Source organism: Helicobacter typhlonius, assembly GCF_001460635.1.
Classification (GTDB): domain Bacteria; phylum Campylobacterota; class Campylobacteria; order Campylobacterales; family Helicobacteraceae; genus Helicobacter_C; species Helicobacter_C typhlonius.
Map to the genome: position 1 here is coordinate 344,959 of NZ_LN907858.1, position 115,343 is coordinate 460,301.

At 39.5% G+C, this 115,343-nt stretch carries 115 protein-coding genes, 1 tRNA gene and 4 pseudogenes (2 of these 120 only partly in view); 40 read left to right on the forward strand and 80 right to left on the reverse strand.

What is annotated here, in order from left to right; all coding sequences use genetic code 11:
- From BN2458_RS10260 to purB, 5 genes are all read right to left on the reverse strand, one after another.
- Positions 1-164, reverse strand: the 5' portion of a protein-coding gene (locus tag BN2458_RS10260) for a R.Pab1 family restriction endonuclease (RefSeq protein ID WP_231944814.1). It extends 199 nt beyond the left edge of the window; only the first 164 of its 363 coding nucleotides appear in the window; its start codon is at positions 162-164; its stop codon lies off the left edge, out of view.
- Complete coding sequence (locus BN2458_RS10265; protein WP_231944815.1) at positions 118-552, reverse strand: hypothetical protein; 435 nt, start codon at positions 550-552, stop codon at positions 118-120. The genes BN2458_RS10260 and BN2458_RS10265 overlap by 47 nt, the downstream gene beginning before the upstream one ends.
- Positions 533-982: a hypothetical protein gene (locus tag BN2458_RS10270; protein ID WP_231944816.1), complete on the reverse strand. Its 450-nt coding sequence runs from the start codon at positions 980-982 to the stop codon at positions 533-535. The genes BN2458_RS10265 and BN2458_RS10270 overlap by 20 nt, the downstream gene beginning before the upstream one ends.
- 344 nt (positions 983-1,326) lie before the next feature.
- Positions 1,327-1,515: a hypothetical protein gene (locus BN2458_RS10275; protein ID WP_231944817.1), complete on the reverse strand. Its 189-nt coding sequence runs from the start codon at positions 1,513-1,515 to the stop codon at positions 1,327-1,329.
- Between the two features lie 93 nt (positions 1,516-1,608).
- A complete protein-coding gene (gene purB / locus BN2458_RS01745) occupies positions 1,609-2,940 on the reverse strand; it encodes an adenylosuccinate lyase (protein ID WP_034328358.1) in 1,332 nt (443 codons plus the stop codon).
- Positions 2,941-3,107: 167 nt separating this feature from the next.
- Between purB and BN2458_RS01750 the strand changes: the two genes are divergently transcribed.
- Both BN2458_RS01750 and BN2458_RS01755 read left to right on the forward strand, forming a co-directional pair.
- Positions 3,108-4,046: a UDP-glucuronic acid decarboxylase family protein gene (locus BN2458_RS01750; protein WP_034328359.1), complete on the forward strand. Its 939-nt coding sequence runs from the start codon at positions 3,108-3,110 to the stop codon at positions 4,044-4,046.
- Positions 4,043-5,056, forward strand: coding sequence for a glycosyl transferase family 90 (locus tag BN2458_RS01755; RefSeq protein WP_011115490.1), 1,014 nt, complete (start codon positions 4,043-4,045; stop codon positions 5,054-5,056). Before BN2458_RS01750 ends, BN2458_RS01755 begins: the two co-directional genes overlap by 4 nt.
- 50 nt (positions 5,057-5,106) lie before the next feature.
- On the opposite strand, the pseudogene BN2458_RS01760 reads toward BN2458_RS01755, so the two are convergent.
- Positions 5,107-5,340 (reverse strand): annotated as a pseudogene (locus BN2458_RS01760) (L-lactate permease); the annotation flags it as partial.
- 88 nt (positions 5,341-5,428) lie between these two features.
- On the opposite strand from BN2458_RS01760, the gene BN2458_RS01765 reads away from it, so the two are divergent.
- Positions 5,429-5,752 (forward strand): TRL-like family protein, encoded by a 324-nt coding sequence (locus BN2458_RS01765; protein WP_034328461.1) that lies wholly within the window; start codon positions 5,429-5,431, stop codon positions 5,750-5,752.
- A gap of 45 nt (positions 5,753-5,797) precedes the next feature.
- On the opposite strand, the gene BN2458_RS01770 is transcribed toward BN2458_RS01765, so the two are convergent.
- From BN2458_RS01770 to BN2458_RS01815, 11 genes and pseudogenes are all read right to left on the reverse strand, one after another.
- Positions 5,798-6,595 (reverse strand): polysaccharide deacetylase family protein, encoded by a 798-nt coding sequence (locus BN2458_RS01770; protein WP_064504550.1) that lies wholly within the window; start codon positions 6,593-6,595, stop codon positions 5,798-5,800.
- Between the two features lie 15 nt (positions 6,596-6,610).
- Positions 6,611-8,383, reverse strand: coding sequence for a Na/Pi cotransporter family protein (locus BN2458_RS01775; RefSeq protein ID WP_034342931.1), 1,773 nt, complete (start codon positions 8,381-8,383; stop codon positions 6,611-6,613).
- A gap of 242 nt (positions 8,384-8,625) precedes the next feature.
- Entirely contained in the window at positions 8,626-10,287 is a 1,662-nt protein-coding gene (locus BN2458_RS01780) for a cation acetate symporter (protein WP_034342933.1), read from the reverse strand.
- Positions 10,284-10,664: a DUF485 domain-containing protein gene (locus BN2458_RS01785; RefSeq protein ID WP_034328148.1), complete on the reverse strand. Its 381-nt coding sequence runs from the start codon at positions 10,662-10,664 to the stop codon at positions 10,284-10,286. The genes BN2458_RS01780 and BN2458_RS01785 overlap by 4 nt, the downstream gene beginning before the upstream one ends.
- Positions 10,665-10,937: 273 nt before the next feature.
- Positions 10,938-11,165, reverse strand: a pseudogene (gene acpS / locus BN2458_RS10695) (holo-ACP synthase); the annotation flags it as partial.
- Between the two features lie 268 nt (positions 11,166-11,433).
- Positions 11,434-12,006, reverse strand: a complete 573-nt coding sequence (gene fliL, locus BN2458_RS01795) for a flagellar basal body-associated protein FliL (RefSeq protein ID WP_034342937.1) — start codon at positions 12,004-12,006, stop codon at positions 11,434-11,436.
- Between the two features lie 2 nt (positions 12,007-12,008).
- A complete protein-coding gene (gene rsmD, locus BN2458_RS01800) occupies positions 12,009-12,632 on the reverse strand; it encodes a 16S rRNA (guanine(966)-N(2))-methyltransferase RsmD (RefSeq protein WP_081951438.1) in 624 nt (207 codons plus the stop codon).
- Between the two features lie 18 nt (positions 12,633-12,650).
- On the reverse strand, positions 12,651-13,046 hold the full coding sequence (locus tag BN2458_RS09655) for a hypothetical protein (protein WP_081951440.1): 396 nt from the start codon (positions 13,044-13,046) through the stop codon (positions 12,651-12,653).
- A gap of 43 nt (positions 13,047-13,089) precedes the next feature.
- Complete coding sequence (locus tag BN2458_RS01805) at positions 13,090-15,021, reverse strand: primosomal protein N' (protein WP_034328155.1); 1,932 nt, start codon at positions 15,019-15,021, stop codon at positions 13,090-13,092.
- 16 nt (positions 15,022-15,037) lie between these two features.
- The gene (locus tag BN2458_RS01810; protein ID WP_034328157.1) at positions 15,038-15,295 is read right to left on the reverse strand and encodes a hypothetical protein; all 258 of its coding nucleotides are present in this window, start codon (positions 15,293-15,295) and stop codon (positions 15,038-15,040) included.
- Positions 15,292-15,513 (reverse strand): hypothetical protein, encoded by a 222-nt coding sequence (locus tag BN2458_RS01815; protein WP_034328160.1) that lies wholly within the window; start codon positions 15,511-15,513, stop codon positions 15,292-15,294. The genes BN2458_RS01810 and BN2458_RS01815 overlap by 4 nt, the downstream gene beginning before the upstream one ends.
- A 72-nt stretch (positions 15,514-15,585) precedes the next feature.
- Between BN2458_RS01815 and uvrB the strand changes: the two genes are divergently transcribed.
- Positions 15,586-17,562 carry an excinuclease ABC subunit UvrB gene (gene uvrB / locus BN2458_RS01820; protein WP_034328162.1) on the forward strand — a complete coding sequence of 659 codons (1,977 nt, stop codon included), beginning with the start codon at positions 15,586-15,588 and terminating at the stop codon, positions 17,560-17,562.
- 65 nt (positions 17,563-17,627) lie between these two features.
- Here the strand turns inward: uvrB and dnaJ are convergent, their stop codons facing one another.
- Positions 17,628-18,779 carry a molecular chaperone DnaJ gene (dnaJ, locus tag BN2458_RS01825; protein ID WP_034328163.1) on the reverse strand — a complete coding sequence of 384 codons (1,152 nt, stop codon included), beginning with the start codon at positions 18,777-18,779 and terminating at the stop codon, positions 17,628-17,630.
- Between the two features lie 114 nt (positions 18,780-18,893).
- Between dnaJ and recR the strand changes: the two genes are divergently transcribed.
- From recR to truD, 4 genes are all read left to right on the forward strand, one after another.
- The gene (gene recR, locus BN2458_RS01830; RefSeq protein WP_034328165.1) at positions 18,894-19,475 is read left to right on the forward strand and encodes a recombination mediator RecR; all 582 of its coding nucleotides are present in this window, start codon (positions 18,894-18,896) and stop codon (positions 19,473-19,475) included.
- A gap of 79 nt (positions 19,476-19,554) precedes the next feature.
- Positions 19,555-19,860: a c-type cytochrome gene (locus BN2458_RS01835; RefSeq protein WP_034328167.1), complete on the forward strand. Its 306-nt coding sequence runs from the start codon at positions 19,555-19,557 to the stop codon at positions 19,858-19,860.
- A 54-nt stretch (positions 19,861-19,914) separates the two neighbouring features.
- On the forward strand, positions 19,915-20,949 hold the full coding sequence (locus BN2458_RS01840; protein WP_034325597.1) for an alanine racemase: 1,035 nt from the start codon (positions 19,915-19,917) through the stop codon (positions 20,947-20,949).
- Positions 20,949-22,118, forward strand: a complete 1,170-nt coding sequence (gene truD / locus BN2458_RS01845; protein ID WP_081951442.1) for a tRNA pseudouridine(13) synthase TruD — start codon at positions 20,949-20,951, stop codon at positions 22,116-22,118. The genes BN2458_RS01840 and truD overlap by 1 nt, the downstream gene beginning before the upstream one ends.
- A gap of 11 nt (positions 22,119-22,129) precedes the next feature.
- Here the strand turns inward: truD and BN2458_RS01850 are convergent, their stop codons facing one another.
- Positions 22,130-23,035 (reverse strand): AEC family transporter, encoded by a 906-nt coding sequence (locus BN2458_RS01850; RefSeq protein ID WP_034325457.1) that lies wholly within the window; start codon positions 23,033-23,035, stop codon positions 22,130-22,132.
- 194 nt (positions 23,036-23,229) lie between these two features.
- Between BN2458_RS01850 and BN2458_RS01855 the strand changes: the two genes are divergently transcribed.
- Positions 23,230-24,330, forward strand: coding sequence for an Mrp/NBP35 family ATP-binding protein (locus BN2458_RS01855; RefSeq protein WP_034325459.1), 1,101 nt, complete (start codon positions 23,230-23,232; stop codon positions 24,328-24,330).
- Positions 24,331-24,466: 136 nt separating this feature from the next.
- Here the strand turns inward: BN2458_RS01855 and BN2458_RS01860 are convergent, their stop codons facing one another.
- The 10 genes and pseudogenes from BN2458_RS01860 to lysA all read right to left on the reverse strand — a co-directional run bounded on the left by BN2458_RS01860 (position 24,467) and on the right by lysA (position 36,522).
- Positions 24,467-25,210 (reverse strand): SIR2 family NAD-dependent protein deacylase, encoded by a 744-nt coding sequence (locus tag BN2458_RS01860; protein WP_034342220.1) that lies wholly within the window; start codon positions 25,208-25,210, stop codon positions 24,467-24,469.
- 272 nt (positions 25,211-25,482) lie between these two features.
- Entirely contained in the window at positions 25,483-27,687 is a 2,205-nt protein-coding gene (locus tag BN2458_RS01865) for a TonB-dependent receptor (protein ID WP_058122027.1), read from the reverse strand.
- A 163-nt stretch (positions 27,688-27,850) separates the two neighbouring features.
- Positions 27,851-28,722, reverse strand: a pseudogene (locus BN2458_RS10700) (phosphate/phosphite/phosphonate ABC transporter substrate-binding protein).
- Between the two features lie 2 nt (positions 28,723-28,724).
- Positions 28,725-29,858: an acyl-CoA dehydrogenase family protein gene (locus tag BN2458_RS01875; protein ID WP_034342121.1), complete on the reverse strand. Its 1,134-nt coding sequence runs from the start codon at positions 29,856-29,858 to the stop codon at positions 28,725-28,727.
- A 9-nt stretch (positions 29,859-29,867) separates the two neighbouring features.
- Complete coding sequence (locus tag BN2458_RS01880; RefSeq protein WP_034342124.1) at positions 29,868-31,070, reverse strand: ferritin-like domain-containing protein; 1,203 nt, start codon at positions 31,068-31,070, stop codon at positions 29,868-29,870.
- A 231-nt stretch (positions 31,071-31,301) separates the two neighbouring features.
- The gene (locus BN2458_RS01885) at positions 31,302-32,408 is read right to left on the reverse strand and encodes an alpha/beta fold hydrolase (RefSeq protein WP_034325470.1); all 1,107 of its coding nucleotides are present in this window, start codon (positions 32,406-32,408) and stop codon (positions 31,302-31,304) included.
- A 13-nt stretch (positions 32,409-32,421) separates the two neighbouring features.
- Entirely contained in the window at positions 32,422-33,216 is a 795-nt protein-coding gene (locus tag BN2458_RS01890) for a glycoside hydrolase family 25 protein (protein ID WP_034325471.1), read from the reverse strand.
- The gene (locus BN2458_RS01895) at positions 33,213-34,106 is read right to left on the reverse strand and encodes a DUF2156 domain-containing protein (RefSeq protein ID WP_034325473.1); all 894 of its coding nucleotides are present in this window, start codon (positions 34,104-34,106) and stop codon (positions 33,213-33,215) included. Before BN2458_RS01895 ends, BN2458_RS01890 begins: the two co-directional genes overlap by 4 nt.
- 2 nt (positions 34,107-34,108) lie before the next feature.
- Positions 34,109-35,194 carry a prephenate dehydratase gene (pheA, locus tag BN2458_RS01900; RefSeq protein ID WP_034342125.1) on the reverse strand — a complete coding sequence of 362 codons (1,086 nt, stop codon included), beginning with the start codon at positions 35,192-35,194 and terminating at the stop codon, positions 34,109-34,111.
- 14 nt (positions 35,195-35,208) lie between these two features.
- The gene (gene lysA / locus BN2458_RS01905; RefSeq protein WP_034325477.1) at positions 35,209-36,522 is read right to left on the reverse strand and encodes a diaminopimelate decarboxylase; all 1,314 of its coding nucleotides are present in this window, start codon (positions 36,520-36,522) and stop codon (positions 35,209-35,211) included.
- Positions 36,523-36,702: 180 nt separating this feature from the next.
- Between lysA and BN2458_RS01910 the strand changes: the two genes are divergently transcribed.
- Entirely contained in the window at positions 36,703-37,110 is a 408-nt protein-coding gene (locus tag BN2458_RS01910) for a hypothetical protein (protein WP_034325478.1), read from the forward strand.
- 57 nt (positions 37,111-37,167) lie between these two features.
- Here BN2458_RS01910 and BN2458_RS01915 read toward each other — a convergent pair whose 3' ends face one another.
- Both BN2458_RS01915 and metK read right to left on the reverse strand, forming a co-directional pair.
- Positions 37,168-38,238 (reverse strand): ATP-binding protein, encoded by a 1,071-nt coding sequence (locus BN2458_RS01915; RefSeq protein ID WP_034343480.1) that lies wholly within the window; start codon positions 38,236-38,238, stop codon positions 37,168-37,170.
- 73 nt (positions 38,239-38,311) lie between these two features.
- The gene (gene metK, locus BN2458_RS01920) at positions 38,312-39,472 is read right to left on the reverse strand and encodes a methionine adenosyltransferase (protein WP_034325482.1); all 1,161 of its coding nucleotides are present in this window, start codon (positions 39,470-39,472) and stop codon (positions 38,312-38,314) included.
- A 188-nt stretch (positions 39,473-39,660) separates the two neighbouring features.
- On the opposite strand from metK, the gene BN2458_RS01925 reads away from it, so the two are divergent.
- Positions 39,661-41,679 carry a TonB-dependent receptor domain-containing protein gene (locus tag BN2458_RS01925; protein WP_081951492.1) on the forward strand — a complete coding sequence of 673 codons (2,019 nt, stop codon included), beginning with the start codon at positions 39,661-39,663 and terminating at the stop codon, positions 41,677-41,679.
- 64 nt (positions 41,680-41,743) lie between these two features.
- Here the strand turns inward: BN2458_RS01925 and rny are convergent, their stop codons facing one another.
- Positions 41,744-43,300 (reverse strand): ribonuclease Y, encoded by a 1,557-nt coding sequence (rny, locus tag BN2458_RS01930; RefSeq protein WP_034325603.1) that lies wholly within the window; start codon positions 43,298-43,300, stop codon positions 41,744-41,746.
- Complete coding sequence (locus BN2458_RS01935) at positions 43,260-43,862, reverse strand: 5-formyltetrahydrofolate cyclo-ligase (protein WP_034325484.1); 603 nt, start codon at positions 43,860-43,862, stop codon at positions 43,260-43,262. Before BN2458_RS01935 ends, rny begins: the two co-directional genes overlap by 41 nt.
- Before the next feature lie 58 nt (positions 43,863-43,920).
- Here BN2458_RS01935 and BN2458_RS01940 point away from each other — a divergent pair, with 58 nt between their 5' ends.
- The 4 genes from BN2458_RS01940 to BN2458_RS01955 are packed head-to-tail and all read left to right on the forward strand — an operon-like array spanning position 43,921 to position 47,803.
- The gene (locus tag BN2458_RS01940) at positions 43,921-44,601 is read left to right on the forward strand and encodes a hypothetical protein (protein ID WP_231944820.1); all 681 of its coding nucleotides are present in this window, start codon (positions 43,921-43,923) and stop codon (positions 44,599-44,601) included.
- Complete coding sequence (gene ftsY, locus BN2458_RS01945) at positions 44,598-45,473, forward strand: signal recognition particle-docking protein FtsY (RefSeq protein ID WP_034343477.1); 876 nt, start codon at positions 44,598-44,600, stop codon at positions 45,471-45,473. Before BN2458_RS01940 ends, ftsY begins: the two co-directional genes overlap by 4 nt.
- 2 nt (positions 45,474-45,475) lie before the next feature.
- A complete protein-coding gene (gene radA, locus BN2458_RS01950; protein WP_034325487.1) occupies positions 45,476-46,813 on the forward strand; it encodes a DNA repair protein RadA in 1,338 nt (445 codons plus the stop codon).
- Between the two features lie 57 nt (positions 46,814-46,870).
- The gene (locus BN2458_RS01955) at positions 46,871-47,803 is read left to right on the forward strand and encodes a hypothetical protein (protein WP_138109621.1); all 933 of its coding nucleotides are present in this window, start codon (positions 46,871-46,873) and stop codon (positions 47,801-47,803) included.
- A 68-nt stretch (positions 47,804-47,871) separates the two neighbouring features.
- On the opposite strand, the gene BN2458_RS01960 is transcribed toward BN2458_RS01955, so the two are convergent.
- Together BN2458_RS01960 and BN2458_RS09825 are read right to left on the reverse strand one after the other, a co-directional pair.
- The gene (locus tag BN2458_RS01960) at positions 47,872-48,333 is read right to left on the reverse strand and encodes a DUF4156 domain-containing protein (RefSeq protein ID WP_034325490.1); all 462 of its coding nucleotides are present in this window, start codon (positions 48,331-48,333) and stop codon (positions 47,872-47,874) included.
- Positions 48,330-48,476: a hypothetical protein gene (locus tag BN2458_RS09825; protein ID WP_156407272.1), complete on the reverse strand. Its 147-nt coding sequence runs from the start codon at positions 48,474-48,476 to the stop codon at positions 48,330-48,332. Before BN2458_RS09825 ends, BN2458_RS01960 begins: the two co-directional genes overlap by 4 nt.
- Positions 48,477-48,580: 104 nt before the next feature.
- Here BN2458_RS09825 and BN2458_RS09660 point away from each other — a divergent pair, with 104 nt between their 5' ends.
- The gene (locus BN2458_RS09660) at positions 48,581-48,820 is read left to right on the forward strand and encodes a helix-turn-helix domain-containing protein (protein ID WP_081951491.1); all 240 of its coding nucleotides are present in this window, start codon (positions 48,581-48,583) and stop codon (positions 48,818-48,820) included.
- Positions 48,821-49,380: 560 nt separating this feature from the next.
- Here the strand turns inward: BN2458_RS09660 and BN2458_RS01970 are convergent.
- The 10 genes and pseudogenes from BN2458_RS01970 to murJ all read right to left on the reverse strand — a co-directional run bounded on the left by BN2458_RS01970 (position 49,381) and on the right by murJ (position 65,563).
- Positions 49,381-50,211: a cysteine ABC transporter substrate-binding protein gene (locus BN2458_RS01970; RefSeq protein WP_034325494.1), complete on the reverse strand. Its 831-nt coding sequence runs from the start codon at positions 50,209-50,211 to the stop codon at positions 49,381-49,383.
- Between the two features lie 67 nt (positions 50,212-50,278).
- Positions 50,279-51,208, reverse strand: a complete 930-nt coding sequence (accA, locus tag BN2458_RS01975) for an acetyl-CoA carboxylase carboxyl transferase subunit alpha (RefSeq protein ID WP_034325496.1) — start codon at positions 51,206-51,208, stop codon at positions 50,279-50,281.
- Positions 51,209-51,221: 13 nt separating this feature from the next.
- Positions 51,222-52,457, reverse strand: a complete 1,236-nt coding sequence (locus BN2458_RS01980) for a beta-ketoacyl-ACP synthase II (RefSeq protein WP_034325497.1) — start codon at positions 52,455-52,457, stop codon at positions 51,222-51,224.
- A gap of 90 nt (positions 52,458-52,547) precedes the next feature.
- Entirely contained in the window at positions 52,548-52,781 is a 234-nt protein-coding gene (gene acpP, locus BN2458_RS01985; RefSeq protein WP_034343474.1) for an acyl carrier protein, read from the reverse strand.
- A 72-nt stretch (positions 52,782-52,853) separates the two neighbouring features.
- Entirely contained in the window at positions 52,854-53,597 is a 744-nt protein-coding gene (gene fabG / locus BN2458_RS01990) for a 3-oxoacyl-ACP reductase FabG (protein WP_034325500.1), read from the reverse strand.
- Positions 53,598-53,642: 45 nt separating this feature from the next.
- The gene (gene pbpC / locus BN2458_RS01995) at positions 53,643-55,961 is read right to left on the reverse strand and encodes a penicillin-binding protein 1C (RefSeq protein WP_231944821.1); all 2,319 of its coding nucleotides are present in this window, start codon (positions 55,959-55,961) and stop codon (positions 53,643-53,645) included.
- The gene (locus BN2458_RS02000) at positions 55,951-61,407 is read right to left on the reverse strand and encodes an alpha-2-macroglobulin family protein (RefSeq protein WP_081951490.1); all 5,457 of its coding nucleotides are present in this window, start codon (positions 61,405-61,407) and stop codon (positions 55,951-55,953) included. Before BN2458_RS02000 ends, pbpC begins: the two co-directional genes overlap by 11 nt.
- Before the next feature lie 74 nt (positions 61,408-61,481).
- Positions 61,482-62,387: an RluA family pseudouridine synthase gene (locus BN2458_RS02005; RefSeq protein ID WP_034325502.1), complete on the reverse strand. Its 906-nt coding sequence runs from the start codon at positions 62,385-62,387 to the stop codon at positions 61,482-61,484.
- 226 nt (positions 62,388-62,613) lie between these two features.
- Positions 62,614-64,079 (reverse strand): annotated as a pseudogene (gene cysS, locus BN2458_RS02010) (cysteine--tRNA ligase).
- Positions 64,079-65,563, reverse strand: a complete 1,485-nt coding sequence (murJ, locus tag BN2458_RS02015) for a murein biosynthesis integral membrane protein MurJ (protein WP_034343471.1) — start codon at positions 65,561-65,563, stop codon at positions 64,079-64,081. Before murJ ends, cysS begins: the two are co-directional and overlap by 1 nt.
- 80 nt (positions 65,564-65,643) lie before the next feature.
- Between murJ and BN2458_RS02020 the strand changes: the two genes are divergently transcribed.
- The 11 genes from BN2458_RS02020 (at position 65,644) to BN2458_RS02070 (ending at position 74,919) form a co-directional block, all read left to right on the forward strand.
- Complete coding sequence (locus BN2458_RS02020) at positions 65,644-67,488, forward strand: hypothetical protein (protein WP_034343468.1); 1,845 nt, start codon at positions 65,644-65,646, stop codon at positions 67,486-67,488.
- Entirely contained in the window at positions 67,485-68,081 is a 597-nt protein-coding gene (gene ruvA / locus BN2458_RS02025; RefSeq protein WP_231944822.1) for a Holliday junction branch migration protein RuvA, read from the forward strand. The genes BN2458_RS02020 and ruvA overlap by 4 nt, the downstream gene beginning before the upstream one ends.
- An 11-nt stretch (positions 68,082-68,092) precedes the next feature.
- The gene (locus BN2458_RS02030) at positions 68,093-69,691 is read left to right on the forward strand and encodes a methyl-accepting chemotaxis protein (RefSeq protein WP_034325509.1); all 1,599 of its coding nucleotides are present in this window, start codon (positions 68,093-68,095) and stop codon (positions 69,689-69,691) included.
- A complete protein-coding gene (locus BN2458_RS02035; RefSeq protein ID WP_034343466.1) occupies positions 69,691-70,305 on the forward strand; it encodes a hypothetical protein in 615 nt (204 codons plus the stop codon). The genes BN2458_RS02030 and BN2458_RS02035 overlap by 1 nt, the downstream gene beginning before the upstream one ends.
- Positions 70,306-70,352: 47 nt before the next feature.
- Positions 70,353-70,670, forward strand: coding sequence for a hypothetical protein (locus BN2458_RS02040; RefSeq protein WP_034343463.1), 318 nt, complete (start codon positions 70,353-70,355; stop codon positions 70,668-70,670).
- A 1-nt stretch (position 70,671) separates the two neighbouring features.
- Positions 70,672-71,574, forward strand: coding sequence for a prolipoprotein diacylglyceryl transferase (lgt, locus tag BN2458_RS02045; RefSeq protein ID WP_034343460.1), 903 nt, complete (start codon positions 70,672-70,674; stop codon positions 71,572-71,574).
- Complete coding sequence (locus BN2458_RS02050; RefSeq protein ID WP_034325517.1) at positions 71,571-71,903, forward strand: DMT family transporter; 333 nt, start codon at positions 71,571-71,573, stop codon at positions 71,901-71,903. The genes lgt and BN2458_RS02050 overlap by 4 nt, the downstream gene beginning before the upstream one ends.
- A gap of 10 nt (positions 71,904-71,913) precedes the next feature.
- A complete protein-coding gene (locus BN2458_RS02055; protein WP_034325519.1) occupies positions 71,914-72,231 on the forward strand; it encodes an SMR family transporter in 318 nt (105 codons plus the stop codon).
- 19 nt (positions 72,232-72,250) lie between these two features.
- A complete protein-coding gene (gene panB, locus BN2458_RS02060; RefSeq protein WP_034325521.1) occupies positions 72,251-73,045 on the forward strand; it encodes a 3-methyl-2-oxobutanoate hydroxymethyltransferase in 795 nt (264 codons plus the stop codon).
- Entirely contained in the window at positions 73,045-74,106 is a 1,062-nt protein-coding gene (gene ruvB / locus BN2458_RS02065; RefSeq protein ID WP_052082179.1) for a Holliday junction branch migration DNA helicase RuvB, read from the forward strand. The genes panB and ruvB overlap by 1 nt, the downstream gene beginning before the upstream one ends.
- A 69-nt stretch (positions 74,107-74,175) precedes the next feature.
- On the forward strand, positions 74,176-74,919 hold the full coding sequence (locus BN2458_RS02070) for a carbonic anhydrase (protein ID WP_034325523.1): 744 nt from the start codon (positions 74,176-74,178) through the stop codon (positions 74,917-74,919).
- Between the two features lie 74 nt (positions 74,920-74,993).
- Here BN2458_RS02070 and BN2458_RS02075 read toward each other — a convergent pair whose 3' ends face one another.
- The 13 genes from BN2458_RS02075 to mltG form a co-directional block, all read right to left on the reverse strand.
- Positions 74,994-76,331: a class II 3-deoxy-7-phosphoheptulonate synthase gene (locus tag BN2458_RS02075; RefSeq protein WP_034325525.1), complete on the reverse strand. Its 1,338-nt coding sequence runs from the start codon at positions 76,329-76,331 to the stop codon at positions 74,994-74,996.
- Between the two features lie 75 nt (positions 76,332-76,406).
- A complete protein-coding gene (locus BN2458_RS02080; RefSeq protein ID WP_034325527.1) occupies positions 76,407-77,171 on the reverse strand; it encodes an SDR family NAD(P)-dependent oxidoreductase in 765 nt (254 codons plus the stop codon).
- A 19-nt stretch (positions 77,172-77,190) separates the two neighbouring features.
- Positions 77,191-78,219, reverse strand: coding sequence for a S1-like domain-containing RNA-binding protein (locus tag BN2458_RS02085; protein WP_231944823.1), 1,029 nt, complete (start codon positions 78,217-78,219; stop codon positions 77,191-77,193).
- A 10-nt stretch (positions 78,220-78,229) separates the two neighbouring features.
- Positions 78,230-78,844, reverse strand: a complete 615-nt coding sequence (locus BN2458_RS02090; RefSeq protein ID WP_052082077.1) for a DUF305 domain-containing protein — start codon at positions 78,842-78,844, stop codon at positions 78,230-78,232.
- 82 nt (positions 78,845-78,926) lie between these two features.
- Positions 78,927-79,691: a DUF815 domain-containing protein gene (locus BN2458_RS02095; RefSeq protein ID WP_034325530.1), complete on the reverse strand. Its 765-nt coding sequence runs from the start codon at positions 79,689-79,691 to the stop codon at positions 78,927-78,929.
- Positions 79,672-81,975 (reverse strand): AAA family ATPase, encoded by a 2,304-nt coding sequence (locus BN2458_RS02100; protein WP_058122028.1) that lies wholly within the window; start codon positions 81,973-81,975, stop codon positions 79,672-79,674. Before BN2458_RS02100 ends, BN2458_RS02095 begins: the two co-directional genes overlap by 20 nt.
- A 9-nt stretch (positions 81,976-81,984) precedes the next feature.
- On the reverse strand, positions 81,985-82,284 hold the full coding sequence (locus tag BN2458_RS02105; RefSeq protein WP_081951433.1) for an ATP-dependent Clp protease adaptor ClpS: 300 nt from the start codon (positions 82,282-82,284) through the stop codon (positions 81,985-81,987).
- 251 nt (positions 82,285-82,535) lie between these two features.
- The gene (locus tag BN2458_RS02110; protein ID WP_034325539.1) at positions 82,536-83,093 is read right to left on the reverse strand and encodes a 2-oxoacid:acceptor oxidoreductase family protein; all 558 of its coding nucleotides are present in this window, start codon (positions 83,091-83,093) and stop codon (positions 82,536-82,538) included.
- Complete coding sequence (locus BN2458_RS02115) at positions 83,090-83,923, reverse strand: 2-oxoglutarate ferredoxin oxidoreductase subunit beta (protein ID WP_034342860.1); 834 nt, start codon at positions 83,921-83,923, stop codon at positions 83,090-83,092. Before BN2458_RS02115 ends, BN2458_RS02110 begins: the two co-directional genes overlap by 4 nt.
- Before the next feature lies 1 nt (position 83,924).
- A complete protein-coding gene (locus tag BN2458_RS02120; RefSeq protein ID WP_034342862.1) occupies positions 83,925-85,049 on the reverse strand; it encodes a 2-oxoglutarate synthase subunit alpha in 1,125 nt (374 codons plus the stop codon).
- Between the two features lie 9 nt (positions 85,050-85,058).
- A complete protein-coding gene (locus tag BN2458_RS02125; protein ID WP_034325546.1) occupies positions 85,059-85,370 on the reverse strand; it encodes a 4Fe-4S binding protein in 312 nt (103 codons plus the stop codon).
- A gap of 46 nt (positions 85,371-85,416) precedes the next feature.
- Positions 85,417-86,364 (reverse strand): malate dehydrogenase, encoded by a 948-nt coding sequence (locus BN2458_RS02130; RefSeq protein ID WP_034325548.1) that lies wholly within the window; start codon positions 86,362-86,364, stop codon positions 85,417-85,419.
- Positions 86,365-86,491: 127 nt separating this feature from the next.
- Positions 86,492-87,421, reverse strand: a complete 930-nt coding sequence (mltG, locus tag BN2458_RS02135) for an endolytic transglycosylase MltG (protein WP_173644075.1) — start codon at positions 87,419-87,421, stop codon at positions 86,492-86,494.
- Between mltG and BN2458_RS02140 the strand changes: the two genes are divergently transcribed.
- The 7 genes from BN2458_RS02140 to BN2458_RS02170 all read left to right on the forward strand — a co-directional run bounded on the left by BN2458_RS02140 (position 87,369) and on the right by BN2458_RS02170 (position 94,033).
- Positions 87,369-90,410, forward strand: coding sequence for a DUF3971 domain-containing protein (locus BN2458_RS02140; protein ID WP_231944824.1), 3,042 nt, complete (start codon positions 87,369-87,371; stop codon positions 90,408-90,410). The two genes, mltG and BN2458_RS02140, sit on opposite strands and share 53 nt — an antisense overlap.
- Before the next feature lie 169 nt (positions 90,411-90,579).
- The gene (locus tag BN2458_RS02145; protein ID WP_034325554.1) at positions 90,580-90,807 is read left to right on the forward strand and encodes a FeoA family protein; all 228 of its coding nucleotides are present in this window, start codon (positions 90,580-90,582) and stop codon (positions 90,805-90,807) included.
- 12 nt (positions 90,808-90,819) lie between these two features.
- A complete protein-coding gene (nth, locus tag BN2458_RS02150; RefSeq protein ID WP_034342866.1) occupies positions 90,820-91,482 on the forward strand; it encodes an endonuclease III in 663 nt (220 codons plus the stop codon).
- 60 nt (positions 91,483-91,542) lie between these two features.
- Positions 91,543-91,947, forward strand: a complete 405-nt coding sequence (locus BN2458_RS02155; protein ID WP_034325559.1) for a chemotaxis protein CheX — start codon at positions 91,543-91,545, stop codon at positions 91,945-91,947.
- Between the two features lie 11 nt (positions 91,948-91,958).
- Entirely contained in the window at positions 91,959-92,306 is a 348-nt protein-coding gene (gene fliN, locus BN2458_RS02160) for a flagellar motor switch protein FliN (protein ID WP_034325561.1), read from the forward strand.
- A gap of 16 nt (positions 92,307-92,322) precedes the next feature.
- Complete coding sequence (locus BN2458_RS02165) at positions 92,323-93,237, forward strand: flagellar biosynthetic protein FliO (protein WP_138117620.1); 915 nt, start codon at positions 92,323-92,325, stop codon at positions 93,235-93,237.
- Between the two features lie 13 nt (positions 93,238-93,250).
- Positions 93,251-94,033, forward strand: coding sequence for an energy transducer TonB (locus BN2458_RS02170; protein ID WP_034342867.1), 783 nt, complete (start codon positions 93,251-93,253; stop codon positions 94,031-94,033).
- 11 nt (positions 94,034-94,044) lie between these two features.
- Here BN2458_RS02170 and BN2458_RS02175 read toward each other — a convergent pair whose 3' ends face one another.
- Both BN2458_RS02175 and thiC read right to left on the reverse strand, forming a co-directional pair.
- Positions 94,045-94,344 (reverse strand): YciI family protein, encoded by a 300-nt coding sequence (locus BN2458_RS02175; protein ID WP_034325565.1) that lies wholly within the window; start codon positions 94,342-94,344, stop codon positions 94,045-94,047.
- Positions 94,345-94,357: 13 nt separating this feature from the next.
- Positions 94,358-95,731, reverse strand: a complete 1,374-nt coding sequence (gene thiC, locus BN2458_RS02180; RefSeq protein ID WP_034325568.1) for a phosphomethylpyrimidine synthase ThiC — start codon at positions 95,729-95,731, stop codon at positions 94,358-94,360.
- Positions 95,732-95,923: 192 nt separating this feature from the next.
- Here thiC and BN2458_RS02185 point away from each other — a divergent pair, with 192 nt between their 5' ends.
- The 3 genes from BN2458_RS02185 to BN2458_RS02195 are packed head-to-tail and all read left to right on the forward strand — an operon-like array spanning position 95,924 to position 98,529.
- Complete coding sequence (locus BN2458_RS02185; RefSeq protein ID WP_081951435.1) at positions 95,924-97,087, forward strand: bifunctional 2-C-methyl-D-erythritol 4-phosphate cytidylyltransferase/2-C-methyl-D-erythritol 2,4-cyclodiphosphate synthase; 1,164 nt, start codon at positions 95,924-95,926, stop codon at positions 97,085-97,087.
- A 28-nt stretch (positions 97,088-97,115) separates the two neighbouring features.
- Entirely contained in the window at positions 97,116-98,021 is a 906-nt protein-coding gene (locus BN2458_RS02190; RefSeq protein ID WP_034325570.1) for a response regulator, read from the forward strand.
- Between the two features lie 10 nt (positions 98,022-98,031).
- Positions 98,032-98,529, forward strand: a complete 498-nt coding sequence (locus BN2458_RS02195) for a phosphatidylglycerophosphatase A family protein (RefSeq protein ID WP_052082118.1) — start codon at positions 98,032-98,034, stop codon at positions 98,527-98,529.
- 443 nt (positions 98,530-98,972) lie between these two features.
- On the opposite strand, the gene BN2458_RS02200 is transcribed toward BN2458_RS02195, so the two are convergent.
- The 7 genes from BN2458_RS02200 to secG all read right to left on the reverse strand — a co-directional run bounded on the left by BN2458_RS02200 (position 98,973) and on the right by secG (position 104,400).
- On the reverse strand, positions 98,973-100,130 hold the full coding sequence (locus BN2458_RS02200; protein ID WP_034325573.1) for a metallophosphoesterase: 1,158 nt from the start codon (positions 100,128-100,130) through the stop codon (positions 98,973-98,975).
- Positions 100,131-100,468: 338 nt separating this feature from the next.
- Positions 100,469-100,822 (reverse strand): 50S ribosomal protein L20, encoded by a 354-nt coding sequence (rplT, locus tag BN2458_RS02205; RefSeq protein ID WP_034325576.1) that lies wholly within the window; start codon positions 100,820-100,822, stop codon positions 100,469-100,471.
- An 81-nt stretch (positions 100,823-100,903) separates the two neighbouring features.
- The gene (gene rpmI, locus BN2458_RS02210) at positions 100,904-101,098 is read right to left on the reverse strand and encodes a 50S ribosomal protein L35 (RefSeq protein WP_034325579.1); all 195 of its coding nucleotides are present in this window, start codon (positions 101,096-101,098) and stop codon (positions 100,904-100,906) included.
- A gap of 21 nt (positions 101,099-101,119) precedes the next feature.
- Positions 101,120-101,644 carry a translation initiation factor IF-3 gene (gene infC, locus BN2458_RS02215; RefSeq protein ID WP_034325582.1) on the reverse strand — a complete coding sequence of 175 codons (525 nt, stop codon included), beginning with the start codon at positions 101,642-101,644 and terminating at the stop codon, positions 101,120-101,122.
- Entirely contained in the window at positions 101,641-103,452 is a 1,812-nt protein-coding gene (gene thrS, locus BN2458_RS02220; RefSeq protein ID WP_034325585.1) for a threonine--tRNA ligase, read from the reverse strand. Before thrS ends, infC begins: the two co-directional genes overlap by 4 nt.
- A 3-nt stretch (positions 103,453-103,455) precedes the next feature.
- Entirely contained in the window at positions 103,456-104,013 is a 558-nt protein-coding gene (gene frr, locus BN2458_RS02225; protein ID WP_034325588.1) for a ribosome recycling factor, read from the reverse strand.
- 9 nt (positions 104,014-104,022) lie between these two features.
- On the reverse strand, positions 104,023-104,400 hold the full coding sequence (gene secG, locus BN2458_RS02230) for a preprotein translocase subunit SecG (RefSeq protein WP_034325591.1): 378 nt from the start codon (positions 104,398-104,400) through the stop codon (positions 104,023-104,025).
- Positions 104,401-104,817: 417 nt separating this feature from the next.
- Here secG and BN2458_RS02235 point away from each other — a divergent pair, with 417 nt between their 5' ends.
- From BN2458_RS02235 to BN2458_RS02245, 3 genes are read left to right on the forward strand one after another with little or no spacing between them, the layout of a single operon-like run.
- Positions 104,818-105,717 (forward strand): glycosyltransferase family 2 protein, encoded by a 900-nt coding sequence (locus BN2458_RS02235; RefSeq protein WP_231944825.1) that lies wholly within the window; start codon positions 104,818-104,820, stop codon positions 105,715-105,717.
- Entirely contained in the window at positions 105,677-106,108 is a 432-nt protein-coding gene (locus BN2458_RS02240; RefSeq protein WP_052082026.1) for a GtrA family protein, read from the forward strand. Before BN2458_RS02235 ends, BN2458_RS02240 begins: the two co-directional genes overlap by 41 nt.
- Positions 106,102-108,114, forward strand: a complete 2,013-nt coding sequence (locus tag BN2458_RS02245) for a hypothetical protein (RefSeq protein ID WP_034326843.1) — start codon at positions 106,102-106,104, stop codon at positions 108,112-108,114. The genes BN2458_RS02240 and BN2458_RS02245 overlap by 7 nt, the downstream gene beginning before the upstream one ends.
- A gap of 1 nt (position 108,115) precedes the next feature.
- Here BN2458_RS02245 and BN2458_RS02250 read toward each other — a convergent pair whose 3' ends face one another.
- The 13 genes from BN2458_RS02250 to atpD all read right to left on the reverse strand — a co-directional run.
- Positions 108,116-108,907 (reverse strand): UDP-N-acetylmuramate dehydrogenase, encoded by a 792-nt coding sequence (locus tag BN2458_RS02250; RefSeq protein WP_034342098.1) that lies wholly within the window; start codon positions 108,905-108,907, stop codon positions 108,116-108,118.
- Positions 108,908-108,913: 6 nt separating this feature from the next.
- Complete coding sequence (gene fliQ / locus BN2458_RS02255; protein ID WP_034326847.1) at positions 108,914-109,180, reverse strand: flagellar biosynthesis protein FliQ; 267 nt, start codon at positions 109,178-109,180, stop codon at positions 108,914-108,916.
- A 35-nt stretch (positions 109,181-109,215) separates the two neighbouring features.
- A tRNA-Sec gene (locus tag BN2458_RS09830) sits at positions 109,216-109,314 on the reverse strand.
- A gap of 31 nt (positions 109,315-109,345) precedes the next feature.
- Entirely contained in the window at positions 109,346-109,561 is a 216-nt protein-coding gene (locus tag BN2458_RS09835; RefSeq protein ID WP_138117619.1) for a hypothetical protein, read from the reverse strand.
- Positions 109,562-109,579: 18 nt separating this feature from the next.
- The gene (locus BN2458_RS02260; RefSeq protein WP_034326848.1) at positions 109,580-110,128 is read right to left on the reverse strand and encodes an FKBP-type peptidyl-prolyl cis-trans isomerase; all 549 of its coding nucleotides are present in this window, start codon (positions 110,126-110,128) and stop codon (positions 109,580-109,582) included.
- Positions 110,125-110,973, reverse strand: coding sequence for a tetratricopeptide repeat protein (locus BN2458_RS02265; protein ID WP_231944826.1), 849 nt, complete (start codon positions 110,971-110,973; stop codon positions 110,125-110,127). The genes BN2458_RS02260 and BN2458_RS02265 overlap by 4 nt, the downstream gene beginning before the upstream one ends.
- A gap of 21 nt (positions 110,974-110,994) precedes the next feature.
- Positions 110,995-111,459, reverse strand: a complete 465-nt coding sequence (locus BN2458_RS02270) for an OmpA family protein (protein ID WP_034326849.1) — start codon at positions 111,457-111,459, stop codon at positions 110,995-110,997.
- A gap of 64 nt (positions 111,460-111,523) precedes the next feature.
- Positions 111,524-112,780, reverse strand: coding sequence for a Tol-Pal system protein TolB (gene tolB / locus BN2458_RS02275; RefSeq protein WP_034342883.1), 1,257 nt, complete (start codon positions 112,778-112,780; stop codon positions 111,524-111,526).
- Between the two features lie 20 nt (positions 112,781-112,800).
- Entirely contained in the window at positions 112,801-113,493 is a 693-nt protein-coding gene (locus BN2458_RS02280; protein WP_034326852.1) for a TonB C-terminal domain-containing protein, read from the reverse strand.
- Positions 113,494-113,497: 4 nt separating this feature from the next.
- Complete coding sequence (locus tag BN2458_RS02285) at positions 113,498-113,899, reverse strand: ExbD/TolR family protein (RefSeq protein ID WP_034342885.1); 402 nt, start codon at positions 113,897-113,899, stop codon at positions 113,498-113,500.
- A 6-nt stretch (positions 113,900-113,905) separates the two neighbouring features.
- A complete protein-coding gene (locus tag BN2458_RS02290; RefSeq protein WP_034342887.1) occupies positions 113,906-114,469 on the reverse strand; it encodes a MotA/TolQ/ExbB proton channel family protein in 564 nt (187 codons plus the stop codon).
- A 2-nt stretch (positions 114,470-114,471) separates the two neighbouring features.
- Positions 114,472-114,876 carry an ATP synthase F1 subunit epsilon gene (atpC, locus tag BN2458_RS02295; RefSeq protein ID WP_034326856.1) on the reverse strand — a complete coding sequence of 135 codons (405 nt, stop codon included), beginning with the start codon at positions 114,874-114,876 and terminating at the stop codon, positions 114,472-114,474.
- A gap of 8 nt (positions 114,877-114,884) precedes the next feature.
- Positions 114,885-115,343, reverse strand: the end of a protein-coding gene (gene atpD / locus BN2458_RS02300) for a F0F1 ATP synthase subunit beta (protein ID WP_034326858.1). Its footprint extends 945 nt past the window's final position; only the last 459 of its 1,404 coding nucleotides appear in the window; its start codon lies beyond the right edge, outside the window; it ends in the stop codon at positions 114,885-114,887.

The window sequence follows — 115,343 nt, forward strand, 5'->3', positions numbered from 1 at the left end:
GGTTGCACCCCAACTGCTCTTTGTTTTTCTTTAATCACAATTTCTATAAGAACATCAAAATTATTAAACTTATGCACTAAAAGCGGGTAGGCTATTTGTGATTGATAAACTCTATACCTAAATATTTTTACCCACAGGGTGGCTTCGCAATATTTGCAATTCATTCCTAGAATCCAAAAATTCATATTCTTGAATGTTTTGCAAAAATCTTGTCAAACCCTCAATTTCATATTTTGTAATAATTCCCCACTGCACGAAATAATGCAAATACTCACTTAGTTCATAAAGTGCTTTTGTTTTTTTGCCATTTGCTCCTTGAAATTCTGTGTGTTGCAATGTGCTTAAAGCAAGTTTTTCTTTATCGCTTTTATCCACATCATAGCCAATTTGCCATTCTATATAGTGCTTTTGTGAAAAGGGTATTTGCCTTGTAGCAGTGGGTAATCCATACTCATAGAAGCTATTGCGAGTTTTTACTCTTGTTTTGCCACTTTGTGTAGTAAGTGGAATCTCTACAAATACTTTTTGATTTTCACATTTTTGAATTTTCATAATGCACCCCTAACAAGTCCTTAAAATATTGCAAAATCTCTGGGCTTAGAATCTTTTCTTCACTTGCCTTGACAAAGCAAGATTCTAAAGCCTTAAACTTTTTAAAATCAATCATCACATCACAATTCCCAAAATAATAAGGAATATGTGGTAAAAAAGCTTTAAATACATCAACATAGCAATAAAGACTATATTTTTCTTGTGTAACATAAATTGTGTTAGTGTTTTCTTTTTGCATAAAAGTTTTTGAACGGCTTAAAGCATTAATGTCTCGTAGGGTATAAAACATCGCTACTTTTTTAGATTCTATAACACGATTTTTATTTGGATATTTATCAATGTATTGTGATATGAAATTAAACTCATTAAGTTTAAAAGTTTTGCCCTCACAGGTTTTAAAACTAAAGTTACAAATAAACTCATAATCCATTCCCCTATCATCTCTTTAGTATAAGGCTATGATAATAGGAAAATGCCCCTTAGAATCCTTGCAAAACTCTTTTGAGCTAATAATCATAGAATCTAAAAGCCTATAAGCTTTTGTGAAATCCTTCAATGCCTTAAAATTGGTTTTTTTAATCAAATAAGAGAGCGGGTGCAATACGCAGATAAATCCGCCCTTAATCTCTCATAAGAGCGTAAAAAGCTTATGCCTATATCTCTAGCTTGAAAGGCAGAGTCTATGGGGATAGACTCTTTATTTTTAAGATTGCTTTGAACAATAGAAGTTCTATCATTATAAGGTGGATTGCCTACAATCACAAGTTTAGAAGATTATGCTATATAAAAACTCTCTCTTGAAACATTGCTTAATGCGTTTTTGTGATACAAAATAACGCTAGATTCTAGCTTGTTTCGTGTAATTTTTAGAGCCCTCTCATCAATATCAATTCCTATGGTTTTAGCAAACCCATTCACACACAAAAAAATTTCCGCTTCCACACGAACTATCAAGTAGCACATATTCTTTAAAATCCACATATTGCACCAAAAATTCATTAGTGTAAAAGCTGCCAAGATTAATTCTTTCTTTGGTGCTTAAATGCGTTGGTATTTTCACTCCTCAAACACTCGCTTAAAAATAGCATTTACATTTTTTGTATAGTAACCAAATTCAAAGCATTCTTTAATAGCCACTTCACCAATAAGCCCAACTAATTCAGTATCTGCCAATAAATACTGCAAATACAAGCTCTCTCCTTTTTCATTCACCGCGGCTTTGCCCTCTTGTAAATCCTGCCATACTTTCATCGCATTTCTTTGCACGATTTTGTAAGAATCTTCTCGGCTCACACCCTTTTTAGGCAGCTCTAATAAAATTCTTTGTGAAAACACAAGCCCACCGGTGAGATTAAGATTTTTCATCATATTTTTAGGATAGATAAGTAACTTTTCTATAAGTCCTGTAAGCCTAGCCAACATAAAATCTGTCGTGATAAAGCTATCTGGCAAAATAAATCGCTCCACGCTTGAATGGCTAATATCTCGCTCGTGCCAAAGGGCAACATTTTCCATTGCTGGAAGTGCAAAAGAGCGAATCATTCTGCAAAGCCCCGTGATATTTTCACTCAAAACTGGATTGCGCTTGTGAGGCATAGCAGAGCTACCTTTTTGCCCTTTGTCAAAATATTCCTCCGCTTCATACACTTCGGTGCGTTGCAAATGCCGAATCTCCACAGCAATTTTTTCACAACTACTCGCTAAGAGTGCTAAATCGCTCATAAGCCTAGCGTATCTATCTCTTTGAATAACTTGATTGCTAACAGGTGCGGCTTTCAATCCTAAATCTTTGCATACAATTTCTTCTAGCTCCATAGGTGTATGCGCGAGATTCCCCATTGCACCGCTAAGCTGCCCCACAGAGATGACTTCCAAAGTAGATTCTAAAGCCTTTAAATGTCTGCCTAGCTCATCATACCAAATCGCCAACACAAGCCCAAAGGTAATAGGCTCGCCGTGGATTCCGTGAGAGCGTCCCACCATAAGCGTGCCTTTGTGTTCCATTGCTTTATTTTTAATCACTTCACGCACCTGCTTTATATCCTCTAAAATAATCTTTAGAGAATCTCGCATTTGCAGTGCCACAGCGGTATCAATGCAATCACTTGAGGTTATCCCATAATGCACCCAGCGGCTCTCCTCGCCTAAAGATTCCGCCACACTTGTGGTAAAAGCTATTAAATCGTGCTTTGTAACTGCTTCTATCTCATCAATCCTTGCGATGTTAAATTTCGCATTTTTGCAAATCTTTTCACAATCGCTATCAGGGATAAGCCCTAGCTTGTTCCACCCACGCACGAGGGCTTTCTCCACCTCTAGCCACGCAGAATATTTAGCATTCATATCCCATAGTTTTTTCATTTCCTCCCGCGCATAGCGTTCTATCATAGAAACTCCTTATGTTTTAATAAAAGCAGATTTTAGCCAAATTTATTTAAAAGCTTTTTGCTTAAGACACAAATAATCTAAAATACCAAAATTTTCTTGTTTTTATAACACTATAAAGATTTTCAAATATAATTAGCAGATTCTAAATCCATAAAAAAGGATTAATAATGCTTAATAAAAAAGTTTTGGTAACCGGTGGAGCGGGATTTTTAGGCTCACATTTATGCGAAAAGCTACTAGAGAGGGGCGATGAAGTGCTTTGTGTGGATAATCTTTTCACAGGCACAAAACAAAATATTATACATTTACTCTCAAATCCCCGTTTTGAATTTATGCGCCACGATGTAACTTTTCCTCTCTATGTAGAAGTTGATGAAATTTATAATCTCGCTTGCCCTGCTTCTCCAGTGCATTATCAATTTGACCCAGTGCAAACAACTAAAACTTCTGTTATGGGAGCAATCAATATGCTAGGACTTGCAAAGAGAGTGAAAGCGAAGATTCTGCAAGCAAGCACGAGTGAAGTTTATGGCGATCCTGAAATCCACCCACAAGTAGAATCCTACAAAGGCTCAGTGAATCCTATTGGCATAAGGGCGTGTTATGATGAGGGGAAGCGATGTGCAGAAACACTTTTTTTTGATTATCAAAGGCAGCATAATTTAAATATTAAAGTAATGAGAATTTTTAATACCTATGGACCTAGAATGCACCCAAACGATGGGCGTGTAGTAAGTAATTTTATCATTCAAGCACTCAAAGGCGAAGATGTTACGATTTATGGCGAAGGCAAGCAAACTCGTAGTTTTTGCTATGTAGATGATTTGATTGAGGGTATGATAAGACTTATGGATAGTAGAGATGGATTCTATGGACCTGTAAATATAGGGAATCCACGTGAATTTAGTATGATTGAACTTGCAAATGCAGTGCTAGAGCTCACTCACTCTAAATCCAAACTTGTTTTTTCACCCTTACCTCAAGATGACCCAAAACAACGGCAACCCGATATTAGCCTTGCTCAAAATGAGCTAGGGTGGAATCCAAATGTTGAGCTTAAAGAAGGGCTAATAAAAACAATTGCGTATTTTAAGGAAATTATATGAAAAATAATTATTTTCTCTATAATCTTAAGGGAATCTCTCGTATGCTAACACCTGCAGTATTTTTGCCCAAAAATCGTGAGAAAATTTTAAAAGATGTGCTCACACGCCCTGATATTGAATATATTAAATCACGTGTAGATTATTATTGCCAATTAAATAATCCTATCACCCTTGATGATGAAGCGAAAAATCTTAGCTTTGTGCGATTTACACGCAAGAAAACCGTGTATTTTTTTGATACCTATGAATACACAAGATATTTTCCTCAAGATTTTAAAGCGCATTTTGCATTTGGCGATATTAACTTTATTTGCCCTAAACCCTCTATTACAAAATCACGTCCAATAAAGGATTATTATGAATCGCATTCTCAACAATTAACATTGGGGGGGGGGCATAACGCTCTTAAGTCTCCACCTTTTAATTATTCTACTTTGCTTAATTTAGAAAAGGTGCGACATTTTACATTTATCAATGATCCATATACCTTTGAAGATAAACAAGATAAACTTTTTTATCGTGGCGGGATTTATCAACCCCATCGCACACAATTTTTTGAAAAGTATTTTAATCATCGGCTCTGTGATTTAGGACATACCGGAAGTAAAAGAGTGCATCACTTATGGCAAAAGCCAAAAATTGGCATAGCCAAACATTTACCTTATAAATTTTTGCTCTCTTTAGAGGGGAATGATGTTGCAAGCAATCTCAAATGGGTAATGAGCTCTAATTCTCTTGCAATTATGTCAAAGCCAAAATTTGAAACTTGGTTTATGGAAGGCACACTTAAATCAAATGTGCATTATGCACAAATCCGCGATGACTATGAAGACTTGGAGGAAAGGTTAGAATATTTCATCAAACACCCAAATGAAGCTAAAGAAATTATCCATAACGCCCAAGAGTATATTAAACAATTTTTTGATACAAAACGTGAAGCTATCATTTCTCTTTTAGTGCTTGAAAAATATTTCTACTACACAGGACAAATCGATAAACTTAGAATATAAAACTAAAGCAGATTCTAAACAATGCTAATGCTCCCCTAGAGGAGCATTAGCTATTTAACCAGGGCTACCGCTTCGGGAATAATATAAGGAATAAACATAGCAATAATAGCTGTCCAAATACCAATAAGAATGATAAATGCAAGAGAATATTTTAAAGTAAATTTAAATAAATCTGATTCTTTACCAACTAACCCAACCGCTGCACAAGCAATCGCAATACTTTGTGGAGAAATCATTTTACCTACAACACCACCTACAGAATTTGCTGCAAGGAATAATGTTTCTTGACTTTTGTTTTTTTTTTTTTTGTATAATCAAATTCCAGCATTAAGGATTTAATCCAATGTGTCATTATTTCTTTAAGGAGTTTATATGAAAAAGCTAGTTTTAGCTCTAGGTTTTGGTGGTGCAGTAGCACTTTTTAGTGGTTGTGCAATAGGTAGCACCGCAGGACTTGTTTCAGGTGTGTTGTATTCTGATATGACAGGTCCTGTGGCAGCAACTTCAACAGGTGGAGATTCTAAACAAGGACAAGCAAAATGCTCAAACATTCTTGGTTTAGTTAGTGTTGGTAATTGTTCTGTTGATGCAGCAGCAAAAGCTGGTAATATCTCACAAATTAAAAGTGTAGATACTAAAATATGGAGTATTCTTGGACTTTATACAACTTCAACAACAATCGTAAAAGGCAACTAAGTCTTGCCTTTAGCCTTTTCCCTTATCTAAGGGAGGGGTTTACTTTTACTCTTCAAGCTTTCCAAAATAAAAACCTTTCTCCAAAAGCATAGGCACCACTTCTTTAATTCCTGCAAATGTATCGCTTTGAGGTTTATTGAAATGATAAATAAGAATTGAACCATTACGCGCTTTTTGTGCTTGTTTGATAATCTTTTGCTTAGAAAAAGTTGCTCCACCATCGCCCAATACATCAAATCCACCAATTTTATAACCCAAATCTTTGAGTATGGATACTGCTATTTCATCATAATATGCTGTGCCAGAGCGAAAATAATGTGGCTTTTTACCTGTGAGTTTAAAAATAAGCTCATCATTATCCATAATCTCTTTATATACTCCGCTCACAGAATCTGTGCCTTTGATATGATAAATTGATTTGCCATTTACGCTAAGAGGAAGGTGCTTTGTGCCGTGATTTTGGATAGAAAAAAGCGGATTTTGAGCGAGTTTTATAAAATCATCTGTGTGTTTATGAATCCAACGTGCATTAATAAATAAGGTGGCTTGAATATTATGAGCTATTAAATAATCAATCAATGCCTTATCATACGCCCCACCACAAGCATCAAATGTGAGATATGCAACAGGTTTGCTCTCATTAGGCAAAATCGTAGTAACACCCTCGAGATTTTCACCCCATTGCGTTGGTGCAATATTTTTATACTTATGCTCTATTTCCTCTAAGGTATAAATATGAGCTATTGGATGAATCTTTTTCACATAAATTCTATAACTAAATACTGCAATAAGACAAACAATACCTATAAGAAAAAAGCTTATAAAAAAAATATTTTTTTTCATCAATAATACTAGTGCCTATTGATTTTGCACATCTGTTACCACTTCCTCTTCTCCATCTAAGCGCGTCTTTTGCATTCGTATAATTGCATTCACAAGTTCTTTAGCAATGCTATTACTAAAGCCCACAGCATTGAGCAAAGAAGTGCTATTTTGTATGCTTAAATTCTTTTTATTTAGAAGAGATTCTATATATGCAACAAAATCTTTATCCATTTTCTTAAATACTTTTTTCTGCCCCTTGAGCTTGATGATTGCTTCTTGTGGATGAATATTTTCAAAAAGGAGGACTTCATTTATATTTCGTAAAAGCATTGCAAGATGGACTCTTAGCGTATTGTATTCACTTGAGAGAACTAAATCCTTAGAGAGACTATTTTTCTTTAAATTTGGCTGTAAAAGCTCTACATTTTTAATTGCCTCGACAATATTACGTGATGCTGAAGTAAGAAGGGCAAATTTGCGTACATATATTTTATCTTGTGTATATGCTTGTGCCTGTGTAGAAAAATCAAGTATGGCATTAAAAAGCACTTTGATTTTTTTGATATAGAAAATTTCCACATCAATATCTTCTTTTGCCCATATTTTCGCTTTAAGAACTTCGTTCATATCTTTATCGCTTTTAATATCTGCACGGGAAAAACCAAGCGTGTGCGCAATAAGCTCAAAGGCATTTTCATACAAGTGTTCAACTTCGTGATACATAGCAAGATATGCTGTATCCTGATACTGTACAATCGCGTTATTGACATATAGGGGTTTATCAATTTGTGTATCTTTATCTTGCAAGACTTTTTCTAATAAAGTAGAAATTTTTGGGATAAAAGGAAGCAAAAGCACCACTGCCACGAGATTAAAAAGTGTGTGAAACACTGCGATTCTTAGCACACTATCCTCTGCTAAACCTATAATTGATGAAATAGCAGTATTGAGCCATACAAAGTAATCAAAAGTAGCAATAACAAGAATAGCAATAGAAAAATTAAAAATACAATTCGCTGCCGCCAAACGTTTTCCGTCTATATTTGTGCTAAAAGAGACAATAACCGCAGTCATAACGCCACCTATGCTTGTGCCAAGTGTCGCTGCTAAGGCATTTTCATAGGTCATACTTCCTGTGGCAAGAGCAGAGATGATAATTGTCAAAGTTGCGTGGGAGCTTTGCACAATAGCCGTCATCAATGCCCCAAGTCCGGCAAAAAGAAGCGCACCGCGTAACCCATCCATTGAATACTGCGAAAAATCAATAATTTCCTTGTATTCCTCGAAGCCGTCTTTGATATAACCCACGCCTAAAAAGAAAAATCCAAGCCCGATAAAAATCTGCCCCACGCCTTTAGCGGTTTTGGTGCTTTGGAAATTAAAAAGCACACCGCCCACGATGAGAGGTAAGGCAAGGGCGGAAATTTTTATACCGCTCGCCCCAGCAATGAGCCACGAACCAGCACTATTCCCGAGATTTGCACCAAACATCACACCGATACCTTGCGATAGGCTAAGCAGAGAAGCCGATACAAAGGATATAGAAAGCACAGAAACCAAAGAGGAGCTTTGCATAATCGCCGTAGCCACAGCACCAAAACTTACACTTTTGATTGCGGTGTTTGTCGAAGTGGTGAGGATATTTTCTAAGAATCCCCCATTGAAAGTGCGAAATCCATTCCCAAGACTTAGCATACCAAAAAGTAAAATTGCAAGTCCAGCACTCACGCTTGTAAGTGCTGGACTTGTGGAGACAAAATATATAATAGCTAAAATACATATAGGTATAAGATACTTTTGAAACATACATTCTCCCAGTGCCGAAACTCATTTATAAACTTGCCATTGTAGCTTTTTCGCATTGATTAAGCACTTAAAAAGGCAAAAATTTTGTGCTTATTTGCATAAGTGATACATTTATGTTGTTTTTTTGTATCTTATCCCTTGATAGTTTGTGTCTATAATAAACACATAAAAAGTGCATAACCCCAAAATTTTAGAATCTAGGGCTATGCGGGTTTAGAATCTTGGCTAAGATTCTAAAAATCTTAATGTGCTACTGCCTCACTCGCGCCTATACCGCTCTCTGCACGAAAATCTTGTGCGCTAAATCCTGCCTTGTCTATCCGCGCTCTCTTTGAGCCATCAAGCTTAGAAATCACATATATAGCGATGAATGTAAGTGGCATAGTGAAAATTGCTGGGTGGTCATAGGGAAAAATTGCCGCGTCAAAACCAAAGCTTTTTACCCAAATGCTAGGACTTAAAATCACTAACGTAAGCACCACAATAAGCCCAATTAGTCCTCCCCAAAATGCACCTTTTGTGGTGAGATTTTTCCAATAAATACACAGGAGCAAGATAGGAAAATTCACACTCGCGGCAATGGCAAAGGCAAGTCCTACCGTGAAAGCCACATTTTGATTTTCAAAAATAATCCCCAAAGCGATAGCAAACACACCAATACCAAGAGTAGCGATTTTTGTTACTTTCATCTCAAGTTCTGCATCGCATTTACCATCTTTGCAGACATTCACAAATAGATCGTGGCTTATTGCACCAGCCCCAGCAATAGCCAAGCCTGATACAACAGCTAAAATCGTAGCAAAAGCAACCGCAGAGATAAAGCCTAAGAATAAATCACCACCAATAACAGAGGCAAGATTCACAGCAACCATATTTGTAATGCCATTATATGTGCCATCTGCATTTGTAAATTGTTCATTACCAAGCAAAAGCACAATCGCCCCAAAACCAATGATGAAGGTAAGGATATAAAAATACCCAATCAATCCTGTGGCGTAAAATACTGACTTACGCGCTTCTTTTGCATCTTTAACCGTGAAAAATCTCATCAAAATATGGGGCAAACCAGCCGTGCCAAACATAAGTGCAAGTCCAAGAGAGACCGCAGAAATGGGGTCGGTTAAGAATCCGCCCGGCGACATAATCGCTTCACCTTTTGGGTGATGCGAAATGGCTTGAGAGAAATAATAGCTCAAATCAAATTTTGTCAAATACAAAATCATAATCGCCATAAAAGTTGCCCCAGCCAAAAGTAATATTGCCTTAATGATTTGCACCCAAGTAGTGGCGTGCATACCACCAAAAAGCACATAGCAAATCATTAAAATGCCTACTATCACTACTGCCAAAGTATAAGGCAACCCAAAAAGCACTTGAATAAGTTGTCCTGCACCCACCATTTGTGCGATTAGATAAAAAACAATCACGCTTAATGCAGAAATTGCAGAAATTACACGAATAGGTTTTGCATCAAGGCGATAAGCGGTAATATCGGCAAAGGTAAATTTACCAAGATTCCTAAATTTTTCCGCAATAAGAAACAAAATAATAGGCCACCCAGCCAAAAACCCAATGGAGTAAATAAGTCCATCAAAGCCATTTGTAAAAACAAGCGCAGTGATGCCTAAAAAACTCGCCGCACTCATAAAATCTCCAGCGATGGCTATACCATTTTGCATACCGCTAATATTTCCACCTGCTGTATAGAATCCACTTGCTGACTGACTTTTTTTGTTTGAAAGATAAGTAATAAACAAAGTTGCTAACACAAAGGCTAAAAACATACCAATAGCCGTAGGATTAAGGTCTGATACTGCCCCACCAAAGTCGATAGATGCACCATAGAGTGGGCTTAAAAGCGTAAATAGCGCACATACAAAGCCTAGCTTAAATATATTTTTCATTGTGCTACCTCCTGTGCGTTTGAGCAATCCTTGTAACAAATCTCCCCTTTTTCGAGTGATTCTACAATCTTGTTTTCCTCTAAAGAGCGCAGAATTCCCTCTTGTTCTTTATCGAAATAAGTATTTGCCAAAAATGTGTAAAGCCCGGTGGCGATAATACATAGGGCGATAAGGAAGATTCCCAAAATAATACCAAGTGTAATAGAACTAGGTCCCAAGCGATAGCCAAGCACTTCTGGGAATAGCCCCACGCCAAGCACAAAGGCATAATACGCAATAAAAATCACTAGCGACATAATAACTGCAATTTTATTTCTAAATGAAACAAAATACCTAAAAGAAAAAAGAGCTTTTTCTTGTTCTTTAGATAGTTTCATACATTTCTCCTTTTTGTTTAAAATACTGCTATTTGCAAAAGCAATATACTGCTTAAAGTAGCAATAAATATTTTGACAATCAAGTATATGTAACAAAATTACAATATTAAGTTTTTCATATGTGGTATAAAAGTAACAAAAATGTGTAGATTATAGAGTTTTTCAGTTTATATCGTGCGCGGTTGGTATGAAAATCTTAAGTGAGAATTTTATACCTAATACAATAAAGCACGATATTGCGAGATTCTAAAACCTTGCAAATATTATAGAATCTTATACACATATCACTGCTGCTATGGCAAAGCCGCCATCGTGGCTAATACTAAGTGAGAGTTGTTTTACACCAAAATATGCCATCTTCTCATCACTCAAACACACAAGCGGAGCTTTTTTTGTGGTTTTGCGTATTTTTATATCTAAAAATCCAAGCTCTCGCCCAATCCCAACACCCAATGCCTTAGAGCAAGCCTCTTTTGCCGCCCAAAATCCAGCCACGCGTGTAATGTTTAGTGCTTGAAGTATTTTAATATGATGCAAAGATTTAGAATCTCCGCCTAGAGCGGTATTTTGAAAGTTATCAAAAGTCGTTTTAGAATCCACACGGGCAGAAGCGCGATGATTAGCTATAAAATCATTGTGAGAATTTATAGACTCAATAAGGCAAAGCACGATTTCCTCATCACTTAGAAATCGCCTCAAACCCTTTATGCCAAATTTTTCTACAAAACCGCGCATACGGGCAATGCTTATAATATCAATGCCTATCAATCTAGCTCACTACAAATTCCACGAAATACACATCGCCTACTTTGCCATCAATCAAAAATTCATTAATGCGCTTTACAATCTCATCTTTCAAGCGGTTTTTACCCTTTGTAGAAGCTACATCTTCAACAGACTTTGAGGATAGAATCTCAATAATCGTATCTTTGAGTAAAGGCAATTTCCTATCAAGCTCGATTTTTGTGGCATTTGCTTTTAGCTCGTCTTTATCAAGTTCAAACTGCATACTTGTCTTAAGGTATCTCTTGCCTGTTTGTGTCATTAAGTTGGCTGTGAAAGGGATAGGACCTTCCGCTGGATAGATGAGTCCGGGCACTAATCTATCTGTATTGCGCACATTTACCGTGCTTCCCACGATGATTTGTGCTGGTGCCATTTGTGTTTGCACTTGCGGGGTTTCTTGCTTTTGTTCTTCCTCATCGTGTCCACCCATCATTAGCATAGCTACCACAATGCCCACCAAAAGCAAGAGCACTACGACAATGCCGATGATAACAAACAAAATTGCCTTACTTTTTTTCTCTCCGCCACTTGGGGCTGCTTTTTCTTCTTCTGCCATTTTCAATCCTTTATTATGAAATAAGTTAATGTGCTTTTGCCAAACTGACGCGTTTTATACTTCTCATACTCGCCAAAAAAATGTGGCATATTATAGCCACTCCAATGTTCAAAAACAATTAAATCAACGCGACTTTGCTGTGAATGTGAGAAATTGCATATTTTGGTAATAAGTCGCTCATAAATATCTGCCATTCCTTCTCGTATGCAAAATGGCGGGTCAAGATATAAAATTATCCGTGCATTTCTCACATTTTTATCATCATTTTGAGCTATTTTTTCGATATGTGATTGTATGTCTTGGGTGAAAAAATCAGCATTAAAACTCTTGCATTGAAAATGCGGTGCTCTATCGCGCATTAGGGTAAGATTGCGCGATAAAATCTCATAGGCTTCTTTGTTAATCTCATAAAAAATAGCTGCCCTTGCCCCGCGTGAGAGGGCTTCAATCCCCATTGAGCCACAGCCCCCAAAGGCTTCGATAAACACACTATCCACAATTTCGCTTCCCAAAGTATCAAAAAACGAGCCGCGCACGATAGATTTTGTCGGGCGTGTGCTTTCATCGGGATTAAAAATAAGCTTGAGATGTTTTAAGTTGCCCGCTTGAATATGAAACTGCGCCATTTACGAAACTTTTAGAATCTAGCGTGTTTTAAGTAAGGCGATAATGTTATCCGCTAACGCCTTTGCAGATTCATCGCACAGGGTGCGAATGCGAGATTCTAAATCTGTGATATTTGCACTCTGTGAGAGCGCATTATTCATAGTGTGTAAGGAGGAAGATTCTGTGTTTTTATGGCTGTATGTGAGCTTCTCATAAAAAGCTGCTAAATCTTCGTTCAAGCTTTGAGTGTTAAAAGGCTTTCTAATGTGTGAATACGCCTCATCAAGCACAAGGCACAATGGCTTTGTATCGCGTCTATTCTCATCATCAGTGATGATAAAATCACACTCTGCTTCACTCGTAACAGAATCTTTCAAAAAATACTCCAAGCTACTTTGCACCAATGGCGACAGGCAGGATATGGCAATTTTCATTTTTACTCCTTTAGATTCAGTTTTATTATAGCGCACAAAGTCCCTATAATATGCTTAGAGGGTCGATGTCAATCTCAAATGTAGCGCGTAAGCTTTGCTCTGCCACCAAAGTATGCAGTAGCTCCAAAAGTGCGCGGGTAGAGTGTGAGCGAAGCAAAAGCACGAAGCGATGTTTATTATAAAGGCGCTTCAGCAAAGCCCTGCTTTCTCCTACAATTTCTACTTCTTTATGTAGATTCTGAATCTGTGTTAGAAATGTCCGCACTTGTGAGAGATGTAAAAGTGCTTTTTGCTCGTTTTTGTGTGCAAAATTTAGCGTGGCAAACCTTTGGTATGGCGGATAGATATGCGGTCGTGTCTTTAGCTCATAAAGTAGAAAATCCTCATAATCATTTAAAAATGGTTGCAAAAATGTGCCATTAGCACTTTGTATATACACCTGCCCGTCATATTTACGCCCACTGCGTCCGGCGATTTGGTGCAGTAGGCTTATTGTGCGCTCATTGCAACGATAATCGCTACTCTTTAACACATAGTCGATTCCTAGCACTATGGCGAGATTCACACGATGATAGTCGTGCCCTTTGCTTAACATTTGTGTGCCAACCAAAATATCAATCTCCCCTGCGTTAAATGATTTTAAGGTTTTTTTAAGCTTATTTTGCGTGGTAATATTGTCCCTATCAAAAAGCGCGATTCTTGCTTCTGGCAGTGTTTGGCTTAGGATTTTTGCGACTTGAGCTGTGCCTATGCGGAATGAGCGCAAAGTATCCTTTTGACATTGCGGACAATGTGTAGGAATAGGTTTAGAAAAGTGGCAATAATGGCATATCAGCGCATTTTTATCAAGGTGCAAGGACATATTTACCGAGCAAAAATCGCATTCGCACCCGCTCCCACACGCGCTACACACGAGCATTTTATAATCCGCACGCGTGGGAAGAAAAATAATTGCTTGCTGCTTGTTTTGGAGGCTTTGCTTAAGCGCGGCAAGTAGGGATTCATTAATAAAATATAGGGATTCGTTGAAAATATGCTGCGAATCTAACGCACCTTGCATAGAATCTTGCTCGGGTAAAGGCAAAATTTCGATATGTTTTTTTGAACTAAAATACCGCCCCTTAAGACGATAGAGATTATTATGCTTTGTCGCATAATAATAACTTATCACGCTTGGTGTTGCCGAGCCTAAAATAGTCTTAATCTCGCTTTTGTTCCCCAAATAAAGTGCTAAATCCCTCGCATTGTAGCGCGGAGAGCTTTGAGATTTATAGGCATCATCGTGCTCCTCATCGACAATCACAAGCCCAAGGTTGTGAATTGGCAAAAAAATCGCGCTCCTCGCTCCTGCTATCACGCGGATATTTCCCTCCCTTAAGCCCTCTAGAATCTGCTTTTTTGCTTTTGGAGTGATTTTAGAATGCCATATGCCCACGCAATCGCCAAATACTGCCTTAAGACGAGATTCAATTTGTGGCGTGAGGGCAATTTCGGGCATAAGGAAAAGTGCATTTTGTGCCAAAGAGAGTGTATGTGCGATGAGGTGGATATAAATCTCTGTTTTGCCACTGCCGGTATCGCCAAAAAGTAGGGGATTTTTATGGGTAAGGCAAAAGCTAAGAGCATCGCTTTGCGCTTTACTTAAAGCATTTGGAATTTCTACGCGCAAAGATTCTAAGTTTATCTCACTCACCTCCTGTGGCAAAAAAAGCCCATAGGATTCACCTAGCCCCACACAATAATATTGCGCGATAAATGAGGCTAAAATATGTTGATATGGGAGGAAAGATTCAGTTATTTTAGAGGTGATTTTGCATTTAAATGTGGGTTTTTGCGTGGGATTTAGCACTACGCCTTTATAGGATTTGTTGTTTATAGTGATAGCACAAATATCACCTGTGGCGCATTCATATTCACACGCGTAAGTGAGGGCTGGACTTTTTAAACCAAGTGGAGCGATGAGATAAAAATACAATGCAAATTCTCATCTCTCAAATTTGCTGAATCTGCACATCAGGGTGCGTGGCGGGAGTATCTATACTCTCAAGGTTTTTGTAGAGATTTTCTAGTGATTGATAGGTGAGGGCGTATTCTTGTGCTTTTGTGATATAGAGTTTAAGCAAAGTAAGCGGTTCGACTTCGTTTGCAAAAACCGCTTTAAGCTCTTCCCTGACATCATTATGCAAGGGTTTTAAAGAGACAGAATAATGTTTGCCATTAAGTGCAATCTCTAGATTCTCATCACTCATTTCAAGCCTTCATCAATTTTAGCAAAGAGATTTTCAAAACCCTTATCTTTGGAGGCAATTTCTTCATAAAGGCTTGAAATTTGACTATCTTTTGCTTCATTTTGCGCCTTGAGCGTGGAGATTTCAAGCTGCAAGGATTCTATTTCTTCCTTTTGGTATGCTATCTTTGTAAGCATTTCTTCGATTTTTTGGGAAAGCCGCTCCATTACATTATTCATCTGCAATCCTTTGGTAAAAATAAAGTATAATCTTAACACAAATAACACAAATAGCAAAGGAGTGGGCTTAAAATGTCAAATTTTATTCTTGATTCTCAATATGCCCCAGCAGGAGACCAGCCTCAAGCCATCGAGCACATTACACAATTTATTCGTAATGGTGCAAAATACAGCACACTTGTTGGTGTTACAGGGAGTGGAAAAACCTACACGATGGCAAATATCATTGCCAAGCTCAATATCCCAACGCTCATTATGACACACAATAAAACCCTAGCCGCACAGCTTTATAGCGAGTTTAAAGGCTTTTTTCCCAAAAACCATATAGAATATTTCATCTCGCACTTTGATTATTACCAGCCTGAAGCATATATCCCGCGCCGAGATTTGTTTATCGAAAAGGATTCAAGCATTAATGAAGACTTGGAGCGATTAAGATTATCCGCCACTACCTCGCTTTTGGCTTATGATGATGTAATCGTAATTGCAAGTGTGTCGGCAAACTATGGTTTAGGGAATCCTAAAGAATATCTAACAATGATAGAAAAGCTCGAGGTGGGCGCGACATATACGCAAAAAGACTTACTTTTAAAGCTTGTTGATATGGGCTATACGCGCAATGACACAATTTTTGAGCGGGGGCATTTCCGCGTAAATGGCGAAGTGATTGATATTTTTCCTGCATATAATGAAAATGAATTTATCCGTATTGAATTTTTTGGTGATGAGATTGAACGCATTGGGGTATTTGACGCATTAGAGCGCACTGCTCTTACACAATTAGAATCTTTTGTCCTCTATGCGGCAAATCAATTTATCGTAAGCGCACAAAGACTCCAAGAAGCCCTTCATAATATAGAATCCGAATTGCAAATGCGCTTAGGTGAATTTGAAAGCGCAGACAAACAAATTGAATATCAACGCTTAAAGGGGCGCACAGAGTTTGATTTAGAAATGATAAAAGAATCTGGCATTTGTAAGGGCATTGAAAACTATGCGCGGCACTTGACAGGTAAAAAAGCAGGTGAGACACCTTACTCACTTTTAGATTACTTTGAGCAAAAGAAAAAGCCTTATTTAATTATTGTCGATGAATCTCACGTGAGTTTGCCGCAATTTGGTGGTATGTATGCAGGAGATAGGAGTCGTAAAGAAGTGCTTGTAGAGTATGGTTTTAGGCTACCTAGCGCACTTGATAATCGCCCATTGCGCTTTGATGAATTTATCAATAAAGCCCCACATTTTCTTTTTGTCTCTGCGACTCCTGCTCAAAAAGAATTAGAGCTAAGTCAAAAACATATCGCAGAACAGATTATCCGCCCCACAGGATTGCTTGACCCACTCTATGAAGTGCGAGATTCTGATAAAGCCGTGCTTGATTTATATGATGAGATTAAAGCAAGAATTGCTAAAAATCAACGCGTGCTTATTACTACGCTTACAAAAAAAATGGCGGAGGAGCTTACCAAATATTATGCCGAGCTTGGCATAAAGGTGCGCTATATGCACAGCGACATTGATGCTATTGAGCGCAATCATCTTATTCGCTCTTTGCGATTAGGAGAATTTGATGTGCTTATAGGCATCAATCTCTTGCGTGAGGGGCTTGACTTACCCGAAGTGAGCCTTATTGCCATTATGGACGCAGATAAAGAGGGATTTTTACGCTCTGAAACAAGCCTTATACAAACAATGGGGAGGGCGGCGCGTAATGTCGAGGGAAAAGTAATTTTATATGCAAAAAAAATCACAGGTTCAATGCAAAGAGCATTTGATATTACAGATTATCGCCGTAAAAAGCAAGAAGAATTTAATCAACTGCATAATATTACGCCCACATCGGTGCAAAGAAATGTAGAGCAAGAGCTTAAAATAGAATCAAGCGGACTAAGCAAACTCTATGAAAAAAATGCCAAGAAGATTCCAAAAAGTGAGCGCAATGCGATTATAAAAGAGTTAAGCCTCAAAATGCACCAAGCCGCTAAAGCTTTAGAATTTGAAGAAGCCGCTAGAATCCGCGATGAAATCGCTAGAATTCGCAATATGTAGATTCTCTAGTTTGGTTTTGTAGAATCCTAGTTAATCCCTCTATGCAGAGAATCCTGCTTAAAATCTTATTCGCCCTTATGCTCCTTGTGATGATGTATCCATTGTTTAATCTTGCTAAAGCAAGTTTCAAAGAGATTTTTATATGGCTCACTCTCTACGCCAAAACTCTTTTCAAGTTGCTCTATGAGGGCTTTTTGCTCATTGTTGAGCTTTGGTGGATAAGTGATTTTTATCTGCGCGACAAACTTCCCACGATAGCTACTATTGACATCTTTTATCCCCTCATTATCAAAGACAAATTGTTCTTTATCGCGCGTATTTGGGGGAATTTTCAGCTCCAATTCTCCTCGCAAAGATGGAATCTTGAGCGTTGTGCCAAGCACGATAGAGGTAAAAAACACAGGCACTTCAATATACACATTTGTGCCATCACGCACATAGTTTTCATCCTCTCCCACACTTATAGCAATGTATAAATCTCCTCTTTTACCGCTTTTGTCAGCATTTCCACGCCCACCAATGCGGATTCTGTTTCCATCATCAATGCCCTCTGGAATGCTTACCTCAAAGCTCTCCTCACGCATTTCAAAGCCCTTGCCCTTGCATTTGGGGCATTTTTCACTAATTTTTGTTCCCTCGCCCTTGCAGGTAGGGCAGGTTTGCGCGAAAGTCATAAAGCCCTGTCGTATATAGACTTGTCCCTTGCCGCCACAATCCGCACATTGTTGCACCTTGCCACCTTTTGCACCATTTCCACCACAATCACTACAAGCGATTTTGTAGTGATTGTGGATCTCCTTTTTGCAGCCAAACACTGCTTCTTTGAAATGTAGCTCGAGGCTTATAATATCATCGAGATTGTATTTACCCTTGCTTCGTTTTTGTCCGCCGCCAAAGCCAAAATTTGCGCCAAAAGCAGATTCAAAAATGCTCCCCAAATCGCCAAAAATATCGCTAAAGTCTCTCCCGCTAAAGCCACTAAAGCCCGAGTTTTGTAAGCCCTCCTTGCCATAATTATCATAGATTTGTCGCTTTGAATCATCACTTAGTACCTCATAGGCTTCATTTATTCTTTTGAATTGCTCCTCCGCGTCCTTGTCATCTGGGTTTCTATCGGGGTGATATTTCAGTGCCATTTTGCGATAAGCTTTTTTAATCGTCTCTTTATCGCTCGTGCGCGTGATTTCTAGAATTTCATAATAGTCAAATGTATCCAAAATCTGCTCCTAATTTTTGCTCTAAATTGAATGTGGGATTGTATCTAAAATTTATAAGGTAAAGTTAAATTTTTGCGATATGATTTTACCCCAAAAGGATATAAGGTTTATATTATGAATCAATACAGAAGTAGTCTTAAGGCATTTTATGAACTCATTTATGCAATGGAAAAACTACCGAGCATTGGCAAAAAGAGTGCGCAAAAAATGGCGTATGCTTTGTGTATGGAAAATAAGCCCTTAGGTTTAAACATTGCCCACGCCATTGAAAATGCCACACTTATGGTGCGCAAATGTCAAAAATGCTTTTGTTTAAGTGAGAGTGAGATTTGCGAGATTTGCACCGAATCTTCGCGCGAAAATGGTGAGTTGTGTATCGTAGCAAGTCCGCAAGATGTGCTCACAATCGAGGATATGGGGGAGTTTGGTGGGCGTTATTTTGTTTTGGGCGGAGAGCTAGAGGAGATTGATTTTGCTTTACTTAATAGCAGAATCGTAACCGAATCTATCAAGGAAGTGATTTTTGCGCTTTCCCCTAGCCTTGCAAATGAGGCGGTTATGCTTTATGTTGAGGATAAGATTCAAAATGCAGTGCATTTTAGTAAAATTGCGCAGGGTGTGCCAACGGGCATTGGGCTAGATTCTATCGACCAGCTTTCGCTTTCACGCGCCTTAAGCGCTCGGGTAAAGGTTTAGTAGTCTTTAAAGAAGTTTTTAAGCTTTAATTTGTAGAATCTGCTTGTTGTTTTTATCTTAACAATGTAAAGGATTAGATATGAAAAAGTTGCTTATTCTTACTCTTTTGGGTTTTGCTAGTTTTGCGTTTGCTGATGCTCCAGCTCAGTTTAAGAAATGTATCGCTTGCCACGGACCTGATGCGAAAAAAGTTGCTCCCGGAAGTAAAGGCGATGTAACAATTGCTGGTATGGCAAAGGAAAATTTGCTTAAAAAGCTTAAGGGCTATAAAGCAAAAACAGAAAACAATGGTGGTTCAGCTGCTATTATGTATGGACAAATGGCAAATGTGAGTGATAGTGATATTGAGGTATTAGCAGATTATATCTCTAAATTACCTAAATAAATCAAGCTGTGGCGGGGTCTCCCGCCATACTTTCTTAAGATACTAAAATCTGCAATGGCTGAAATTACTCTTTCTTCCAATTCTTACAAACATAACTTTCATCTCATATCTTCACACATTGGTTCAAATGTAGAACTTGCGGCAGTTTTGAAAGACAATGCCTATGGGCACGGCTTAGAGCAGATAAGCACCCTTGCGCGTGAATGTGGGATAAAATCTGTGTTTGTTAAAAATTATAATGAAGCCCTGCGCGTGAGTGCATATTTTCCTCATATCACCGCATTGTATGGAATGCCAGAGGGTGATTTCCCCCCGCATATCGCCTTTGTGATAAATGCTAGAGAGCATATTGAGAGTTTGCCCAAAGGCACAAGGGTAGAGCTCAAGGTTAATGCTGGAATGAATCGCAATGGCATAGAGGCAGATGAGCTTGAAAGTTATATCGTGCAGATTTTAGAGCGAGGATTGAATCTTGTAGGGGTGTTTTCTCACAATGGCTATGGCGATGATATTGATGATGAGTTTTTACACACACAGGAGCGATTTTTAGAGATTAAGGAGCGCACAAAAGCACTCGCACAAAAATATGGCTTTGTTGTGCCCAGATTCCATTCTCTTAGCTCCTCTGGTGCTGTGCGTGTAGCGAGTGAGGGTAAAATCACCGATGATTTAGTGCGTATTGGCATCGCCCTCTATGGATATTTAGACACTGCGTTTGAGAATCCACTGAATGCGAAGCTTCAAAAAGTCGCTAGACTCTATGCCGACAGGGTTTCCACACGCATACTGAGTGCAGGTGCGCGTATAGGGTATAGTGGCTGCACAACCTTAGAAAAAGAGAGTGTGATTAGCACCTATGATATTGGCTATGGTGATGGTTTTTTCCGTGTGAGTGAGCAGCACAAAGTCCATACAGCTAAGGGCTATCAAATCTTGCCCCGCTTGTCAATGGATTGTTTTTCTTGTTTATGCGATGAGCCACGCATTTGCGTCTTTGATGATGTGAGCGAGTTAGCCAAAGCCTTTGGCACAATTAGTTATGAGATTCTTACACATTTATCCCCTAGCATTAAGCGCACGATTATTTGATGTCGCGTCTCTATCCCTTTAGCCACAGCCCGATTGAGTGCCATTTCAACCCTTCACCGCGCGATTTTGTGGTAAAAGAAATCCCCCTGTATGAGCCAAGTGGGAGCGGGGAACATTGTCTCGTGTATGTGCGAAAAAAGGGTTTGAGCACATTTGAGCTTTTGAACTTACTTTCGCAAGTGTTAGGGTGTAAGGTGCGCGATATTGGCTACGCAGGGCTTAAAGATAAATCCGCAATGACTTACCAATATATAAGTATTCATCGCTCTTTGCGTCCAAAATTAGAATCTGCCGCAGTGTTTTTGGAGCAAAAGCAAGTGAAGATTCTAAACATTGCCTATCATCACAATAAGCTTAAAGTCGGGCATTTGAAGGGTAATCACTTCTTTATGAGACTGAAAAAATGTCTCTCGCTTAGTGCGACAAAAATAGAATCTGTCCTTGCCTCCCTTTCCCAAAGTGGTTTTCCAAACTATTTTGGAGACCAGCGATTTGGTAAAGATGGCAATAATTTTCAAAGCGGTAGGGCATTAGCGCACAAAAAGGAGCATATTAAGAATAAAAAAATGAGTAATTTTCTCATCTCAAGCTATCAAAGCCATCTGTTTAATGAATGGTTGAATGCGCGTATTAATCTCTCTCAAATCTTGCATCACTTTAGCGTGAGTGAGGCACAAAAAGCATTGCAAGATTCTAAAATCCCCGCATTTAGGGCATTAGCACAAGAATGTAGCGCACAGGTGCTAGGAGATTTACAGAATCAAAAGCAACATTTTATACTTCTTAATGGTGATATTATGTGCCATTATCCCTTTGGTAAAGCTTTTATATGCGAGGAGCCAAGCAGTGAATCTACGCGCTTTATACAAAGAGATATTGCTCCCACAGGCGCACTCTGTGGCACTAAACTTACCTACGCGCAAGGTCTTTCCGCTCTATGTGAAAATCTCTATATCGACACGCAGATAAAGGCGAGCGGCTCGAGGCGGTATGCGTGGGTGTGGGCGGAGGATATACAGAGTGAATATATCGCGCAAAAGGCACATTTTGAGCTATGTTTTAGTCTGCCAAAGGGGAGTTATGCGACTATTTTTTTAGAATCTCTTCTTAATCGCCCACTCGTGCAGGAGTTGGCACAAGATTCACAAGATGAAATGAGTAATGTTTAAGATTCTATTTTTTAAGTAAGTTGAAGCCACAGCGGCACACTCACAAAGCTCAGTAAGATTCCAAAAGCGATAGCACTCACGGCGAGTTTTGCATTAAGTCCCGCACGAATCACAATCGCACCAGCACTCACTACAGGGGGCATTGCCACCTCAATAAGTGCCATACGCCACAAATCATTAAACCCACCAAAGCCTATAAACACGATAGCCAAAAGAACTAATGGCGCGATAAACATTTTGCCAAAGAGCAAAAGTGCGGTGAGTCTCCATTCCTCCTTAATGCCCCTTAGGCTCATCTGCACTCCAATGGCAAAGAGTGCGACAGGTGTGGCAGTAAGAGCTAGACTTTTGAGCGGAACAAAAAGTTCATCAGGTATTTCTAGTGGTATGAATTTCAGCACCAAGCCAGAGAGGAGGGCAAGAAAGAGCGGGCTGCGAAAGAGGCGCGATGTAATGGCTCTTGCGCTAAAAACGCCTTTTCCGCCAAGACTTAAGATTAAGGGTGCGAGAAAGGCGATAGGAATGCCTGTAACAATTTGGTCATAAATAATAACCTTGTTTGCATACTCTTCGCCGAGTGCGCCATTGACGATAGGTAGTCCGAGAAAAAGCGTATTGCCAAATGCGCCCATAAAGCTTAGAGTAAGGATAGAATGGGGGTGGAGTTTTGCAATCTTGCCGATGATAAAAAGCACTGCACCACCGCTTAGGGAGCAGAGGAAGCTTATTACACATACAAGGGCAAAGTCTGTATTTATCTCGGCGTGATAAGTGCCATTAAAAATTTGTGCGGGGAGGGCGAAATTAAGTAAGAATCCAAGCAATATTCCACTTTGCTTATTGCCAACAAGGCGCAGGAGTTTAGCGATATAGCCGATGAGGACAAAAACACATACACTATAAATCGCAAGAAGCATTAGAGTTCTCCGGTTTAGAATCTGCTACTGAAGCAGTGCCTAGGTGCTTTGGATTCTAATATAGTTCTTTAAATATTGGTGATTGAAAGGGGCAAGATTCTAAATTAAATTTTACTTGCTATAATCGCGCTTTTTTAGTCCGTGGCACATCGGCTTATGCCTTGAGCCTACACAAATAACAAAAAGGATAAGATATGGCATTGCAAGAAGAAATTACTGATATTTTGAAAAAGGTGATTTACCCTAATTTTCAAAAAGATATTGTGAGTTTTGGCTTCCTCAAAGAAGTAAGTGTGAGTGAAAATGCGGTAAATATCCGCGTGGATATACCCTCAAGCGCACCAGAGGTAAGCGAAAAGTTGAGGCAGGAGATTAGCCAAAAGCTAGATTCTGTATTGCAAAATAAGACTTTGAATCTGCTCATCAATATCCCCCAACCCGCGCCCAAAAAAGAACCAAAGGCGAAGAATCTCGCCCCACATATTAAGCATTTTGTAATGGTAAGTTCGGGCAAAGGCGGAGTGGGGAAATCCACAAGCAGTGTGAATCTCGCTATTGCCTTAGCACAGCAGGGCAAAAAGGTGGGACTACTTGATGCGGATATTTATGGTCCTAATATCCCTCGAATGCTCGGGCTTAATGCGACAAAGGCGCAGGTTGATGAGGGGCAAAAAAAGCTCCTCCCGCTTAAAGCCTTTGGTATAGAAATGATGAGTATGGGGGTGCTTTATGATGAGGGGCAGAGCCTCATTTGGCGTGGTCCTATGATTATGCGTGCGATTGAGCAAATGCTAACTGATGTGCTATGGAGCAAACTTGATGTGCTTGTGATTGATATGCCACCGGGCACGGGAGACGCACAGCTTACACTCGCCCAAAGTGTGCCTGTGAGCGCGGGGGTAATCGTTACTACACCACAAAAGGTAAGCCTTGATGATAGCGCACGAAGCCTTGATATGTTTGATAAGCTCAAAGTGCCAATTGCAGGGATTATTGAAAATATGAGTGGGTTTATCTGTCCAAACTGCGGGGAGGAGTATGATATTTTTGGCAAAGGCACGAGCGAGAGCCTAGCTCAAAGTTACAATACAGCGATCTTGGCACAAGTGCCGCTTGAACCAAAGGTGCGTGAGGGTGGGGATAATGGCAAACCAATTACTTTCTTCGAGCCAGATTCTAAGTCTGCGCAGAGTTATAGAGAAGCCGCCGAAAAACTCGTGCAGATGTTACAAAAGGTAGAAGCACAAAATCTTGCAGATAATAAAGATATTCAACCCACACAAATGAAGCGTTAAGACATAAAGCAGTTTGTAGATACTTTAAAAGTTTTGCAGTCTTAGAATCTTGTGCGAGATTCTAAGATAAGTCTTTGAGGGCTTATTGCGAGGATTCTATATATAGATAGAAACCACCGCATTCTAAAAGCCCAATCTAGTTTTTACCCTCATTAAAAAAATCACAAAGTGCCTCTTGTATCTGCTCTATTGCCTGTGTAGCAGGTTTATAATAAATCGTATCAAATACAGATTCTGCAATGGAATTTGAGGGCTCTAAATTATTGAGGATTTTTAAGCCAATCTTGTGTTTGTATTCACAGCGTGCAAGGATAGAGCTAATATCTACAACATTACCGCTTGTGCCAATAACTAGCACGCAATCCCTAAAATTTAAAGATTCAAAAATCTCATACATTGTCGCATATTGCGGTGCTTTCTCATAAAAAAACACAATGAAAGGTTTGAGCTTTTCATAGCCACAATTTGGGCAATTATGTGGCTCAAAATGAGTGTATCCTATATCAAAGATATACTCACATTTGGGGCATATAATTTTGCTTAATTGCCCGTGTAAATGAATGATATTGCTTGCTCCGGCGCGCTCTAGCAAATCATCAACATTTTGCGTGATGTGAATCACCTCTATATCTTGCTTTGCTTTGAGACTATGAGGAAGTGTGGCTAAAAACTTATGCATAGCATTAGGTTGGACTTTGCCTAGCTCCTCGCGCCGCAAATTATAGAATCTATGCACAAGTGCAAAATTTTCTAGCCAATTTTCATAATTACAGACTTCCATAGGGTCATACTGCGCCCATAATCCGCCATTATCCCTAAATATTTCTAGTCCAGATTCCGCGCTTAATCCTGCTCCACTGAATATTACAAGTTTTGGCATTGTTGTTCCTTAAGATTAATTTAATATACAGTAACTCATTGCGTAGAAAATATAAGGAGATAGGAACTCTTCCAGAAAAAGTCTAGAGTTTAGCTTTTTCAGTGAAAGAGTCCTATGAGCAAATTTGCTTCAAAGTTTTATCTCTAGCTTGGATAGTCGCCGTGGAAGATCAACTGCTAGAGATAAAACTTTTGAGGTTCACGGAAACTATCGGCTGGCATCATACTGCTATTTCTAACGAAAGTCAAGCATTATAAACATAATAAATTTTACTAAAATGTATATCGTCCCTCGATAAATGCACTGCGTCCTTGCCCGATTAAAAATCCATATCCTGCAATGCTATCACTCGCATCGCCATTGTAGTAGCTATAATAAAATGTATCAAAGACATTTCGCACGCCTCCGCTTAAAGATAAATCCCCAAATTTCGCGCTTAAGCCTATATCTGTAAGAGAATAAGCCTTAATCGTATCCCCACTTATGTCTTTTTGACTACCATAGAATGTATTCTGATTCCATAAATGCCAAATTTTACTTAATGCAACATTAAAACCAAAAGTGCCTTTATAGTTACTCACATATGGAATCCTATCTTTCACGCTCACGCTATTATTTTTAAGAATCCGTGCATCGATATAAGTAAAACTCTCGCTTAAAGATAATCTCCCATCAAAGAGATATTGTTCTGAAAAAGCCTCTATACCTGCTCTTTGTGTCCTATCATAATTACCATACTGCACACCCGAAACACTATGAGCGTTACCAATGGTATAAAATTCATTCTGTGTCAATGTATAATATGCACTTGCACTTACCATTGCCACATTACCCACAAAATCTTTGAAACCTAGCTCAAAGGTATCATAAGTTTCTTTTTTCAAATCAGTGGGAAGATAAGTCCTACTTTGTCTTCTTAAAAGTGAGTTTGGGCTTGGAGAAAAGTATCCTCTCTCATATTTTGCATACACATTACCAGAATCTCTATAATGATAATTTGGTGTAATCTCGAAGGCAAAGTTATGCTGTGTATCTTCTAGATTACCTTTTGTTCCATTTGCACTACTAATGATGGTATTTATTATAGGATTAAACACACTTCCAGTATTTGCATCATATAATCCACCTTGTGTATTATAAACAACATCAGCTTTATATGTGGCTGCTTCATATCGCACCCCACCTGTGAGTGAAAAGTCTTTTGTAAAATCATATTTTTCTAACACATAAAGTGCATTGCTCCATTTGCTCCCCTCAAATGGAATATTCATCGCGTGTCTATAAGTCATTGGATTGCCACTATTCATACTATTTACAACTCCACCGGTAGCCCATATGTATTGATTCATTACGCGTTTTCCATAATTATAAATAGATTCTAATCCCAAATAAAAATGTCCATTCTTGTGCTTTACGTCATATTTTGCTATAAGTCCAGCCTTTTGGTCATCAAATAAAGAGCCACTTTGGTCGGCATAAGTCCCACTCCAAGAAGTTCCATAGGCTATATATTGACTTAGGCGTGTTATAGAATCTATATAGCTAATTCTATTGAGGTGATAAAAGGCTTTGAGGTCAAAATTTGCATTTTCGCTCATCTTACTTTTATAGCCCACACTCACATCAAGCCGTTGTTGTTTATTGTGTAAATCCCCATTTCCTGCACTTTTTCTATCGCTTTTGCTCGGGTTTGCTCTATCCATAAAGGAGTTGTTAGGCGTTGTATCAATCAAACCTATAAAATAATCTATATCAAAGCTAAGAGAAGACCCCCCCCCCGCAAAATCTTTGATAATACCCATATTAACTTGCCCACCACTTGTTTTGTCATTTATCCTAGGACCTTCACGATTGATATATGCCACCCCAAGCGAGATATGAGTATCCTCACCTATTTTTGTGCCAAATTTCGCATCGGCATTATAACTATTGCCTGTGGAAGCAATGATATTGCTATAACTAAGCCCTGCGCTAAAAAATGGTTTAGCAAATCGCCTTTGTGTGATGATATTTACAACACCACCTCTTGTGCCATTTCCATACATCACAGCTCCTCCACCTGGCAAAATCTCAATAGATTCGATGCTTGCTGGTGAAAGAGTGTTGAGTGGCGTAACGCCGTGGGAGCTATCTAGCATATTAGAATATATACCATTTATCAACACCTGCACAGAAGTATTCGCACGATTACCTTGCCCCCTTAAATCAAGATTGCTTCCTAAACCGACATTTGCCAACCCAACAAAAGGTGTATAAGAAAAAATATCAGTAGTAGAACGATAACCTTTATCAATAATGTTTTCTTTATCAATCTCATAAACATTACGATTAAGTTCATCAAGTCTCGTGTTCATCATAGAGCCATATACGATAGATTTGCTAAGATTCACAGATTTAGAATCTGAAATTATCTCATCACCTAAAGCTATTTGAGCTATTACTCCTAACAGAGTAAAAGATAATAAACATTTTTTCATTGACTCTCCTTTGCAATCATTTTTATAATTACAAGTATATAACAAAATAAGTAAAATCAATCTTAAGAATTATTATTAATTAAATAATTACAAAACAGATTGTAAGCCTCCCTAAAGGAGACTATATGGCTATTTTCTTGGAAGCACACAAACCCCATTAAGTTTAAGAGTGGGGTAAATTTAAGAGATGTTGTTCTCCCATTGCTTGAGCAATCTCTTCATATCCTTTCAATGCGTTTTCATCACACAAAACCCATTCATTAAGTCCCTCTAAACTCATCATATGTGCAATTTTTGGGTCATTTTTAAGGGCATTTTGTGATTTCATCATTTCTACAAAGCTTCTTTTTAAGTAAGAATCAAAACTTTTTAGGGTTGTAAAATTACAATGACAATAAGCAGGGCTTGTGTAAAAATTCACCATTTGAGGATAATTTCCCTCTTGCATAACCCTCACCCAAGTAGTAGAGCCAATCGCTCCTGCATCTAGTTCTCCACTTTTTATTTTATCCAGCACATCAAATTCACTTCGCCCTGTATCGCCGTGTTTGCCCACATCGCTATTAAAGCGATAGACTTTAAGTGTATCATTGCACTTGATTGATGCAGAGAATCTAAAGGCATCTCTTTAAGTGCAAGTGAGGCTTGTTGCAAATAAAATAAAGGCATAATCGCCGCTTGAGCAGAATCTAAACTCCCTAAACCAAATTTTTTACCCTTCAAATCCTCTAAACCCTTCATTGTATCTCTTTTGGCTACAAATACACTTTTAAAGCCAATATCAGTATCGCGCATTAAAATTGCCTCTGCACCATTATTTGTGCAATGCCTAGAGCGGATAAAAGCCACATTTGTATTCCAAGCAATATCTATTTTTCCCTCTTTAAGCCACTGCACTTGCCGCTCATAGTTGCTAAATAACACATAATCTAGCCTTATATCTTTAAAATAATCATTAGCATATTCCCTAATCGTATCCCAAATAGGGACAATTTGTGGCGCATACGCCACTGCACCTACTAAAATTGACTTCATATTTACTCCTTTGGTAAAAGTGCATCAGAAAGCCACACTTGTAAAATATCAAGACTTGGCGCCATTACTTGTGAAGCGAACGCATCTCGCAAATATCGCTCTAGTGGCAAGAGCTTACTATAAGCTTTTCCTCCACCAAGTCGCATTGCAAGAGCACAAATGTCCATAACAAGCTGTGTGGCGTTAATCCTACACGCAAATATTTTGCACATTGCATCAGATTCTTTATTATCAAATGCCCTTGCAGCCTCTTTTGTCAGTGCAATTTGGCTTTGCGTTTTGGTATAGAGTTCTGCGATATGGATTCTCACTAACTCTTTATCTGCCAAAGAGGAGCCATCAGTATATTTTCTACTCTTACAATGACTAAGTGCGCATTCATAAGCAGCCTTTCCCACACCGCTATACACCCCTCCAAGCCCAACGACAAAATACATTGCTACAACTCCAGCTTGCGCTTCACCCTCTCCGTCTTTGCCTAGCAAATATTGTTTTGTATGAAGCTTCACATCATTATATTGCACAGGTTTTGAGACATTTCCGCGCATACCTAATCCATTCCACACGCCCTCTTCGTGATAAATACCCTGTGCATTATGAGGTGTAATCCAATTATTTTTACCACCATTTACCTTGCAAGAATTTGTATAAGTAAGATAATAGTTAGCTTGTTGAGCCGAAGTTACAAAGCTTTTGCGCCCTTTTAAGATTCTATACTCTCCCGCTTCTGTCTCTGTTATATCAGGCAAACCAAAGTGTGTCCCAGAGCCACTTTCACTATAAGCAAGAGCAAAAGAAATCTCCCCTTTTGCTATTTTTGGCAAAAATTCCTCTTTTTGCCCCTTTGTCCCAAAAGTTGCAATACAAGCCGTTGCAACATTGTGCATCATATAACAAAGTGCAGTAGAAGCATCAAATTGTGCTAAAGTATAACAAGTTAAAGCGTGATGAGAGCAATTTCCACCGCTTCCGCCATACTCTTTAGGCACAAGTAGCCCCATAAACCCTTGCTTTTTGAGCTCATCATAGGCTTCTTTTGGGAATCTTGCTTCTTTGTCAATAGATTCTGTATGAGGAGCAACAAATACCTTACCAAACTCCGCTGCTTTTTGTTCTAAGTTTTCCAAACTTAACATATTTTCTCCTTACATAAAATTAGGTGTATGAGCCCTGCTTAAATCAAGGGCAAGTTCCTCATCAATGCCACATTCCACAAGCCGCTTTGTGCGATTTTTCTCCATTTTTTTCTTTAATTCCTGCACCTCCTCAAATCCATTTGAAATTAACGCGCTATCCTCACCTCCTCCACGCAATAGAGCCATAGATTCTAAAAGCAGGGAGGATTCTCCACTTTGCGCATCTAAATAATTTTTACGCGCAAAAACGACTTCCTTTAAGGCAGCAATTTTGGCAGGATTTTGTGCTATTGCTTGTTTCACATTATTGATTCCATAGGCAACGTGGCGACTTTCATCTTTCCTTGCTAAAGCAAGTAAATATGCACTCGCCTCATCTCCTAATGCCCTAAAGCTCTCCTCTAAAAACTTTAATAAATCAATGAAAGTCCCTTCCCCCATAATATGCAGCAAAAAGCTAGATTTGAAATAATCTTTCTCATTCCACAGGCTAAAAAGGCTTTGTTGTGTTGTAAGTGTGGAGTATTGCACACCAAGCCCTGTAATATTTGCCCTTTTGATAAAAGATTCTATATGTCGGCTCTCATCACCGATAATAGAGGAGAGTAAAAGCGGAATAGGCGTGAAAAAGGGTGAAATCTGCCCTAAAAATCGTGCGGGGATATACAGAGCTGAAAACTCATTTTCAGTTAAATAAGTCATAATCTGTGCGATTGCAAATTGCAGGGCTGGGCTAAACTCTGGTATTTCTTGCCATTTTATATCTGTGGTGGCATTCCATTGCGACTTTTTAGAATCCTCATAAATTTGCAAAGCATTACTGCTCCAAATATTATTATTAGATTCTATACCAAAATGATAATTTGGACTTGCCAATTCCACTTGCACACCATTTGGTGCTAAACCTTGAGCCGATGGACTTATGTGAGAATGACAATCAAATTTTTGGAATCTTGTGGGGGATTTTTTGCACAAGATATATACAAAATTACCCTTAGAATCTGCATTTTGACTTATTGCACACTTTTGGACAAACTCCTCACCTTTGAAAGCACACCACATCATCAAATCATTTTCTAAATTATCTACATCACTTACAACTTCTATCAATGCGCCTTTTTCTGTTAATAAAAAAGCATTTTCAAGTCGTATAAAAAAGAGTGTGCTTGCAGGCAATGCGCCCATAAAAACACAGGATTTTGAATTTTGCATAAAATGACTTCATTAAAATTTATGAGCCTATAAGAAGACTTGTTTTCTTTCACCCTGAAAGCTTATTTGAGTGCATTAATGCTACACATAATTAACTTAAGATAAAATAATTCCTATGCTTCAAATATCAAATGCCAAACACATTGCATCTTTTGCAGACAATTCAAGGAGATTTGAGAGAGGATAAGAGTAAAGTTCCTTTAAAGAGGTAACCGACTCCTTTGAGCGTATCTACTTCTTACTTAGCTTTGTTATAAAGCATATAATATCACTTAGCACTTGTTCTTTATTTATCTCGTTTAGAATCTCGTGCCTTGCGCCCTCATAAAGTATCAACTCCATATTAAAACCGCATTGTTGGTATTGATATGCAATTTTTTCTACACCTACGCCAAAATTTCCGCAACTATCACTTTTGCCACTTATAACCAAAAGTGGCAAACCCTCACCTTTTAAATCTTGCATATCATTGACATATTTCATACCCTCAAAAAGTCCTATAAAACTTTGTAGGCTAAAGATAAACTGACACGCGCTATCTGCCTTATATGCCTCAACTACGGCTTTATCGCGACAAAGCCACGCAAAGCCACCTTTTGTATTATCCTCGTCCTTATTGCATAAAAATGGCTTATTGAAGCTCCCAAAAGATAGCCCATTTATGAGTGCCTTGCCACGAGATTCTAAACCGCATTGATGCAGGATTTGCGCGAGAAATTTGCCAAGATTCACAAGTGGATTATATGCTGGCGAACCCGAAAGAATAAGCGCATTTATTTCATATTGATAGTTTTTAATGTAAGAGCGGGCAAGAAGTGAGCCCATAGAATGCCCAAGTAGCACATAATGCGTGGGTTTAAAACGTGCCTTGATAATCGTAGTAAGTTCGTGCATATCCGCCACTGCGCGCATAAAGCCACTGAGATTCTGTGTATCTTTTTGTGGCGCATTTGATATTTTTGCATTATTTTGTAAATCATCATTTTGCATCTTGTTTAAGCTTTCTGTATCCATTGTATTTTCCGCATATCCTAAGCCCTGCGTTTTGCCTTTCATCTCACCCCACGGGTGTGTGCTATCTATGCTTTTGCCGTGTCCTCTATGGTCGTTAATGACTACAACAAAGCCTTTTTGTGCCAACTGCATACCTACCCATTCATATCTTCCCTTATGCTCGACCATTCCGTGTGCGATTTGCACCACTATGCGAGATTTTAAACTTTGAGAATCTGTGCTGGATTCTATTATTTGAGAATCCATATATACATCGTAAAATATTCGCAGATAATCTACGCTTGATTGAAAGCTTAAATCAAGCTCCTTTATGATGTTTTGCATTCATTTCCTTTAATTAGGGATTTTTAGAGCTTTGCGCATTGTTTTGAATCCATCTCTTCAAATCTGTTTCATCACCATTAAATACATTTAAATCAATGTATTTTTCTGCACCCCGATAGCCTTTTAAAATGCCCTTTGGATTGTATTGCCAAAATACCCAAGCGTCTTTGTCAAAATATACATTAAAGAGTCGCGCCCATAGAGAATCTGGCGCGAAAAAAACAGACCTTATCCATAATGGATTATCTTTATATCGCCCGCGTAAATATATATCATAAAAACTCGGCGTAGTATAAATAATAGGCTTCACTCCATAGTATTGCTCTAAGCGCAAGAGAAGATTATCAAGCTCTTTATACACAGATTGAGCGCTTGGAGGATTGCTTGCCTTTGTGCCATAAAACTCTATATCTACTACAGGCGGCAAGCTCTTAGGCAATTTAGAATCTTGCACATTGCGAATAAAATTCTCTGCCTGTGTAAGTCCGCTGCTATCAAAGCTAAAAAAATGATATGCCCCCACATATAGCCCAGAATCTCTTGCGGAGGCGAAATTATATGAAAAATGTTTATCCACCCAACTGCTACCCTCTGTGGCTTTGATAAAGGCAAAGCTAATGCCTTGCTCTTTGAGTATTTTCCATTCAATATGTCCTTGATGGGCAGAGACATCTACGCCCTTTATGGGATAAGACTTATCACTAGGCATATTAAACCACACAAGCCCATTGTTTTGCAGGATAAAAAACATCCCTCCGAGCACACAAAGAACGATAATATCAATAAAAAAGAAACCTATTTTTTTCACATTTTAAACCTCGCATTCGACTTTTCTAGCAAAAATGCGGGCTGATAGGAAAGCTTTGCCTTACGCAACCCTTCTATGCCTAAATCCTCCTCGCGATTAGCATATTGCGTGTGCGAAAAAGTATGTTTGAGTAAGGCTTGATTAATCGCCTGATATGCGCCATTAAATATGATATTTGCCTTTTCAATATGTATCAATGCGCAATCTTTATCAAGCTCCTCACCAAAGCTAAAAGCGGCGATTTCATTATCAATACGCAAAATTCCACCTTGCAAACTCAGCTCGTCAAAATATGTGAGTGAATCATTTATGCCAAGATTCTCAAAATACAATCCCTTGTCATCTTTGTTTGCATTGCTATACCATAAGTTATTTACAGCAATAACTTCATCAATGTTTGTGCTACTTATAGTTTCAAATTTTGTTTGTGGATACTGCAGATAAAAGCGGTTGAGGTGATTTTTCTTTTTGTGAAACTTGCGCCCAGTGAGCGAGATAAGCTCCTGCGTATTGTAGATATAATCAAATCTATCACGTTGCTTTTCTATCTCAAATTGTCCCGGAAAGTCGCGTGCTAGCTCATCACATTCTTCTTGTGTGAGTGAGTGAAACTCAAGTGGGAGATTCAAAGTCTTGTAATACGCAATAAGTGCCTCGATAATGGGCTTTTTATCCCCCTTTCCTAGAGGATAAAAAATAAAGGGATTTGCATTTGGGTAGCGCGTTTGAATCACACAATGCCCTTGTAGCAAGGCAAAGCTAATCTCCCGTGCGTGTCGCCACATAAACATATTTGTAAAGCTTGTATCCGCAATCCACCGTCCTTGCACGCTCACAAAAGGTTGTAAAACCGCCCTATCGCTTAATTCTAATAACTTAAAATTTATCATTTCTACTCCCGCATATCTGTGAAAACATAACTCCCAAGCCATTTTATCTCATCAGCTCGTTTATTTAGCAGTCTCTGCAATGGTGCATCTTTGTAATGTCCCTCGCAATCGATAAAAAATCCCATTCTAAAGTCGTTACTATCGCGCACAGGACGAGATTCTATGCGTGTAAGATTAATGCCTTCTTTTTCAAAATCACCGAGTAGCCGAAATAAATCCCCCACTTGGTCTTTTTCTTTAAGATTTACAAAAAGCGAGGTTTTGTCTCTTTCACTCGGTGCCATTTCAAAATCGCTTATAATGGCAAAGCGCGTTTTGTTGTTTGTAGAATCTTCAATATCCTCAAACATCAAGGGTAGTTTGTATATCTTACCAGCGATTTTTGAGCCAATCGCCGCGCTGTTTGGATTGTTTGCAGCAAGCTGCGCCGCGCGCGCGGTAGAATCTGTGGGAATCTGCTCGATGTGGTGAAGATTATGCGCGTTGAGAAAGTTACGACACTGCCCAAAAGCAATATCCTTAGAATAAATGGTTTTAATCTCGCTTAAATGTTCGCAATTACTCAAAAAGCTATGGTGAATAGGTAAAATCATATCCGCAATAATCTTGCAGTCAAACCGAGCAAGTAGGTCGATACTCTCGCCCACCATTCCATTTGTGTTGTTTTCAAGTGGCACAACGCCGTATTTTACACGTTTGGCGCATAATGCCTCAAATACCGCACTAATGGTATTAAGTGGTATATATTCGCTCATTGCGCCAAATCGTTCTTCTGCCGCCTGATGCGTGTAGCTGCCAATAGGACCTAAAAAGGCGACTTTTTGAGGAAGTTCAAGGTTGCGCGAAATTGCAAAAATCTCTTGATAAATAGCCTCAATCGCGTGTAAATTCATAAATCTGCTATTTTTTGTGCCAAGCCTTTGGATAATCTGCTTTTCACGTTCGGGACGATAAATCGCACCACCATATTTATGCTTATACTCACCCACTTGTGCCACGAGCGACATACGCTTTTCTAATGCATCAAAAATCGCATCATCGACTTTATCAATCTGTGCGCGTAGCTCTTGTAATATGTTTTCTTGCATTTTGCTGCTCTCCCTCAATCACACTTAAAATCTTTATAATTTTGTAATAACTCTGCCTCATCTCTCATTATATCATCAAGAGATTCTCTATGCTTAATGATGCGAACATCTTCTCCCATAAAAGCTACTTCGGCAGGACGCGGACGCGTATTGTAGTTACTCGCCATACTCGCTCCATATGCACCGGCATTTTTTATCATCAGCACATCTCCAGCTTTGAGTGGAGGTAAAAGCGCATTTTTTGCGAGAAAATCGCTACTCTCACATATTGGTCCCACGACATCGCATAGGCTTTTGTTTGACTCGGGTGCATTTGCCAAATTCTGTGAATCTTGTGTGATTTTAGAATTCTGCGAATCCTCTATATTTTTAGGATCCTGTGTATCTTTAGCTTCTTTTGCAAGGCATACCTCGTGCGTGGCATTATACAGCGATGGGCGCATTAAATCATTCATAGCCGCATCAACAATCACAAATCGTTTCGCTCCATTGTGTTTTTCATACAACACACTTGTAAGCAACACGCCACTTTCTCCCACCAAAAATCGCCCGGGTTCGCAAATAATTGTCAAGTCAAGCCCATACAATGCGCTTAGAATCGCCTGTGCATAGTCATATGGCTCAATCAAAGATTCATTAGTATATCGTATGCCAATGCCACCGCCCACATCAAAGAATTTCAAATCAATTTTGAGTGCAAGGAGGCTATGGGCAAGTTCTGCGATTTTTTGCGCGGATTGCCTAATTGGTTCTAGGTCTGTGAGCTGTGAGCCAATATGGAAGTGAATCCCCACTGGCTCGAGATTTTTAGCATTTTTTGCAAAAATATACATCGCCTTTGCTTGTTCAATATCCACGCCAAATTTATTCTCGTGCAAACCTGTGGAGATGTAGGGGTGGGTCTTTGGGTCAATATTTGGATTCACACGCACAGAGATACGCGCAACTTTATCGATATTTTTTGCTAAAGATTCTACGCGGGATAATTCCTCTTCGCTCTCGACATTGATAAATAAGATATCACTTTGTAAAGCCTCTAAAATCTCGCTATCGCTTTTCCCCACACCACTAAAAATAATTTTATATTTAGGAATCCCGGCTCTTAAAGCGCGTCTTACTTCACCGATAGATACACAATCCGCTCCGCTCCCAAGTTGAGCTAGGTGATGAATAATAGAGAGATTAGAATTTGCCTTTAATGCATAGCAAATAAGCGATTTTCGCGCCTTGAAAGCGTTCTTTATAGCATTAAAGGCATTTGTGATATGCGCCAAATCATACGCATAAAGGGGCGTTTTATAGGTCTTGGCAAGCTCTACATAGTCCATATCTACTCCTATTTTACCGCGCATACTTTAGCTATGCTTCAAGTAAGCAAGGCAAGATTGTGCTTAAGATTCTACAAATTTGATGTGTAAGGTTTGTTTATCGCGCAATTTTATCCACAATAGCATAATATTATGTTAAAATCATCGTTTTGCTTTAATAAAATAATATTAAGGAATGTTATGGTTTTATCACCAGATAGTGTATTTATGCTTGTAAGTATATTTTGTGTAGCGATTTTTGTGCTAGTAACTATGCTGTGGCTCTTTGGTCCAGCACCAAAAAAACTAGAATCTGAAAACGAAGAAAAAGGTATTGTAACTATCGAAGAAATTATGAAGGTTTTAGATAATCCACGAAGCACTCTTACTAAGCTCACAGAAGCCGCGGATAATTTTTTTGAAAACTATGACAAGCTCGAGCTAAGCGACTACCGCAAGAGAAGTTTTCTTTTTGCGATAACGGTTCATCATAATACTTCTACTGAACTCATCGTAAAGACAGAGGAGAAGCTACGAGAGCTCAATCCGACCCTAGCGCGAGATTTGAATAAAACGCTCAATCGCGCCCTTGACGCAAGGAGTTTATAATTTTTTGCCTTTGTTGATAGTTATAAGTCTTACCCTGCGGGATTTTAGAGTGAGATTCTAAATCAAATCTATACTAAATTCTAAGGCAAAGTTAATAAAACTCATCGCTACCCATTGTAAGGGTTGTGGAGCGTGTATCTCTCCATTTCCCTCGAAATCAAAAGTAATGATGAAAATACTTGTATAGGGTGCATTGAGCTTTGTAAGCTTAGATTCTATACTTTCACTTGTGGCAAAGGGGAGAAAGAGAAACGCGCCAAGTGCACAAACAAATTCCCCCATATCCCCATAGCTCACCTCTGTGCTAACATTGAATCTCTCGCAAAAGTGATAAAGTTCTAAGAGGAGCATATTTTCTAGCATAGCTTGTAGGTTTTTTTCAATCCTCACGCAAAGCGGGAGCGTGAAATCATAAAAATACAGCTTCTTATGCGCGTTTGTGATGTGGGGCACGAAGTGGATGATGCCTCGCTCTTGCAGTGAGCGCAGGAGTGGGTAGATTCTATCCTTTGAGATTTTATGTGATTTTTTTAGTAATGTGTAAATGTGGTGCGTGCTGAATTTTTGTGCTTGGAGTGGGAGCAGGGCGCAAAATAGGTTAAAGTCATTCCAAAGGGCAAGTTTGAGCATATCCTGTTTATACAAGACCTTTTGATATGTAGGGAGCAGGGCGACTTTAGCGAGGTTGCCCTCTTTCAAAAAAGCGTTAAAGAGGTGATGAAGCGAGAGATTTTTATTATCAAAACTCACATATTCTTCAAAGCTTAGGGCGCGAATATGTTTTGGCTTGAAGTCCTCTGGACAGAGCGTGAGAGAATCTGCGATAAGGATAATGTGATTGAGATTTGGTAAAGAAATATGAGGTGTGTAATTATCGATGATGAGAAGCTCGAGTTTGCGCTCAAGGTAGGATTTGAGAATAAAGGCATTTGCAGATTCTATATCGGTGCGACAATCCTCGCAATTAATATAGAGCGTATTTTTATGCCCCTTGCTATATAAAAGTGCTAATGCACTTTTGCCCACACCCGGTGCGCCATAGAGAAAGGTTTTGCCTACTTTTATACCATATCGGCGAGGTAGCGCACTCTGTGCGCCCTCAAGGTAGGATTTAGAAAGATCCTGCATTATACTTTATACCCTGTTGTACGAGATTCCCCAAAGTGAGTAAGCTTTTAGAATTTCGCCTGTTTTGTAGAAACTATTTAATACCGCAAAAATCCTTAATTGCCTCAACTTTATCTGTTCTCTCCCAAGTGAAGTCTGGCAACTCCCGCCCAAAATGTCCATAGGCTGCGGTTTGACGATAGATAGGGCGGAGTAAGTCTAAAGATTCTATAATACCCTTTGGTGTGAGGCGGAATACCTTTTTCACGCATTCAGTGAGTTTAGAATCTTCAACTTTTCCTGTGCCTTGCGTATCAACTAAAATTGATACAGGCTCTACCACGCCGATAGCATAGGCTACTTGCACGACTGCTTTATCACATACGCCACTAGCGACAAGATTCTTAGCGACATAGCGCGCTGCATACGCTGCGCTTCTATCTACCTTACTTGGGTCTTTTCCGCTAAAAGCACCGCCGCCGTGCGGGCAGCTTCCGCCATAGGTATCTACGATAATTTTACGCCCTGTAAGTCCCGCATCGCCTTGCGGTCCGCCGATAACAAACTTTCCGGTGGGATTCACAAAATAGCGGATATTATCGTTTAAAAATTCCTTTGGTAGCACTTTTTGCACGATTTCTTCAATCACAGAATCTTTAAGATGATTTTGTTGTGTTTCCGGGCTGTGCTGCGTTGAGATAACAATCGTATCAATACTTGCAGGTTTGCCATTTTCATAGCGCACGGTTACTTGGCTTTTGCCATCAGGGCGTAAGAAAGGCAAAGTGCCATCTTTACGCTTTGCCGCTAAACCTTCTGTGAGACGATGAGAGAGCCAAATAGGCAGTGGCATAAGTGAGGGCGTTTCTCTACACGCATAGCCAAACATTAGCCCTTGGTCGCCCGCACCAATCTCGCCATCTTCTCTATCCACGCCTTGATTAATATCTGGGCTTTGCTCACCAATGCCATTAAGCACCGCAGCAGAGCGATAATCAAAGCCATAGAGCGCATCAGTATAGCCAATCTCCTGCACTACTTTTCGCGCAATGTCCTGCATAGGGGCGTAAATGTGAGTTTTGAGCTCACCTGCAATTACGCAAAAGCCATTGCTCACGAGTGTTTCACACGCTACACGCGCCTTTTTATCACGCTCAATGATGTAGTCAAGCACCGCATCACTGATTTGGTCAGCCATTTTGTCTGGATGTCCTTCGGTTACAGATTCCGAAGTAAAAAGAAATGATTTTGACATAAACTCACCTTGTAATTTGAATTTTGTGCGGGATTCTATCACAAAAAATTAATATTACAATATGTATTTTGCATTTTTGTTTATTTTTTACACAATTCATTAATTCAAAAAAAAAGAAAATAATTCTAAGATAATTCTTAAGATATATTGTATTATAAGATAACATTGATTTTTAGAGGAGGGCTTTTATGGATTTGTTAAGATGTAAGTGGTTGTATGTTTGTGGGATATTTCTAGCACAAAGCACTTTGTATGCAGAGGAAGAAAATAAGGAGCTAAAAAGACGCATTCTTCCCACATCAGTTGTAACAGCCACATATTCTAAGGACATCTTAGATTCTCCTTTAAATGTAGATATGTATGGTAACGATACACCATTGCATTCAGGTGATGTGGCTAAATCTATGCTCTTGTTTCCGGGATTTTCAATGACGCGCAAAGGTGGTGGCGGAAGTGAAATACTTTACCGCTCACAAGGTGCTTCAAGGTTGCCGATTTTTATAAGTGGTGGGAATCTTAATGGTGCTTGTGGCGGGCGTATGGATACAACAATCACTTATATTTTTCCCGAAAATTATAATCGCATCAGTATATTAAAAGGTCCTCAAGATGTGCGATATGGCGCACTTATAAGCGGTGGTTTGTTGTTTGAACGCGACATACTCAGGCTTGAGAAGGGAAGTTTTAATGTTGATGCAAGTGCAATGTATGGGAGCTTTAATCGCTTTGATATGAATATAAATGCTTTAGCTGGGGGAAAGTATGGTTCTTTACAGGCGATAGTTTCACATTATGAATCTGCAGATTATCGCGCTGGAGATAATACAATCGTGCATTCGGCTTATAATAGAGAATCTGCAAGTGTTATAGGCACACTTACGCCTACTTCAAGCACAGCGATTGAGTTTGATATTGATGTGGGGCGAGGCTGGGCTTCTTACGCAGATAGGGCAATGGACGCGCGGACATTTGATAGAATCTCCTATAATCTTGCCTTAGAGCAGCATATTAATGATACTTTTGATAGGCTTGATGTGCGACTTTGGCATAATGCTATAGACCATATTATGGATAATTTTTCACATCGCCCACCACAAGTGCTAAATGGGAATCTTTACAATATCAGCAATCCCAAACGCACCAATACAGGCGGTAGGGTAGAGGGGAGATTCTATTTTGGTGAGAGTGTGGAGCTGTATGTAGGGAGTAATTATAACCACGATTCGCACGAGATTCGCAATGGTGGAGGGCAAACGGAATCTGTAGCAAATGCTATACTCAATCAAAAATATAATCCAAACTTTACTTTCAAAAATCTAGGGTTTTTCACACAAGGGCAATATCATTCACAATCAAACTTTGGCATAGCCTTTGGTGCAAGATATGATTATTTAACAACAGAGCGAAAACAACGAGGAACAACACAACAAGCAGCAGAGGATAAAAATAATCTCGCAAGTGCTTTTGTGCGATATGAGCATTATTTGGATAAATCCACATTCTATGCAGGATTAGGTGTAGCGCAGAGAGGAGCAGACTTTTGGGAAGTAAGTAAGACAGGAGGAATGGCTCTCAAACCTGAAACAAATGCTCAACTTGATATAGGGCTTACCTATCAAGATAATGTGCTTAAGGGTAAGATTTCAGCCTATGCTTCGCATATTGCAAATTATATCGTGCTAGATTACAATCCAAGCAATCCAAGTGCTTTTAATACAAATGCTATGCTTATGGGTGGAGAGATAGAGGCAGAAGCTATTACTTGGGAGGTTTTGCATTTTTATGCCTCTCTTGCTTATACTTATGGTTTAAATCTAAGCAGCCAACAAGGCTTACAATCTCATTCACCACTTCCACAAGTCGCTCCACTTCAGGCTCAAGTATCTAGCTTTTATGAGAATGGTAATTGGCTTTTGCGCCTTGATATGATAGCAAATGCGGCACAACATCGCTATGCCCTGAATTATGGTAATGTGATAGGGCGCGATTATGGCAATTCTAAGGGTTTTGCACTTTTGAATCTGTATGGTGGCTATAAGAGTAAATATTTTATGCTTCTTGCAGGAGTGGATAATCTCACAAATACGCTCTATGCGTATCATTTGTCTAAAAATGGCGTAAATATTGGCGCATTAAATATCGCTCCCACACAGAGAGTGTATGAGCCCGGACGCAGCTTTTGGGTGAAAGTCCGCGTGAAGTTTTAGAATCTAAGACTTACAAATTATAGAATCTAATGCCTACTTTTTAGATTCTATAATACACGCGAGTTTATCTCGCATATTCCACCGCGCGGGTTTCGCGTATCACACTTACCTTGATTTCACCCGGATATTGCAGGGTGGATTCTATATCTTTAGCTATATCTCGTGCGAGAACGATACTTTGCTCATCATTGACAAGTTCTGCGCGTGTAATCACTCGCACTTCGCGCCCTGCGTTAATGGCATAGGCTTGTTTCACACCTACTTTATCCATAGCTATGCGTTCAATATCTTGCATTCTTTTTAAGAAATTTTCCACCGCATCTCTTCGTGCGCCCGGACGAGCGGCAGATAGCGCATCAGCAGCACATACCGCGGCGCATTCTATACTTTGAATCTCCTCATAGCCGTGATGGGCTTTGATAGCGTTGATAACAACAGGGTGTTCCTTGTATCGTGTGCATACTTCAGCACCTAGCTCCACGTGATTGCCACTTAGTTCTTGTGTGAGTGCTTTGCCAATATCGTGCAAGATTCCCGCGCGTCTAGCAAGTTTTTCATCACCACCTAGCTCACCGGCGATAATAGCGGCGAGTTTCGCCACTTCGATAGAATGCCCGAGCGCATTTTGTCCAAACGATGCACGATAGCGCATTTTGCCAAGCAAGAATTTTAGCTCTGGGTGCATATAGCCAAGCTCCATATCAATCGCAATATCCTCGCCGTCTTGCTGAATCTGCTCGTTCATTTCGTTTTTCACACGCTCATACATTTCCTCGATTCGTGCGGGTTGAATCCGCCCATCCTCCACGAGTCGTTCTATGGTCTTTGTCGCAATGGCACGGCGATAGAGATTAAAACTACTCAAAATAATGCTACCGGGCGTATCATCAATAATCACATCTACGCCGCTAATAAGCTCTAGGGCTTTGATGTTTCGCCCCTCTTTACCGATAATCCGCCCTTTTAGCTCATCGCTAGGTAGATTCACTACATTGATGAGTCGTTCATTTGCAAATTCCCCTGCATAGCGCGTGGTCGCTTGAGCTAGGATATAGTTTGCCTTTCTCTTTGCCTCTTGGTGCGCCTCTCTCTCGTATTGGCGGATAAGGTGCGCTCTTTGTTCGCATAACTCCTCCTCGAGATGAGCGAGTAAAATATCTTTTGCTTCATTTTTACTCATTTGCGTATATTTTGAGAGAATTTGTAGCATCTCCTTTTTGCTCTGCATCGTTTCGTTTTTAAGCTTATCAAGTTCCGCCTGTGAGCGCAATACCTTTGTCTTTAGCTCACTGACTTCCTTGCTCTGTTTATCTAGCTCTGCTTTTTGCGCATTGAGCTGATTGATTTTTGATTGCTCGAGTTTGTCAAGTTTAGCTAACTTACAATCATACTCTCGTGCTAATTCTGCACATTCTTGCTTGTAGCTTTGCTTGAGATGAAGTTCCTCTTCTTTCATCGCTAGATGATGATTTTGGAGCATTTTTTGCGTCTCGTATTCAATCGCCTTTGCTTTTGCCTTAGCTTGTTCTACCACGACTTGAGCGTGAGAGTTGCATACCTTTCTTGTAATGATATATACACTAATCCCTACCAATAATCCAAAGATTATACTTCCTATCACATACCATATTTCCATTGTGTTTCCTTATACACAAAGCCGATGGTGTATAAAAATAGTCTCCCTGCACATCATAATCTTGTGTTATGACATCTAGTACATAGTTTGCGCTTCGTGCTACAAAAATGATTTGAATCTTATCTTTGAGAGCAGATATAAATCTATCATACATACCCCTCCCAAAACCTATTCGCCTAAAAAGTTTATCAATACCCAAAACAGGGATAATCACAACATCAACTTTGATTAAATTGAAATGAGAATTATTTGATTCATAAATACCAAAAGCATTTTTATGCAATGGTAGGCGCAATGGTATCATTTTAAAGCTAAATTCTTGTATAAAAGGAATAAAAACACGATATTTTCTCTGTCGCAAAGTAGCAATAAGAGGCATAATATCTACTTCATTGCCAAAAGGCATATATACAAGCACATTTTTGCACTTATGCCGTGCTAAATGTGCAAATAGTGCTTTGCTTAGCTTTTTGTGTGCAAACGGATTGTGGCTTTTGCAGTATTTTAATCGTGTTTTTGCGTGGATTCTAAAATCTTGTTTGGTAATTGTTAATCCTTTTTTTAGATATAATGATACCTAAACATAGCATAAATGGAGTGATTTAATGAAAGCTATTTGTGGCACTTTTGTGGGTTTTGCGAAGTTTTTTGTCATTTTTGTGCTTCTAGGCACGATATTTCAAGCGTGTAGCGATGATGGGGAGCGCGAGAAAGATGTCTTTGGCTTTGAGGGCGGCAGTAAGGACAAGATTTTAACCATTGAAGTGGTAAATACACAAAATGAATCCTTGCGTTTTAAGACAAATGAAGATCAAAGCATTTTTAAAAGCTCTGTTGCGCGTCCAACACTCCTTTTTTTTCTCTCCAAAACTTGTCAAGAGTGTCAAGATGAGCTTTTGCATATTCTTGATTTACATAATAGATACCAAGAATTTATCTCCATAATTGCCATTAGCCCAAAAGATGAATTGGTGTATTTGCAAGAGGAAATTGACAGAGTAAATCCTCGATTCAAGCTTTATGCACCCATAGACAATAAGAATCTGCTCCATTTCCTAGACAAAGATGAAAAGCATAGCTATATCTCACTCTATGACAAGCAAGGCGAAAAGGTGATTGACTATGTTGGGCTTGTGCCAGAAGAAATGGTAGAGATTGATATAAGGTATCAGATTCAAGACCAGCTTGATGCGAAGGCTCAATATGAGTTGCAAACTCTCACGCCAGAGTCGCAAGAAGTCGATGAACAAGATTTAAGTCAGGTAGATTCACAAAACGCACAATGATAGCTTCTCTTACTAAAACTTTACAAAAAACCACGCACAATATTGCGGCTCTGCTTAGCTCAAAAAATAATAAATACACCAAAGAGCAGATTGAGGAGATTCTCATAGAATGCGATGTGGAGTATGGTATTGTAGAATCTGTGCTTGATAATATCCCCTCATATGTTTCGCGTGAGGCACTAGAAAAGGAACTTTTGGCTCTGCTTGAGCTAAATTCCGAATCCGCACAGGATTTAGAGAAAACAAAACCGCTTGTAACGCTTATTGTGGGCGTGAATGGCGCGGGTAAGACAACTACCATTGCTAAACTTGCCAAACGTGCACAAGAGCAGGGCAAAAAGGTGATGTTAGCCGCAGGAGATACATTTCGAGCTGCCGCAATCGACCAGATTAAGCTATGGGGTGAGCGACTAAATATCCCTGTGATTAGCACACAGCATATGCACGACCCGGGTGCGGTGGCTTTTGATAGTATTAGTGCTGCAAAGGCGCGCGGGATTGATGAACTATATATTGATACCGCAGGGAGATTACATAATCATACTAACCTCAATAACGAGCTTGCAAAAATCGTGCGCGTAAGTAAAAAGGCATTGGGCGATATGCCTTTGCGTAGTTACCTCGTGCTTGATGGCACACAGGGGAGTTCGGCAATTAATCAAGCGCGTGTATTTTCGCAGATTTTGCCATTTAGCGGCATTATCATCACTAAGCTTGATGGTACAAGTAAGGGTGGGGCGATTTTTAGTATAGTGAGTGAGCTGAAGATTCCTGTGTGTTATATTGGTGTGGGCGAAAAGGCAGAGGATTTGAGCGAATTTAATGCGAAAGAATATGTCAAAGTCATACTCGATAGCATTTTTGAGGGATAGAATTGGCAAAAAAGCACACGATTTTTGAATGTCAATTTTGTGGGTGGCAGAGTGCAAAATGGCTTGGTAAATGCAGTAGTTGTGGGAGTTGGGACGCATTAGTCGAGCTTAAAGAAGAGCAAATTAGTGCTAAAAAACAGCCGCTTAACTCTAATATCAAAGCCACTCCTATTACGCAAGTGCATTTAGAGGAAATTACGCATTTTAGCTCCTGTGAAGAGGAGTTTGACATTGTGCTAGGTGGAGGCATTGTACCGGGTGGTTTATATCTTATCGGTGGTAGTCCGGGCGTGGGGAAATCCACACTGCTGCTAAAAATCGCGGGGAATCTCGCTACAAAGGCGCATAAACGCGTTTTATATGTGAGCGGTGAGGAGAGCGCAGGGCAGATTAAAATGCGTGCTTCTAGGCTTAATGCGATGAGCGAAGAGCTATTTTTGCTGAATGAAATTGATTTAAATATCATCACCAATGCCATAAATGAGCAGCCTTATAGCCTGTGCGTGATAGATTCTATACAGACAATTTATTCTCCGGAGATTACTTCCGCACCCGGTTCTATTTCGCAAGTGAGAGAAGTAACTTTTGCACTTATGCGTCTTGCCAAAGAGCGCAATATTAGCATTTTTATCATCGGGCATATCACAAAAGAGGGCGCGATTGCAGGACCTCGAATCCTAGAGCATATGGTGGATTGTGTGCTGTATTTTGAAGGCGACCCAAGTAAAGAGCTAAGAATGTTAAGGGGATTCAAAAATCGCTTTGGTAGCACAAGCGAAATAGGGATTTTTGAGATGAAAGAAAATGGCTTGGTGAGCGCTAAAAATGCTTCACAACTTTTTTTCACACAAAAGAGTGCGCAGGCAGGGAGCGCCATAGCAGTGGTTTTGGAGGGCTCTCGCGCATTAGTCATAGAAATTCAAGCCTTAGTGAGTGAATCAGGCTATCCTAGACGCTCTTGCACCGGCTTTGATAGTAATCGCTTAAATATGCTTCTCGCCCTGCTGGAGCGCAAACTCGAGATTCCATTGGGGCGATATGATGTGTTTGTCAATGTCGTGGGCGGGATTAGAATCAACGAGACAAGCGCAGATTTGGCAGTTATTGCAAGTATTATTTCAAGCTTCCGCAATCGTCCGCTTAATGCTAAAACTGCCTTTGTGGGCGAGGTTTCACTCGTGGGTGATATACGCGAGGTGAGTAATATCGATGTGCGTTTAAAGGAGCTTTCTAGCTATGGATTCCAAAAAGTAATCCTCGCTCAAAAACCGAGTAATCCACCCGCTGGACTGAAATGTTTTGAAGCAAATGAGGTGAGTAAAATTTTAGAATGGATGTAGGTTTTTGCTGATAATGCCGATTTATGAATATCCTTAAAATTTATACAAAGGATTCTAATGTCTCATATATCTACTTTGTTTTTCTCTCATACAAAGTCTTTTCTTTGTTGTCTATCGTCCATATATTTTGTAGGACGCAGTGCAATATACATTATGCTTTTAAGCTTTATCGTGCTTTTTATCGCTTCTTGTGCTGGGGCTTCACAATATTCACAGGGAGAATCTGCTACAAAGGAGGTTTTAGCAGAAAATGCCACAGACAATATTACGGAAGCAGACAAAAGCAATATTAAAGAGGATTTTATGTCTATTGCTCCCTATGCTAAGGAGGGCTATTATTATCAGGTTGCTGCATATAGAGGCGAAATGTCGCAGGATATTCTCGCACAGATTGAAAAGTATCCTTATATAGTCTATGTGAGTGAGCAAGACTCTAAACCAATGTATCACTATCTTATCGGTGCGTATGATACAATAGAATCTATGAGTGTAGATAAAAAAGCGATTTATACACTTACAAAAAACACGCATATCCAAAAAAATATGAAGCCTGTTGTATGTTATGTGAATAAAAATAATGAACTTGCAGGAGTGCGTCCAAATGGCACTTTAAGCTCGAGTGTGATAATGGCTACTGAAGTGAGATTTGGTAAGATTGCAAGTGCGATGCAAGAAAGTGAGATTTATAAAGATGATGAGGCGGGTGCATTAGCAAATGCAATAAATACAGATGAAATGCAAGAAGATAAGATTTTAGTCAATGCAGAAACAACAGATGAGGCTTACTTAGCTGCTCAAGCGCAGGATTCGCAGAACCTACAAGAACTACAAGAAAATGTTGCTCTTGTCCTCACGCAAGATACAAATTTTAATGATGAGAGATGTGCGAGTGTGTGTGCGGCGCAAAATAGCGAATATTATATGATAAGGGAAAAGAGAAGAAATCAAGGCAGAAGGGATAATTTTGTCTTATTGCCACCGAGTAAGTAGCTTGTTTGTAGAGAATGATTTAAAAACACCCTCTCAAGCATATGAGAGGATATGAGTGTTTTTATTACCTACTTTTCGCCGCAGTCAAATATATCAGCGTGGATTCTATGTGAAGCGAGTGAGCCTTGAATCGCATTAGAAGGTAAGCCATCATTACATTTAACTACTTTTCTAATTAGTTGTCTGTTTTCTTGCACTAAAGCATTGCATAGCACTTCTTCTTTATCAATTTTTAACATAATGCGTTTGTTTTCACCAACCACATTTCCTGCTTCATTTTTTAAATCGTTGATTGCCCCTTCACGCAAAGTTTCTCTTGTTGCTCCTTGTGTGCCTTGAGTGTCGTCTTTTCCCTCAACTTCACCTAGAGCTTTGCAATTATAAGGTGTAGATTTTGCAACCGTGATACCTTTGCCTTGTGCTTCCAATGCCTTGGGTTTAAACATCGGTAATTGTGGTTCAGGGTCAGCACAACCAAAAATGAGGAATGAAACTCCTATGCCTATTCCTAGCGATACAAGCTTTTTCATTTCTTTGCTCTTTGATTAGGATTAAGCTGTTTGCCACGATTCCCTTGATTCTGTGCGTGTTGTTGGTTTTGTCCGCTTGTGCCTTTATTTGCATTTTGCATATTTGCCGCATTATCTGCTGGTTTCATCTTTTTGTCAGCCACTTCTGCTCCTTTTTAATAAAATACTCTATTATAGTAGAGTGAAATAAGATTATAAACAAACTAAACTTAAGAAAATCTATAATGATAGAGTTTAAAGGGAGTTTGTGATACATCATTTTAGTAAAGAAGAAATTGAAAATTTCCATAGGCAAATTGCCAAGAATGTCGCACAAATACGCAAAGAAAAAGGTTTATCGCAGTTAGAGTTAAGCCTAGAGATAGGCTATAAGTCAGTTTCGCTTGTAGCTGGAGCAGAGGCTGGATATAAAAACATTCATTTTAACTTAGAGCATTTATATAAAATCGCTAAAGTCTTAGAGATTGATATAAAAGAATTATTATAAAATCCACTCACAAATCGCGGATAGCAGGATTTTGCAGATTTGCAGACAATAGCAAGAATATCAAAGAATTCTTGGTGCTTAATGAAGAAAATATTGCTATTGAAGTTATTTCTAATACACAATTTGAATCTTAAACCTGTTTCTAAAGATACGAAGAGATTTGCGAGAGTGAGCATATGTATATAAGAGAAAAGCAGGAAAACAAGGCAAGATAATTTTATCTCTTTGCGTGAGCTAGATTCTATTTTTGGGTGTGAAAGGAGATTTTTAAAATCAAGTGGTGTAAAAACACAATCAAAAACATATTGGCAATTTTGGAATCCTTTAGTTTTTTTATAAGAGGGGCGGAGGATAAAAATATGCAAGTGTGGGTTAGATTCTTACAAAATGAGCGCAAAAATATTCTCCTTTATGTCACGTAGAATATATTGCTTTACCCCTAACACTAGAGTTGCTGATGTTGCGTTGATTTTATGAGATTTCAATGCCACTTTTATTTGAGGCTCATAGAATGGGCGAATCTTTAAAATCTTGGCAGATTCTAAAGATTATTTACGGATCTACTCGTATGATAAAATAACAGAATCCATTTTTTCTTCGCCAAAAATGGGTGCAAGAGTCGCCATATACGCTTCTTTCATAAAGCCATTTTTTGTGAGGGTATCGATTTCATTATCAAGCCACGTCTTGAGTGCTTCATTTCCTTTTTTTACAGCAGGAGCAATGACATCTTCATCGCCTAGTGTAGCAATCCCTACGGCAAAGCCATCATTTTCCATAGCCCACGCGAGCACTAATGTGTTGTCGTGCGCTAACGCATCGCCTCTGCCGTCCTTTAAAGCAAGAAATGCTTCAGTATTTTGCTCATATTTTAGCAATTCAATCTCTGGATAATTTTTGCTAAAAAATGTATCAGCAGTCGTGCCCTTATTGACTATAAGTTTTTTACCCTTTAGTTCATCAACATTTGTGATATTGCCATTTGGAGATACCACGCCTAGAGCCACTTTCATATATGGCTTTGCAAAATCTACCACTGCTTCGCGTTCGGGTGTTTGTGTAAAGTTTGCCATAATGATATCAACCTTATTCGAGCGCAAAAACTCCACGCGTGAAGCTGCCTCTGTGAATACAAACTCTATTTTGTTTTCATCGCCTAATAAGTCCTGTGCTATACGTTTTGAGATAAATACATCAAAGCCGTCATTTTTGCCATTTTCATTCACAAAGCCAAAAGGGGGTTTGTCGCTAAAAACACCAATACGCACAATGCCTTTTTGCTTGATTTGTTCGAGTATATCTTGTGTGTTTGATTCTGTGCCATTATTGCTACACGCGCTAAAGAATACTATAAAAGCTAAGCCTACAAATGTCAAAAGCCATTTTTTCATTTTCGTTCTCCTTAAAAATAGTTGAACAAGCATACAAACACATAGTTATTGTTTGAGTTATGCTTGGTTATTGCCCAAAAGCTCCATATGCTATAATCTTTTGGTAACGTTTGCTGAGGTAATTATCATCTTGTGAAATTTCTTCAAGTGCTTTGAGAAAGTAAGATTCAATCATTTTTGCAGCACTTTCTTTATCTCTGTGTGCGCCAATAGATGGCTCATCAATCACATCATCGATAAGCCCATATTTTTTGAGCTCTACAGGGGTAATTTTGAGGGCTTTCGTGGCAGATTCTATTTTTGCTGGATCATTCCACAATATAGCGGCACAGCCCTCTGGTGAGATAACGCTAAATACAGAATACTGCATCATAGCAAGTCTATCAGCTACTGCGATAGCCAAAGCCCCTCCACTACCACCTTCGCCTATAACAACGGCAATCGTTGGAGTTTTAAGCTTAGCAAATTCTTGCAGATTCCTAGCAATTGCCTCACTTTGTCCGCGCTCTTCCGCACCCAACCCGGGATACGCACCCTGTGTATCGACAAGCATAAGGATAGGAATATGGAATTTTTCAGCTAGTTTCGCCGCTCGTAAAGCTTTGCGATAACCCTCTGGGCTTGGCATACCGAAATTTCTCACGAGTTTATTCTTTGTGCCTCGTCCCTTTTCCTCGCCAATGACTACCGCAGTCTGTCCACCTATTTTCCCTAAAAAGCATACAATCGCCTTATCATCTTTAAAATGCCTATCACCACTTATTTCATAAGAATCTTTACAAATAAGCTCAATATAATCCATAGCATAGGGACGGTCAGGGTGGCGTGCGAGCTGTAATTTTTGATAATCACTTATGTTGCTATACACATTGCGAACTTCTTTTTCAAGCTCTTTTTCAAGAATCAGCTTTGCATCGTCATCGCCACGCATAAGCGCAGATTCTATATCATCTTGCAGGTTTTTAATCTTTTGCTCAAAGTCTAGATAAGTAGCCATTCCCACACCTAATTTAGGCTTTGCCAAATATTACCACGCCATTCGTGCCACCGAAGCCAAACGAATTGCTCATAACCACATTGACTTTAGCCTCACGCGCGGTATTAGGGATGTAATCAAGGTCACATTCAGGATCCGGATATTCCTGATTGATGGTTGGTGGAAGTATGCTGTTTTGCATTGCCATAATGGAGATAATTGCCTCAATAGCACCAGCAGCACCCAAACAATGTCCAATCTGCCCTTTTGTAGAACTTACAGGTGGGACTTTATCTTTTCCACCAAAGGCAGCTTTAAGTGCCATTGTTTCATAAAGGTCATTGTATGCAGTGCTTGTGCCGTGCGCATTGACATAATCCACCTGAGTATTTGCCATTGAGAGAGCGGCTTTCATCGCACGTAACGCACCTTCTCCCTGTGGGGCTGGAGTAGTGATGTGATTTGCATCGCCACTCTCGCCAAAGCCTATGAGTTTAGCATAAATTTTTGCACCACGCTTTTTGGCACTCTCATAGTCTTCAAGCACCAATGCTCCGGCTCCCTCGCCCATTACAAAGCCATTGCGCTCTTTATCAAAAGGACGAGAGGCTTTGAGTGGTTCATCATTCCTATCACTTAGTGCTTTCATTGCCGCAAAGCCACCAATTCCCACAGGACAGATAGCAGATTCAGCACCAACGACTAGCATAGCATCTGCGCCACCAAGCATAATAGTCTTTGCTGCCTCGCTAATAGCGTGAGTTCCTGCTGCACACGCAGTAACACTCGCAAGATTTGGACCTTTTAGCGCGTATTGTATGGAGATAAAGCCACCTAGCATATTCACAAGCGCAGAGGGGATAAAGAATGGATTAATGCGTCTAGGACCTTTTTGTTCGCAAGTAATTGAGTTTCTCTCGATGTTGCCAAGCCCACCAATACCCGCGGCAGAACTTATGCCAAATCTATCGCCAAGCATAGAATCTGCCATACCATTTTGAAGCAAACCACTTTCATTCATTGCCTCTTGCGCCGCTTTTAGCCCAAGCTGTATAAATCTATCAGCCTTTTTGACTTCGCGTGGGTCGAGGACTTCTTCAGGGTTAAAATTTGTAATCTCACCAGCAATTTTGACGGGAAAATTCTCTACATCAAAGCAAGAAATACGTTTAATGCCGCATTTGCCTTCAATGATTGCCTTAAATGATTCTTCTTTGTTTAGTCCTAGTGCATTCACCATTCCTAAACCGGTTACTACGACTTGACGCATATACCATTCCTTTGTGTTTATGAGGTTGCGCTGAAGAATCTACCATACAAGCATATATGAGGTTCTTTGATAAATGGTAGATTCTAATTGTTATTTTGCTTTATCAATATAATCAACAACATCTTTAACGGTTTTGATTTTCTCCGCATCTTCATCAGGAATTTCGATTGAGAATTTTTCCTCCAATGCCATAACAAGCTCTACAACATCAAGTGAATCTGCATTCAAATCCTCAATAAAGCGAGATTCTAACTTCACTTCATTTGCATCAACGCTTAATTGCTCTACAACTACTGACTTTACACTTTCAAATGTGCTACTCATTGTGTTCTCCTTAGATTTAAACTTTAAAAGCCGAAATTATATCAAAAATTTGTTAAATGGCAAGTTGCTCTACTACATATATAGCCCACCATTAACTTTTAGCACTTCGCCAGTAATGTAGCTTGATTGATTTGAGAGCAAAAATGCCACAGCTTCAGCCACATCACTTGCTTCCCCAAAACGCGCTAATGGGATATTTTTCATATAGCTCTCCACAATTTCAGGTTTTAGCTCATCTGTCATATCACTTTTTATGAATCCGGGCGTGATGCAGTTAAAGCGGATATTGCGCGGTGCGCCTTCATACGCAAAAGATTTACTCATCGCAATCATTCCACCCTTACTTGCTGCATAGTTTGACTGCCCCATATTGCCGCGCTCACCAATTACTGAAGCAATATTGACTACACTACCAAATCTTTGCTTACCCATTATTTTGAGTGCTTCTCTACAACCAATGAAACAAGACTTGAGGTTTGCATCAATTACACTTTCAAAGTCTCCTATACTCATACGCAAAGCAAGTTTATCATTTGTGATACCTGCATTATTGACGAGATAGTCTAGCTTGCCATCACTTTCAATGATGACCTTTAGCGCACTTACAAACTCTTCCTCCACACTTGCGTCAAATTTAATCACAGCCGCCTTGCCACCGCTAGATTCTATTTCCTTTTGCAGATTATCTGCAAGCTCTGGCTTTGAGCGATAGTTTATCCACACCTTTAATCCATACCCTGCTAATGTCTTAGCGATTTGCGCCCCAATGCCCTTACTTGCTCCTGTAATTAGCACATTGCTTCCTTGAAATTTCATCTGCTCTCCTTAAATTTTTTGTGAATCTTAGCCTATTTTGGTAACTTAATCTTTTATATAAAAACTCACGCTATCCATACTGCCGTCCTCACCCACGATTGTGAGATGATAATCCCCCGGAGATAAGCGCGTCTTAAAGGAGGATTGTGCGGAGCTATGGACAAGCTTTTTATTAAGATACCACGAAATGGGTTGATTCTTGATATTGCTAATATTAATAATGAGCTCTTTATCGCCATCTAAGTCCTTTGCCTGCAATATTTTAAGTCCTTGCGTGGGGTAGAGAATCTGCACACTTTTTTTATGTCTTTGGATATGCTTATCAATTTGTATGTTCTGAATCTTGTAGTAGTTGAGCACACTAAGGGGAAGCTTGATGATGAGTTTTGGGGTAGATTCTAAAAAATGACTATCGTGTGAATCTACCTCCTTGTCCCCATACATAAAGGCTTTGTGGTAGAATGGCGAACGTTCTAGGGGTTTTGCGTGAATAGGGTAAAGAATACTTTTTTGTGAATCTTCTTTTTCGAGCAGATTTTTATACTCATCATCGAGCCTATATCCGCTAAATTTATCCACCTCTATATATTCTAACTCCTCCGTGGGAAGCTCGAAGTTGATATTATTGTCTGGCAAAGCGGAGAGAATCTCAAAAAGCAGAGTTCCCGCAGTTTTCACACCTAAAATATTTGGATTTGGTTTGGCATCAAAATTCCCCACCCACGCAACAATAGTATATTTCGGGCTTACACCTGCAGCCCACGCATCTTTTCTGCCATAGCTTGTTCCGCTTTTCCACGAAAATACCATTTTCTCTTTGTGAAAGTCGAGGATTCCCTCGCGCTCTAGCTCTTTTAGTGTTTGCAAGGTAAGATAAGCACTTCCTTTTGTAAGAAATCTTTGCATAGGTTTTGGCTGTGTATTTGCTAAGAATCTTAGCTCCCCAAATACGCCATAGTTACCAAGCCCACGATAAAGTCTTGCGATTTGAAGCATATTTATCTCTTTTGAGCCAAGTATAAAGGACAGGCCATATTGATGTGGATTGCTCGCTGGCAAATGCGCCATATCTTGCAAGGTAAAGAAAAATTTTTCATAGCCATATTCTTGCAAAAGCTTTACAAAAGGCACATTGAGTGATTTTTGCAGGGCATATTCTGCTGCGACTAATCCTTTGTAGGTTTTTGTCGCATTTTGTGGCTTGAAATTAGCAAAGTAGAGTGGCACATCGGTCAAAAGGCTTTGTGGCGCAATGAGTCCATTATCAATGCTAAGGGCATACAAAAAAGGTTTAAGTAGTGAGCCCGGAGAGCGCAACGCACGCACACCATCTATTTGTCCATAATTTTGTATATCTAAAAAATCCTGCGAGCCTACATAGCTTAGAATCTCGCCGCTTTGTGTATCCACAACAAGTGCGGCAATGTTTAAAATCCCCTGCGGATAGAGTTTTTTATGATATTGCTTGATGACAGATTCTGCACGTATTTGGAGATTTTTATCAATCGTAGTATGAATATTGTAAGCCTTTTGTGTGCGTGCTAAATGCACACTGAGGTGCGGCGCGATATTACGATAGGCTGTCTTTGTCTGTGGTAGTGGTTCTTTGAGAGCAAGGGAAAGTATTGTTTCATCAAAATATCCCTTTTTGTGTAATTTTAAAAGTAAGGTATCACGCTTTTGTTGTAGGATTTGTGTGTTTTTATTAAGATTGAGTAGTCCCGGTGCGTTTGGAAGCACGGCTAAAAGAGCAGATTCTGCCCAAGTGAGCGCATTAGAATCTTTATGAAAATATAAAAGTGCAGCTGAATGATAGCCCACGATATTACCACCATAGGGCGCATTATTGAGATACATATTGAGAATCTCATCTTTGCTATATGCGCTTTCGAGCGCAAGTGTTTGAAAAATCTCATTAAATTTATTTGCAAATGTACGTGGTGCGTTGGTGTAGAGCTTTACTACCTGCATACTAATCGTGCTTCCACCCATTCTTTTGTGTGAAGTGAGATTATTTTTTGCACTGCGCAAAAGCGCGAAAATATCAATCCCACAATGTTGATAAAAGCGTCTGTCTTCATAATTGAGCACAGCAACGCGAAGTTTGTGTGGTGGCGCGTGAGGCAGCTTTAAATGCCATTGTTCTTGTTTGTTTAAAAACACACTAAGGAGTGTGCCATTTCTATCAAAAACACTTTTGCTATAAACAGATTCAAATAAATCTTTTTTCAAACCCTCTTTTGTCTTAAGCGTATCATAAAAGCTTACAAACACGCCTAAGCCGTAAAAGAAAAGTAGCACAGCACCAGTCGCGCAGAGAATAAGCGGTATTTTGGCACGAGCAAAAATCGCGCTATCTCTCACGAGAGCTTACCACAACGGGCATAGAGCTTGTATTGGCAAGGAAGCTATTATCATACATCGCCTCTGCAGTAGCTGGTGGGAGGATATATTCTCCGGGTGTAATGGCATTAATTTTCACAAACATCACTTTGCTATTGCCGTGGTAGTCCATAAACCACATTATCTTATCATCTCGTATATCAGTGTAGGTAATGCCACTATTTGTTACAAATTTTGGTAAAATCACATCGTCTCTTAGCCTTGTGTTTTCTATCTCCCAGCCGCTAGGCAGATTCTGTGTAATGGCGACATTATTTACCCTTACACGCTCACTTGCATTGCTTAGGGTGAGTTTCATATAGAATGTGCTAGAAGATGGTATGTTGCTTACATCGATAGGATTGCCACTTTCATCTAAGAAGCTTCGAGCAAGTGCGATTTTTTGCGATTTTGCTTGAATATCTTTCTCTAATAAAATGCCGTCCCATACTTGATTGATATAGAGCGGGAAGGCGTTGTTTGAGCTAAGTTTGCCCTCAATCGCGTCAAATGGGATTTTTATAGAATCTGCTCCCTTATCCGCCTTGAAGTTTTTGCCATTGAAATTTACATCAATTATGTTATTGCCCTTATCCTCGCTCGCAGGCATTGTGCTAGAGAGTGCAAGGAGCGAGTAACCAAGTGTTTGTGTCGAATACCAATTATCACTTTCGAGTTTTTGGATAAGAAGTGATAGTGCCTCTTTGTGCGGTGCGCCATAAATCTCCGTGTAGGCACGCAAAATCATCGCATTATCGCGCAAAGATGAGCCATAGCTATATATGTAGTAGCTCTCATCTCGCTCTTTGGTTATTGTGGGGAGATTCTTTGTGATTTTTTCAGCGATTGATTGCATTCCTGCGAGTTTGTATGCTGCACCCAAAAGCCACTTGTTGCTTACATCTATATTAAGACTATCAAGATTTTCGTATATCGCATTTAGCAAACCAATTTGTGGCTCACCCGCGAGTGAAAGCAAGTAGAGTGCATAGATAGCCGTTTTAGGATCTTCTGTATTTTTGGCAAGGTTCTTTTGGTAGGAAATCCAATTTTTTAGCACATTGTCCGCTACATAATAGCCATTTGCCTTAGCAAGAAGTAGGAAATGCCCTGCATATGCGCTACCCCACGGATTAGAGCGTGTTTCTCCCTGCCAATATGAGAAACCGCCATCACTTGTTTGGAATCTTCCTATGCGCTCAATTCCTGCGTTAATGTTTCGCACAATTTCTTGCTTGTCGATAAAATTACTTTTGCTCAGTTTGTTTAAGAAAAGCTGCGGCATAACGCTTGAAGTCGTTTGCTCGATACAGCCATAAGGATAGCGGATAAGCCATTTGAGGCGATTATCAATGCTTAAAATCGGGCTTTGGCTCACAATCACATAACTATCGCTTGAGCCGATAATAGAATTTTTTGGATTTTCTAGTGTGAGTGAATCTTTAGGTTTAAGCGTGAATTTCTGGCTCAAAGTCGTGTAAGGGTTGTTTGGCAAAATATCAATCTCGCTTTTTTGGTTTAGCTTAAAGTCCTTGCTTGATAGACTTATATCGATGAAATCCTGCCCGATATGATTCTCACTCGCTTGTGCGTTGATATACACATTTTGGGATTTTTTGTCATCAAACTGCAAAGTAATTTGATTTTTATCAAATGCGATTTTATCGCCACTTTTGAGATTTAAAGTAACCTTGCCTACCTTTTCTTGTGTTGGCAACACTTCAATAGCAAGGGTGAATTTATCGCCATTTTTGAGGCTACGCGGTATAGTGGGTAGCATAGCCACAGGTGCGCTTACTTGCATATTTTGTGAAGCTCCGCCATAGGCTTTTTCATCAACCGCTACTGCCATAATCCGCACACTCCCCATATATGAGGGCATTGTGTAGGTAAATTTTGCCTTGCCCTTATCATCACTCATTATGGGTTTGGCATAAAATGCCACAGGTTTAAATCTTTGGGCTTGATTCAAATCTTTGCGCTTTGCACCAGCTTTAAACATCGCCTCACCGCCGACTTTTAAAACTTGATGAATCTTATCTATATTGTGCCCAATAATCATATCGTAGTTATCAAAATTCAGCAGTGAAAGGGCTAGTTTTTTGTAGAAATATACCCACGGATTTGGCGAAGAAAAATCTGTCAAATCAAGCAGCCCCTCATCAACAATCGCGAGTGTGTAAGCGACTTTTTTCTTTTCTTTGTTTGAGAGATTCACGACAAAATTATCATTGGGGCGGATTGACTTAGGCGCGTCAATATCAATAGTAATTTTAGAATCTGCATTTTCCACCATAAGCGGTATAATGCCATAAAGTCGCTGTGAGCGGTCATTATTAATACTATTATAATCTTGCAGTAGATGCACACTCACATACACATTGGGTGCATAGGCTTTTTTAAGCGGTAGCTCAAACTGCGTTTGCCCATCTTTTGTATCGACAAAGAATCGCTCAAATACCTTATCTGCACCGATAATATTCACAAGTGCTTTAGAATCTTTGATGCTTTCAAAAGTAACAACTGCCTTTTCATCGCTTAAGTAATGTGTCTTGTTTGAACTCATTTTAAGGGCTGTGATTTTTGGCTCAAGGTTTGGCTCACCATATTCACTCGCATAGAGTGAGAGCGCACTCTTTGTGCCATTTGTTAAGTCTTGCACTTCGATAAAGAGCTCCCCGCTTTGATTTGGGGTAAATGTTAAAACAACAGGTTCTGCCTTTGAAGTGAGGTTACCCTCTTGCAAAACCCTTGTGTATTTACTGCTTTTTATCGAGCGCACAAACTCATCATAGCTGCTATAATCCCACCACCACGATTGATTTGAATGATAAATTGTATATTTGAGTTTGCGATTAACTAAAGGCTTTTGCGTATCACTTGAAAGCACGATAATTGGCAAATGAATCTCTTTATCCGCACTCACATAGCGACTTTCTGGCTTTTTAATCCCAACAAAAGCATCAAAAAGCATAATATCCACAGCCTTTGCATTTTGGACTTGACGCCCACCACTTTCGATGACCTTTGCACTCAAGATAGCGCGGAGGTTTCTGCTCGCCTTTTCTATGAAATCGTCAATATCAATTTCTATATTTTTCTTGCCATTTTCATCGAGTTTGCCCTCAAAGTCATCATAAAAATCATTTAGGCTTTGATGTGAGGTAAAGACATAGTCTTTATACGCAGGTGCGTAAAAATTTACTTCTTTAACAAGCAAATCTATATTGTATTTGAGATTGCTCGCTGGCGCACCAAAGAGATATTTTGATTGCAGAGTAAAATTAAGCTCATCTACCGTGCTTATTTTGTCCGGAGATGCTATTTCTACCTTTATGCGATTTGGCACGACATTTTCTACCGAGATTTTATGCCAAAAACTGCTTCCACCAACTTTTGCTTCAAGCTCATAAATGCCACTTGGGGCGTTAGATTCTGTTGTAAATGTATATGAAAACAATCCAAAAAGCTGTTCTTTTAGGCTTAGATTCTCTATGATTTTTTTGCCCTGTGGTGAGGTAATGCTAATGTGTATTGGGTGGGTAATCGGTTTAGAATCTGCTCGTGCAAGGATATTTATATGCGCACTTTCGCCCGGGCGATACACGCCTCTATCGGTGTAGATATATGCCCTTGTGTTCCCATCAAGCACCTCTCCAGCAACATCAAAGCCCTCTGTGCTTACAGGATTCTTAAGGCGCAGAATCGTATTGTCATCATCTTTATTCGCGTCAAGATACATAATTTTAGAGGATTCATTAAATGTGGCAATGCCTTGTGAATCTGTGCTTATGCTCTGCAGGGTTTGATTTTTCCGACTAATGGCATTGATTTGCACCGAGGAGAGTGGCTTATTACTTACCATATCAAGTGCCATTACTTCGAGTTTATCATCGCCACTTTGCTGGGCGATGAGGGCGATATTTGAAAAAATCAAATGCTTTTGTATGGTTGCCTTATCAAAAAACTGACTTTTGCGCCACGATGAAGTTCCCTCTGGAAATTCATACATCATATCTTCTTCTTTAAAGCCAAGTTCGATGATGAAAATGCCCTTTTTGTCCTTAAGTGCGGATAAATCTATCTCGCTTTGAAGCCATTGATTTTGCTCGGCTTCAAGCTCAAAATCTTGCTTAAGCACTTCATCACCCAAACGCTCAAAATCCGCGTAAATACCCCTATCGCTATACTCATCATCATAGTAGTGATCATCGCGTGAGTAGTTGTTGTATTGTGTTTCGCCGATGAGATTTTGTCTGTAAAGATATGCGGTGATGTTGTTTGGGTAGATTTTGCTTATCTTTAGTCTTACTTTTTTGATATTCATACTCTTAAAAGCGATTTTGTGTGCGGCATTGCTTGGGAGGAAAATACCCTGTTGTGAAAAGGCTATTGCTGGGGTGATTTGATGAAAAAATATCGAATCTTCTTTGGCAGTTTGCATACGCGCTTTATCCACGCCTACCAAGCCTTCTTTAATGCGGATTTTGTAGTTTTTAGAGAGACTAAAAGGCGCGTCAATTCGCACGACATTGCCGCTTTGAGAGAATTTTGCCTTAATGTCTGGCTCAATGCTAATAAAATTCTCCAAATGTGTATTTTGAGCAAGATATGAAGAAAAAGCCACTTCGATATATGGTGTCTCTGTGCTTATAGCCCTTATGCCCACCACTTCTAGATTCCCCACGCTCTGTATGTATCGCGCTACCTTGTCTTCTTTGAGCCCAAAATATTTAGCCTTGATGGTTAAGGTATAGGCTTTATCCTCCTGTATAGGTAGCTCATCACTTTTAATAAAAAGTGCCTTTGGTGCGGCTTGTAGTGTGAATCCCACATCTGCGCCTTTATCATCTTGCAAAGTAATGGCTTTTGCTATCTCTTTTTTATCATTAGATTCAATAGCCTGTAAAAGTGCGCTCATATCGAATCTTTGTGAAAATTCGACACTTGTGCGGAAGCTCAAGCTTTGACTAGCATTGTATGTAGGCTCAAATGGCAAAATATCCGCCTCCGTCAAATTAGTCCGCACATCAAGGGAGAGAGAATCTTTAATAAGTGTGTTTTCAAGTTTTGCAAGATTCACATTGAATGTGTATTTTGTGTTTGGTTTGAGCGTGGCAAGAGGAAAGATGAGTATTTCATAAGTGGAGCGATATACATAAGTCGCATCAACACCTTTGCCATTAATCTTTATGATATCATCACTCGCTTTTACCTCATAAATCTTACTCGCATTAAATGTTTCTTCGCTAACGATTGGGTTTTCAAAAGTAATTCTAATATTATCATCTTGCTCGGTGGAGATATTTTGCGTATAAGAGCTGACTGATTTATTATCCGCACACGCGCTTATAAAAAATACTAAAAACACGCACAACAGCAAAGCAACACTTATTTTATTGTTTGTTCTTGTTTTTATAGTATTCATAGCTATCTCTTTCAACGGCAGGATTTGCAAAATCTAAATTTCTTGATTGTATCAAAAATTCCATAAACACAAACTTAAAAATATGCTTCAAAATGTGGCGCGAAGTCAAAATGGAGTTTGCTTGTGAAGCGATATTCTTGCTCTCTAAAACAAAAGTGCAAAGAATGTGCATTGAGGCATAAATAGGGTGCGCCGAAGTATTGCTCATACTCGGCTAGATGTTTGTTGTCTAAATACATTCTGCTATATTTCTCATCTGCCCCATATAGCGGGTCGCCTAGGATTCTATGTCCTATATAGGCGCAATGAGCGCGGATTTGGTGGGTTCTGCCTGTGAGTGGTAGGGCATTAATAAGTGTAGAATCTGTTTGTGCGTGATAAAAAATAGGGCGCACAAGTGTGCGAGATTCTTTGCCATTTTTACATATAATACTTTTGATACATAAATCCCCACCCTTATGCTTTTGCGTGGCGAGTGGCTTGTCAATGAGTATCTCCTGTGTGAGATTCCCCTCCACGATAGCATAATAACTTTTGTGAATCTGCCGCTGCTGCATTAGCATTTTGAGTTCTTTTTCGCTTACAGGATTTAGGGCGCATAGCAATAAGCCGCTAGTTTGCCTATCAAGACGATGAATGATATTTGCATTTTTGCCAAAGCGCGATTTGAGTGCGTCATTAAGTGAGTAGTGAAAATATCTGCCTTTGGGGTGGCTTAGGAGGTTGTGTGGCTTGTCATACACGCAAAAATCTGCATTGGAAAACAAAGGTTCTAAGTTAATATCACGGGCTTCAAACTCGTTTAGTTCGACTTTACCACAAATAATTTCAGCCTTTGATACTGCGCGTCCATTTTGCCTTAAATAGCCCTTGTCTATGGCTCTTTGGGCAGCTTGTATGCTGTATTGTTTGTGGCGCATAAGGAATAAAAACGCTGCTATGGGTGTGCTAATCTCGTATTCACGCGTGATAAAGGGCATTTATAATCCTTTGAAACAATAGGCGTTTTAGAATCTACTTAAAGAATCTCATAGAGAATCCGCACATTGCACTAAGGCAAAGATTCTATACACGCTTACTTTAAGGCTTCTCATTGCATTAATTTATAGGATTCTAATTTGTGCCCCTTTTTTAACAAATCCCACATTTATAGAATCCTGCATAGCATCTTTATGGCATTGTAAGCGCAGATTTTTGGTTAAGATTCTATATTTTCTCCCAAGTTGTACCCTCTGGTGTATCCATAATCTCTATACCCTCCTGCCTTAGGGCTTCTCGTATGCTATCAGCAAGGGCATAATCTTTAAACTTTTTTGCCTCATTTCGTTTTTCTATCTGTGCTTGTATATGTGTCTTTTGCTCCTCACTTAGCCCAAGTTGGAAGTAGCTTGTAGCGTCCTTGCCACCAAGTCCTAGTAAAAACTCTATACACTGCAAATTCGCACTAATGCTTTGTTTTTGTGCTTTGTCTTTTGGATTTTTATCAAGCATTTCGTTGCTGTAAGAGAGCATATCCTCGATAACGCTTAAAGCCTTTGAGATATTATAATCATCACTCAATGCTTCAAGCAAAGATTCTAAAAATTCCTTTTGTGCCTTTGTCGCTATGCTTTTTATCGCGCTTGTATTTTGCAAAGATTCTATGGTGTTTGTTAGTGTGATAGAATCTGCTGTATGTCCTTGCACACGCTTTTTGAGGCGGTAGATTTTATCAAGTCGCTTTTTGCTTTGGAGCAAATCCTCCTCGTTGAAATTGAGTATCAAGCGATAATGCACTCCTAAAAGATAATTACGCAAAATCTCGCCGTCATAGCTTTTTAAAGCGTCTTTTACAAAAAACTATTGCCTAGAGACTTACTCATTTTTTCGCCATTGATATTAACAAAACCATTATGTAGCCAATACTTAGCGATTTCTCGCCCTGTGGCACAGCGGGTTTGTGAGGCTTCATTTTCGTGGTGGGGGAAGAGCAAGTCCGCGCCCCCCGCGTGAATATCAATGGCATAGCTTTCATTTTTGTAGGCTATGTGCTTTTCAACCATTGCCGAACATTCGATATGCCACCCCGGGCGTCCCTTGCCAAATGGGCTATCGTAGGCAATGTCGTTTTCTCCTTTATAGGCTTTCCATAGGGCAAAGTCGCTGTGCTCTAACTTGTCTTGCGCGTTTTCTATGCGGCTCTGTGCGTGTGAATCTTCCACTCTGTGCGAGATTGAGCCATAATGTGAATCTTTATGAATGCTAAGATATACATCGCTATTTTCGCCCTTGTAGGCATAGCCTTTTTGCAATAAGGATTCTATCATTTCGCACATTTGAGGCAAATGCTCGGTAGCTTTTGGCTCAATATCTGCGCGTATCACGCCAAGAGAATCCATATCCCTAAGATATGAATCCATATAGCGCGTGGTAATCTCATTTACGCTTATGCCACTATCAAGTGATTTTTTGATAATTTTATCATCAATGTCGGTGAAGTTTTTGACAAAGATAACCTTGTAGCCTAAAAATACAAAGAGTCGCCGCCACAAGTCAAATGCAATCGAGCTTCGCGCGTGTCCCAAATGCGAATCATCATAGATTGTAGGACCACACACATAAATACGCACTTCATTGTCTTTTATGGGAGTGAATGGAAGCTTTTGTTTTTTTGTGCTATCAAAAAGTGTTATCATAAAATATTCCTTACAAAGAGATGAAAACTATCGACTAAGGCTTTGATATGGGGCTTTAGAAACCATAAAATGAGGAATTCTACACAGAGAATAACCACGAGTGCTAACCACGCTTTTTTATGATTTATTATATCTAAGAATCTTGCAAACCCAAAGATTCTAATTGTAAGCACAAAAAGCACGAATCCGCTTAAACTCCCAGATAGTGCCAATCCCATTGCACCAAAGGGGTGCATAAGTATAAGTGAAAAGACAATGCCACAGAGTAAAGAAATTGCCGAGATTTTTGCTGCTTTGCCCTGCATTTGATGAGAGTAAAGCCAGAGTGAAAAGATTTTACTTAGCCCAAAAGGCACTAAACCAAGCATATATGCGCTAAACACACCCGCGACAATACGCGTGTTTTCTTCGCTAAATTGCCCCCATTGATAAAGTAGGCTAATGATCTCCTCGCTCAACATTATCCCGCCACACACGCACACGCATAGCACGATGAGGAGAAACCAAAAGGACTTTTTGAGCGCGTTAAAGGCTTGTAGGGATTGATTGTTTTTAATAGCCTTTGCCACAAGTGGAAAGAGTGCGGTCGAAATGGCTATGGCAAAAATGGCAAGGGGAAATTGAAAGATTCTGTTTGCGTAATAAAGCGCACTAATGCTCCCTGTGGCGAGAAATGAAGCTAAAAGCGTATCGGTAAAAGTTGCAAGTTGGGCTGTGGAGCTCCCTAGCATTGCAGGGAAAAATTGTTTAAAAAACATCTTTATATCTGCTTTTGCGCATTCAATGCGTTTTTTGATTTTAGAATCTGGCTCTTTTGTGCGCACCCACTGCCATAGCTCTATCACACCAATACATAAGAGCTTAAAAAACCTCAAGCGATATAGTGGATAAAAATGTAATAGAATTTGTGCTACCCCGCCACAAATCACGCCATAGCTTAGCATATACACGACTTGCATAGAATCTTTATCGTGCGCTAAAAGTAGGGCAGCAATCATAGAGAGATTTAAAAGCGCGGTGTTGTAAGCATTGACCCAAAAGCAGTTTTTATACTGCAAGAGCGAGGAAAGAAAAGTTACAATAAACACAAGCTCCAAATACCAAAAATTAATCGCCACAATGGGCTTTGCGAGAGCGATAGTCTCATCATCAAAGCCATAGGCTAAGAGCTTGGTAAAGAATCCGCTAAAGCACACAACAAGGAGTGAGAGGCAGAGGATAAAAAAGGCGAAAATGAGGAAAGTTACCAGTGCAAACATACCCTTTTTGCGACTATGAATGAAATTTGGCAAAAAGCTTTGCGTGAAAGCCCCCTCGCCAAATACGCGCCGAAAGAGATTGGGGAGTTTAAATGCGGCAAAGAAAATATCGCTATATACGCTTGCCCCTAGTATTTTTGCCGTGCATAAATCCCGCACTAAACCAGCAATGCGCGAAAGTAGTATGCCGCTACTATTTGTTAAAAATGCCTTTTTTATCAAATTTTGCCCTTACTCTAAAGTGTTTTAAGCATAAAAGTGTTATTATAGCTGTAATAAACAAATCTATTTAAAGAGGTTTTATGCAACTCTTTGAGCCTATCTCTATCAAATCCTGCACAGATGTAAGCACCGAAGTCAAAAAAATATGCGAGTTGTATGCGCTTGAAGAACAAATGGTGAGCTTTGATGTATCTCATATTACTACGCTTTTTCGCGGCGAGACAAAAAAAGATTTTAGCATTCTGCCACCAGAGGATTACCCTACGATTCTAGGTGATGAGGCGAGATATAATACAAATGATTTTGATATTAAACAAGTGTATGATGTCGTGCTACGTGGGCTAAAAGAGGACGACTTAGCACCTTTTGTCAAGCTGCATTTAGATAAAGAATGCTATGAGCTGACCCTCCAGATTAAAGAGGGGCTAGAAGTGCGCGATGATGAGGCTTTTTTCACACAGCTTTATGAGCAAATCACGCGGGAGAAAGTCGCTAAAAATGTGATTGTGAGAATCTTTGGCGCAGATATTAAACAAGAAATTGCTTCTTTGAAGACATTATTTGACTCCTTGTCGATAAAAGGCAAAATAGAATCCACGCGCTATGTGTCGCTTATGAAAGCGAGTGGATTTGTGCCAAGCTTAAGTGGGGAGTTTAAATTCACTCTCAAAGAGGAATGGGATAAATCACATTCAAAGTCGGTGGAGTTTGCCTCCTACGCGGCAAAAAGTGGCGAACTCGTGGGCTTATCCACCAAATCTCAAGTGGGGGTGAGCGGACGGAATCTAAGAGGGGAGTATATCCACGCTAAAAAGCAGGATAATATGGATTTAGATATGAAAATGTCCTACAAAGAAGGCGAGTTTAGAAGTGAGGAAAAAGAAGAAGTTGTAGAATATTATGCTTCACAAGATGGCTATGTATCGCTAGGGGAGGGTGAGTTAAAGATTCTTGCAGATTTTAATTTGCCCGAAATCACTATGCGCACGAGTGGGTCATTGCTCGGTGGAGATAAAAAGGGCTTTGTGATGGAGGTAACTTGCACAGATTTTAATCAAGATGCCGTAGGCGCGGGGATTGTGCTTGAAGTGGGAGAGATAAAAATCTATGGCAGTGTGGGCGAAAATGCGGTAATAGTAGCCAATAAGGTTGAGATAAATGGACAGACTCATCAAAGCTCAATTATTAGAGCAAAAGACATCAAAATTGACACACACAAAGGCTCGGCAAAGGGTGAAAAGATTCACATCACTCGTTTGGAGCTTGGGAGTATAGATGGCGAGGAAGTATCAATTGAACAAGCAAATGGTGGCAATATTCGAGCAAAGAATATTATCGTTGAGAATCTTTACTCGCATACGAAATTGTCCTTATCACTTAGCGCACATATAAAAAATATAAGCGGCAGCGAAAATTGTTTTCTCATCTCATCACACACTTCTTTGAGGGCACAGGAGGAAGTAGCATATATTAACGCGAGTATTGCGCACAATATCCAGCTTATGAATACGCTCCTTCAGGTGTTAAACAAAGATTTAGCACTCGTGCGTAAAACAAAGCCGGTAGTGAAAAAAATTAAACTCATTATGGAGGAGAATAAGAAAAATAATAAACCGAATGAACGCAACATTACCGAATCTATGGCGCAATATGTGATTTTGCTCCACCGCACAAAATACCTCAAAGATCGTCTAGTTGCGCTTAAACAAGAGAGTAAAGAGCTGAATAAACGACTAGAAATGCTAGACTTGCAGACACAAGAGGCGTGCATTGTGAGTGATATGCCTTGGCAAGGCAGTAATGAAGTGATATATGAGAGTTTTTTCCCTGAAAGTAGGGACATAATGAAAATTGGTGAAGGTGAGAATGTAGAGATTATCATTGACAAAGAGCAGCACAGACTGCAAAAAGTAGAACATCAATGAGTATGAATCTCATCATAGGCTTAAGGGGCATAACACGTAAGATAGAGCCGATGTTTGTAGAGCTTGATGTGGGTGGTGTAATATATGGCGTGCAAATGTCGCTCAATGCCACTACTTCTTTGAAATCGCAGGTAGATTCGCAATCACATAGTGAAGTGAGAATCCTCTGCACGCATATCATACGCGAAGATGCACATTTGCTTTTTGGATTCATAGAGGATATGGAGAGGCAGACTTTTGAGCGATTAATTAAGATTAATGGTGTGGGTCCTAAAGTCGCTCTTGCGATACTCTCTACCTATACGCCTACACATTTTGCTACCATTATTGCGAATAAAGATATTGATGCACTCAAAAAAGTGCCCGGTATTGGTCCAAAGAGTGCAGGTAAGATTATGGTTGATGTGGCGGGATTCTTTGCGGAATTGTTACAGAATCAAAATATGGAGCCGCAGAATAATTTAGCTAAAGAGGCGAGTTTGGCTCTAAAATCACTTGGCTTTAAGGAGGGTGAAATTGCAAAAGCCCTTAGGGGCATTGAGGCTACAAATGTTTCAGAGCTTGTCAAAGAAGCATTAAAGAGATTATCTTAAGGAGGCGTGCGGTGTTACAGACATTTCGTTCTAAAGTGCTTTTCACATTATTTATGTTTATTGTCATTGGTTTTAGCATACTCTATGCGTTGATTGCGGCGGGATTTGAGGGTATGGCTGTAAAAGAGAGCAAGAGAAATGCCCAAATGCTTGGAGATTCTATCTTTCAAACCGTGCGTATGAGTATGAATATGGGGATTCGAGAGATGATTGACGTGGGATTGGAGGAAGCAGCTCAAATCTCGGGTGTATCTTTCCTTAAGATTCACAAAAGTCAAAGCGTGATTGACCTCTTTAGTATGAGCGATAAAGTGAGTGAAGATGAGGAGATTGTAGAGATTTTTAACAATAAACAAGCCAAAATTGCAGAGAGCAAAGAGGGCGATATTCACTATGTTACATTCCTCAAGCCTTTGGTGGCAAACGAAAGCTGTATGATGTGCCACGAGTATGATTCGGTAAAAGTTGGCGATGTGCTCGGTGTGCTGGAACTCAAAATTTCAACAGAAAGTTTTTATGAGCAAATCGAACAAAATGAGGATTATCTCTTGCTTACAATGTTTGTCGCTGGAATCTTAGCATTGATTGGACTTTATATATTTTTTGAAAGAGAACTCGTCAAACCGCTTAATCATTTGCGTGATATGGCGAAGTCGCTTACAGAGGGTGGGAGTGGCGACCTCACAAAGCGCATTGCGATTAAACGCAACGATGAAGTGGGCATTACTTCAGGCTATGTAAATAAATTTATCCAAACCATACGAGATACGATTTTAGTCGGCAAAAGAGTGAGCGATGAGAATATGCAAATTTGTGATAAGCTACTTGGTATGTCAAATACATTGTCAAAAAATTCTGATGAGCAGTTTGAGCTCGTGGATAAGGTCAATGACTTGGCGCACAAAGTGAGTAATAATCTCGATGATGCCGAGCAAATTGCTGATACAACAAAAAATGAAATTGAGCAGACCGAAAGCACACTTGATGAATTTGTAAGTAATTTGCAGGATTCAATTAATCTTATCTCCTCTTCCGCACAAGGACAGCAGGAGATATTGGGGCGCGTGGAGGAGCTCGTAGGACACGCCGAGCAGATTAAATCCGTGCTTTCTATTATTAGCGATATTGCCGACCAGACAAATCTTTTAGCCTTGAACGCCGCTATTGAAGCAGCAAGAGCAGGAGAACACGGCAGGGGCTTTGCAGTGGTAGCTGATGAGGTGAGAAAACTCGCCGAGCGCACCCAAAAATCTCTCAATGAAATCGCCGCAAATATTAATCTTGTAACGCAAAGTATTGATGATATGGGGCAAGATATTCGAGATACTGCCGAAGATATGGTACAAATTACAGGCAAGACCACGCCACTTATTAATGAGGCAGATAATACACGCACCAAGCTAAACTTAACCAAGCAAAATGCGATACATTTGAAAGATATTAGCACCTTTATTGCACAAAGCACGAAAGAGTTAGCAGAGATGATGCAAGAAATTGCAAAATCTTCCGAATCTACGCAGAGCGTGGGGCATGACATACAAAAGCTTGCAAATGCTATGGCAGATAAGGCAAAAGAGCTAAACAGCGCGATTGGCAAGTTTAAGACTTGATGAAAGTCTATGTGAGATATTTTTATGCGCATTGGTTGGAGGTGGATTCAGTCTTTGCGTGGATAGAATCTGTTATGCTGCGCGTAAAAAATGCAGATGAGATAAGTTTGGCATTTTGTGAATGTGCGAACAATATCATTGAGCATCATATTTTGCGCGTGAGTAAGAATGAGCTTTTTTCTACAAACAGCACTCATAATGCGAAAATGCAATATCCACGCAGAGATTCATACAAGATAAGACAAGGTATAAATATTCCGCGCAATTTTTATAGTTTGCAAAATAAGATTCACAATAAACTTTATAATAAAGCCAATACACCACAAATACACAAAGCCTACGCGATGAAAAAAGCTCCCATAAGCCATACATATTTTTTACACAAATTCACGCGTATCACCTGCATACTCACGCTTAAGCCAACGCGCATTTCTATCACTTTACTCTTTCCTTTTAAGCCCATTTATAAGGAGCGTAAAAGTTTTGAAACTAGGGCTTTAGGCGGTAGGGGAGGGCGCATTATCACGCTTTATGCCGCACAGATTCACACAAGGGTGCATTATAAAATTTCACTTGGCGTTACACAGCTTTGCTTCTTAAAGCATACATTGTAGTGTTGAAGTTTTGCGATATAATGCGCTATTTCTAGCAAAGGGAGACAATGGCACTTAGTGTTCAAACAATTAATGACTTGCAAATGGTGCGCAGTGTGGGTAAGCTTAAGAGTTATGAGGCATTTTTGACTTTTAAGATTGAGCTTGAGGATATTTTGCCAAAATTCCTTGGAGAACAGCATATGTTGAGAATCTATTTTGTCAGGGCATATCCCATTAGCTCCTATGTGCTAGGCTATTTGTTTAAGCTACGCAATACAGATAAGATAAAAATAGAAATTGTTGTTGATGATTTAAGGTTGTTTATGTTTTTTGAGGAAATCGACTTAGTCGATGAGTTTCAAATCAAAATTATGGAGGCATAGATTGGAGCAATATAGCGTATGGAATAGAATCTATGAGTATATAAATCCTATCGCATTTGATTTTTTTGGTATAAATGTGCATTGGTATGGCATTATGTATGTTAGTGCTATGCTCGTTGCCCTCGGTGTTGCAAAGCTTTTTGTGAAATACAACAATGCCCGTTTTCCTATTACGCAAGAGCAACTCGATAGTTTTTTTATTTGGGTAGAAATTGGTGTGATTTTAGGGGGACGCGTTGGCTATGTGTTGGTGTATTCGCCACAGAGATGGGAATATCTAATGCAGCCTTGGCAGATGTTTAATCCCTATATGAATGGAGTATTTGTCGGCATTAGTGGATTTAGTTATCACGGCGCAGTGCTTGGCTTTGTGATTGCGGCATTTTTGTTTTGCTATTTCAAAAAGCAGTCTTTTTTGACCTTTATGGATTTATCCGCGATTTCTATCCCTCTAGGTTATGTGCTTGGGCGCATTGGTAATTTCTTTAACCACGAGCTTTATGGGCGTGTGGTGGAAAGTGATAGCCAAAGTATAGGCATACTTGTCAATGGCGAGTTGCGCTATCCTAGTCAGCTCTTTGAGGCTTTCAGTGAGGGTGTGCTTGTCTTTATTGCGCTGCTTGTAGTGTTGAGATTTACAAAAAGGCGCGGGATTTTATTTGTTTCTTATGGTATTTTCTACGCCTTAGCTCGATTTTCTTGCGAATATTTCAGGGAGGCAGATTCACAAATGGGATATTACGCATTTGGCTTATCAATGGGGCAGATTCTAAGTTTTGTAATGCTTATTGTAAGTATAGTGTTTTTTGTTGTGATTATGAAAAAGCCTTTAGAAGCTAGCCTCCATTCTGGTTTGGAATCTCGCAAAACAAAGGCACAAAACAAGCAAAGGAATAGTAAATGAGTCTAAAAAAAGCGTATATGTTTTTGGTCTTTGCCATTCTTACTGAAGTTTTAGCAGTAAATTTAATGAAAGCAAGCGAGGGTGATTATTGGGGGCTTATATGTATGTATGTCTTGCTTGTGCTTTCTTATTATTTTATGGCACTTTCACTTAAGAGAATCTCCGTGGGTGTGGCGTATGCGATATGGGAAGTGCTGGGTGCTTTATGCGTGGTGTGTATTAGTGTGTTTTATTTTGGTGAGGAGCTGTCTTTGGGGCAAAAAATCGGTATCGTGTGTGCCATTAGTGGTATTGCCTTGATAAATTATGCGGAAATTAAACGCAAATGAGGAGAGCAAAATGAGTTTAGCACTAGCATATGTTGTGCTATCAGCAATATTAGATGTGATTGCAAATTTATTTCTCAAAAGGTCTAATGTTTTCACACATAGGGGTTATACAATAGGCTGTATTCTTATGGTGTGGGCAGCTTTTAGTGTGTTGGTTTTGGCACTTGAAGATATGCCTTTGTCTGTGGCGTATTCTACTTGGGGAGCGGTAGGCATTATTGGCACGATACTTGGAGGCTATATATTCTTTAAAGAAAAGCTTGATACTTTGGGGTATATAGGTGTTGTTATGGTAGTATGCGGAGTGATTTTGTTGCATTGGGAATAGAATCTTCAAAGGAGAGAAAATGCTAGAGAAAAAGTTGAGCCTAAATGCCCTAAAGGCTAAGAAAAATATAGAGAAAATTAGCGCAATTACCGCATATGACGCGCTTATGGCACATATATTTGATGGTGAGGTTGATGTGATTTTAGTAGGAGATAGCCTCAATATGAGCTTTGGTGGGCAAAATGATACGCTAAGCCTTAGTGTGGACGAAATGCTTTATCATACAAAGGCAGTTTGTAGGGGGGTTACGCGTTCATTTCTTATTGCAGATATGCCTTTTGGAAGCTACACTACAACAAAAGAAGCACTTAAAAATGCGCGTAGATTCTATAAAAATACAACAGCAGATTCTCTAAAACTTGAAGTGGGAATGGATAAACTCCCTTTGATTAAGGCATTATGTGATGAGGGCTTTGCGATAATGGCGCATATTGGTTTAAAACCTCAATTTATGCGTTTTGATGGAGGATTTAAAGTAAAAGGTAAAGATAAGGCGCAATCCCAACAACTTATAGAAACCGCTATTGCTATGCAGGAAGCCGGAGTATTTGGAATCTTAGTAGAGGGTGTGAGTAAAGAATGCGGAAGTGCTATCACAAAAGCCCTATCTGTGCCGACTATTGGTATTGGTGCGGGGGTGGATTGTGATGGGCAGATTCTTGTATGGAGTGATGCCTTTGGATTTTTTGATGAATTTAAGCCAAAATTCGTGCGCCGCTATTGTGATGGCAAGAGTATTCTTAAAGATGCTATTAGAGCGTATGCTAAAGATGTAAAATCTCAAGCATTTCCAAGTGAACAAGAGAGTTATTAATGAAAAAAATCTCACTTCAAAAAGCACAGATTCAAAGCACGGAGATTAATCGCGTGGTTGAGGTGGAAAAAATGAGTTTTGATACCACTCAAGAATCTTCTTTGCGTCCAAATGTGTGGGAAGAATATATCGGGCAAGAAAAAATTAAGAAAAATCTCAAAATTGCCATCGAAGCAAGCAAGAAGAGAGGGGAGTGCCTAGATCATATCCTTTTTTTTGGACCTCCCGGACTTGGTAAGACAACTTTAAGCCATATCATTGCTCATCAAATGGGGAGCAATATCAAGGTAAGTGCAGCACCTATGATTGAAAAAGCAGGAGATTTGGCAGCAATTTTGACAAATTTAAGTAAGGGAGATATTTTATTTATCGATGAGATTCATAGGCTTAGCCCTGCGATTGAGGAGATTCTCTATCCTGCAATGGAGGATTTTCGCCTTGATATTATTATTGGTTCTGGTCCTGCCGCACAAACTATTAAGCTTGATATTGCGCCTTTTACATTGATTGGAGCAACTACTCGAGCAGGTATGCTTTCAAATCCATTGCGTGATAGATTTGGTATGAATTTTAGACTGCAGTTTTATGAAAATGATGAATTAGCACAAATTGTCTGTATTGCGGCAAAAAAAATGAATAAAACGCTCTTGGAAAGTGGAGCAGATGAAATTGCACGCCGCTCAAGAGGCACTCCACGCATTGCTTTGCGCTTGTTGCGTAGGGTGAGGGATTTTGCTGATGTGGGGATATATGCTAAAGAGAGCGAAATAAGCCTTGAATGTGTGCGTTATGCGCTGAATGAGCTAGGTGTGAATGAGCTAGGCTTTGATGAGCTTGATTTGCGCTATTTGCAGATTCTCGCGCAGGCACAGGGCAAGCCAATAGGACTAAATACCATTGCGGCGGCGATGAGTGAAGATGAGGCAACCATTGAAGATGTGATAGAGCCTTATTTGCTTGTAAATGCTTATTTAGAGCGCACAGCAAAGGGGCGTGTGGCAACTGCTAAAACCTATGAATTATTACAGATTCCAAATGTGATGCAAAAAACACTTTTTTAATATATTATTTTTAGATAGTTTTGCGCTAGAATAGCACTCTTTTATTTTTTGAATTTTAAGGAGAATAGTATGTTAAAGTTTTATGTAGCTATATGCTTGTTGTGTGTAGGTTTGTGGGCGAGTGAGGCTTCAGGTGTCCATTGGGGTTATGATGGGGAGAATGGTCCTAAAAATTGGGGAGACTTGGATAAACAATTTGTGTTGTGCAAGACAGGTAAGGCACAAACACCAGTTGATATTATTCCATCTCAAACAAAAAAGACAAAACAAAACATTGTTTTTGCTTATGATGAAAAGACACAAAATATTACTAATAATGGACATTCTGTGCAGATTGATTTAAAAGATAGCACTTCGTCTTTGCGATTTCATAATACAACCTACGAACTTATGCAATTTCATTTCCACACACCTTCCGAAAATCATATCAATGGTGTAACTTATCCGCTTGAAGTGCATTTTGTGCATAAAAATGCCAAGGGTGAATTACTTGTTGTTGGCGTTCTTTATAAGGAAGGAGCAGAGAATAAGGTATTTGATAAAATCATTAAGAACTTGCCTAAAGATGTTAATAATTCTAAGAAATTCCAAAACTTTGACTTTTTGTCTTTATTGCCAGAAAACAAGGGATATTATGAGTTTATTGGAAGTTTGACAACGCCACCTTGTAGTGAAAATGTGCAATGGGTAGTGATGAAAACTCAACCTGAAGTTTCTTCAAAACAAATTAAATCTTTAGAATCTGTATTGCACCATAATGCAAGAGATATTCAACCACTCAATAAAAGAGTAGTAAAATCCACAGAAGAGTAAAAGGTATTTGAATCTAAAAGAATAATTTAGATTCAAATACTCTAAGACTTTAGACTATAAAGTGCTTTAAAGTCTTAGCGATTTTTAATCATCTCTGCAATAAGAAATGCCATTTCAATGGCTTGTGTAGCGTTGAGGCGTGGGTCGCATTGCGTGTTATAATTGCATACCAAGCCTTCCTCCGTAATTGCTTGTGAGCCTCCTACACATTCTGTAACATCTGCCCCTGTCATTTCTAAATGAACCCCTCCAGCATAACTTCCGCACGCTTTGTGAATCTCAAAAAAGCTTTTGACTTCACTTAACACACTATCAAATACACGCGTTTTGTAGCCATTATTTGCCTTGATTGTGTTGCCGTGCATTGGGTCGCAACTCCACACAATCTCACGTCCCTCTTGGTTGATAGATTCTAAAAGTTTGGGGAAATTTTGCTTAATCTTATCCGCACCCATACGCACAATAAGATTAAGCCTACCACTTATGTTATTAGGATTGAGTGCATCGCAAATCCCCATAATATCTGCTTTTGTGGCATTTGGTCCAATTTTTACACCCACAGGATTTTTTACACCACGCAAAAATTCAATATGCGCTTCGTCAAGCCCTCTTGTGCGCTCTCCAATCCACAGCATATGAGCCGAGCAGTCATACCAATCGCCCGTGAGTGAATCTTCCCTGCACAGAGGCTCTTCATAGTGCAATACAAGGGCTTCGTGCGAGGTGTAAAACTCTGTCTCTTTTAGACTAGGGTGCTCTGGGCTAATGCCACAGGCTTCCATAAAATTAAGTGCCTGTGTGATGCGTGACGCAAGTTCCTCATATTTGCGCCCAAAGTCATTGTTTTTCACAAAACTTAGATTCCATTTATGTACTTGATTTAAATCTGCAAAACCACCTTGAGCAAAGGCGCGCAAAAGATTAAGTGTGGCAGCACTTTGATGATAAGCTTGAAGCATTCGCTCGGGATTATGTTCTCGAGCCTCTGGCGTAAATTCCATACCATTAATCATATCTCCGCGATAGCTTGGAAGCTCACATTGTTCATTAGATTCCATATCACTTGACCTAGGTTTAGCAAACTGCCCTGCAATGCGTCCTACCTTGACTATCGGGCAAGACGCGCCAAAGGTAAGAATCGCACCCATTTGGATAATCACTTTAAATAAATCACGAATGTTAATTGCATTAAATTGAGAAAAACTTTCAGCGCAATCCCCGCCTTGGAGCAAAAAAGCTTCCCCTTTGCATACTTGAGCTAAACGCTCTTGCAAAGCCCTTGATTCACCTGCAAAAACAAGCGGTGGGTAAGATTTAAGCTGTGCTTCCACAGATTCTAAAAGTGCTTTATCCTTATAAGTTGGGTGCTGCTTGATAGGTTTATCTCGCCAACTTTGTGTAGACCATTGCATACTACTCCTTTGGTTACAACATAAAAATGAGAAAATTATTCTACCACCTTTATGAATACAATTATGTTAAATGCCCTATTTTTTGCCTTTATTTGTATTTTTATAGACATTTAATGCTGCTGGAGCTTGAGTAGTAGGCATTATTTCAAGCGTATTGATATTGATATGTTGAGGTAGTGAGGCAACCCATAGCACACTTTGGGCAATATCTTCAGGCATAAGTGGAGTTGTATCTTCATATACACTTTTTGCCTTAGCCTCATCACCTTTAAAACGCACTTGTGAAAATTCACTTCCACCGCATAGCCCGGGTTCAATATTGGTTACGCGAATGTTTTTATCATACAAATCTGCCCTTAAATTAAGGCTAAATTGCCTCACAAAAGCCTTGCTCGCGCCATATACATTGCCACCCGGATAAGGATAGTTTCCTGCGATTGAGCCAATATTGATAATATGTCCATAACCTTGCGCTACCATTTGAGGTAGAATCAAATGCGTAAGCTTAATAAGAGCTAGGATATTCACCTCTACCATTTCTTTCCAATCGCATATATCTGCTTTGTCTGCGCTACTTAATCCCAAAGCTTTTCCGGCATTATTCACAAGCACATCAATATTTTGAAATGGCGTTGGGAGATTTTGAAGTGCAGATTGTATATATTGTGTATCACTCACATCACATATTATGCTTTGGCAAGATTCTCCTAGGGTTTTTTGTAGATTCTTAATTTTATCTTGTCTCCTTGCCAAGATAATCACTCTATGGGAATGCGCCACAAAAAGCCTTGCAATCGCCTCGCCTATGCCCGAAGATGCACCAGTGATGAATGCAGTCATTTTTACTCCTTTGTTTGTATTATTTTATGCGCCTAAATATACCATTTTCTTTATCAAATGTGATTTGCCCCTCACGCACGAGCTCGTTTATGAATCTTTTAAAAAGCTTTTTGCTGATGTGGAATGTTGCAAAAATATCCTCTGGTGAGCTAGAAAAATCCAAGTGTAAGGGCATAGATTTTAAAATAAGTGATTTTATATCATCGCTGTGCGGGACAAAAAGTGTAAGGTTTAGTTTATTGTCATCGCGGTAACCCTGCGTGTAGGCATCGATATATGTGCCAATCTCCACTTTTGTGTTTTGAGGAATGGCATCTGTAAAAAGTAACCCATAGTATTTTGGGGGTGTTTGTTCGGGTAGATTCTGTAATTGTGCGCTATGCTGTGAATATTGTCTTTGAGTTGGGTTTTTGTCATTTTGTATAGAATCTACAAGTTCCACAACACAGCCAAAGCCAAGCGGTGTGCGCTCAAATACAAAGGCTTTTACTTGTGTGTGTGGCGGGATATGTGAAATTTTGTGCAAAAATGATTTGACATTTTTTGCGATGAGGCGCGATTGTTTATCGAGTGTGAGAATCACAGCGACTTCTTGATGTAGTGCGAAATGTGAGGGATTCTTAGTGGGCATAAAAATATCTTTATCGATACCAATATCCAAAAAACAACCAAACGCGTTATGTCCTACGACTTTGAGTATAGCAATATCATCGCGTTGTGCCTTTGGGTGCTGGGTGGTAGCAATAGGGCGGTCATCTGAATCTGTATAAACAAAGACTTTGAGCACATCGCCAATTATACTTTGCGATGGGAGAAATTTATTTGGCAAGAGCACTTGTGTTACAGAATCTTCATTTGTTTTTGCGTGAGATATATACTCTTTGTCAATCTGTGATTGTGCTTTGTTTTGAATAATCTCTTGTATGTGGGGTTGCGAGGGTGTGAGATATGCGCCGTGCGGACTTAGGCGCGAAATACAAAGATTCTGAATCCGCCCCATAATAATTGTATTTGGGGCATTGCTTGTTTTATTTTTAGCTTGATACATACTCGTATGCTTACTTCTTTGTTGGCGGGGCAAGGGCTTGGAGTGATTGGAGGATTTGCTCGTGGGTGGCAAGCATTTGTTCGGCGATTGCCTTTATTTCCTCGATTTGTGTGTATTGCAAAATTGCCTTTGATATGCTGACAATATGTTGCTGGTATGGGGTGAGCATAAGGACAAAATTTGTGCTGATATTTCTACCGAGGTCTAGCCCATCAAGTGTTTCAATTAAAGTTGTCTTATTGTTTATGTTTTGGTTATTAAAAAGCGTTGCTTCTTTTGGGCTATATAGTCTTTTTTGCTCCGCAATTTGTGGCAAAAGTGATGTGAGAGTGGCAATTTCATTTTTGTAGCTCTTGGTAATATTTTGTGCAATATCAAGCGTTTTTTTGTGCGTGGAGTGTTTGATAAAAAATGTAGAGGTATCTGCCGCACCTTGGAGATACACCATTAGGGTGCGGAGATAGTTTAAGTCGAGATTGTCCCCGCTGTTGAAGTTATCATCTTCTATGGATTGGAGGAGAATCTCACGCATTTGTGTGCTGTCTGGATTCTGCACGGGCATTACATTATGCGCAAAGAGCGTGCAAGTAATCATACAGGCAAATAAGCAAGATAGAATACGCATAGAATCTCCTTTTATGTGTGGCAATCATAGCTAAAAAGTTTGTCTCATCTGTAAATAATAGCTTAATTCGCTAGAGTCGTATTTATAGAATCTTGTTGCGATAGAGGATACAAAATTCTTGCGCTATGCGGGGAGAACACGAGCCTTTGAGTGTGCTAAATCGCATCGCTCTTGTTTGAATTTCATTATCAAGCTTTATGTTTAGAATCTGTGCTATTAGCTCCAAATACTCTGCGCGAGAAAAAGCATAGAATCCTATACTTAGTCCAAATCTATCACTAAGGGAGAGAATCTCATCTTGTGCGTCATTAAGATGGAGTGTATCCTGCGGGTAAGATTCACTCACTAAATGGCGATAGTTTGAAGTCGTGTATAAAAGCACATTATGCGCTTTATTTTCAAACGAGCCTTCAAGGATACTTTTTAATGACTTGTAGCTATGGTCGTTAGATTCAAAACATAAATCATCGCACACGATGACAAATTTATAGGGCAAATCACGCACACAATCCTGCACCATAGGCAAGATTCCAAGCGATTCTTTGTTTAGCTCAATGACACGCAAAATAGAATCTTCGCGCAAAAATTGAGAAAGAGTGAGCTTTAAAAGTGAGCTTTTGCCACAGCCTCTAGCACCCCAAAGCAAGGCGTGAGAGGCTTTTTTATCCTCTAAAAAAGCTCGGGTGTTGTGTGAGAGAGAGAGCATTTCTTTCTCTAAGCCTACAAGCGTGATGTTTGCCTTAAAATCATTGATTGGCTTAAAATATCCGCCAAAACCATCAAATGCGGGGCGATACACGCAGGCTAGATGCGAATCCCAGCAAAAATTAAAGAGATTTGGCAACATCTTTTTTTGCTCTTGTTTTTTGCGATTTCTCGCATAGGAGCTGAATGCGCGATTGGTTAGTGTTTGTTTTATCGTCTGCTTGGTTTGTGGCTTTAGAATCCGCCTTTGTTTCTTTGCGGAGTGTGATTTTCACATTGCCACCCTTTTTGAGCGCACCAAAGAGAATCTCATCACTCAAAGGAATTTTTATTTCATTGTCAATGATTTTTTTCATCTCGCGTGCACCCAGTGCCTTATCCATACTCTGCGAGGCAAGATAATTGAGGGCTTTAGAATCTATGGCAAGATTGATATGGCGATTTTTGAGCGAGAGGGCAAGGTCGTTAATGTATTTTTGTGCGATGAGCGTGTATTCCTTGATAGTAAGTGGATTAAAATGAATGACACTATCGATACGACTGCGTAGCTCTGGTGAGAATAGAATCTTTATCGCGCTATCATTCTTGCTTTGCATATCCGCCCTAAATCCTAGTGTATTTGCCTCTTTGCTCCCGGCATTGCTCGTCATAATAACAATAACATTTTTAAAATCCGCCTTATTGCCGGCATTGTCTGTCAAACTTGCAGAATCTAGAATCTGCAATAACACATTGTAAATATCACTATGTGCTTTTTCAATCTCATCAAGCAAAAGCACACAATGAGGATTTTTACGCACCGCATCGACAAGCAAACCACCCTGCTCAAAGCCCACATATCCAGCAGGCGCACCAATGAGGCGGGAGATAGAATGAGGCTCCATATATTCGCTCATATCAAACTTGACAAAGCCAATACCTAGAATCTTAGCCAATTCTTTGGCGAGTTCAGTTTTACCCACGCCGCTAGGTCCAGCAAAGACAAAACTACCGATTGGCTTGTTACCCTCGCTTAGTCCGGCTTTATTTTTCTTTATTACATTGCTAAGTTCCTCAATCGCCCTATCTTGTGAGAATATACGCTCTTTGAGCTTGCTTGATAGGTGCAGAAGCGACTTACTTTCATCTGTGCTAATGGAGCTTTTGGGGATATGCACGCTTTTGCTAAGGATAGATTCTATATCTTTTATGGTGATTGTGGGTGTGGAGTGTCTATCTGTGCGGTAAATTTTGCTATTTGCTCCCACTTCATCGAGCAAGTCAATCGCCTTATCAGGCAGAAACTTATCACTTATGTATCGCGCGGATAAATCCACACAGGCTTTGAGCGCACTTTTGGTGTATTTGATATGATGATAGGATTCATAAATGGGTGCTAATCCCTCTATGATTTTATAGCAATCTTCAATGCTTGGCTCTTTGACTTCAACCTTGCTAAAGCGGCGAGAGAGGGCTTTATCCTTGTCAAAATGTGTTTTAAACTCATTGAAAGTTGTTGCGCCAATACAGCGCAATGTGCCATTGGCAAGGGCGGGTTTGAGGAGATTTGACGCATCAAGACTTGAACCAGAAGTAGCCCCTGCGCCCACGATGGTGTGAATCTCATCAATAAATAATATGCTATGTGGGATTTGAGCTATTTCTTTAAGCACACCCTTAAGACGTTTTTCAAAATCGCCTCGATACTTACTCCCTGAAATCATTGCTCCCATATCAAGTGCAAAAACTTGAGCGTTATGCAATGTTTTTGGTAATCTTTTGTGATAAATTTCAAGCGCTAAACCCTCTGCTATGGCGGTTTTTCCCACACCCGGTTCGCCTACAAGGATAGGATTATTTTTCTTACGCCGACAGAGTATCTCACTCACACGCCATATTTCTTCCTCGCGTCCAATGACGGGGTCGATTTTGCCCTCTCCAGCAAAGTGAGTGAGATTCTTTGTGTATTTTGCGAGGTAGTTTTCTAGCGATTCTTTTGAATCTGGCTCTGTATCTTGAATATCTTGATTTTGCTGCGTAATTACCTCTAGCACACTTAGGCGGTCAATGCCCTGCGACTTTAGAATCTGTGTGCTAAAGCTCTGACTCTCCTCCATAATTGAAGCGAGTAAATCACCTACATCAATATTTTGTCGATTACTATTTTGGGCGTGTTTAACCATTGTTTCGATGATTCTATCAAGGGCGGGTGTTTGGACAGGATTTTCTGTAAGCTCGTGAGAGAAGGGCACGTATTTTTGTAGATATAGGCTCGTCATTCGGCGCATTTCCTTGATATTACCACCACATCGTTTGAGTATAGACCTGCCTTGTGTGTTGTTTAAAGTTGCGAGAAAAATATGTTCGGTAGTTATGATATTATGACGCATTTCCCTAGCAATATCAAATGAGTCACTGAAAATAAGCGTAAGATTCTGTCCTATCATTTGCTACTCCTAAGGCATTTCCTCGACAATAACGCGCAATGGATAGGATTGCGCTTTTGCCTTTTGACTGACAATTTGGCTTTTGAGTTCAGCAATATCATAGGTGTATATACCACACACGCCCTTACCCTCATTGTGAATCTTGAGCATAATCGTGGTGGCTTCATCGGAAGTTTTATCAAAGACCTCGATGAGAATTTGTGTAACAAAATCCATAGCAGTATAATCATCGTTCAAAAGCAATACACGATAGAGCTTTGGTTCTTCAAGCAGTAGGTCTGTATGCGTCTGGGTGTCTGTATATGCCACAAAAATCCTTTAAGATAAAATGCCCATATTTTAGCATAAATTCATAACGCATTGCTTATGTTATTGTTTCTCTCAAATCTGCTTATGAATCTGTCTGCGCTATATTGCGTGGAAAGTGAAAGTAGGGGAGTGTGGAAATAGTGGATTCACGCAACTTGATTAGATTTTTAAAGGCTTTAATCAAAGATAATGCAATGTTTTCTAAAAGTTTTGCTTAAAAGAGTTGTGTCTCTTTTAAGCTTTGCCTAAAACTAGGCTTTTTCTTGTGCGATTTTGGCGTATTTTTCGCCTAGCTCAAACGCCTTTTTATTTGCTTCTTGCACTTTAGCAGGGACTTTTTCAATCATTGTCTCAAAGACAAGGTCTCTATCTACACATTTTGTAAAAGCAGTTGTAATGGCAAGTGCCACAACCGATTGTGTTACGACATTTCCCACCTCTTCTTTTGCGATTGTGATGATAGGAATCTCATAAATTTTAAATTTTTTTCTGTCCTCATCACTTGGGCGCACGAGGTTTGGCTCGACAACAATCACGCCTCCTTCTCTCACGCCATTTTTAAACGAATCATAGCTTACCTGCGCAGTAGAGAGCATAAACTCAATTTCGCCCTCATTTGCATAAGGATAGAGAATCTCCTCATCACTAAGCAATATATCCACCTTTGTAGGACCTCCACGCACTTGGCTTGTATAAGTAGCCGCCTTTACGCCATAGCCCTTATCTTTGATTTGCGCTTCAGCGAGAATCTCTCCTGCCAAAAGCACACCTTGTCCGCCTACACCGGTAAATCGTAGTTGATGTATCATTTCGCACCCCCTGCTTTAGCTTGAGCTTTAGCAATCACGCCATCATACGCCTCTGTGTATTCGATTTTGTCAGTTTGATGTTTGAGCACACCTGTGGGGAATTTACCCACTTGTTCTTCTGGTGAGAGTGCATCAAATTTAGTTTTTGACACAAGGCGAGATTCTATCCATTTAAGCATAGAAGTTGCCTCACCCATTTTGTTTTTGCGCCCGAGATTGATATGGCAGTTACTATGAATATCAAAGAAACTAAAGCCCTTATGCGTGAATCCCTCCATAAGCACTTTTTCAAGCTTTTTGGGAGAAAGCACACTTTCCCTAGCGACAAAAGTCGCCCCCGCAGCACTTGCCATTTCGCAAGGATCAAAATTTGGGTCTATATTGCCATATTGAGCCGTAACAGTCCAAAAGTCTTTTGGCGTTGTGGGCGAGGTTTGGGAGTTTGTAAGTCCATAGATGAAGTTATTAATCATCACAAGATTCAAATCAATATTGCGGCGACAAGCGTGTATCGTGTGGTTACCACCGATTGCCATTGAATCTCCATCGCCTGAAATAACAATAACCTTCTTATCCGGATTGGCAAGCTTGATACCCGTAGCATACGCCATTGTGCGCCCGTGCGTAGTATGCACTGTGTTGCAATTTACATACGAGCTAAAGCGTCCAGAACAGCCAATACCGCTTACGATACAGACATCATTCATATTCCAACCAAGCGAATCAATAGCGCGTATAACGCTTTTTAGAATTACGCCATCACCACAGCCCCAGCACCAAAGTGTGGGCATTTTGTTTATTCGTAAATATTCTTCGTAATTAAAAGCCATCTTAGAACTCCTTGATTTTTGTGATAATTTCTGTTGGAGAGATACTGCGACCATTTGCTTTGCCAAGGAATGCAATGTCTTTTTGCATAATGTGCTCTACCTCCTGTCTGTATTGTCCCTTATTTAGCTCAATCATCAATATCTTGCTAAACTTCTTGCCTAGAGCCTTAAGCTGTTTTGCAGGGCTAGGCCAAAGTGTGATAGGGCGGAAAAGCCCGACTTTGATATTTTGCTTACGCAAAGAGTGGATAGCTTCTTTTACAGAGAGTGATACCGAACCATAAGCGATGATAACAATATCTGCATCATCAAGCATATATTCTTCGTACTCCACAATATCATCAACGCGAGATTCTATTTTGTTAAAGAGTCTATCAATGAGATCTTGCGAGAGTTTTTCGTCTTCAGTTGGGAATCCGCTCCCGCTGTGATGAAGCCCTGTAATGTGGTATTTGTAGCCCTTGAAGAATGGATTCAAAATGGCTGGTTCATCTTGTGGCACTGCATAAGGCTCATAATCTTTAGGGTCGCCTTTAAACTCTCGTCTATTGCAGATAGTTGGCTCAATATCCTTAAAATCAGGAATAAGCGTCTTGCCGTGCATATGTCCTATGGTTTCATCAAGGAGCAAAAATACAGGCGTCATATATTTTTCGGCGAGATTGAAAGCACGGATAGTCTGTGTGTAGGCTTCCTGTAAATTTCCAACTGCAATAGCAATAGAGCAAAAATCCCCGTGGCTTGGCGATTTAGCTTGATTTACATCGCCTTGTGATACACGCGTAGGAAGCCCCGTAGAAGGACCACCGCGCATTACATCAACAACCACGAGTGGAATCTCTGCCATAAAGCCATAGCCGATTTGCTCGGATTTGAGCGAAATCCCCGGACCCGAAGTAGCAGTCATCGCCTTTGTGCCGCTCATAGATGCACCCAAAGCCACAGCAATACCGCTAATTTCATCTTCCATTTGGATAAATTTCCCACCAATTTTTGGTAACTCCACGCTCATTTCGTGGGCAATTTCACTCGAAGGTGTGATAGGATACCCACCAAAAAAACGACAACCAGCCTCTCTCGCAGCCAAGGCGACAAGCTCATTTCCTCCTGTAATTAACTCACGCATACTTTCTCCTTACACTACCATAAATTTATTTTCTTTGATTTTTGCTGCTCTCTCTTGTGCTTCTTTGCTGACTTTGGCAAATTTAAACTCCTCTTTATCGGCAACAAAGATAGCAAAATCTGGACAATGCAATTCGCACTCTCTGCAGCCTATGCAACTCTCTGGATATGCCACAGAGATGATTTTGCCTAGAATCTTATGCTCATCTTTTCTCATACCCAAAACGCCACTTGGACAAAGTGATACACATACATCACACGCCTTGCAACGCGTCTCATCAACCCATACCGGCACATTTTGCGGTGCTTTTTTAATACCCATTTCCCTTCCTTTCTTTTAGTTTGAACTTAAGTGTATGGTAGATTCTCTATCCTAACAATTTGTTATTTTTAAGAATCTCAACTTGTTTTTTGATACCCTGTGCGGAGATTTTTAACATTTCCCGCTCTTGATCGTTTAACTTTAGCTCTACAATATGTTTTACTCCTTTTTTGCCAAGTTTGATAGGAAGTCCAAGATAAATGCTTTCCATATCGTATTCACCCTCTGTATATACGCTACATACGAGCACATCATCACTTGGTGAATCAATTAACTCAAGCATTCTTACCACCGCACTCGCAGGAGCAAAATACGCACTTCCTTGTTTATAGTAGCCCACAATCTTTGCCCCACCACCTTTTGTTTGCGCTATCACTTCTTTTTGCATTTGTGAATCCAGCACATCAGCCAAAGTTTTGTCATTGCATACACAATGGCGCAGTAGTGGCAGCATATCATCGCTATGCGCTCCTATCACGCAAGATTCTATATGTTTTGTAAAATCATTCAAAACAACCTTGCTTTCATAGGCAAGTCTAGCACCATCGAGTATGCCAGCCATACCTATCACGCGATGTTTTTCGAATCCACTCCATTGCTTTGCGACAAGACACATACTATCAAGCGGATTTGATACGATGATGAGTATCGCATTTGGGGCAACTCTCGCGACATTTTGTGCGATTTCTTGCACAATCTCCGCGTTTTTGAGCAATAAATCATCGCGAGTCATTTGTGGTGTGCGTGGGAATCCAGCTGTAATTACCACCACTTCACTCTCTCTCAAATCCTCATAAGATTCGCAGCCTTTTACACAAACAGGGATATTAAAAATCGCGGCAGCTTGTGAAATATCAAGCCCAACTCCCTTACAGCGAGGCAAATCAATACTAAAAAGGAGAAACTCTTTTGCCAAGCCTCTCATCGCTCCTAAAAACGCAATATGAGAGCCGACATTCCCAGAACCGCCTATGATGGCTATTTTATTAAACATCTTTGTCCTTATCAGTTGTGCCATATTTACTTTTTGCAATGTTACTACAAAGTCAAAATCTTACAAAAGTTAAACAAAAATTTTAACTTGCTAACTATGAAACAATTTAACTTAAAAGCAAATAAAATTAAAAATGACTGCGATGTTCTTCATAAGTTTTGCTAAATTTATGTGTCCCTGTGGCTCTATCTCGCACGAAATAGAGATAATCCACTTGAGCAGGTTTAAGCACTGCTTCAATGGCTTGTAGGCTCACGCTTCCGGCGGGATATGGAGGCACACCTTTGTATTTATAAGTGTTATAAGGGCTTTCATCATTTCTTATCCTCTCTGGTGTTACCTTGCTGTGTGAATATTGCCCATAATTTAGTGAGCCGTCCATTTGTAGGGGCATATTTTTCTCTAAGCGATTAAATACTACGGCTGCCACGATAGGCATTTCCTCATTGTTTGCGGCTTCTTTTTGCACCACAGAGGCGATTGCTACATTTTTAAACCATTCTTTTTCATCATATTTGCCAAGGAGTCGTTTTGCATTTTGCTCGTGTTTTTGCATTGATAGTTGATAGAGAAGATTCATTGTCTCATCTTCATTGATGCCAATAGGCAAACTATAAGTATCGGGAAAAATTACACCATCAGGGTATGGAAAATACTTATCATAAGCCTCTTGCAAGGATTCTGTTGAGAGAGAGAAAGTTTGGGCTAAAATGCGTATGAAATAATACATCGTCTCACCCGGAATAAGTGTAACATCTTTTGTAGCGGCTTTTGAGCTAACGAGTGCCTTAAAAAACGCTCCCTTAGGTAACACTTCGGCTTTAATATCTATGAATCCACTTTGGGGCTGTCCTAAAAAACGTATAAAAAGGCTATCAAGCTTATTGAGCGAAGTTCCATTATTGTCTAAGTATGTTATAATCTTGTTGAGAGAGCCTTTTGGTAGATTCAGTATGCGTTCAGTCTGCACAGGTTGGAGCAAATAAAATAGAATGGTTATGGCAATGAGAAAAATTAAGTCTAAAAGTATCGCAAGTATCGTTATTTTCTTAGGCATTATGCTTACACTCTCCATTATGGGATATAAGGTGCTTTCAAACGGCATTTACGCTCAAAGTATGAGCTTTGGTAAAATTCATATTGATGGATTCTATCTTAGATTAAATAACAAGTTGATTTTGCACATTGATACGCTCAATCTTAGTGCATTGCAAGATGATGAAGGGGTGCAAGAAGACGATGAAGGTTTAATGAGCGCAGAGGATATTTTAGGGTGGATAAAAAAATTCCTTTTTGTCATTTCGTATTTTGAAAAGCTTGATATTGAGCATATTGCCTTAAAGGACAATCTAGCGTATAGTGTGCATTATGATGGTAGTGAATACAGCATTAAGACGCCGCAGCTTTTAGCACAATTTATTGTGGAGGAGAATAGCAAGGTTACAGAGTTACGTATTTTGCAGCTCGAGATTCTCTCGCTTGGTATGCAGATACAAGGGAAACTTGCTTATCAAGGGGTAAAAAAGACGCTTGAAGCAGATATGAGTATTTCGCCAAAAGAGCCAACAGGCGATATGGAGCAGCCCACACTCTTTATACACGCAATCACTGATTTTTATAAGATTGACTTAGAGGCGTCCTCATCGCATTTGTATAATCTTAATACTTTTAAGCCCTTTATCCTTAAGCTCAAGAATAAAACACTCAATGATTGGCTTTTTAAAAATATACGCTATGATGTGCTAAAGCTCCACTCTCTTCGATTTCAAAGCACGTTTGATAAGCTTTTTTTTGCAAAATTGCAAAAAACGCTCGAACTTGATTTGGCCATAGAGGCACCTAAAGTCTATCTCGCTCCACATTTAAAGCCCATTGAAGCTACGCGCGTGATTTTGTATATGCGTGATGAAAATTTACGCTTTTTGTTTAAAGAGCCATCTTTTACAAATATTGACCTTGAAGGCTCAGAGGTTGTGATAAGCAATGTTTTTACCCAACCCCTTGGCGTGAAAGTAAGCATTGCTTCGCAAAATACACATATCAATAACGAGCTTAACGAGCTTTTGCAAGTCTATGGAGTGAATCTCCCCATAAGGAGTGCAGATTCTGCACTAAAAGTAAAGCTTGATATTGATATAAAGCCTCAAAAAGACCAAACGCAAGTGTGGCTTAATGGCAATATAAGTGCCACAAAAACGATACTCAAGTTTGGCTCTCAAAGTTTGGAAGCACAGCAGTTGCAGCTCGTTTTTTCGCATAATGACAAAAACGCGTATATGCAGATTCTTAACACAAAAGTTGATTACGCTAATAGTATTCAAGGCACGCTCAATATACTATGGAATCTGCAAGATTCAAAGTTGCAAGGGGATTTGTTAATTAATAAATTCGCGCTGACTTCACAAAGCTTTTCTCAAAATGTATCATTACCGAAGATTCCAAAAGATAGCGATGAGCTGACAAAACGTATCATTCAAGCCATACACGATGAATCTAAACGTGGCTTTAGCGAGGAGATTCTAAAAATCAATAAAAATCGTTTGCATAAAATTAGTATTTTTGGGGATTTGGGTAAGCAAAAGATGATTGTCCTACCAGATTTTGGGCTCACTATGCACTTTGGTGATGAGAGTGTGTTTGAAGTAAGTGATATTGCAAAGGTGTATCCATACTCACCGATTTTGCAGTATTTTGGCATATCAAAAGGTATGCTTAAAGTGTGGAGCAAGGATTTTGATGTGATTTATCTTAGTGGAGACATTAATGATTTGCGCTACCCGTTGTATGATAAGAATTCTAAAATCCTAAGCCATTTGAAACTAGAGGGAAAAATTGATAGTAAGGGTATTTTTATCAACTCCACAGATAAAAGATTTATGCTTACTAAAGAGGGCAATACCGTTAAGGTTATCGCAGATGGCTATGATTTGTATATTGATGAGGTATTTTCAAGCACTTTGCCTGTTTTGGCGCAAATTAATCAAAAAAATGAGAATGGAGAGAAGCTGAGCGCAAAAGAGCGTGAGGAGTTTGAGAAATTTATTAGGGCAAAAAGGGCGTATGAGCGTCAAAACAAGCTTTCACCGCATATTACCTACATTGAAGCGCGAAATATAGACTTTCATTTAGGTGGATACATTATTCCTGCGGATAATGCCTCCTTGTCTATACGCGATGGTATGATACGCGCTGATGTTACCTATGGTAATGGCGTGGCAAATGTGGATATGGCATATTCTCGTGCAATTGTGCGACTAAGCAACTTTAGTAATAAGTTTTTAAATCGCGTATGGCAAAGAGAAATCTTTAGCGGAGGGCTTTTTAGCTTTAATGGCGTTTATGATGATGGTGCGCTAAAGGGTGCAATCACAATGCAAAACACAATTTATAGGGATTTGGCAATTGTGCAAAATGTTTTGGCACTTATTGATACAATCCCGGCACTGCTTACTTTCCGCAAACCCGGGCTTGGTGCGAATGGCTATGAGATAAAAACAGGCAAGGTAGAATTTCTCATCAATGAGGATTATTTGGTGCTTGAAAATATCAATCTCATAGGAAGTTCAATTGATGTGGAGGGCGGGGGTTTGCTCACGCTTAAAAATAAAGAGCTTGATATTGTGCTTAAAGCCTCCACGCTTAAAACGCTTACTTCAATTCTAGATAAGATTCCGCTTGTGGGCTATGTGATTTTGGGTGATGATGGTAAATTCACAACAGGGATTGTGATGAAAGGCACACTTGATAATCCAAAGAGTGAAGTAAGCGTGATTGGGGACATTTTGACGAGCCCATTTGAAATGGTGGGTAGAATCCTAAAGCCGGTGGATAGTCTCCTAGGCAAGTTAGCAAATACAATTGAGGCAGGCTTAGAGCCTACGAAAGAAAGCTATACAGAGGAGATAGATTCATATCAAGATGAAGCACAAGATTCTGAATCTTTGGGGAAAGAATCGAGCGCAAAAGATAGTGCCACAGGGGATTCTACAGATTCTGTAAGAGAGCCAAATCTGCCACTGCAAGAGAAAGATTTAGAATCAAAATAGTCTCTAAAATACACACTTTGTTGATATGTGTCAATGTTTGTGGCGAGATTCTGTAATAAAAATGCAAAGCAATCTTAAATTGTGTTATTTTATTTGATATACAATCTCGCAAATTTTTTGTATATATACTTGAAACTTAGCTGATGATAGGCGCATAAAAAGGATAAAAATGACACTTTATGATTGTAGTGTGGGGCAGAAGTGTAAGATAGTCTCTAGCAGCACACAAGATGAGGCATTAAGGGATAGATTTATGTCCTTTGGTATTGTCAAAGGTAAGATGTGTCAAGTGATGAGCCACTCTATAAAGCGTATGGCGGTGGCGGTGCTTATTGATGGCACACAAGTAGCTTTGCGTGATAGCGAGGCAAAGATGATTGTCGTTGAGCCACTTTAAGGCAGTGTATTTATGGAGACTAAAACAAGATTCAAAAAATGTAAAAAAAAGGATATTTCCGTAATTAAAGCGTTGTTTTTGGAGCATTATGCAAATGCTAAAACTGAGCTTGTCTATCATAATCTTTATGAATTGCTTGTGTGTGTAATGCTCTCTGCCCAATGCACTGATAAGCGCGTCAATATCGTAACTCCCGCACTTTTTAAAGCTTTTCCAGATGTAGCGAGTTTAGCAGCAGCTGATGAGGCAGAAATTAAAGAATTGATTAAATCTGTTTCATTTTTTAACAATAAGGCAAAACATCTAAAATTAATGGCAACGCAGGTGGTGAAAGACTTTAATGGGAATATTCCTACAACACAAGAGGAGCTTAAAACACTTGCAGGTGTGGGGCAAAAGACAGCTAATGTGGTGCTGATAGAATTTTTGGAGCAAAACTATATGGCGGTGGATACGCACGTTTTCCGCGTATCTCATCGTCTGGGGTTAAGTGGTGCAAAAAGCGCAAAGCAAACCGAGCAAGAACTCACAGAGATATTTAAAACACAGCTTGACACGCTTCATCAGGCATTTGTGCTCTTTGGTCGCTATACTTGCAAGGCATTAAAACCAATGTGCGAGCAGTGCTTTGTTAGCGCATTTTGTCAAAATAAATGCAACTTCAAGCCTATTTGAACCTAAAAATGTTATATAATATGGGGTTTATTTTGCAAAATAAAGTAAAGGTGGTTTGTAATGGATATTATTCATCGTAGTTTTTTTGATATTGTTGAAAAGAGTATTAATAAAAAGCCTACAGATTCTATAATGCCATTGAAAAAAGGTTATTTGAGTAGAATTAGTATGATTGGCACACGTAATGATGTGTTTTTGCTTTTTGATAAAGTATTCTTGCGTATTTTTTGTAGGGATTTTTTGGGTGATCACTCTCCTACCGAACAAGCCTTGGAGGATATGGCGAGAGAGTTAGCAAATTTAACCGTGGGTAGGGCAAAGGTAATGGCACAGGAGCTTGGTAAGAGTTTTGATATTTCTACACCGGAGTTTTTGGGGCATAGGCTGATTAAAAATCACGACCACGGATTGCATTTTAGGCTCGATAATGGGCATTGTAGTATCTATATGAGACGCATCAATTAAAGGGAGTTGTAATGGCTGGAGAAAGTATCTTAGATAAGCAAAGAATCCATTCAGCCAAGGATATAGAGCTTGCTACATATCTTGAAGATATTATGAATAGCTATACTGGGCTTTTGGATATGGATGTTTTATTTAATGCAGAGCTTGGTAATACAAAGATTCCATTAGGCGAGATTTTGCGCTTTGAAAAAGGCTCTATCATTGATTTGGGCAAACCAGCAGGGGAGAGCATAGAGATTTTTGTCAATAAGCGCGTGATTGGTAAGGGCGAAGTAATGGTATATGAGCGCAACCTTGCTATTCGTATCAATGAAATTTTAGATTCTAATGCGATTGTATATTATCTTACACGCGAATAGCACATAGGTATGGTTTATGAAATGGCGTGTGATATTTGTGTGTCTAGCCATAGCACACATTTTGTATGCAGATGTGGAGATTAGCGACATTGAAATTAAGCAAGGTGTGGATAGGGTAGAGGTCATCTTAAATATGCGTGGCGTGTATGAGAAGTCTCCTCATCTCACTATGCAGGAGGGTTACAAGGGTGTTGTTTTCCCTCAACTTCAAGCAAATGCGCGTAATCAAAGCTTTAGCGGTTTTTTTATCAAAGAAGTGCAGGTTTTTAATGTGCAGGGAAGCCTGTATGTGATTGGCGTGGGTGATGTGAAAATTATTGATGTGCAGTTGAGTAAAGCACCCTATGCTTTTAAGATTGTTTTTATCAAAGTAGCTCCTCCTCAAAGTGAAATTGATATACTGCTACAAACTCCGCATAAGATTCCAAATATTGATATTATCACAAGTCCTCCTAGCACCGCTCCCACGCCTAAACCCATAGAGCAAAACACGCAAAGCAACGATATATTAAGCAGTGTTCTCCCATTTAAAGAGGATATGAATATCGATACTTGGCGATATATGGCTGTTCTTGGTGTTATGGCTTTTTTGGTGATTGTGCTATGGATTGTAAAGCGATATGTGGTGCGCAAAAAGCCATTTAAGAGCTATCTTGCCTCCATTTCGCAGACAAAACCAGAGCTTTTTGACCCTACAAAAATCGAGGTTGTCTCACGAAAGGACATTGATTCTAAGCATAAGATTTTGACATTAGAATCTAATGGTTATCGGTATTTGATTTTGATAGGCGCGACAAGCACGACATTGATTGACCGCTATCCTATCCCACAAAATATTACATTAGAGGAGCAGTTGCGTTTTGATGATCAGTTTGCCAAACTTTTGGAGCAAAAGCAGGAGAGACTTTCTAAGTATCTTCATACCCAATAAGCAGTAAGTGATAATGACCTCACGCACATATACAGAATCTAACTCACACTTGTGGCTATGGCTTTTTGTATCCTTTGTGATTCATCTTGTGATTTGTGTGCTGCTTTTTGTGCGTTTTGATTCAATGCAGTTTAAAAAAGGCACATCAAAAGATATGCGTATGAAAGTGGCGGGATTCCAAATTTTAAGCGGTGGTGAGCAGGGCGACTCCTCTCCCGCTCAAGCTCCTATGCTGCCTATATCGCCAAAATCCCCTAATGCCTCATCTCCTGCGCCTACCACCTCGCCACAAATACAGCAAAGCAATGCTTTTGATTTAAGCTCTCTAAGCCTTTATCAAGGTAGTAGTGCGGGTAAGGGTGGCACAGGTAGTGGTAAGAAAGCGCAAAATCACAATAGTAAGATAAAGGCTCTAGGCAAATTCCAATCAGTAGATAGAATCGCGCAGCGCGATATTGAGGAGCTTTATGGAGAGGAATTTGGCGATTATGGTTTGGCTGAACAGGAATTTTTGGTTAATAATCTAAGAGATATTGGGCGCATTACTCAACGTTATTTGCAATATCCACCAAGTGCGATAAGACTAGGACAACAGGGTATTAGCGCAGTGGAGTTTTATCTGCACCCAAATGGCGATATTAGCGGACTTAAGATTATTCTTTCATCGGAGTATATGCTACTTGACCGCAATAGTGAGCGCACAATAGAAATTGCCTATAAAGATTATCCACGCCCCACAAGCAAAACTAAAATTCGTATTTTTGTCAGCTATGGCATTTCTTATTATAGATATTAGAGATTTTAAAATTATTGTTTTAAAAAATCTGTAAGTATTTGTGCGTGAAGTATAGGCTCAAACTCAAAAATCTCATATCGTGCGAGATTATGCTGTGTAAAAGGGTCGGCTTGAGAAAAGCTTAAAGCTTCATCTTTATTTGCAAATTTACCAATAATAATGCCACCATCTCTAGGGATTCTAGCGCCTGAGGCGAGTAAAATCCCCTTATCATAACCTTTTTTAAGATAAGCACGATGAGCATCAAGCTTTTGGAGCACTTCCTCAAGTGGTTTTGTATAATGCACGAGGCAGACAAATAAATTTCCCATATAATTCTCCTTATCATTGATTTGATGCTAGAGGTTGAGTATCTTCAGATTCTCTAGCATTATGGGCTTTAAAAATATCTTGTGAGATTTTATAGCTACAGAATTTTGGACCACACATTGAGCAAAATTCAGCATCTTTAAATACTTCTTGGGGTAAGGCTTCATCGTGGTATTCACGCGCTCTATCTGGGTCAAGGGCGAGTTCAAATTGCTTATTCCAATCAAAAGCATATCGTGCATCACTCATTGCATCATCTCTATCACGCGCACCTATACGCCCACGAGCAATATCTGCAGCGTGTGCAGCAATTTTGTAAGCTAAAATACCCTCACGCACATCTTTGGCATTAGGCAGTCCTAAATGCTCTTTTGGCGTTACATAGCAGAGCATTGCCACACCTTTCCACGCCGCTACACACGCACCAATGGCACTTGCGATATGGTCATATCCTGCCGCAATGTCTGTAACCAAAGGTCCTAGCACATAAAAAGGTGCGTGGTTACAATATTGTTTTTGAAGCTCAACATTGCGCTCAATTTGGTTAAGCGGCACGTGTCCGGGACCCTCTATCATTACCTGCACATCGGCTTCCCACGCTCTTTTGGCGAGTTCTCCTAGCACTTTGAGTTCGGCAAATTGCGCCTCATCACTCGCATCAGCCAAACAGCCCGGGCGCAGTGAATCCCCCAAAGAGAGGCTTACATCATACTTTTGGCAAATTTTTAGAATCTCATCAAAATGCTCATAGAATGGATTCTCTTTGTGGTAGTGCATCATCCAACTTGCCATAAGGCTACCACCACGTGAGACAATACCCATTTTGCGCTTAGCGACAAAAGGCATATGTGAGAGCAAAAAGCCGCAGTGAATAGTAAAATAGCTCACGCCTTGCTGTGCTTGTTTTTCAAGGACGGAAAGCATTGTGTCAATATCAAGTTTTAATACATCATTTTTTACATCATAGAGAATCTGATACATAGGCACCGTTCCAATAGGCACACTTGAGGCTTGAATAACTGCAGTGCGTATTTCATCTAAATCCCCACCGGTGCTTAAGTCCATAATCGTATCCGCACCATATTTAATAGATACTTTAACTTTTTCTACTTCTTCATCAATGGAGCTTGCAAGTGAGGAGCTACCGATATTTGAGTTAATTTTGGTGCGTGTGGCTATGCCAATACCCATAGGTTTAAGATTGGTGTGATTGATATTTGCAGGGATAATGAGCCTCCCGCGCTTAATTTCTTCAAGCACGAGAGTGGGGGAGATGGATTCAATATTTGCCACATATTCCATTTCTTTTGTGATAACGCCCTTTTTGGCGTAGTGTAGCTGTGTGCGGATTGAATCATTGGCGCGTTCTTGCACCCATTGTGTTCTCATATAATATCCTTTTTGGAAGCGGATTCTTAAAAAAAATTAAGTGATTGTTATGCTATTTAATTTTACAAAATGCACACAGAAAATTTAAAATAAAGTTAAACAATATGGGAATTTAAGTAACAAATTTTAGCTTATTTTTTGTTTTCTAATGCTAGAATACTCTTTTTATTTTGATGAATTGGGATTTTGACTTTGGTTTTAGATGACATTACACTTATTATGATGGCAGCGGGAGATGCTACGAGGTTTCGCAAAGATTGCAATTGCAAAAAGCAGTGGTTACGCGTGGGCGAAGAGCCTTTGTGGCTTGTGGCTACTCACAATATTACTTCACATTTTGATTTTAAAGAAGTGCTTATTACTGCTTCGAGCACAGATTATACTTATATGAAAGATATGAGTGAATACCATATCGTGCGTGGTGGTGATACGCGTGTAAATTCTTTGCGTAATGCACTAGAGTGTGTCAATACCCCCTTTGTGTTAGTCAGTGATGTCGCGCGGTGGAATAGTGTAGCGTCTGTGATAGAAGAAATGATTGTGCAAATGAGGCAAGATTCATATACTGATTGTGTCGTGCCATTTTTGCGTGTGGTGGATACGAGCTTTTATGAGGGAGATTATCTCAAAAGAGAATCTTTAAAGCTTATTCAAACTCCGCAACTAAGCCGAGTAAGCGCATTAAAAGAAGCCTTAAGGGGAGAAAAAGACTTTAGCGATGAAAGCTCGGCAATCCACTCACACGGTGGAAAAATCGCCTTTGTAGAGGGCAGTGCGCTAATGAATAAGCTTACCTTTAGTAGTGATTTGTCCTTGCATCATCTTAATTCCCCAAGCGCGAGGACTTTTGTCGGTAGTGGCATTGATATACACGAGTTTGAAGATTCTAAAGAAATGTGGCTCTGTGGCGTGAGAATAGAATCTCCCTTTGGTTTTAAGGCTCATAGTGATGGCGATGTGGCGTTGCACGCGCTGTGTGATGCAATACTTGGCGCGATAGGTGGGGGCGATATAGGGCAGTGGTTCCCCGATACAGATGTGGCATATAAAGGCGCGGATTCTAAAATACTTCTAAAAGAGATTTATGAGTTTGCCCAAAGTGTGGGCTATGAGTTACATAATGCAGATATAAGTATTATGGCACAAGTGCCAAAGATTGCTCCATATAAGGCACAAATGCGTAAAGTTGTGGCGGAGATTCTACAAGTGCCACTCTCACGCATTAATATCAAAGCAACAACCACGGAAGGCTTGGGCTTTGTGGGACGCAAAGAGGGAGTATGCGTGCAAGCGCAAGTAAGTATGGGATTTTTTGATTGGCAAACTCATAAATATCAAAATAAGGAGGAAAAATGATTGGAATCTACAATAGGGGAGAGGTAAAATGAAAGTATTAATCATTGAAAATGAGATTTATCTAGCACAGAGTATTGCAAACAAGTTGAGCGATTTGCGCTTGGAATGTGTGATAGCACACTCTCTTAAAGAGGTGCAAAAAGACCATTATGATGTGATTTTGGCTTCATTTGGGACGATTAATGATGGCTATACGGAGTTAAGCAAGATTTATCCACAGGCGATTATCATTTTAATGATCGCTTATATCAATGATGACACAGTGATTAAGCCCTTGCGTAATGGCGTTACAGATTATATCGTAAAGCCTTTTATTGTTGATGAGCTGATACGCAAAATCACGCATTATAGGACTTATAGAGAGATGAATGAAGAGATTAGTTTTTATCGCAGTTATTTCAGCTTTATCGAGCGTGAATTAAGCACACCCGAGCCATTTTTGTATAATCCGCCTTTTGTGATTAAGACAAATTCTCAAAGGAGCGCGGATATTTATGCTATGCGATATGCACGAGAGAAGCATATACATTTTCAATTCCACTCACTCAAAGAGGAGACTTGGAAAAGTATTTTTCGTGTGCCACCTAAGAAAAATGAGATTTATTACATCACAAATTTAGAGGGGCTTAAAAAGAGTGACAGAAAGGACTTTTTAGAAGCAGCCCTAAAGTATAATGTTATCCTCTCTGTTGTTTCAAGTGAAAAAATCGCTTTTCCTCAAGTGATAGATATTTCGTGTCAGTCTAATAGCGTGGAGCTTGGCGGGGAGATTCTATCCGTGAAAGAATATGAGAAAATCATTATAGCTAAATATGAAAGTCGCTACCCTGATATAGAACTCGCTAAAAAGCTTGGTATGAGCCGCAAAAGCCTGTGGGAAAAGCGCAAGAAGTATGGTATTATCCGTAAAAACAAAAACACAACACAAGCTTAGAATCTAGAGAATGAAAAAACAAAAACTCATTAAAGACTTATTCTTAAGCCTTTTGTATAGTGGCTACTGCCCCAAAGCTCCCGGGACTGCTGGGAGTACGTTAGCCGTGATTTTGGGTGCGCCCATTGTGTATTATTCGCGTGAGACTTTATTTTTATTAAGTGTATTTATTGCACTCGTGGCGGTAAAGTATATTGACTTATACGAGGCACACACGCATACGCACGATGATAAAAGCATAGTGATTGATGAGCTTGTGGGTGTATGGATAGCGATGTCAATCATCGGCTTTGGAGTGCTGGAGCTTGTTTTGGCATTTGTGTTTTTTAGAATCTTTGACATTACCAAACCTTCATATATTGGCAAGATTGATAGAGAATGCAAGGGCGGACTTGGCGTAGTAGGCGATGACGCGCTTGCTGGGGTGATTGCTGGGCTTGTAGGGGCGTTACTCATACTAGGTGCGGAGAGATTTGGAATCTTGCAAGATATACCTGTTTGGTTTTAGGTGGTTGTAAGTGTTGGAGGATATAGACTTGGCAAAGCTTTAGCACATTCTCCCTCTATTGTCTTTAGTAGTATTAATATCTTCTTTGTTATATTTTTTATCCTAATAGGGATAGTAATGTGTGCAGGGCAAATTATCGGTGCAAGTCTTGGGCAAAATTTGCGATAAAGCACGGAGCAAAAATCATCAAACTCTTTGTAATATGTATTTGTTTTGGTATCTCTATCCAATTAATCATTAAAGAATTTTTTTAGGCGAAATACACAAAAGATATATATATTTTAGCGTTTCTTTGTGTTATTCTATGCAAAAACAGAATTTATAGGGTTTTTTGAAAGGTTTAGATTCTATAAAATATCATCTTTTTGGCTTTAAGCCTCGTGGCTTAGCACAATAGGCTAGAGCGTGTAATTGTATGGGATTTTAGAATGCAAAATAGAATCTTATTGTTCTGGCACAAGATTTAGCACACTAATTTCGCGCTCACTTCCTACGCGCATAGGTGGTCCCCAGAATCCTGCACCTTGTGATACATAGACTTTTGTCTTATGCTCGTTGTCAAATGTATGTAGTCCAGAGATGTAAGGCTGCTGCAAAAGCATAGCAAGAGAAAAGGGAAAAATTTGTCCGCCGTGCGTGTGTCCGCTCACTACTATATCCACTTTATTATAAAAATCTTCAAGGAAATATACCGCCTTTGGCTGATGATTGAGGAGGATTGTAGGCAGTGTAGTATCGATATGGGCGAAAGTCTGCTCAAAATCTGGCTCTAAATAGCCCACTCGCCACCCCATAAAATCCGCCATTCCCGCAATATTTACCACGCCATTTAGCACATAGTTTTCATTGATAAGAATTTTAAAACCTAAAGACTTGAGTTTGTCAAGGATATTATATACATCGTGGAAGTATTCGTGATTACCCAACACATAGAATACACCATCTTTCGCGCTAAGATTTTTAAGTAAATCCACGACTGATTCTACATTTTGTAGCCTCGCATCGACCAAATCACCAGTGATGAAAATCACATTAGCTTCGAGGGCATTTGTCATCTCCACAATTTGTTGAATCTTGCTATGCTCCATTAGCCCACCGATATGCACATCACTAAGCACCGCCGCCTTTATGGGCTTATTTAAGCCTTTGATAGGAATTGTATGTTCGATAATATCAGGCTTCCTCACGCCATTATAAGTGCCAAAGGCGAGCATAACAAGGCTTAAGGCAAAAATAGCGACTTTTGTCCTATGTCGCCAACGCGAACGCGCACTTTTTGTGCGTAAAGCCATAATGATGAGTGAGAAGCATTGATACAAAAAAGCCGCCATAGCAAAGACAAAGGCAATACCAAGACAGAGTGAGAGCAAAAAATAAAAGCTTTGAGGGACATTCGCACTATCGCGCAAAAAGAGGTAAGCGATACAATGCAGGGCGTTAAGAATGGTAAAAATTTTCCACACAAGGCGCACAAATGCTTTGGTAGAGAGTGATTTAAGCAAGGCTTTATAGATATAGATATGAAGTGCAATAAAAAGAAGTGAGCCCATAAAAGGAAAAATCGCGCTCTGCATTTGGGCAAATTGTGGTATATCTTGCATAGGGCTTCCTTGTGTAGAGATGTAATCTAAATGAGACTTTATAGAATCTAGATAGCTTGAAAAGCTTACAATTCCTTTGAGATTCTATAAAATCTACCAAGTGTCTTTGACGTATTTTGTTTGAATCCGCATAATTAGTCATAGCATAATACATAAAAGACGAGCAACACACGCTCATTGTAATGCAAAGATATGAAATACAATGTAAAAACCGCGTAAAAGATCATACCTCACGCGATTTTTACAGATTCTAATACGCTCGTGGTGTAATCCATACGCTAGGGCGCATTTCACACACCGAGTATGGGCTTTAAATCAAAGATTTTAAAGCACAAAAGCTATTTAATCTTATCTTTCACACTTGCGACAATAGCATTAAATGCGTTTATATCATTCATCGCCATATCAGCAAGGATTTTTCTATCAAGCTCGATATTCGCGCATTTGAGGGCATACATAAAGCGAGAATAGTTTATGCCATTCATTTTACACGCCGCATTGATACGCGTAATCCATAGCTGTCTAAAATTGCGCTTCTTTTGCTTCCTATCGCGGAAAGCATAGCACATACTGCGCTCTAACTGCTCTTTTGCCTTTCTAAAATGTTTGCGGCGTCCGCTATAAAAGCCTCGCGCAAGTTTTAGAATCTTTTTGTGTCTTCGTCTTCGGACAACGCCTGTTTTTACTCTCATTTTTTCTCCTTTACCTTTCTAGGTGTAAGCTACGCTTCTCTTTCCCATTTTTGCTTAAAGCAACTATGGGGAGCTAGATTCTTAAGCCATACAAAGTAGGCTTTTTACAGAATCAACATTAGTGCTGTGAACATATTTTGGTGCATTAAGATTAGCAATGCGTCTAGGTTTTTTCTTGGTTAAGATATGATTCTTAAACGCAGAGCCACGTTTGATTGCATTTTTTTTAAGCTTAAAACGTTTAGCTGCGCCACGATTTGTTTTCATCTTTGGCATTATCACTCTCCTTTCATAAGATTAATGTTTGTCTTTTTTCTTTGGGACATAAAGCACATTGAGATATTTTCCCTCAAGCTTTGGTTCTTTCTCAGCCACCGCAATATCCTCTATCATTGCCGCAACCTTGCGCAAGGTATCCATTCCAGCATCGGGGATGCTCATCTCGCGCTGTTTTAGGAATACCTTAAATTTCACGTGTTTGCCGGATTCTAAAAACTCAATTGCGTGCTTGACTTTGTAGTTAATATCATTTTGCGCGATTTGGGTTGAGAGCTTAATCTCTTTAATCTCAATTTGTTTTTGTTTTTTGCGTGCTTCTTTTTGCTTTTTTTCGGCTTGGTAGCGGAATTTGCCATAATCCATAACCTTACACACAGGCGGTTTGGCAGTGGGTGAGATAAGCACCAAGTCAAGCCCAGCTTTTTGTGCTATGGCTAATGCTTCGCTTGAAGGAATAATACCATACACCTCGCCATTATCACTGACACAACGCACTTCTTTGAAATCTATCTCCTCATTGAGTAACACTTCTTCTTTGCTCAAAAGCTAACCTCTCCTATTTTGGTTTTTAGCGCAGTGATGAAGTCATCTTCTGCGAGTTCATATTGTGATTTTTCCCGCCTATCACGGATTGCTAAAATCTTGCTTTCTACTTCTTTTTCGCCAATTACCACAATGAGCGGGACTTTTTGCTTTTCTGCAATTCTTATTTTTTTGCTTAAACTCTCATTTTTATCAAGCACTTCAGCATAAGCACCAATATTTAGAATCTTAGCTCGTAAAGTCTTTGTATATTCAAGCTGTGCTTCACCAATGGGAATTAAAATCACTTGTGTGGGTGCGATAAATAGCGGAAACTCTCCAGCAAAATGCTCTGTCAAAATTGCCACAAATCGTTCAAAAGAGCCTAAAAGTGCGCGGTGAATCATTACAGGTTGCACCTGCTCGTTGTACTCATCGGTATAGCTAAGACTAAATCTTTCGGGCAGATTCATATCGACTTGAATTGTCCCGCATTGCCACTTTCTGCCAATAGCATCAGTGATTTTAATATCAATCTTTGGTCCATAAAATGCCCCGCCACCCTCATCTATGCGGTAGTTGATATGATTTTGCTCTAGTGCCTCTTTGAGCGCAGCAGTCGCGCTTTTCCATACTTTCTCATCGCCTATGGACTTCTCTGGGCGGGTGGAGAGCTCCATTTCATAGCTAAAGTTAAAGGCATTCATCACGCTTTTGCAAAAATCGATAATATCATTCACTTCTGCGCCAATCTGCTCGGCTTTGCAAAAAATATGTGCATCATCTTGTGTAAATTCCCTCACGCGCAATAAGCCGTGCAACACGCCGCTTTTCTCGTGTCTATGCACCACGCCATATTCATAAAAACGCAAAGGCAAATCACGATAGCTTCTTGGCGAACTTTGATAGACTTTGATATGCCCCACGCAATTCATCGGTTTAATACCATATTCTACTTCATCAATGGTTGTAAAATACATATTTTCGCCATAGTTTGCATAATGCCCACTCGTTTTCCACACATCACTTTTGAGAATCTCCGGTCCTCTCACCGGCTCATAGCCTCGTTCTATGAGCGCTTGAGTAAGAAGATTCTCAATATTTCTACGCAATCTTGCCCCTTTGGGTAGCCATATAGGTAATCCTGCGCCAACTTCTTCATCAAAGGTAAAAAGCCCCATTTCTTGCCCAAGTTTGCGATGGTCGCGTTTTTTTGCTTCTTCAAGCTGGTAGAGGTAGTTTTTGAGTGATTGTCTATCTGCAAAGGCAATGCCATAGATTCTAGTTAGCATTTGTGCCTTTTCATCACCACCCAAATATGCCCCTGCAATCTTTGTGAGTTTAAAATGCTCTAAAAGTGCAGTATGTGGGAGATGAGGTCCTCTACATAAATCCTCGAAATCGCCTTGTGAGTAGATACTTAGCGTATCACTTTGAATACGACTCATCACTGCTGCTTTAAGCTCATCAGCCTTAAATCTTGCTTCTACCTCCGCGCGTGGTAGGGTAATCTTTGTGATAGGGTAGGCTTTTTTAGCTATCTCACGCATAGCAGATTCTATACGAGGCAAATCTTCCTCGCCAATTTTGCTATTGACTTTAAAATCATAATAGAATCCCTCATCTACCACAGGTCCTACGAAAAATTGTGCTTCGGGATAAAGGGATTTAATCGCTTGAGCCATAAGATGCGCACACGAGTGGCGGATAATATTTAAAGATTCAAAAGAATTATCAAAAGCTATCTCTTCCCCGCTAATACCTTGCTCTTTGGCGGTAATAAGGTCATAAATATCTTTATTTGCTTTAATGCCTATAACTTCACTCATTCCCTATACCTTCATTATCTCTTCTTCTTTATGCTTTACCATTTCATCGCATTTTTTGACATATTCATCGGTGTATTTTTGAATCTCATCAAGTGCCTTTTTATTCTCATCTTCGGTAATGCCCTTATCTTTTTCAAGTTTTTTGATATGATTATTTGCATCTTGGCGAATATTGCGGATAGCGACTTTTGCCTTTTCACCCATAGATTTAGCATTTTTGGCAATTTCTTTTCTCTGCTCTTGAGACATAGGAGGAAAAAAGAGCTTAATGCACTCACTATCGCTATTTGGATTCACTCCAATATTTGCTTCTTGAATGGCTTTTTCAATATCTTTGAGTAATGGCTTTTCCCACGGCGTGATGATGATAGTTGTCGCATCTTGTGCGATAACTGAACCTACTTGATTAAGTGGTGTAGGTGTGCCATAATAATCTATGCGAATATTATCGAGGATACTCACACTTACCTTACCGCTGCGGAGAGTGGCAAAATCCCTACGCAAAGATTCTATTGACTTATCCATATGGGATTTAGCATCTTTATATATTTCGCTAAGCATAAGATTCCTTTAGTTATCGTTATTTTGTATAGGCTCTGTTTGAAGCAGAGGAGCAGACGGAGCAGCATTTTCATCAACGATAAACGCATTTGCTCCATCTGTTTCAGCAGGGGAGGCGGATAAAACATCGCTTGGCAGAGCGTCAAACACGCTTTTTTGGCTCTGTTTGTTGTAGGCATAGCTTAGTGCAATGGTATTAATGATAAAAAGCAGCCCCAAAAACATCGTAAATTTTGATAAGAATCCAGCAGGACCTTTTGCTCCAAATACAGATTCATTGCTCCCGCTATAAGCACCAAGCCCAATACTCGAGCTTTTTTGCAAAAGCACGATGATAGTGATAAATACTGCTAAGACAATTTGCACAACAAAAAGGGTGGTTGCCATTTATTACTCCAAATCATAAAAATGAAATCATTAAAAATTAAGCACACGATTGTAGCAAAAAATCCTTATAACAAGCTTGTGATTGGCTTTATTTTGTGAAATTACAGAATCTATATTGATATGTAGTGCCATAAATATAATACAACAATAATACATAGCACAAACCCCGCAGCGTAAAATCTATGCGAAACTTTGTAAAATTGAAAATCCTAAGCTATAATCACACATCGCTTTGTAATTTAAAGTCATAATAAGGCACAAAAATGCAGCAAAATAATCATCTTTCCTCACATAATGTATCGGGGGGGGGCATTTCTTAGCCCAAATACAAATCTAAATACATTAGATTCTATATTATACTCCGCCAAAATCGCCATTATCATTCCGTGCTACAATGAATAGCTTACAATCGGGCGCGTGATTGATGAAATTTTTGAAATTCTCCCCCAAAGCTTCGTGTATGTGTTTGATAATAATTCAAGCGATTCTTCATATAAGATTGTAGAAACTAAAATCGCTTCAATGTACGATAAATCACTCTATCTCTATAAAGTATCCACACAAGGCAAGGGTGCAGTTATGAGAGAGGCATTTGCGCTTATTCAAGCAGATTGTTATGTGATGATTGATGCGGATACTCAATATGATGTTTCAGCCTTGCCCTCCGCGCTCAATATGTTTTTCACGCAAAAGCTTGATATGCTCAACATCGCACGAGAGAGTGAATCTCACATCTATCGTCCGCTTCATAGCTTTGGAAATAGACTTTTTTCTAAAAGCGCACAAATACTCTTTGGCACGAAAATAAGCGATATGTTAAGTGGATATAGAATCTTTTCTTATGCTTTTGTGAAAAGCTTTCCTGCTCATAGCAATGGCTTTGAAATAGAGACAGAACTTACTATTTTTGCCTTGCAACAAAGACTTCGCACAGCTGCAGTGAAAGCTCCTTGTAAAGCACGACCACAAGGGAGCTTCTCTAAACTCTCTACTTTCAAGGACGGATTCAAAATTTCCCTTATGATTCTTAATCTGCTTTTTACAGAGCGTCCATTATTTGTATTTGGTATTTTAAGTGCGTTGTGCTTGATTGTGGGAATTGCCTTTAGTGTGCCTGTTGTTATGGAATTTTTAGAGACTTCTAAAGTAGCAAGATTCCCTACTTTGTTTGTATGTGTCGGGCTTGGCATAGTGAGTGTAGTGCTTCTTATTACGGGGCTTTTGGCTTATCTCATAACGTGCAGTATTAGAGAGGGCAGATATTTAGCCTATCTCAATGCGTCTAGATTCTTTACAACAAGATGTGATGAAAACTAAAACAGCACATCAAGCCTTATTATATCTCATTATCGGGGGCGCAGTAAGCATTGGTGAGTGGGTAGGATTTTATATCTTGCATTATATATATCATCTGCACTATGTCTTAGCCTCGCTTATAATGTTTGTGTGTGCGAGTGCGTGTGGTATCGTGCTGTATAGAAAATTTGTCTTTGGCGCATCTACTTTGCATATTGGCGCGGAAGTTGTGGCAATTTATGCGATAAATCTTATTGGTATTGGACTAAACACTTTGATTTTGTGGATATGCGTGGATTTTTGCGGTATTGAAGCAATGATAGCAAAGATTTTAGCTTCTGGCATTGTGGCATTTTATGGATTCTTTGCGCGTAAAGTATTGATTTATAAACAAGGATACAAGGAATGTTAAAGAGTTTTCAAAGATTAAGTCGTGGGGTGAAAATCGCACTAATGCTTTGGGTTGCACTATTTGTGATTATATGCATTAGCTTTGGTGTGCTTAAGGTAATGAGTAAGGATAGAATCTATACTGCCACGATGATAGTGCATTCTAATGTCGTGCTTGAATGCAAGGAACGATGTTTGGCTGATAAAGAATGTGAAAATGCTTGTATCAAAGATTCTAAGCAATCTGCATATACTTATAGCGTGAAACTGAAGTTTGATAATCCTATATTTCGCGCTCATACACAATTTGCAACAATCTCACTCCTTGATATGCAGTGGAGCAAAGATATAGGATTAGTAGGAGATGTGCGTCAAAGCTGGAATTATATTGATATTGACACAAATAAAGAGCTGCAAATAGGCAAAAATATAGGCACTTTGAGCTATGTTACACATTTTGAATCTTATTTGTTGTATCACTCTTTGAGTATATTGATTTATGTGCTTATATGCGGGTTTGTTTATGTGTATGCAAGAGATTCTATGAAATTAAATACAACTTATCCTAAGAAAACATTGCTTCACACACTTACTTTAAACAAAAAAGATAAGATATTTCTTGGCATAAGCGGCTTACTCATCGCTTTGCTTTTTGCATTTCAATTTTGGCTAGGATTCCCCGGATTCCATATCATTGGCGATACATATAGTTCTATATTATTGACGAAGGATAACGGACACCCGGTATTTATATCTTATGTTTTAGAATTCCTCTACGCGCTTTTTGGCAAACATCTTTATTATCTTTATCTTTTTAATCTCGTGCCTTTTTATGCTGGGCTTTTCTTTCTTGTGTGGGGATTCTATTTGCGCTTTAAGAGTGTGTTTGCAATTTCGTTACTCTTTCCTTTATTAGTAGGCAATATTTATTTTCAAAATTTTATTCAGTATCATAGCTTTGCGCTGCCAATGCTACTTTTCTGCGGGTATTCTATGGTGTTTTTTATAATCCTTGTGCCGTTGCAAAAGAGATATATAAGCATAGGTTTATGGTGTAGCGTAGGCATAGTGTTTTTTTGCGCGATTTTATGGCGACATAATGCGATTTTTAGCGTATTTCCTGTGAGTTTTGTGCTTGTGTATATGTGGCTATGCGATAGGGGATTAGATAAGAAAGTCTTTACTTGGCACTATGTAAAGGGCGTAGTGAGTGCTGCGCTCGTGTGTCTTTGTATTGTTATTTTTGTTCCAAAGATTCTTAAAACTTCAACTGCTTATCCTGCCAATCACCTATTTTTGCTTCAGCTTGCGGCAATGTGTGTGCCTGCTAATGATTCAAGCTGCTTCAAAGAAGAGTGGTATTATCCACATAAAAATTGGGAAGATATAAAGGCATTGTATAAAAAATATCCGCTTAATGCCGACCCATTCAATGTGTCTTGGGGATATGATGATGAGCGTCCTATTCCTTATGGCAAGATAGATGGATTGCACCAACAATGGATAAAGGCAATATGTAAATACCCGCATTACTTTGTCGCACACGAGCTAAGATTTATTCAAGCAATGTGGATTCAGCAACCACAATGGATTTTTAATGCAACAGCTTTAGAGCAAAAAGCGCAGCATCCATATCATTTGCAAGTTGTAAGTGGTTTTTCTCAAAATGAAAGAAGTATAGTGTTTAGTCCGATACAAAGGGAAATTTATGATTTTTTATATACACATCGCATTGTTTTTAATCATCTATGGGGCGTGCTACTCAATGCTTCTGTAATGCTCCTTGCGGGATTCTTGCTTGTCAAATATATAAGGTGTAAAGAAATTGATAAGATAGCACAAACATCAGTTAAACTTCTCATACTGAGTTTTAGCATAGGATTTGCTGGATTCTTTAGCGCATTTTTTATCGCTGCTTTTACGCCTGTGGCAGAAAGCCGCTATATGTCGCCTATATTACCACTAGGGATTATGGCAGTTGTGAGTTTTGTGGCATTTATGCTCTCAAACTCAAAAAAGTATGAATGATTTAGTGTAGAATCTGCACTTCGCATTCTAAGTCAATACCATTTGCTTCAAAAACCCGTTTTTTAGCGAGTGCAATAAGAGAGAGGGCGTCATCAAAAGTAGCCTTGCCTTTGTTGATAAGAAAATTGGCGTGTTTCTCGCTCAATGCCGCATCGTTAATGCAAAAGCCTTTTAAGCCCACAAATTCTAAAAGTCTTCCTGCAAAGTCTCCTTTAGGATTTTTAAAGCAGCTACCACAGCTTGGCTCGTGCGGGTGGGATTTACGCAAGGCTACGCACTCTTCCCAAATAGCCATATCAAAGCCCACTTTTTTATAGAATCTTGCCGCAAGGATAATGCCGCTAATGCCACTATGGCGGTAATTCATCGAGATAGATTCTATACTTTGCCACTGCCCATTGATATTCACTGAGTGCAAAATATTTTTAATTTCATAGCTTTTCATTCCCGCATTCATTTTGATAAGTCCGCCAAGGCTGCCGGGCAGGGCATTAAGAAACTCTAGCCCATTAAGATTATGTGATTTGAAATAACTAAAAATCCGCCCAGAGCTATATGCTCCGCCAATTTCTATAAGATTATCTTGCTCGGTAAGATAGGCAAAATTTTTACCCAGCACGGCAAGATTTTGAGCATTTGGGGAAACAAGGAGATTGTTTGCTTTGCCAATAATGCGGAGATTTTTGCTTAAAGCCTCTTGCAAGTCTTGAGGGCTTTCTATCACAAAAACTTCAAGCGGGACACCGATTTTGAGGCTTGAATACGCGGAGAAGTCAATAACTTTGCTTTGCATTTATGGCTAAAAATTGATATTAGAAATCATCGTAAAGAGCATACGCGCGTATTCTGTAATCATATTCATCATCCAAGGCATAGCAAATATGATGACGACAACCACGGCTAGAATCTTAGGCACAAAAGTGAGTGTCATTTCATTGATTTGCGTAGTAGCTTGAAAAATACTCACGAGTAGCCCCACGATAAGTCCAGCTAAAAGCATAGGGAGCGAGAGAATGAGTGTGAGCTTGTAGGTTTGAACTGCGAGTGCCATAAGTTGTTCTTCCATAAGAAATCCTTAAGTTAAGAATCTAATGCTCAAGTTGGCAGGAAGGCGAGAGAATCGAACTCCCCAGAGACTAGACACCTAGCCTCTCAATGGGTTTGAAGCCCACGATACCCACCAGAGATATTTGCCCTCCATTACTAGAACTCATCTAATAAAATCTGCATTTTATACTTTAGATTCAAAAAAATCAAGTGAATGGGAGTAAATTATGGTTAGATTCCATAAACAATATGATAAATTCACGCTCGGGTTGTAATTTTGTGCGAGTTTTGGCAATCCACCCACCAATGTGGGCTTAAGATTCCAAAGATTCCAATAACGCACACAATCGCAAAATGAAGCTATTTTGGTTTTTGGGCTACTTGAATAGAATCTAGACATTTATGTAGATTCTAAAAATTAGTGCGAACAGCCACAGCCTCCACCGCTATGTCCTCCGCCACCGCAGCAGCCTCCACCGCCTCCGCCACTTCCACAGCCACAGCCGCCACCTACGCCACCTTGCAAAATTTCCATTTCGGTGGCTTCGCGCACATCAATTACTTTTACATCAAATTGCAAAGTTTTTCCTGCTAGAGGGTGGTTGTAGTCGATAATCACAACATTATCGTTAAAGTCTTTCACGCTTACTTGCACGGTTTGTCCGTCTTCACCTTGACCAAAAAGCGTCATACCAGCTTTTAGCTCAATGCCCTCAAATTGTTCCCTTGGCACTTCTTGCACGAAGTCGCTTTGATATGTGCCATAAGCATCTTCGGGAGCGATAGTAGCCTTGATATTATCGCCTATGCTTGCACCCATAAGGGCATTTTCAAGCCCACTTATGATTTGCCCAGAGCCTACTAGAAATTCAAGTGGTGCACCGCCCTTATTAGAATCAAGCAAGGCATTGTCTGCTTGATTAAACACTTCGTATTCAATACTTACGATTTTATTTTGAGTAATCATTTTTTGTCCTTATTTTTAGATTTTAAATTTTTGGCACTTTGAGCCTCTTTGCTCGAAGGATAGTTGCTTATCAAAGTATCCAAGAACCTATTATAGTTTTTTGTATCTTTGATAGCGTTGAAAGATTGCGCAGTATGAAGCAGAAGTGTAGGCATATATGAAGCCTTGTCATTTGCTATTGCACTCTCTTTGTAAAGCTTAATTGCCTCGTTGTGGCTTTTGTTTGCAAAGGCAATTTCAGCAAGATAGAAAGAGCTATGTGCCTTTTTGTAGTTTATCTCGATGAGCCATTCAAAGCGCACTTTGGCAGATTCATACTCTTTTTTGTTAAAAAGATTTTGGGCTTGGGTAAAAATATCCGCCCTTTTTGCCTTGTCTTTTGTGAAAGTTGGGGCTTTTGAATCTGCTTGTTTATTTGTTGCTGTATTCTTTTGATTTGTGCTTGTAGTCTGTATGGGATTATTGCTTAGCTCCTTTAGCTCGCTAAGAATTGTTTGACTAAGCGTTGTGAGTGTCGCATTAATCTCTTTCATTTGAGCCTTGATAGTTGCAATGTCCTTTGAGTTTGTATCCAGCTGTGCTTTTATCTCCTCAATGTCTTTTGCATTTTGCACACCCTGTGAGACTTGCTGGTGTAGTTTGCTGCTTTGAGATTCATAAAGGCTGGAGATACCCTCTTGGGCTTGTCCTATACTATCTACTTTCTGCTGAAGTTTGCTGACGAGATTCTGTAAGGTTTTTATATCGTTTTTGGTAACGCCACTCTGCTTTTCAAAAGCAGATGGCTCACCATTGAGGCTAAAGACTAGAAAAAGAGGTGCGAGAAAAACACAATGCTTCAGCAAATTCTAGCCTCCAACTTGAAGTTATTTTGATAGCTTAAACTCAACGCGTCTATTCGCCTGATTACAATCAGGAGTATCGACTGAACAAGTGGGTTTGCTTTCGCCATAACTCACGGTTTTAATTTGAGAGGCATTTACACCACGAGCAGTAAGTGCATTTTTTACTGCATTTGCTCTCTTTGTGCCAAGTGCATAGTTATACGCATCTGACCCATAAGAGTCTGTGTGTCCTTCAAGCACGACATTTGCTCCTGTATTTTTAAGGGCGGTAGCACTGTTATTTACTTTTTCTTCCATATCTTGACGAATATCATATTTATCAAAGTCAAACAATACTTGCGCATATCCTTCAGCAGCATCTGTGAGTTTCACAAAATTATCGCTACCGCTAGCAGAAGTTCCACTTCCTCCATCAGCAGCCTCTGGCTCTGAACAACCAACTGAAATAAGTGCTACCAAAGCACCTATAGCTAAATACTTTTTCATACTAACTCCTTGTGATATTTAAGATACCAATTATTCTAAGCTACAAAAGTAAATATATATAAATTTACCAATCAAATGCCTGAATTTTCATCTTTGTGAGTGGGAAAAAATAATTTGTATTATAATCTACACGAATGATGCCTAACGCACTTTGCGCCTTGTAATGCTTAACATACATAATGCTTCCACCATCACTTGAGTATTTGGGCATTTGATTCTTGCCATTTGCGGTGAGGCGGCGGATATAGTTTGAGCCAGGCGCAAGTGAAATAAGATAGAGATTGAAAGTGTTGCTTCCAAACTCATTATTTGTCTCTCTGCTTGTATAAACCGCATACTTGCCATTTGAAGTTACTGCGCTATTGTTGCGTCCGTGTAAAACAACCTGTTCTGTGCCACCCCCATCAATTCTCATCATAAAAATATTTGGGTAGCCAAGTCTGTCGGATACAAAGATGATTTCTTTATCATCATTTACAAACTTACCATCTACATCAATACCCGAATAATTCGTTAAGCGGCGTAGATTCTTGCTTCTCACATTGTAGATATACAAATCCGAAAGGGTATTGGGCGATAGGCTAAGAATAAGATTCTCTCCATTTTTACTCACATCAGAGACCATAGCCGCGCCTTCGCTTCCTACGAGCTGTTCAATTTGTCCTGTGGCGAGATTATGCCTTACAATAGTGGGCACTTCAAGGTATTTTGTATAATAAATGCTCTCTTGTTTTGAATCTGCCCACTTAGGGAAAATATTGAGCCCACCTTTGACAACTACTTTTTGATAAGTCAAGGTGTAATCTGCGATGAGAATCTCACTATTGCCGGAATTGGTGTATTGAGAGAGCACTACGAGGCGTTTCATCCATTGAATGCTGGGTGCGCGTATGTAGCCATTGACATCAATAGCCATATTGTGTGCAATAAACGGGAATCGTTTAAGGTCGTTTTCTGTATAGTCTTTAGTGTAAATATGCTTTGAGGTATTTATATCATAGAGTGAAATTGTGCCAACGAGATTATTTGAAGACTTGCTTACTTTAATCTGCGCTAATAGGTCAATTTTTTTATCTGCATATTCTTTGTATGCGATAGAAGAAGGCTTCTTTATACCCCCGTCATTTGCTTGAAAATGTCCGCTTACTTTCAAGTCAGCTATGAGCATTTTTAGAATCTTATTGCCAAATTCTGTATTGTCAGAATCTAGTCGTTCGACAACAATATATGGAATCTTGTTTGTATTTTTTACAATCTCTATTGTCGCATCAATAGCGAAAAGATTTAGGGTAAGTAGCAAAATCAAAGTAAAAATTCTCATAGGACTCCTTTGTGCGTAAATCAATTTTTAAATGTTATGGCAATTTCCCTTTTGCCCTTAGGGTGGGGTGGGAAGTGAATCTTGATACATTCCTCAAGCATCGCCTTAAGCGAATCATCAAATGCCACATTGCCCGCGTATTTTACAACTTTATAGCTAAAATTACCATTGCTTGTGATGACAATATGCACCAAAGCCTGTAATTTTTCCTCTACATAAAATGTTTGCTGCCATTGTTGAAACATCATTTTTTCAATTTGTGCATACCACTCATCATATTCTCCATCACTTTGATTGGTGTTTGCGCTTATGGTGAGATTGCTTAAGGTATTCAGCTGTTTTTGCAAAGATTCTGCACTCGCTTGTAAATCTTTAAGCTTTTGCTCCTTGCTATTTTGCTCGACTTTTTCTCTATTGTCGCCTATTTCTGCATTTTGTGCTGGTATATCACTATCAATCTTGCTAAACATATCCTTAATACCAGAACCAGCAAGAGGGCTATTGAGGGCTGGTTGGCTACTTTTGCTAGGGGTGGGTTTATCATCTATAATAGCCTCTATGCTTATAGCATGTAGCGATAGGGCAGATTCATTAAGTGCGGCGTAATGCGTGGGATTTGAACGAAAAAGTGTAAAAACAAGCGCAATAATAAGTAGGGAATATATGCAAAATGAGATAATACCACTCGTGATAAATAAAAGAGCATTATTCATAGTTCTAGCTACTAGTGATGAGGGATACTTTGAGAAAACCAGCTTCTTTAGCGGTTTTGAGGATATAAATCACATCTTCATATTTAAGATTCTTATCAGCCCTTATAAAAACGCTGATGTTTTTATCGAAGCTTTTGCTAAAAAGCACAAAGCTATCTGCGAAGTTTTTAAACTCATACACATTGTCGCGGATATAAATCTTTCTATCCGCGCTCACACGAATTTCAATCATAGAATCTTGCGCCATTTTCTTTGATTTTGAGCCTTTTGGGAGAGTAATATCCTCTTGGTAAGTAATAGTAGGGGTACTCACCATAAGTATCGCCAAAAGCACGAGCATAATATCAACAAGCGGTGTTATGTTGAGCTCGGGTTTTTCTTCCCAGTCAAATTCATCATTTTGCATAGAATCCTACTTGTTTGAAAGTGTAAGGTCAATTTGCATTTGAATGTATGTGATGATGTGGTAGGCTTTACGCTTGAGTAGCAGGGCAAATGTGTATGCAGGGATGGCTACTAAAATACCAGCAGCGGTTGCCACGAGGGCTTTTGATATGACAGGGGCTATCACATCAAAAGAGACATTACCATCTCCTAGCACACTAAAGGTTTCTAGAATCTCAACTACCGTGCCAAATAGTCCAATAAAAGGTGCAGTAGAGGCAATGATATTTAAAAAAACGAGTGAAGAAGTGGCTTTTTGAGTGGCTTTGAGCTTCCATACTTGCAAAATCTCTCGCGAAACGCGCCCTTCGCTTTTTTCGAGCAGGGCATTTATGAAAGTGTTTTTTGGTATGAGGATACTCTTAGCCACAAGCATATCAAGATAATGCTTCTCCGTTGCCAACCAATCACTAAGCGTGAAGCTTTTGTAAATATATATCCAAAGAGTAGCGAGAAAATAGAGTGAGAGCCACAAAAGCACAATAATAGTTGTTATTGTGCTTTCTGCAAAGAAAGTTTTGAAGATATCCATCACTAGATTCTGTTTTTTGCAATAGTCTCAACGCGAGAAACCACCGTGCCGATAAGAGAAGTATCGTTGGAGGCTCCTTCTAGTAATGCTCTAGCTTCTTGAATAGCAGTTGCGACTCCTGACTCTGTATTGCCCATAATGGCTACCGCACCATCGGCAATAATCTTTACATCTGTTTTTGTGCCGGTTTGGGAGATTTGCGCGTGTCCCCAATTAATCGCTATGAATCCCTTATCGCCATCTAAAGTCTCAAATTCAATAATGCCAATCTTAAGCAGAGAGAGCAAGTCGCAGTGTCCGGGAAAAACACCAAACTCCCCCTCGCTTCCGGGCACAATGACATACTTCACTTCACCATCAAAGATGCTTCCGTATGGAGTTGCGATACTTAGTGTGATTTTTTCCATTCCATCCCCTATGCACTTTTGATTTTTTGTGCTTTTTCTAGTACCTCTTGGATATTGCCGACCATATAGAAAGCATTTTCGGGTATATTGTCATATTTACCTTCCAAAATGCCTTTGAATCCTTCAAGTGTTTCTTCAAGCGTTACATACTTGCCCGGACTCCCTGTGAAAATCTCTGCTACAAAGAATGGTTGTGAAAGGAATTTCTCAATCTTTCTTGCTCTATCAACAATTTGCTTATCTTCTTCGGAAAGCTCGTCCATACCCAAAATAGCGATGATGTCTTGCAAGTCTTTATATTTTTGGAGCACTTGTTGAATCCCTGTCGCAACTGCATAATGCTCTTCACCAACAACTTGCGGACTAAGGATTCTAGAAGTAGAATCGAGTGGATCCACCGCTGGATAAATGCCCTTTTCTGATATCTTTCTGTTGAGCACTGTTGTTGCATCAAGGTGTGAGAACAC

Excerpts from the sequence above, each read along its gene's own strand:
- BN2458_RS10265 (WP_231944815.1), bottom strand. The coding sequence starts at position 552 with ATGAAAATTCAAAAATGTGAAAATCAAAAAGTATTTGTAGAGATTCCA.
- BN2458_RS10270 (WP_231944816.1), bottom strand. The coding sequence starts at position 982 with ATGGATTATGAGTTTATTTGTAACTTTAGTTTTAAAACCTGTGAGGGC.
- BN2458_RS10275 (WP_231944817.1), bottom strand. The coding sequence starts at position 1,515 with ATGTGCTACTTGATAGTTCGTGTGGAAGCGGAAATTTTTTTGTGTGTG.
- purB (WP_034328358.1), bottom strand. The coding sequence starts at position 2,940 with ATGATAGAACGCTATGCGCGGGAGGAAATGAAAAAACTATGGGATATG.
- BN2458_RS01750 (WP_034328359.1), top strand. The coding sequence starts at position 3,108 with ATGCTTAATAAAAAAGTTTTGGTAACCGGTGGAGCGGGATTTTTAGGC.
- BN2458_RS01755 (WP_011115490.1), top strand. The coding sequence starts at position 4,043 with ATGAAAAATAATTATTTTCTCTATAATCTTAAGGGAATCTCTCGTATG.
- BN2458_RS01765 (WP_034328461.1), top strand. The coding sequence starts at position 5,429 with ATGAAAAAGCTAGTTTTAGCTCTAGGTTTTGGTGGTGCAGTAGCACTT.
- BN2458_RS01770 (WP_064504550.1), bottom strand. The coding sequence starts at position 6,595 with ATGAAAAAAAATATTTTTTTTATAAGCTTTTTTCTTATAGGTATTGTT.
- BN2458_RS01775 (WP_034342931.1), bottom strand. The coding sequence starts at position 8,383 with ATGTTTCAAAAGTATCTTATACCTATATGTATTTTAGCTATTATATAT.
- BN2458_RS01780 (WP_034342933.1), bottom strand. The coding sequence starts at position 10,287 with ATGAAAAATATATTTAAGCTAGGCTTTGTATGTGCGCTATTTACGCTT.
- BN2458_RS01785 (WP_034328148.1), bottom strand. The coding sequence starts at position 10,664 with ATGAAACTATCTAAAGAACAAGAAAAAGCTCTTTTTTCTTTTAGGTAT.
- fliL (WP_034342937.1), bottom strand. The coding sequence starts at position 12,006 with ATGGCAGAAGAAGAAAAAGCAGCCCCAAGTGGCGGAGAGAAAAAAAGT.
- rsmD (WP_081951438.1), bottom strand. The coding sequence starts at position 12,632 with ATGGCGCAGTTTCATATTCAAGCGGGCAACTTAAAACATCTCAAGCTT.
- BN2458_RS09655 (WP_081951440.1), bottom strand. The coding sequence starts at position 13,046 with ATGAAAATTGCCATATCCTGCCTGTCGCCATTGGTGCAAAGTAGCTTG.
- BN2458_RS01810 (WP_034328157.1), bottom strand. The coding sequence starts at position 15,295 with ATGAGTGATGAGAATCTAGAGATTGCACTTAATGGCAAACATTATTCT.
- BN2458_RS01815 (WP_034328160.1), bottom strand. The coding sequence starts at position 15,513 with ATGAATAATGTAATGGAGCGGCTTTCCCAAAAAATCGAAGAAATGCTT.
- uvrB (WP_034328162.1), top strand. The coding sequence starts at position 15,586 with ATGTCAAATTTTATTCTTGATTCTCAATATGCCCCAGCAGGAGACCAG.
- recR (WP_034328165.1), top strand. The coding sequence starts at position 18,894 with ATGAATCAATACAGAAGTAGTCTTAAGGCATTTTATGAACTCATTTAT.
- BN2458_RS01835 (WP_034328167.1), top strand. The coding sequence starts at position 19,555 with ATGAAAAAGTTGCTTATTCTTACTCTTTTGGGTTTTGCTAGTTTTGCG.
- BN2458_RS01840 (WP_034325597.1), top strand. The coding sequence starts at position 19,915 with ATGGCTGAAATTACTCTTTCTTCCAATTCTTACAAACATAACTTTCAT.
- truD (WP_081951442.1), top strand. The coding sequence starts at position 20,949 with ATGTCGCGTCTCTATCCCTTTAGCCACAGCCCGATTGAGTGCCATTTC.
- BN2458_RS01850 (WP_034325457.1), bottom strand. The coding sequence starts at position 23,035 with ATGCTTCTTGCGATTTATAGTGTATGTGTTTTTGTCCTCATCGGCTAT.
- BN2458_RS01855 (WP_034325459.1), top strand. The coding sequence starts at position 23,230 with ATGGCATTGCAAGAAGAAATTACTGATATTTTGAAAAAGGTGATTTAC.
- BN2458_RS01860 (WP_034342220.1), bottom strand. The coding sequence starts at position 25,210 with ATGCCAAAACTTGTAATATTCAGTGGAGCAGGATTAAGCGCGGAATCT.
- BN2458_RS01865 (WP_058122027.1), bottom strand. The coding sequence starts at position 27,687 with ATGAAAAAATGTTTATTATCTTTTACTCTGTTAGGAGTAATAGCTCAA.
- BN2458_RS01875 (WP_034342121.1), bottom strand. The coding sequence starts at position 29,858 with ATGTTAAGTTTGGAAAACTTAGAACAAAAAGCAGCGGAGTTTGGTAAG.
- BN2458_RS01880 (WP_034342124.1), bottom strand. The coding sequence starts at position 31,070 with ATGCAAAATTCAAAATCCTGTGTTTTTATGGGCGCATTGCCTGCAAGC.
- BN2458_RS01885 (WP_034325470.1), bottom strand. The coding sequence starts at position 32,408 with ATGCAAAACATCATAAAGGAGCTTGATTTAAGCTTTCAATCAAGCGTA.
- BN2458_RS01895 (WP_034325473.1), bottom strand. The coding sequence starts at position 34,106 with ATGATAAATTTTAAGTTATTAGAATTAAGCGATAGGGCGGTTTTACAA.
- pheA (WP_034342125.1), bottom strand. The coding sequence starts at position 35,194 with ATGCAAGAAAACATATTACAAGAGCTACGCGCACAGATTGATAAAGTC.
- lysA (WP_034325477.1), bottom strand. The coding sequence starts at position 36,522 with ATGGACTATGTAGAGCTTGCCAAGACCTATAAAACGCCCCTTTATGCG.
- BN2458_RS01910 (WP_034325478.1), top strand. The coding sequence starts at position 36,703 with ATGGTTTTATCACCAGATAGTGTATTTATGCTTGTAAGTATATTTTGT.
- BN2458_RS01915 (WP_034343480.1), bottom strand. The coding sequence starts at position 38,238 with ATGCAGGATCTTTCTAAATCCTACCTTGAGGGCGCACAGAGTGCGCTA.
- metK (WP_034325482.1), bottom strand. The coding sequence starts at position 39,472 with ATGTCAAAATCATTTCTTTTTACTTCGGAATCTGTAACCGAAGGACAT.
- BN2458_RS01925 (WP_081951492.1), top strand. The coding sequence starts at position 39,661 with ATGGATTTGTTAAGATGTAAGTGGTTGTATGTTTGTGGGATATTTCTA.
- BN2458_RS01940 (WP_231944820.1), top strand. The coding sequence starts at position 43,921 with ATGAAAGCTATTTGTGGCACTTTTGTGGGTTTTGCGAAGTTTTTTGTC.
- ftsY (WP_034343477.1), top strand. The coding sequence starts at position 44,598 with ATGATAGCTTCTCTTACTAAAACTTTACAAAAAACCACGCACAATATT.
- BN2458_RS01955 (WP_138109621.1), top strand. The coding sequence starts at position 46,871 with ATGTCTCATATATCTACTTTGTTTTTCTCTCATACAAAGTCTTTTCTT.
- BN2458_RS01960 (WP_034325490.1), bottom strand. The coding sequence starts at position 48,333 with ATGAAAAAGCTTGTATCGCTAGGAATAGGCATAGGAGTTTCATTCCTC.
- BN2458_RS01970 (WP_034325494.1), bottom strand. The coding sequence starts at position 50,211 with ATGAAAAAATGGCTTTTGACATTTGTAGGCTTAGCTTTTATAGTATTC.
- accA (WP_034325496.1), bottom strand. The coding sequence starts at position 51,208 with ATGGCTACTTATCTAGACTTTGAGCAAAAGATTAAAAACCTGCAAGAT.
- BN2458_RS01980 (WP_034325497.1), bottom strand. The coding sequence starts at position 52,457 with ATGCGTCAAGTCGTAGTAACCGGTTTAGGAATGGTGAATGCACTAGGA.
- acpP (WP_034343474.1), bottom strand. The coding sequence starts at position 52,781 with ATGAGTAGCACATTTGAAAGTGTAAAGTCAGTAGTTGTAGAGCAATTA.
- fabG (WP_034325500.1), bottom strand. The coding sequence starts at position 53,597 with ATGAAATTTCAAGGAAGCAATGTGCTAATTACAGGAGCAAGTAAGGGC.
- BN2458_RS02000 (WP_081951490.1), bottom strand. The coding sequence starts at position 61,407 with ATGAATACTATAAAAACAAGAACAAACAATAAAATAAGTGTTGCTTTG.
- BN2458_RS02005 (WP_034325502.1), bottom strand. The coding sequence starts at position 62,387 with ATGCCCTTTATCACGCGTGAATACGAGATTAGCACACCCATAGCAGCG.
- BN2458_RS02020 (WP_034343468.1), top strand. The coding sequence starts at position 65,644 with ATGCAACTCTTTGAGCCTATCTCTATCAAATCCTGCACAGATGTAAGC.
- ruvA (WP_231944822.1), top strand. The coding sequence starts at position 67,485 with ATGAGTATGAATCTCATCATAGGCTTAAGGGGCATAACACGTAAGATA.
- BN2458_RS02035 (WP_034343466.1), top strand. The coding sequence starts at position 69,691 with ATGAAAGTCTATGTGAGATATTTTTATGCGCATTGGTTGGAGGTGGAT.
- BN2458_RS02040 (WP_034343463.1), top strand. The coding sequence starts at position 70,353 with ATGGCACTTAGTGTTCAAACAATTAATGACTTGCAAATGGTGCGCAGT.
- BN2458_RS02050 (WP_034325517.1), top strand. The coding sequence starts at position 71,571 with ATGAGTCTAAAAAAAGCGTATATGTTTTTGGTCTTTGCCATTCTTACT.
- BN2458_RS02055 (WP_034325519.1), top strand. The coding sequence starts at position 71,914 with ATGAGTTTAGCACTAGCATATGTTGTGCTATCAGCAATATTAGATGTG.
- panB (WP_034325521.1), top strand. The coding sequence starts at position 72,251 with ATGCTAGAGAAAAAGTTGAGCCTAAATGCCCTAAAGGCTAAGAAAAAT.
- ruvB (WP_052082179.1), top strand. The coding sequence starts at position 73,045 with ATGAAAAAAATCTCACTTCAAAAAGCACAGATTCAAAGCACGGAGATT.
- BN2458_RS02070 (WP_034325523.1), top strand. The coding sequence starts at position 74,176 with ATGTTAAAGTTTTATGTAGCTATATGCTTGTTGTGTGTAGGTTTGTGG.
- BN2458_RS02075 (WP_034325525.1), bottom strand. The coding sequence starts at position 76,331 with ATGCAATGGTCTACACAAAGTTGGCGAGATAAACCTATCAAGCAGCAC.
- BN2458_RS02080 (WP_034325527.1), bottom strand. The coding sequence starts at position 77,171 with ATGACTGCATTCATCACTGGTGCATCTTCGGGCATAGGCGAGGCGATT.
- BN2458_RS02085 (WP_231944823.1), bottom strand. The coding sequence starts at position 78,219 with ATGTATCAAGCTAAAAATAAAACAAGCAATGCCCCAAATACAATTATT.
- BN2458_RS02090 (WP_052082077.1), bottom strand. The coding sequence starts at position 78,844 with ATGCGTATTCTATCTTGCTTATTTGCCTGTATGATTACTTGCACGCTC.
- BN2458_RS02095 (WP_034325530.1), bottom strand. The coding sequence starts at position 79,691 with ATGTTGCCAAATCTCTTTAATTTTTGCTGGGATTCGCATCTAGCCTGC.
- BN2458_RS02100 (WP_058122028.1), bottom strand. The coding sequence starts at position 81,975 with ATGATAGGACAGAATCTTACGCTTATTTTCAGTGACTCATTTGATATT.
- BN2458_RS02110 (WP_034325539.1), bottom strand. The coding sequence starts at position 83,093 with ATGATACATCAACTACGATTTACCGGTGTAGGCGGACAAGGTGTGCTT.
- BN2458_RS02115 (WP_034342860.1), bottom strand. The coding sequence starts at position 83,923 with ATGGCTTTTAATTACGAAGAATATTTACGAATAAACAAAATGCCCACA.
- BN2458_RS02120 (WP_034342862.1), bottom strand. The coding sequence starts at position 85,049 with ATGCGTGAGTTAATTACAGGAGGAAATGAGCTTGTCGCCTTGGCTGCG.
- BN2458_RS02125 (WP_034325546.1), bottom strand. The coding sequence starts at position 85,370 with ATGGGTATTAAAAAAGCACCGCAAAATGTGCCGGTATGGGTTGATGAG.
- BN2458_RS02130 (WP_034325548.1), bottom strand. The coding sequence starts at position 86,364 with ATGTTTAATAAAATAGCCATCATAGGCGGTTCTGGGAATGTCGGCTCT.
- BN2458_RS02140 (WP_231944824.1), top strand. The coding sequence starts at position 87,369 with ATGAGAAAAATTAAGTCTAAAAGTATCGCAAGTATCGTTATTTTCTTA.
- mltG (WP_173644075.1), bottom strand. The coding sequence starts at position 87,421 with ATGCCTAAGAAAATAACGATACTTGCGATACTTTTAGACTTAATTTTT.
- BN2458_RS02145 (WP_034325554.1), top strand. The coding sequence starts at position 90,580 with ATGACACTTTATGATTGTAGTGTGGGGCAGAAGTGTAAGATAGTCTCT.
- nth (WP_034342866.1), top strand. The coding sequence starts at position 90,820 with ATGGAGACTAAAACAAGATTCAAAAAATGTAAAAAAAAGGATATTTCC.
- BN2458_RS02155 (WP_034325559.1), top strand. The coding sequence starts at position 91,543 with ATGGATATTATTCATCGTAGTTTTTTTGATATTGTTGAAAAGAGTATT.
- fliN (WP_034325561.1), top strand. The coding sequence starts at position 91,959 with ATGGCTGGAGAAAGTATCTTAGATAAGCAAAGAATCCATTCAGCCAAG.
- BN2458_RS02165 (WP_138117620.1), top strand. The coding sequence starts at position 92,323 with ATGAAATGGCGTGTGATATTTGTGTGTCTAGCCATAGCACACATTTTG.
- BN2458_RS02170 (WP_034342867.1), top strand. The coding sequence starts at position 93,251 with ATGACCTCACGCACATATACAGAATCTAACTCACACTTGTGGCTATGG.
- BN2458_RS02175 (WP_034325565.1), bottom strand. The coding sequence starts at position 94,344 with ATGGGAAATTTATTTGTCTGCCTCGTGCATTATACAAAACCACTTGAG.
- thiC (WP_034325568.1), bottom strand. The coding sequence starts at position 95,731 with ATGAGAACACAATGGGTGCAAGAACGCGCCAATGATTCAATCCGCACA.
- BN2458_RS02190 (WP_034325570.1), top strand. The coding sequence starts at position 97,116 with ATGAAAGTATTAATCATTGAAAATGAGATTTATCTAGCACAGAGTATT.
- BN2458_RS02195 (WP_052082118.1), top strand. The coding sequence starts at position 98,032 with ATGAAAAAACAAAAACTCATTAAAGACTTATTCTTAAGCCTTTTGTAT.
- BN2458_RS02200 (WP_034325573.1), bottom strand. The coding sequence starts at position 100,130 with ATGCAAGATATACCACAATTTGCCCAAATGCAGAGCGCGATTTTTCCT.
- rplT (WP_034325576.1), bottom strand. The coding sequence starts at position 100,822 with ATGAGAGTAAAAACAGGCGTTGTCCGAAGACGAAGACACAAAAAGATT.
- rpmI (WP_034325579.1), bottom strand. The coding sequence starts at position 101,098 with ATGCCAAAGATGAAAACAAATCGTGGCGCAGCTAAACGTTTTAAGCTT.
- thrS (WP_034325585.1), bottom strand. The coding sequence starts at position 103,452 with ATGAGTGAAGTTATAGGCATTAAAGCAAATAAAGATATTTATGACCTT.
- frr (WP_034325588.1), bottom strand. The coding sequence starts at position 104,013 with ATGCTTAGCGAAATATATAAAGATGCTAAATCCCATATGGATAAGTCA.
- secG (WP_034325591.1), bottom strand. The coding sequence starts at position 104,400 with ATGGCAACCACCCTTTTTGTTGTGCAAATTGTCTTAGCAGTATTTATC.
- BN2458_RS02240 (WP_052082026.1), top strand. The coding sequence starts at position 105,677 with ATGCGTCTAGATTCTTTACAACAAGATGTGATGAAAACTAAAACAGCA.
- BN2458_RS02245 (WP_034326843.1), top strand. The coding sequence starts at position 106,102 with ATGTTAAAGAGTTTTCAAAGATTAAGTCGTGGGGTGAAAATCGCACTA.
- BN2458_RS02250 (WP_034342098.1), bottom strand. The coding sequence starts at position 108,907 with ATGCAAAGCAAAGTTATTGACTTCTCCGCGTATTCAAGCCTCAAAATC.
- fliQ (WP_034326847.1), bottom strand. The coding sequence starts at position 109,180 with ATGGAAGAACAACTTATGGCACTCGCAGTTCAAACCTACAAGCTCACA.
- BN2458_RS09835 (WP_138117619.1), bottom strand. The coding sequence starts at position 109,561 with ATGTCTAGATTCTATTCAAGTAGCCCAAAAACCAAAATAGCTTCATTT.
- BN2458_RS02260 (WP_034326848.1), bottom strand. The coding sequence starts at position 110,128 with ATGATTACTCAAAATAAAATCGTAAGTATTGAATACGAAGTGTTTAAT.
- BN2458_RS02270 (WP_034326849.1), bottom strand. The coding sequence starts at position 111,459 with ATGAAAAAGTATTTAGCTATAGGTGCTTTGGTAGCACTTATTTCAGTT.
- tolB (WP_034342883.1), bottom strand. The coding sequence starts at position 112,780 with ATGAGAATTTTTACTTTGATTTTGCTACTTACCCTAAATCTTTTCGCT.
- BN2458_RS02280 (WP_034326852.1), bottom strand. The coding sequence starts at position 113,493 with ATGAATAATGCTCTTTTATTTATCACGAGTGGTATTATCTCATTTTGC.
- BN2458_RS02285 (WP_034342885.1), bottom strand. The coding sequence starts at position 113,899 with ATGCAAAATGATGAATTTGACTGGGAAGAAAAACCCGAGCTCAACATA.
- BN2458_RS02290 (WP_034342887.1), bottom strand. The coding sequence starts at position 114,469 with ATGGATATCTTCAAAACTTTCTTTGCAGAAAGCACAATAACAACTATT.
- atpC (WP_034326856.1), bottom strand. The coding sequence starts at position 114,876 with ATGGAAAAAATCACACTAAGTATCGCAACTCCATACGGAAGCATCTTT.